At 36.6% G+C, this 115,343-nt stretch carries 109 protein-coding genes, 1 tRNA gene and 1 pseudogene (2 of these 111 running past the window's edge); 67 read left to right on the forward strand and 44 right to left on the reverse strand.

Translation table 11 applies throughout. The annotated features are described in order from the left end of the window. Positions 1–401: the 3' portion of a Tex family protein gene (locus ACZ9HT_RS06115; protein WP_476039576.1), read on the forward strand. The gene continues 1,723 nt to the left of window position 1, outside the view; 401 of the gene's 2,124 nt are visible here — the last part of the coding sequence; the start codon falls outside the window, past its left edge; it ends in the stop codon at positions 399–401. A gap of 90 nt (positions 402–491) precedes the next feature. On the opposite strand, the gene ACZ9HT_RS06120 is transcribed toward ACZ9HT_RS06115, so the two are convergent. The 11 genes from ACZ9HT_RS06120 to mce all read right to left on the reverse strand — a co-directional run bounded on the left by ACZ9HT_RS06120 (position 492) and on the right by mce (position 10,791). Next, complete coding sequence (locus ACZ9HT_RS06120) at positions 492–1,193, reverse strand: glycerophosphodiester phosphodiesterase (RefSeq protein WP_476039577.1); 702 nt, start codon at positions 1,191–1,193, stop codon at positions 492–494. A 273-nt stretch (positions 1,194–1,466) separates the two neighbouring features. Continuing rightward, positions 1,467–2,180, reverse strand: a complete 714-nt coding sequence (locus tag ACZ9HT_RS06125) for a 3-ketoacyl-ACP reductase (protein WP_476039578.1) — start codon at positions 2,178–2,180, stop codon at positions 1,467–1,469. Between the two features lie 151 nt (positions 2,181–2,331). After that, positions 2,332–3,615 (reverse strand): alginate export family protein, encoded by a 1,284-nt coding sequence (locus ACZ9HT_RS06130; protein WP_476039579.1) that lies wholly within the window; start codon positions 3,613–3,615, stop codon positions 2,332–2,334. Positions 3,616–4,063: 448 nt separating this feature from the next. After that, positions 4,064–4,885 (reverse strand): hypothetical protein, encoded by an 822-nt coding sequence (locus ACZ9HT_RS06135; RefSeq protein ID WP_476039580.1) that lies wholly within the window; start codon positions 4,883–4,885, stop codon positions 4,064–4,066. Positions 4,886–4,967: 82 nt separating this feature from the next. Next, positions 4,968–5,828: an HIT domain-containing protein gene (locus tag ACZ9HT_RS06140; protein ID WP_476039581.1), complete on the reverse strand. Its 861-nt coding sequence runs from the start codon at positions 5,826–5,828 to the stop codon at positions 4,968–4,970. 1 nt (position 5,829) lies between these two features. After that, positions 5,830–6,873: an HNH endonuclease domain-containing protein gene (locus ACZ9HT_RS06145; protein ID WP_476039582.1), complete on the reverse strand. Its 1,044-nt coding sequence runs from the start codon at positions 6,871–6,873 to the stop codon at positions 5,830–5,832. Positions 6,874–7,157: 284 nt separating this feature from the next. Next, entirely contained in the window at positions 7,158–7,577 is a 420-nt protein-coding gene (locus tag ACZ9HT_RS06150; RefSeq protein ID WP_476039583.1) for a hypothetical protein, read from the reverse strand. A gap of 111 nt (positions 7,578–7,688) precedes the next feature. Then, complete coding sequence (locus tag ACZ9HT_RS06155) at positions 7,689–8,417, reverse strand: outer membrane protein assembly factor BamB family protein (RefSeq protein WP_476039584.1); 729 nt, start codon at positions 8,415–8,417, stop codon at positions 7,689–7,691. A gap of 164 nt (positions 8,418–8,581) precedes the next feature. Beyond that, complete coding sequence (locus ACZ9HT_RS06160; protein WP_476039585.1) at positions 8,582–9,034, reverse strand: PA2169 family four-helix-bundle protein; 453 nt, start codon at positions 9,032–9,034, stop codon at positions 8,582–8,584. Positions 9,035–9,303: 269 nt separating this feature from the next. After that, a tRNA-Ile gene (locus ACZ9HT_RS06165) sits at positions 9,304–9,377 on the reverse strand. A gap of 1,012 nt (positions 9,378–10,389) precedes the next feature. Further along, positions 10,390–10,791: a methylmalonyl-CoA epimerase gene (gene mce, locus ACZ9HT_RS06170; RefSeq protein ID WP_476039586.1), complete on the reverse strand. Its 402-nt coding sequence runs from the start codon at positions 10,789–10,791 to the stop codon at positions 10,390–10,392. Between the two features lie 193 nt (positions 10,792–10,984). On the opposite strand from mce, the gene rbfA reads away from it, so the two are divergent. The 8 genes from rbfA (at position 10,985) to ACZ9HT_RS06210 (ending at position 20,724) form a co-directional block, all read left to right on the forward strand. Then, positions 10,985–11,347, forward strand: a complete 363-nt coding sequence (rbfA, locus tag ACZ9HT_RS06175; RefSeq protein WP_476039587.1) for a 30S ribosome-binding factor RbfA — start codon at positions 10,985–10,987, stop codon at positions 11,345–11,347. A gap of 22 nt (positions 11,348–11,369) precedes the next feature. Next, the gene (locus ACZ9HT_RS06180; protein ID WP_476039588.1) at positions 11,370–12,581 is read left to right on the forward strand and encodes an ABC transporter permease; all 1,212 of its coding nucleotides are present in this window, start codon (positions 11,370–11,372) and stop codon (positions 12,579–12,581) included. A gap of 648 nt (positions 12,582–13,229) precedes the next feature. Further along, entirely contained in the window at positions 13,230–15,272 is a 2,043-nt protein-coding gene (locus tag ACZ9HT_RS06185; RefSeq protein WP_476039589.1) for an endonuclease, read from the forward strand. Between the two features lie 68 nt (positions 15,273–15,340). Next, on the forward strand, positions 15,341–16,078 hold the full coding sequence (locus tag ACZ9HT_RS06190) for a shikimate dehydrogenase family protein (RefSeq protein WP_476039590.1): 738 nt from the start codon (positions 15,341–15,343) through the stop codon (positions 16,076–16,078). A 76-nt stretch (positions 16,079–16,154) separates the two neighbouring features. After that, positions 16,155–18,242 (forward strand): DUF349 domain-containing protein, encoded by a 2,088-nt coding sequence (locus ACZ9HT_RS06195; protein ID WP_476039591.1) that lies wholly within the window; start codon positions 16,155–16,157, stop codon positions 18,240–18,242. A gap of 8 nt (positions 18,243–18,250) precedes the next feature. Beyond that, the gene (locus ACZ9HT_RS06200) at positions 18,251–18,850 is read left to right on the forward strand and encodes a hypothetical protein (protein ID WP_476039592.1); all 600 of its coding nucleotides are present in this window, start codon (positions 18,251–18,253) and stop codon (positions 18,848–18,850) included. Positions 18,851–18,936: 86 nt separating this feature from the next. Beyond that, a complete protein-coding gene (gene ribD / locus ACZ9HT_RS06205) occupies positions 18,937–19,959 on the forward strand; it encodes a bifunctional diaminohydroxyphosphoribosylaminopyrimidine deaminase/5-amino-6-(5-phosphoribosylamino)uracil reductase RibD (protein WP_476039593.1) in 1,023 nt (340 codons plus the stop codon). A 159-nt stretch (positions 19,960–20,118) separates the two neighbouring features. After that, positions 20,119–20,724, forward strand: a complete 606-nt coding sequence (locus ACZ9HT_RS06210) for an IMPACT family protein (protein ID WP_476039594.1) — start codon at positions 20,119–20,121, stop codon at positions 20,722–20,724. A 55-nt stretch (positions 20,725–20,779) separates the two neighbouring features. On the opposite strand, the gene ACZ9HT_RS06215 is transcribed toward ACZ9HT_RS06210, so the two are convergent. Beyond that, positions 20,780–21,487: a zinc metallopeptidase gene (locus ACZ9HT_RS06215; protein ID WP_476039595.1), complete on the reverse strand. Its 708-nt coding sequence runs from the start codon at positions 21,485–21,487 to the stop codon at positions 20,780–20,782. Positions 21,488–21,597: 110 nt separating this feature from the next. Here ACZ9HT_RS06215 and ACZ9HT_RS06220 point away from each other — a divergent pair, with 110 nt between their 5' ends. The 26 genes from ACZ9HT_RS06220 to ACZ9HT_RS06345 all read left to right on the forward strand — a co-directional run bounded on the left by ACZ9HT_RS06220 (position 21,598) and on the right by ACZ9HT_RS06345 (position 46,358). Beyond that, positions 21,598–22,725 (forward strand): GNAT family N-acetyltransferase, encoded by a 1,128-nt coding sequence (locus ACZ9HT_RS06220; protein WP_476039596.1) that lies wholly within the window; start codon positions 21,598–21,600, stop codon positions 22,723–22,725. A gap of 42 nt (positions 22,726–22,767) precedes the next feature. After that, a complete protein-coding gene (locus ACZ9HT_RS06225; RefSeq protein ID WP_476039597.1) occupies positions 22,768–22,956 on the forward strand; it encodes a hypothetical protein in 189 nt (62 codons plus the stop codon). Positions 22,957–23,073: 117 nt separating this feature from the next. After that, complete coding sequence (locus tag ACZ9HT_RS06230) at positions 23,074–23,445, forward strand: NADH-quinone oxidoreductase subunit A (RefSeq protein ID WP_476039598.1); 372 nt, start codon at positions 23,074–23,076, stop codon at positions 23,443–23,445. Between the two features lie 56 nt (positions 23,446–23,501). Continuing rightward, positions 23,502–24,059, forward strand: a complete 558-nt coding sequence (locus ACZ9HT_RS06235) for an NADH-quinone oxidoreductase subunit B (RefSeq protein ID WP_476039599.1) — start codon at positions 23,502–23,504, stop codon at positions 24,057–24,059. Between the two features lie 3 nt (positions 24,060–24,062). Beyond that, positions 24,063–24,563 (forward strand): NADH-quinone oxidoreductase subunit C, encoded by a 501-nt coding sequence (locus ACZ9HT_RS06240; RefSeq protein ID WP_476039600.1) that lies wholly within the window; start codon positions 24,063–24,065, stop codon positions 24,561–24,563. 42 nt (positions 24,564–24,605) lie between these two features. After that, a complete protein-coding gene (nuoD, locus tag ACZ9HT_RS06245) occupies positions 24,606–25,829 on the forward strand; it encodes an NADH dehydrogenase (quinone) subunit D (protein ID WP_476039601.1) in 1,224 nt (407 codons plus the stop codon). 102 nt (positions 25,830–25,931) lie between these two features. Then, the gene (locus ACZ9HT_RS06250; RefSeq protein WP_476039602.1) at positions 25,932–26,441 is read left to right on the forward strand and encodes an NADH-quinone oxidoreductase subunit NuoE family protein; all 510 of its coding nucleotides are present in this window, start codon (positions 25,932–25,934) and stop codon (positions 26,439–26,441) included. Positions 26,442–26,454: 13 nt separating this feature from the next. Next, complete coding sequence (gene nuoF, locus ACZ9HT_RS06255) at positions 26,455–27,810, forward strand: NADH-quinone oxidoreductase subunit NuoF (RefSeq protein WP_476039603.1); 1,356 nt, start codon at positions 26,455–26,457, stop codon at positions 27,808–27,810. Between the two features lie 98 nt (positions 27,811–27,908). Next, the gene (locus ACZ9HT_RS06260; RefSeq protein ID WP_476039604.1) at positions 27,909–28,796 is read left to right on the forward strand and encodes a hypothetical protein; all 888 of its coding nucleotides are present in this window, start codon (positions 27,909–27,911) and stop codon (positions 28,794–28,796) included. Positions 28,797–28,818: 22 nt separating this feature from the next. Next, positions 28,819–29,856, forward strand: a complete 1,038-nt coding sequence (locus ACZ9HT_RS06265; protein ID WP_476039605.1) for an NADH-quinone oxidoreductase subunit G — start codon at positions 28,819–28,821, stop codon at positions 29,854–29,856. 35 nt (positions 29,857–29,891) lie between these two features. After that, positions 29,892–30,965, forward strand: coding sequence for an NADH-quinone oxidoreductase subunit NuoH (gene nuoH, locus ACZ9HT_RS06270; protein ID WP_476039606.1), 1,074 nt, complete (start codon positions 29,892–29,894; stop codon positions 30,963–30,965). A gap of 239 nt (positions 30,966–31,204) precedes the next feature. Next, complete coding sequence (locus tag ACZ9HT_RS06275) at positions 31,205–31,762, forward strand: NuoI/complex I 23 kDa subunit family protein (RefSeq protein WP_476039607.1); 558 nt, start codon at positions 31,205–31,207, stop codon at positions 31,760–31,762. After that, positions 31,763–32,257, forward strand: coding sequence for an NADH-quinone oxidoreductase subunit J family protein (locus ACZ9HT_RS06280; protein WP_476039608.1), 495 nt, complete (start codon positions 31,763–31,765; stop codon positions 32,255–32,257). It abuts the gene before it with no gap. A 56-nt stretch (positions 32,258–32,313) separates the two neighbouring features. Then, positions 32,314–32,640: an NADH-quinone oxidoreductase subunit NuoK gene (gene nuoK, locus ACZ9HT_RS06285; protein WP_476039609.1), complete on the forward strand. Its 327-nt coding sequence runs from the start codon at positions 32,314–32,316 to the stop codon at positions 32,638–32,640. 7 nt (positions 32,641–32,647) lie between these two features. Beyond that, positions 32,648–34,543 (forward strand): NADH-quinone oxidoreductase subunit L, encoded by a 1,896-nt coding sequence (gene nuoL, locus ACZ9HT_RS06290; protein WP_476039610.1) that lies wholly within the window; start codon positions 32,648–32,650, stop codon positions 34,541–34,543. Between the two features lie 3 nt (positions 34,544–34,546). After that, complete coding sequence (locus ACZ9HT_RS06295; RefSeq protein WP_476039611.1) at positions 34,547–36,040, forward strand: complex I subunit 4 family protein; 1,494 nt, start codon at positions 34,547–34,549, stop codon at positions 36,038–36,040. Positions 36,041–36,127: 87 nt separating this feature from the next. Further along, positions 36,128–37,507 (forward strand): NADH-quinone oxidoreductase subunit N, encoded by a 1,380-nt coding sequence (locus tag ACZ9HT_RS06300; protein ID WP_476039612.1) that lies wholly within the window; start codon positions 36,128–36,130, stop codon positions 37,505–37,507. Between the two features lie 132 nt (positions 37,508–37,639). Beyond that, positions 37,640–38,236, forward strand: coding sequence for a TetR/AcrR family transcriptional regulator (locus ACZ9HT_RS06305; protein WP_476039613.1), 597 nt, complete (start codon positions 37,640–37,642; stop codon positions 38,234–38,236). Positions 38,237–38,249: 13 nt separating this feature from the next. Beyond that, complete coding sequence (locus ACZ9HT_RS06310) at positions 38,250–39,497, forward strand: TolC family protein (protein WP_476039614.1); 1,248 nt, start codon at positions 38,250–38,252, stop codon at positions 39,495–39,497. A 66-nt stretch (positions 39,498–39,563) separates the two neighbouring features. Further along, the gene (locus tag ACZ9HT_RS06315; protein WP_476039615.1) at positions 39,564–40,535 is read left to right on the forward strand and encodes an HlyD family secretion protein; all 972 of its coding nucleotides are present in this window, start codon (positions 39,564–39,566) and stop codon (positions 40,533–40,535) included. A 195-nt stretch (positions 40,536–40,730) separates the two neighbouring features. Next, positions 40,731–41,657 carry an ABC transporter ATP-binding protein gene (locus ACZ9HT_RS06320; protein WP_476039616.1) on the forward strand — a complete coding sequence of 309 codons (927 nt, stop codon included), beginning with the start codon at positions 40,731–40,733 and terminating at the stop codon, positions 41,655–41,657. A 200-nt stretch (positions 41,658–41,857) separates the two neighbouring features. Beyond that, positions 41,858–42,610, forward strand: a complete 753-nt coding sequence (locus ACZ9HT_RS06325) for an ABC transporter ATP-binding protein (RefSeq protein ID WP_476039617.1) — start codon at positions 41,858–41,860, stop codon at positions 42,608–42,610. Between the two features lie 235 nt (positions 42,611–42,845). After that, positions 42,846–43,946, forward strand: coding sequence for an ABC transporter permease (locus tag ACZ9HT_RS06330; protein WP_476039618.1), 1,101 nt, complete (start codon positions 42,846–42,848; stop codon positions 43,944–43,946). Positions 43,947–44,162: 216 nt separating this feature from the next. After that, complete coding sequence (locus ACZ9HT_RS06335) at positions 44,163–45,287, forward strand: ABC transporter permease (RefSeq protein WP_476039619.1); 1,125 nt, start codon at positions 44,163–44,165, stop codon at positions 45,285–45,287. A gap of 205 nt (positions 45,288–45,492) precedes the next feature. Further along, complete coding sequence (locus ACZ9HT_RS06340) at positions 45,493–45,864, forward strand: hypothetical protein (protein WP_476039620.1); 372 nt, start codon at positions 45,493–45,495, stop codon at positions 45,862–45,864. Beyond that, positions 45,861–46,358 (forward strand): hypothetical protein, encoded by a 498-nt coding sequence (locus tag ACZ9HT_RS06345; protein WP_476039621.1) that lies wholly within the window; start codon positions 45,861–45,863, stop codon positions 46,356–46,358. The genes ACZ9HT_RS06340 and ACZ9HT_RS06345 overlap by 4 nt, the downstream gene beginning before the upstream one ends. Positions 46,359–46,519: 161 nt before the next feature. On the opposite strand, the gene mazG is transcribed toward ACZ9HT_RS06345, so the two are convergent. From mazG to ruvX, 4 genes are all read right to left on the reverse strand, one after another. Continuing rightward, positions 46,520–47,287: a nucleoside triphosphate pyrophosphohydrolase gene (mazG, locus tag ACZ9HT_RS06350; RefSeq protein WP_476039622.1), complete on the reverse strand. Its 768-nt coding sequence runs from the start codon at positions 47,285–47,287 to the stop codon at positions 46,520–46,522. A 432-nt stretch (positions 47,288–47,719) separates the two neighbouring features. Further along, positions 47,720–48,280 (reverse strand): DUF5606 family protein, encoded by a 561-nt coding sequence (locus tag ACZ9HT_RS06355; protein WP_476039623.1) that lies wholly within the window; start codon positions 48,278–48,280, stop codon positions 47,720–47,722. A gap of 46 nt (positions 48,281–48,326) precedes the next feature. Continuing rightward, the gene (gene def / locus ACZ9HT_RS06360) at positions 48,327–48,899 is read right to left on the reverse strand and encodes a peptide deformylase (protein WP_476039624.1); all 573 of its coding nucleotides are present in this window, start codon (positions 48,897–48,899) and stop codon (positions 48,327–48,329) included. Continuing rightward, positions 48,896–49,312 (reverse strand): Holliday junction resolvase RuvX, encoded by a 417-nt coding sequence (gene ruvX / locus ACZ9HT_RS06365; RefSeq protein WP_476039625.1) that lies wholly within the window; start codon positions 49,310–49,312, stop codon positions 48,896–48,898. The genes def and ruvX overlap by 4 nt, the downstream gene beginning before the upstream one ends. Before the next feature lie 111 nt (positions 49,313–49,423). Here ruvX and ACZ9HT_RS06370 point away from each other — a divergent pair, with 111 nt between their 5' ends. Continuing rightward, positions 49,424–49,900, forward strand: a complete 477-nt coding sequence (locus ACZ9HT_RS06370; RefSeq protein ID WP_476039626.1) for a SixA phosphatase family protein — start codon at positions 49,424–49,426, stop codon at positions 49,898–49,900. 175 nt (positions 49,901–50,075) lie between these two features. Here ACZ9HT_RS06370 and ACZ9HT_RS06375 read toward each other — a convergent pair whose 3' ends face one another. Next, positions 50,076–51,626 (reverse strand): serine hydrolase, encoded by a 1,551-nt coding sequence (locus ACZ9HT_RS06375; RefSeq protein ID WP_476039627.1) that lies wholly within the window; start codon positions 51,624–51,626, stop codon positions 50,076–50,078. Positions 51,627–51,720: 94 nt separating this feature from the next. Here ACZ9HT_RS06375 and ACZ9HT_RS06380 point away from each other — a divergent pair, with 94 nt between their 5' ends. From ACZ9HT_RS06380 to ACZ9HT_RS06430, 11 genes are all read left to right on the forward strand, one after another. Next, positions 51,721–52,071 carry a bleomycin resistance protein gene (locus ACZ9HT_RS06380; protein WP_476039628.1) on the forward strand — a complete coding sequence of 117 codons (351 nt, stop codon included), beginning with the start codon at positions 51,721–51,723 and terminating at the stop codon, positions 52,069–52,071. 193 nt (positions 52,072–52,264) lie between these two features. After that, positions 52,265–53,395, forward strand: coding sequence for an ATP-binding response regulator (locus ACZ9HT_RS06385; RefSeq protein ID WP_476039629.1), 1,131 nt, complete (start codon positions 52,265–52,267; stop codon positions 53,393–53,395). 4 nt (positions 53,396–53,399) lie between these two features. After that, a complete protein-coding gene (locus ACZ9HT_RS06390) occupies positions 53,400–56,984 on the forward strand; it encodes a response regulator (RefSeq protein WP_476039630.1) in 3,585 nt (1,194 codons plus the stop codon). 9 nt (positions 56,985–56,993) lie between these two features. Next, positions 56,994–57,368 carry a response regulator gene (locus tag ACZ9HT_RS06395; protein WP_476039631.1) on the forward strand — a complete coding sequence of 125 codons (375 nt, stop codon included), beginning with the start codon at positions 56,994–56,996 and terminating at the stop codon, positions 57,366–57,368. A gap of 2 nt (positions 57,369–57,370) precedes the next feature. Further along, the gene (locus ACZ9HT_RS06400; RefSeq protein WP_476039632.1) at positions 57,371–58,192 is read left to right on the forward strand and encodes a CheR family methyltransferase; all 822 of its coding nucleotides are present in this window, start codon (positions 57,371–57,373) and stop codon (positions 58,190–58,192) included. Beyond that, positions 58,193–58,759, forward strand: coding sequence for a chemotaxis protein CheB (locus ACZ9HT_RS06405; protein ID WP_476039633.1), 567 nt, complete (start codon positions 58,193–58,195; stop codon positions 58,757–58,759). Beyond that, positions 58,756–59,142, forward strand: a complete 387-nt coding sequence (locus tag ACZ9HT_RS06410; protein ID WP_476039634.1) for a response regulator — start codon at positions 58,756–58,758, stop codon at positions 59,140–59,142. The genes ACZ9HT_RS06405 and ACZ9HT_RS06410 overlap by 4 nt, the downstream gene beginning before the upstream one ends. Positions 59,143–59,261: 119 nt before the next feature. Beyond that, entirely contained in the window at positions 59,262–60,620 is a 1,359-nt protein-coding gene (gene pyrF / locus ACZ9HT_RS06415; RefSeq protein WP_476039635.1) for an orotidine-5'-phosphate decarboxylase, read from the forward strand. Positions 60,621–60,869: 249 nt separating this feature from the next. Further along, on the forward strand, positions 60,870–61,796 hold the full coding sequence (locus ACZ9HT_RS06420) for an AEC family transporter (protein WP_476039636.1): 927 nt from the start codon (positions 60,870–60,872) through the stop codon (positions 61,794–61,796). 95 nt (positions 61,797–61,891) lie between these two features. Next, on the forward strand, positions 61,892–62,596 hold the full coding sequence (locus ACZ9HT_RS06425; RefSeq protein ID WP_476039637.1) for a DsbA family oxidoreductase: 705 nt from the start codon (positions 61,892–61,894) through the stop codon (positions 62,594–62,596). Between the two features lie 138 nt (positions 62,597–62,734). After that, entirely contained in the window at positions 62,735–63,235 is a 501-nt protein-coding gene (locus ACZ9HT_RS06430) for a GreA/GreB family elongation factor (RefSeq protein ID WP_476039638.1), read from the forward strand. A 97-nt stretch (positions 63,236–63,332) separates the two neighbouring features. On the opposite strand, the gene ACZ9HT_RS06435 is transcribed toward ACZ9HT_RS06430, so the two are convergent. Then, on the reverse strand, positions 63,333–64,496 hold the full coding sequence (locus ACZ9HT_RS06435; RefSeq protein ID WP_476039639.1) for an MFS transporter: 1,164 nt from the start codon (positions 64,494–64,496) through the stop codon (positions 63,333–63,335). 325 nt (positions 64,497–64,821) lie between these two features. Further along, positions 64,822–65,700 (reverse strand): DUF4846 domain-containing protein, encoded by an 879-nt coding sequence (locus tag ACZ9HT_RS06440; RefSeq protein ID WP_476039640.1) that lies wholly within the window; start codon positions 65,698–65,700, stop codon positions 64,822–64,824. Positions 65,701–65,792: 92 nt separating this feature from the next. On the opposite strand from ACZ9HT_RS06440, the gene ACZ9HT_RS06445 reads away from it, so the two are divergent. Next, positions 65,793–68,612, forward strand: coding sequence for a gluzincin family metallopeptidase (locus ACZ9HT_RS06445; protein WP_476039641.1), 2,820 nt, complete (start codon positions 65,793–65,795; stop codon positions 68,610–68,612). A 95-nt stretch (positions 68,613–68,707) separates the two neighbouring features. Here the strand turns inward: ACZ9HT_RS06445 and ACZ9HT_RS06450 are convergent, their stop codons facing one another. Together ACZ9HT_RS06450 and ACZ9HT_RS06455 are read right to left on the reverse strand one after the other, a co-directional pair. Next, positions 68,708–69,559, reverse strand: coding sequence for a T9SS type A sorting domain-containing protein (locus ACZ9HT_RS06450; protein WP_476039642.1), 852 nt, complete (start codon positions 69,557–69,559; stop codon positions 68,708–68,710). Between the two features lie 87 nt (positions 69,560–69,646). Continuing rightward, positions 69,647–70,591 (reverse strand): T9SS type A sorting domain-containing protein, encoded by a 945-nt coding sequence (locus ACZ9HT_RS06455; RefSeq protein ID WP_476039643.1) that lies wholly within the window; start codon positions 70,589–70,591, stop codon positions 69,647–69,649. 153 nt (positions 70,592–70,744) lie between these two features. On the opposite strand from ACZ9HT_RS06455, the gene ACZ9HT_RS06460 reads away from it, so the two are divergent. Next, positions 70,745–73,978, forward strand: a complete 3,234-nt coding sequence (locus ACZ9HT_RS06460; protein WP_476039644.1) for a hypothetical protein — start codon at positions 70,745–70,747, stop codon at positions 73,976–73,978. Between the two features lie 153 nt (positions 73,979–74,131). Here ACZ9HT_RS06460 and ACZ9HT_RS06465 read toward each other — a convergent pair whose 3' ends face one another. Then, positions 74,132–75,328: an exo-beta-N-acetylmuramidase NamZ family protein gene (locus ACZ9HT_RS06465; protein ID WP_476039645.1), complete on the reverse strand. Its 1,197-nt coding sequence runs from the start codon at positions 75,326–75,328 to the stop codon at positions 74,132–74,134. A 4-nt stretch (positions 75,329–75,332) separates the two neighbouring features. On the opposite strand from ACZ9HT_RS06465, the gene ACZ9HT_RS06470 reads away from it, so the two are divergent. Both ACZ9HT_RS06470 and ACZ9HT_RS06475 read left to right on the forward strand, forming a co-directional pair. Further along, the gene (locus ACZ9HT_RS06470; protein ID WP_476039646.1) at positions 75,333–76,562 is read left to right on the forward strand and encodes an ABC transporter permease; all 1,230 of its coding nucleotides are present in this window, start codon (positions 75,333–75,335) and stop codon (positions 76,560–76,562) included. Positions 76,563–76,681: 119 nt separating this feature from the next. Next, positions 76,682–77,662 (forward strand): PLP-dependent cysteine synthase family protein, encoded by a 981-nt coding sequence (locus ACZ9HT_RS06475; protein WP_476039647.1) that lies wholly within the window; start codon positions 76,682–76,684, stop codon positions 77,660–77,662. Between the two features lie 148 nt (positions 77,663–77,810). On the opposite strand, the gene ACZ9HT_RS06480 is transcribed toward ACZ9HT_RS06475, so the two are convergent. From ACZ9HT_RS06480 to ACZ9HT_RS06500, 5 genes and pseudogenes are all read right to left on the reverse strand, one after another. Next, positions 77,811–79,103: a glycosyltransferase family protein gene (locus tag ACZ9HT_RS06480; RefSeq protein WP_476039648.1), complete on the reverse strand. Its 1,293-nt coding sequence runs from the start codon at positions 79,101–79,103 to the stop codon at positions 77,811–77,813. Between the two features lie 66 nt (positions 79,104–79,169). Then, positions 79,170–79,660, reverse strand: a pseudogene (locus ACZ9HT_RS06485) (GxxExxY protein). Next, positions 79,602–82,160, reverse strand: a complete 2,559-nt coding sequence (locus tag ACZ9HT_RS06490; protein ID WP_476039649.1) for a YfhO family protein — start codon at positions 82,158–82,160, stop codon at positions 79,602–79,604. The pseudogene ACZ9HT_RS06485 and the gene ACZ9HT_RS06490 overlap by 59 nt, the downstream one beginning before the upstream one ends. A gap of 56 nt (positions 82,161–82,216) precedes the next feature. Then, positions 82,217–82,441, reverse strand: a complete 225-nt coding sequence (locus tag ACZ9HT_RS06495) for a hypothetical protein (RefSeq protein ID WP_476039650.1) — start codon at positions 82,439–82,441, stop codon at positions 82,217–82,219. A gap of 68 nt (positions 82,442–82,509) precedes the next feature. Continuing rightward, positions 82,510–83,559, reverse strand: coding sequence for a DUF6263 family protein (locus ACZ9HT_RS06500; protein WP_476039651.1), 1,050 nt, complete (start codon positions 83,557–83,559; stop codon positions 82,510–82,512). A 228-nt stretch (positions 83,560–83,787) separates the two neighbouring features. Between ACZ9HT_RS06500 and ACZ9HT_RS06505 the strand changes: the two genes are divergently transcribed. From ACZ9HT_RS06505 to ACZ9HT_RS06520, 4 genes are read left to right on the forward strand one after another with little or no spacing between them, the layout of a single operon-like run. Beyond that, positions 83,788–84,231, forward strand: a complete 444-nt coding sequence (locus tag ACZ9HT_RS06505; RefSeq protein ID WP_476039652.1) for a hypothetical protein — start codon at positions 83,788–83,790, stop codon at positions 84,229–84,231. Beyond that, positions 84,228–84,434 carry a CPBP family glutamic-type intramembrane protease gene (locus ACZ9HT_RS06510; protein ID WP_476039653.1) on the forward strand — a complete coding sequence of 69 codons (207 nt, stop codon included), beginning with the start codon at positions 84,228–84,230 and terminating at the stop codon, positions 84,432–84,434. The genes ACZ9HT_RS06505 and ACZ9HT_RS06510 overlap by 4 nt, the downstream gene beginning before the upstream one ends. A 44-nt stretch (positions 84,435–84,478) precedes the next feature. Then, positions 84,479–86,491 (forward strand): M3 family metallopeptidase, encoded by a 2,013-nt coding sequence (locus ACZ9HT_RS06515; protein ID WP_476039654.1) that lies wholly within the window; start codon positions 84,479–84,481, stop codon positions 86,489–86,491. Then, positions 86,491–86,868, forward strand: a complete 378-nt coding sequence (locus tag ACZ9HT_RS06520; protein WP_476039655.1) for a cupin domain-containing protein — start codon at positions 86,491–86,493, stop codon at positions 86,866–86,868. The genes ACZ9HT_RS06515 and ACZ9HT_RS06520 overlap by 1 nt, the downstream gene beginning before the upstream one ends. A 75-nt stretch (positions 86,869–86,943) precedes the next feature. Here the strand turns inward: ACZ9HT_RS06520 and ACZ9HT_RS06525 are convergent, their stop codons facing one another. Both ACZ9HT_RS06525 and panD read right to left on the reverse strand, forming a co-directional pair. Beyond that, positions 86,944–87,984, reverse strand: coding sequence for a lysylphosphatidylglycerol synthase transmembrane domain-containing protein (locus ACZ9HT_RS06525; protein ID WP_476039656.1), 1,041 nt, complete (start codon positions 87,982–87,984; stop codon positions 86,944–86,946). A gap of 20 nt (positions 87,985–88,004) precedes the next feature. After that, positions 88,005–88,355, reverse strand: a complete 351-nt coding sequence (gene panD, locus ACZ9HT_RS06530; protein WP_476039657.1) for an aspartate 1-decarboxylase — start codon at positions 88,353–88,355, stop codon at positions 88,005–88,007. 389 nt (positions 88,356–88,744) lie between these two features. On the opposite strand from panD, the gene ACZ9HT_RS06535 reads away from it, so the two are divergent. Beyond that, positions 88,745–89,053 (forward strand): HU family DNA-binding protein, encoded by a 309-nt coding sequence (locus ACZ9HT_RS06535; protein WP_476039658.1) that lies wholly within the window; start codon positions 88,745–88,747, stop codon positions 89,051–89,053. 81 nt (positions 89,054–89,134) lie between these two features. Here the strand turns inward: ACZ9HT_RS06535 and pdxH are convergent, their stop codons facing one another. Next, positions 89,135–89,779 (reverse strand): pyridoxamine 5'-phosphate oxidase, encoded by a 645-nt coding sequence (gene pdxH, locus ACZ9HT_RS06540; RefSeq protein ID WP_476039659.1) that lies wholly within the window; start codon positions 89,777–89,779, stop codon positions 89,135–89,137. Between the two features lie 53 nt (positions 89,780–89,832). On the opposite strand from pdxH, the gene ACZ9HT_RS06545 reads away from it, so the two are divergent. After that, the gene (locus tag ACZ9HT_RS06545; RefSeq protein ID WP_476039660.1) at positions 89,833–90,381 is read left to right on the forward strand and encodes a YqgE/AlgH family protein; all 549 of its coding nucleotides are present in this window, start codon (positions 89,833–89,835) and stop codon (positions 90,379–90,381) included. A 99-nt stretch (positions 90,382–90,480) separates the two neighbouring features. Here ACZ9HT_RS06545 and ACZ9HT_RS06550 read toward each other — a convergent pair whose 3' ends face one another. The 10 genes from ACZ9HT_RS06550 to ACZ9HT_RS06595 form a co-directional block, all read right to left on the reverse strand. Then, positions 90,481–91,818, reverse strand: a complete 1,338-nt coding sequence (locus ACZ9HT_RS06550) for an IS5 family transposase (protein ID WP_476039661.1) — start codon at positions 91,816–91,818, stop codon at positions 90,481–90,483. A gap of 381 nt (positions 91,819–92,199) precedes the next feature. After that, on the reverse strand, positions 92,200–93,057 hold the full coding sequence (locus ACZ9HT_RS06555) for an aminotransferase class IV (RefSeq protein WP_476039870.1): 858 nt from the start codon (positions 93,055–93,057) through the stop codon (positions 92,200–92,202). A 23-nt stretch (positions 93,058–93,080) separates the two neighbouring features. Continuing rightward, positions 93,081–93,467 carry an START-like domain-containing protein gene (locus ACZ9HT_RS06560; RefSeq protein ID WP_476039662.1) on the reverse strand — a complete coding sequence of 129 codons (387 nt, stop codon included), beginning with the start codon at positions 93,465–93,467 and terminating at the stop codon, positions 93,081–93,083. Between the two features lie 240 nt (positions 93,468–93,707). After that, a complete protein-coding gene (locus ACZ9HT_RS06565) occupies positions 93,708–94,883 on the reverse strand; it encodes an aspartate aminotransferase family protein (RefSeq protein ID WP_476039663.1) in 1,176 nt (391 codons plus the stop codon). A 124-nt stretch (positions 94,884–95,007) separates the two neighbouring features. Further along, the gene (locus ACZ9HT_RS06570; RefSeq protein WP_476039664.1) at positions 95,008–96,744 is read right to left on the reverse strand and encodes an OstA-like protein; all 1,737 of its coding nucleotides are present in this window, start codon (positions 96,742–96,744) and stop codon (positions 95,008–95,010) included. Further along, positions 96,744–97,217: a Fur family transcriptional regulator gene (locus ACZ9HT_RS06575; RefSeq protein ID WP_476039665.1), complete on the reverse strand. Its 474-nt coding sequence runs from the start codon at positions 97,215–97,217 to the stop codon at positions 96,744–96,746. Before ACZ9HT_RS06575 ends, ACZ9HT_RS06570 begins: the two co-directional genes overlap by 1 nt. Before the next feature lie 68 nt (positions 97,218–97,285). After that, complete coding sequence (locus tag ACZ9HT_RS06580; protein WP_476039666.1) at positions 97,286–99,274, reverse strand: KUP/HAK/KT family potassium transporter; 1,989 nt, start codon at positions 99,272–99,274, stop codon at positions 97,286–97,288. Positions 99,275–99,375: 101 nt separating this feature from the next. Next, positions 99,376–100,359 (reverse strand): pyruvate dehydrogenase complex E1 component subunit beta, encoded by a 984-nt coding sequence (locus tag ACZ9HT_RS06585; protein ID WP_476039667.1) that lies wholly within the window; start codon positions 100,357–100,359, stop codon positions 99,376–99,378. 113 nt (positions 100,360–100,472) lie between these two features. Next, a complete protein-coding gene (locus ACZ9HT_RS06590) occupies positions 100,473–100,892 on the reverse strand; it encodes a DUF2147 domain-containing protein (protein WP_476039668.1) in 420 nt (139 codons plus the stop codon). Positions 100,893–101,023: 131 nt separating this feature from the next. Next, a complete protein-coding gene (locus tag ACZ9HT_RS06595; RefSeq protein ID WP_476039669.1) occupies positions 101,024–102,946 on the reverse strand; it encodes an LTA synthase family protein in 1,923 nt (640 codons plus the stop codon). Between the two features lie 193 nt (positions 102,947–103,139). Between ACZ9HT_RS06595 and ACZ9HT_RS06600 the strand changes: the two genes are divergently transcribed. From ACZ9HT_RS06600 to ACZ9HT_RS06620, 5 genes are all read left to right on the forward strand, one after another. Further along, positions 103,140–103,853: a CDP-alcohol phosphatidyltransferase family protein gene (locus ACZ9HT_RS06600; protein WP_476039670.1), complete on the forward strand. Its 714-nt coding sequence runs from the start codon at positions 103,140–103,142 to the stop codon at positions 103,851–103,853. Between the two features lie 58 nt (positions 103,854–103,911). Beyond that, positions 103,912–104,676, forward strand: a complete 765-nt coding sequence (locus tag ACZ9HT_RS06605; RefSeq protein ID WP_476039671.1) for an exonuclease domain-containing protein — start codon at positions 103,912–103,914, stop codon at positions 104,674–104,676. Between the two features lie 31 nt (positions 104,677–104,707). Beyond that, complete coding sequence (locus ACZ9HT_RS06610; RefSeq protein ID WP_476039672.1) at positions 104,708–105,130, forward strand: putative signal transducing protein; 423 nt, start codon at positions 104,708–104,710, stop codon at positions 105,128–105,130. A 56-nt stretch (positions 105,131–105,186) separates the two neighbouring features. Next, positions 105,187–105,795 (forward strand): fumarylacetoacetate hydrolase family protein, encoded by a 609-nt coding sequence (locus tag ACZ9HT_RS06615; protein WP_476039673.1) that lies wholly within the window; start codon positions 105,187–105,189, stop codon positions 105,793–105,795. 91 nt (positions 105,796–105,886) lie between these two features. Next, a complete protein-coding gene (locus tag ACZ9HT_RS06620; protein ID WP_476039674.1) occupies positions 105,887–106,321 on the forward strand; it encodes a universal stress protein in 435 nt (144 codons plus the stop codon). A 79-nt stretch (positions 106,322–106,400) separates the two neighbouring features. On the opposite strand, the gene ACZ9HT_RS06625 is transcribed toward ACZ9HT_RS06620, so the two are convergent. Beyond that, positions 106,401–106,634: a hypothetical protein gene (locus tag ACZ9HT_RS06625; RefSeq protein WP_476039675.1), complete on the reverse strand. Its 234-nt coding sequence runs from the start codon at positions 106,632–106,634 to the stop codon at positions 106,401–106,403. Positions 106,635–106,676: 42 nt separating this feature from the next. Between ACZ9HT_RS06625 and ACZ9HT_RS06630 the strand changes: the two genes are divergently transcribed. From ACZ9HT_RS06630 to ACZ9HT_RS06640, 3 genes are read left to right on the forward strand one after another with little or no spacing between them, the layout of a single operon-like run. Next, positions 106,677–107,585, forward strand: a complete 909-nt coding sequence (locus tag ACZ9HT_RS06630; protein WP_476039676.1) for a DUF6427 family protein — start codon at positions 106,677–106,679, stop codon at positions 107,583–107,585. Positions 107,586–107,590: 5 nt separating this feature from the next. Further along, positions 107,591–108,178 carry a DUF3109 family protein gene (locus ACZ9HT_RS06635; RefSeq protein ID WP_476039677.1) on the forward strand — a complete coding sequence of 196 codons (588 nt, stop codon included), beginning with the start codon at positions 107,591–107,593 and terminating at the stop codon, positions 108,176–108,178. Between the two features lie 19 nt (positions 108,179–108,197). Next, positions 108,198–108,842: an MgtC/SapB family protein gene (locus tag ACZ9HT_RS06640; protein WP_476039678.1), complete on the forward strand. Its 645-nt coding sequence runs from the start codon at positions 108,198–108,200 to the stop codon at positions 108,840–108,842. A gap of 72 nt (positions 108,843–108,914) precedes the next feature. Here the strand turns inward: ACZ9HT_RS06640 and ACZ9HT_RS06645 are convergent, their stop codons facing one another. The 3 genes from ACZ9HT_RS06645 to ACZ9HT_RS06655 form a co-directional block, all read right to left on the reverse strand. Beyond that, complete coding sequence (locus tag ACZ9HT_RS06645; protein WP_476039679.1) at positions 108,915–110,249, reverse strand: trigger factor; 1,335 nt, start codon at positions 110,247–110,249, stop codon at positions 108,915–108,917. Between the two features lie 194 nt (positions 110,250–110,443). After that, the gene (locus ACZ9HT_RS06650) at positions 110,444–112,900 is read right to left on the reverse strand and encodes a TonB-dependent receptor (RefSeq protein WP_476039680.1); all 2,457 of its coding nucleotides are present in this window, start codon (positions 112,898–112,900) and stop codon (positions 110,444–110,446) included. A gap of 169 nt (positions 112,901–113,069) precedes the next feature. Beyond that, complete coding sequence (locus ACZ9HT_RS06655) at positions 113,070–113,423, reverse strand: hypothetical protein (RefSeq protein ID WP_476039681.1); 354 nt, start codon at positions 113,421–113,423, stop codon at positions 113,070–113,072. 91 nt (positions 113,424–113,514) lie between these two features. On the opposite strand from ACZ9HT_RS06655, the gene pfkA reads away from it, so the two are divergent. Together pfkA and gap are read left to right on the forward strand one after the other, a co-directional pair. Beyond that, a complete protein-coding gene (pfkA, locus tag ACZ9HT_RS06660) occupies positions 113,515–114,501 on the forward strand; it encodes a 6-phosphofructokinase (protein ID WP_476039682.1) in 987 nt (328 codons plus the stop codon). Positions 114,502–114,536: 35 nt separating this feature from the next. Further along, a protein-coding gene (gene gap / locus ACZ9HT_RS06665) for a type I glyceraldehyde-3-phosphate dehydrogenase (protein WP_476039683.1) crosses the window boundary here: on the forward strand, positions 114,537–115,343 show its 5' portion. 198 nt of this gene lie beyond the right edge of the window; only the first 807 of its 1,005 coding nucleotides appear in the window; the start codon lies at positions 114,537–114,539; its stop codon lies beyond the right edge, outside the window.

A 115,343-nucleotide genomic window follows, 5' to 3' on the forward strand; every position in this document is an offset into this window, starting at 1 on the left:
ACCTCATCGCGAATAAAGAGCAGATTAAATTGATCGATTCTGAAAAATACATTACAGAAACTATTGGTATTTTAGGAATTAAAGATATTCTGAAAGAACTGGAAAAACCTGGTTTAGATCCAAGAAAAGCAGCGAAAGTTTTTGAATTTGATCCGACTGTAAAATCCATTAAAAATTTAAGAACAGGAATGATTCTTCCCGGAATTGTAAATAACATTACGGCTTTCGGCTGTTTCGTAGATGTGGGAATTAAAGAAAGCGGATTGGTTCATATTTCACAATTGAAGGAAGGTTTTGTATCGGATGTGAATGAAGTGGTGAAGCTGCATCAACATGTTCAGGTGAGAGTGGTGGAGATTGATGAAGAGCGGAAAAGAGTGCAGTTGAGTATGATTTTGTGATTTTTTTTCATCTCGTCAAAGGACGAGACAAAGGTTGCACGCAAAGAATCAATGAAATTTAGAATTGGCTAAAAGTTGAGCTAACATTTTTTACAGATTCATTAATCTATCCGGAATATCGGTGGTGATAAAATCGATGCCTTGTTTTTGTAATTGTTTAAGTATTTCAAGGTCATTTACCGTCCAGGAATTGGTGATTAATCCGAGAGTTTTTGCCTCTGAAATCCAAGTGCGATTTTTTAAGAAAACCGAGTAATGATAATCGATTCCATCAAAGCCTTTTTCTTTTATTTCAGAAGGCGAAAGATCTCCATTCAAGTATTGAACCTTGAAATTAGCGTCTACTTTTTTAATATGTGCGCAAATATTCAAACTGAAAGAAATAAATTCGCATTGTGATTCTAGCTGAAGCTCTTTAACCATTTGAATTACTTTTTGAACCAATTCATTTTCCTTGATTTCCGACTTGATTGGTTTCAGTTCGATCATTAATTTTAAGGACGGATGATCTTTTCCTTTTTCTAAATATTCCTTTAAAGTTGGAAAATTCTCGTCGTTCTTCAATTTCAGTTTTTCTAAATCTTCAAATTTGGTTTCCGAAATTACCATCGTGCCATAATGTTCATCGTGATAGATTAGTAGCACGCCGTCTTTTGACATTCGAACATCAAACTCTGTCCCGTAAATATTTAATTTCTGAGCATTTTCTAAGGCTTGAAGGGAATTTTCGATGGTTGGAAGATTTGTCTGCCAATAACCACGGTGAGCGATAATTTGAGTTTTTGTATGCATGATGAAAAATTCAGAATCTGTTATTTTTTTAAACCGCAAAAGAGACAAAAGATAATTACCAAAATAAAGATATTCAAAAGAATGCAAAATTTAAAACCGTTATTTCATGCCGCTTTTGCAGACTTTTAATTCGCCAGTACTATAATAAGCTTTTGCAACTTTTGTGGTTAAATAAGGAGAATTTACATTTATTAAAACAAGCCATACTAAACAGCAAAAGCAGGTTAAACCTACTTTTGATATTTTATATCGATACTTTGCTGAAGAATAAATTTATGGATTGGTTGAAAAGATAGAAGCATTTGCAATTAAAGCTCTTCTGTTCATTTTCAAAATATCTCTCACCCATTCTGCGAAATCTTCAGGTTGCAAAACGGTGTCTGGATTTCCGTCTGTTAAACCTCCTTGAATTGACAAATCTGAAGCGATGGTACTTGGCGTTAAAGTGATGACGCGGATATTTTGTTTTCTCCATTCTGCCATCATCGATTGTGATAAGGAAACTACCGCTGCTTTCGAAGCTGCGTAAGCAGACATATTTGGTCCACCTTTTAAACCTGCAGTTGAAGCAACATTCACAATATCTCCGGCTCCTTTTTCTATCAGGAATGGATAAACTGCCTTTGCTGCATAATAAACGCCAAACAAATTCGTCTTGATGACTTGTTCCCAAGTTTCAGACGGCATTTCTTCGATGCTCCCAAAGTCACCGATTCCAGCGTTGTTGATGAGGATATCTACTCCACCTAAATCTTTTGCTAAATCTGAAATCCCTTTTTGTACTGCAGTTTCTTCATCCATACTGAAAATGGAATACGAAGCATTAACGCCTAAACCTTTCAATGCTTCAATTGTCGCTTTTAGATTTTCTTCGTTTCGTCCCGTGATTCCAATATTAACTCCTTCTTTCGCCAAAATTAAAGCCACGGCTTTTCCAAGACCTCTTCCACCACCTGTAACGATGGCATTTTTTCCCTTTAGATTCATTTTAATTATTTTTAAAGAACAAATTTAGGCAATACAAAAATGATTATTGTGGGTGATGTTCAAATTAAAGCGTTTGATAATTTCTATATCGAAAACGAATTATATGAAGATTTCGAAAACGTTATTTAAAGCTTTCTGCTTCATAGAAAAACTATTTGATCTTAAACTGCGATTTGAAATTCAGCCCGATCCACGTCCAGCTTTGCATTGAAGCAGGATCTGCGACATTTTTAAGATGTTTCATTCCGTCAGCAGCGAACATTTGGGAATGTCCGATCTGCATTGTAAAAATTGGGGCGATCTTGTAAGTGAAGACCAGATCTGCTTCTGTGCCTAAATAGTTTGAATATTCTTTATTATTAACGACATCAAATCCCAGTTTCGCATTGCTAGAAAACGAATGAAGATTTAGAGCCAAAGCAGCTTTTGGATTAAACTTGAAATTGGATTTCAGGTAGAAATCTTTCAATCCAACACTGTTGAAATGATTCCCGACAAAAAAGTAATCCATAAAACCATTGAATTTATGGTTCGTGCCATAAAACGGACTGAAAGAATTGTTTTCTGTAAGATCTGCGTTATAATCGGTACCGGAAAGCCATTCTGTTCCCAAAATTAAATTGATATTTTTGGTAGGAACAAAATCAACATTGGCGGAAAATTGATAAGCACTTTTACTTTGTCCTAAAGTATTCTTCCCTGTTTGCCAGTAGGCGGAACCAAAAAAACCAAAGTTTTCAATATATTTTTTCCCATTCACACCAAGCGTCAAAAGGTCAAAGTGAGTGCCTGACAAATTTTGCACGACATTATTCACGCCAATAAAAGAAAGGCTGGCTTTTGGAAATAGATATTCATAGTGAAGGATCTGCAGCGATTTCGTTCTTTCCCCACCATCTAAAATACTGTAAAACTCCCTATCTGCTAAATCATTAGCGTCGTAATTATCATTATTGTAAGTAACTGTCGCTTCCAGTTTAGACTGGCAATTTAAGCGGAAAATTCCTTTCGCCGCGTCAAAACTGCGTCCCTGCATTTGCCAGTCGAGCGCACCGATCAATCGCTCATCATCGTAGGAGAGGATCTGTCGCCCAACTTTCAGCTCTGCATTTTTTGTGAAATTATATTTTCCCCAGGCTTCATTTACGTTGAGACTTCCGCTGCGCTGCTTGGTAGAAGAAACTTCGCCCCAAACTCGTGCGTCCTGCAGCGACAGAAATAATTCTATATTCTGCCAGTAGTAATCGACGCCCAGTTGCGCTCTGGAATAAACCGTTGTTTCCGGTTTCTGATGGTTCGGAATTAAAGTTTTTTGACCGTTATCGAGTTCGGCACGCGTGCGGAAATCGAGGTTAATTTTCAGGCTGTCAACCTGAGCTTTCAAAGAAAATGTAAAAAGCATAACCGCACAGAGTGTCAATAAATATTTTTTCATAAAAAAGACTTTAAATATTCGATAATCTAAATAGGACTAATTTGTCTTATTTGATTCAGCGAAGGTATTTATAAAGCTTTAAAATATTTTTATGTTATGAAAGAAAGATTGAATTCCTGAATAAAATCATCTGCAGCGAACTTTAGTTGATGATAATCATTCGAAAGAAGCCGGAATCGCGGAGAAAAGGAACAGCATTTATTGACGGAAGATTTTTTAGAATATTTGTAAAAAAACATTTAACGAGATTTCTATTTTTTGGAATTTCTGAAAAGCGGAAAATTATTGCCATTAAAAATTTTGAAGGTTGACACTGATAACATTCTGGTTCGAAGACATCAAAAAAGGTCAGTAATTTTTACCAAGCTTTTTTTATCAGTCTTAATTCTATAAACTTTGCTTTGAACGTATGTTATTGAATTGATAAATTGTCTTTTTAATTGAGAAATTAAGCTTTTAATAACTGTGTGATTTGCTGCAAAACCTCGCTTGGATTTGCGCCTTGTTGTAAAGAATCAGCGGCAATACCAAAGGCAAAAATTTCCAGGCCAAGTTCTATTCCTTTCTTTGCAATCACTTTTTGAAGTTCTTTGCTTTCTACTTGGAAACCAGAACTCATAAAAGCGGAATGCATTTTCTCTGCGATCTCACTATCTGTTTCTTCATGGGATTTCCCGGCAATGATTGGAAAAAGGATCTGTTCCTCCACAAAAATTTCATCAGCTTGCGGAAAGGAATTTAAAAATGCGGGGTAATCGAAACGGGTTTTGGCGCTTTCTAAAATATAATCGGTGATCTGATCCAGTTCTTCATCTGAAATATGACTCAAGGCATCGACCTCATCATCGTCGTAAAAATCGTCTTCATCTTCATCTTCATCTTCATCTAAATAATCTTCGTCCTCCAGATCAAGATCCTCGTCGTCATCCTCAAAGTCTTCTTCCTCATTAAACTCCTGCTCTACTTCAAAATTCATCTCCGAAGTAGATTGTATTTTCTTCATTTCCTGCTGAACCAACTTATAAAAATCATCGAAACGGAAATCATATTTTTCATCGAGTTCTTTCAACTCTTCCTCAACCTCTTCCAAAAGATCAGCATCTTCTTCAAAGATCTCCTCTTCCGTCGCAACCTCACGAAGCCAGATTTTGTCGCGCTGCAAAATACTGTATACGCGAAAAATAACTTCCTTCGCCTGTTTATGGTCATCATCCTGAATGAGAATATCAAAAGCGGAAAGGTTTTCGAGATAGAAGTTTTTGTCGATCATTGGGGATGTTGTTTAAATTGAAGGGGCAAATTTAGAAAAAGGAGTTGGGAAAAGCTTAAATAGAAAGTCTTTTAGTACAATTTTAATATTCTTTTCTATTTGGAATCACTCCTCTAATTCCGCCTCTCGGATTTTCAACATCTCCACCGTATCTGGGAATGATGTGAATGTGCGAATGCCAAATTGTTTGTCCAGCTTCTGTATTTATGTTAATCCCGATATTGAAACCATCTGGATTATATTTTTCCTGAAGTATTTTTTGAACCTTATTCACAACAATCCAACAAGCTGTTTGTTCCTTAAGCGTTAAATCGAAATAATTTGAAACTAATCTTTTAGGAACAATCAAAGAGTGTCCTGCTGAAACTGGAAATTTATCGTAGAAGGAAAAAACGGTCGCTGTTTCCACTATTAATTCTCTGGTTTCGTGTCCTATCAAAAATGGACTTAATATTTTATTTCCTCTATTTAAAGTTGTGTAATGTAGATACTCATAGATTTCACAATTTTCATTTTTAAAAATTGATAGATATGGAAGTTTGATCATACATTGATAGGTTTCTTTTTTATGAACTTTATGAATTCGAAAACCTTCATAATGAATATCTCTTCTTACAGCAAAGTAAGCTTTCCCATTTGGTTTTAAAAGATTTGAAACATCCATCAAAACTTCGGCTTGTTCTTCCGGAAGCAAAACATTCAGAACATAGAAACATAAAATAGTATCAAATTTTTCGGTCGGGAAATTTGGAAAATAAAACTTATCATAACCAACAATGTCAAAACCTTTTTCTTTTAAAAGTTCTACATCTTTTCCAATACCACACCCAAAATCAAGAATCTTTCCAACTAATTTGTTTTGATTTTGGATAATTCGCGCTGGATAAGAAAGTGATGTTCTTTCAATTGCGGTTAGGTGACTGTTTGGATTTGAATTATTCATTTTACATCAATAAAAAACCATTATTACTTGCAATGGTCATCAGTGGTTGAACACTTTCTTTATATCGTAAATAATTAAAATCATCTACACTTTCTAATATTGGGAATATAGTTAGATAATCTTCAATATATTTATTCTTTGGGTTTTTACCGTTTACTATTTCGTACGCCATTTTCTGAAGATTAAAAAATTTGTCAAAGTACAATTCAATGGAAGGAAGTTTATCACTTTTCGAAGAATTAAAATTTTTGTCTATCGGAAGTAGATTCCAGATTAAATCATGTGAAACAAAAGCATGAGGAATAAAATGATCTAATGCGAAATTTTTATCTTTCAAGGTTAATTTTTTACCAGTAAAAATACATTCAATAAATCCTTTATCCTCAAATACTAACTTCCAGTATTGATTAGTTTGTTTAGTTAAACCGTTTCTAACTGGAGGCTTGATCAATTTATTAGGAATATCAGGAACATTGGGATTTCTAGTTTGTAAAAACAATGCTAAATTCCAGTAGCAGAAATCTTTTATAATTTTTGAATTTAATTGTAAGTATTCAATCCATTCTGGATTAATTACAATCTTATCCGAATAAAGTGCATATAAACATTCGTTTTCGAAAGATTGTGAAGCTGTGTAAATCTCCTTCTTATCCTTGCTTGAAAACCAAGGAGAAAGAAACCAATGTGGAACATTTTTATCAAAGTGAAATAAATTTTTTCTTGTCGACTTATTGGAAGAATTTTCCAAGATGGAATTTATATTATCTTTTTTCGCATCAATGGTCAGATTTTCAGAAATTAATATTTCTTCAACTGCTATCTGAAATTTATCCTGCTTTCCAAAAGACAAATGAAAATAATTGATGGTGTACCACGAATTACTAATCATTCTTGCGAAAATTTTCTCCTTGGGAATTTCTGTAATTCCATTTTCGACCAGTTCTACAATACTTAATAACCAATAAAATTTATAGGTTGCGGAAGTATTGTTGAAAACAGAAGCTAAATTGGAAGTTGGTAAATTTTTTGCAAAGGGGAGATTCATATTATAATTAGTGTACAGGTAAAAATACGTAAAATATTTACATGTTAATTTCACTAAAATGACGTTTTAAAATCGAGGTATAAAAAATAAATCTTTACAAACAACAAATAAAGAAAGCAACTACATTTCTGCAAATGTTTTAATTCCGACAATGTGGGCCAGCTTGGGCTCGAAATAAGAACTTTCTAATTATAACAGCTAGTCTAAACAGCAGAGCTATTGATCCAAAATTTCAACCAGAAAAAATAAATAATTCAAACCTTAAATCTGCATCCAGAAATCCGCTACTTCTCTCCCTTCACCACCTCAAAATACAAAGGAAACGCATCATTTAGTTCGAAATCAAGTTTGAGATCGCGGTAGTCGAAGGTTTTTGTTTTTACATTGAAGGTGACCAAATGATTTTTGGTGAGAAAAAGAAGATTATCGGTGAAGACGAACAAGTTGGATATCGCAGTTTCTTTCGGTTGCGGCACCTCGATTTGCTTTCCTTTCAAAGCATCTACGAAGAAAAAACTATTTTGTGGAGCGTTCGTAAATCCTACGATATGATCTTTATACTTTTCGAACATTCTTATTTCATCACCATCATTTTTTAGATCTAAAGTCCAGAGCTGCTTTCCATTTTTGGTGTCCAAAGCCACGACAACGGGCGGTTTGTTGCTTTCATTTTCTGCACCATAATAATAAATTCCTTTGTCCATTAAAGTATTTTCACCAATATCCGGCGATTTCTGAGTGGTTTCTATTTCCCACTTTATCGCTGCATTATCAACCAGATCTAAGGCATAAATTTTATTTCGTTCACTGGCAACTTATACTTTTTCGCTGTCGATCTGTAAATGCGAATACATGGGTACATCTTTGAATCCACGCTGCCAAATAGCTCTTCCCGTTTCAGCATCAAAACAATAAACCCAGGGTGCATTGGAAATTACAAGGTATTTGTCATTCAAAACTGGCGTGTAATTATTGAAAGGAAACTGCAGCTGATAATTCCAGACAAAATTCCCGTCTCTTTTATCGAAGGCGTAAATATGTTTATTATTGGAAGCGAGAAAAATTAAATTGTCTTTGATCGGCAAATGCTGGCCGTTAATTTCGTATCGCTTCTTAACATCTTTGTGAATCCCGAGCTGAACTTTCCAGTAGAGACTGCCGTCGTTTATATTCACCGCCAGCAATTCTTTCTGCGTACTTGCTGTGTATAAAATAGAATTCTCGATATTGAAATGGTTTCTCATTTTATTTTTGGAACTATCTGTGAATTTTAGGTTCCACTGATTCTTAAGCGTTTTTAAATCGTAAGCAGAAATTTCTCCGTCACTTTTCAGGGCGATGAGCATATCTTTTTCTGTTTTTTCATTTCCGGTAATCTTTTTGAAAACTTCGGTATCAATGAGTTCTTCGGGAGAAGTTGCAATTTTGTTGTTGCTGTATTGATTGGTTTTGGTTTCTTTCGCCGCCTGAACCATTATCTGGCTCTTAAAATTTGTGAAAAAGAAGACCATCAGAAAGATCGCGAGAGTAGATTTACTTTTCATAGTTTTAGGGATATCAATTTTATAGAGAAATATTAAAAGGAATTTCTAAGATAAGAAATAAAGTTGAAGTGAGTACTGATGCGGTGCGAATGGTTCATCATCGAAAAAAAGACACAAAAAAAGCTGCACCTTTCGGGCAACCTTTGATTTAATTATTTAATCGTTTAGTCTTTATTTTCCTCCAAACTTTCGAATTTTCTGTAAGAGTCCTTCAGTTCATTAAGCTGATCCTGAACTACTCTACTACTTTCCGTACAAAGATCGCCACTCTCGAGCGCATTTTCGAAAGCTTTGATGGCGGCACTTTCGCCGAAAAGAACATTCTCCAAAGTTGCTTCGCCTTTATTAAAAGAGAGTGAATTTTTTACATCGATCCAGGTTCGATGCAATCCTCCGGCAACTGTTGCGGTATCATTTGGATCTCCGCCTTTTTCCTGAATAAGCGACGAAAGTTCTGTCCGCATTCGGTTGGATTGAATGACTCCATGATCATATTCATCCCGAAGTTTAGGATAAGACGAAATCATTTTGGTATCCACATTCTTAAATCCTTCTAATCTGTCGTTGGTGATTTGTAGTAAATTATTCAATACTTCTACTGTTTTGTTATTTTCCATGTCAAAAAATTTTGGGGTTTAATGTCTTTCCGAAGTACAATTTAAAGACCATTTCAAGTATGTTTAAAGTTTATAATATTGAAAGAAGTAATTCTTAAACTACAGAAATCGAAAAATTTAAAGAGTTTGGAAATCTAAAATGAATGCAACGTGGTGCTTATAAAGAAGGTCATTTTGAAATCTTTGATGGAATGATTTATTATTTCGTAGAGAATTTGAATCTACAAAAAAGCACCTACATTGCTGTAAGTGCTTGATTTCCAATATTGTGGCCCCACCTGGGCTCGAACCAGGGACTTGCTGATTATGAGTCAGCTACTCTAACCAGCTGAGTTATAGGGCCTAACTTTATTTCCGAGGAAATTGAAGTCTCAATTGGGTTTGCAAAAATAAGGTTTTTTTGAAATAATCAAAATTTAAATTGCGTTTTTCCTGAGAAATGTGATAGGAAATGAGGTTTGGAGGTTTTTTTAACGCAAAGACGCAAAGGTTTTTACTGTTAAGCTGCATACATTATCATTATTTAAGCACGCAGAGGCGTTTCACTTAGCGATATTCGCAGAGAATATAGAGGGTGAAATAATCAAAATTTATTTGGGGTTTTCCTGAGAAATGTGATGAAAATGAGATTTGAAGCTTTTTTTCATGCAAAGACGCAAAGGTTTTTTACAATTATGCTGCATACATTGTGATTATTTAAGGACGCAGAGGCGTTTCACTTAGCGATATTCGCAGAGAATATAGAGGGTGAAATAATCAAAACTTGGAATTTTTCCTGAGAAATATCAAAAGAAATGAGGTTTGGAGGTTTTTTTAACGCAAAGACGCAAAGGTTTTTTAATATTACTTTGTATACATTGTGATTATTTAAGGGCGCAAAGGCGTTTCACTTAGCAATTTTGGAAGAGGATGTAGAGGGTGAAATAATCAAAACTTATTTGGGGTTTTCCTGAGAAATGTGATGAAAATGAGATTTGAAGGTTTTTTTCACGCAAAGACGCAAAGGTTTTTACTTTTACTCTGTGTACATTGTGATTATTAAAGGACGCAAAGGCGTTTCACTTAGCAAAGTTCGCAACTTCTCTAAAGGTTAGGCATTCAAAATTTTAGTCGTGTATTTCTGAGAAATATGAGAAGAAATAATATTTGAATTTTTTTTAATGTGAAGACACAAAGGTTTTTTACTTTTACACTGTGTACATTGTGATTATGAAGAACGCAAAGGCGAATCACTCACCGATGGAGACGGAAAAATTCTCATTATTTCATTTTAGCAAACTTTCAAAAAATTCACCATTCAATATTGACTTTTCACCCTTCTCTTTCCCTGGCTCTTTTTACTTTTTCCTTGGCTCTTACAAATCCTTCTCCTGACACAACTCTACCAGGATACCATTCGTAGACTTTGGGTGGAGAAAAACGACAAGTTTATTATCGGCGCCGTCTTTCGGTTCTTCGGAGATGAAGATAAATCCGGCCTTTTTCAGACGTTCGATCTCGGTCTGGATATTTTCGACGCCGAAAGCGATGTGGTGAATTCCTTCGCCACGTTTGTCCAGGAATTTGGCGATGGGACTTTCGGGATTAGTAGCTTCGAGCAATTCGATCTTAGATTCTCCGATTTCGTAGAAAGAAGTGGTGACTCCTTCTCTTTCCACGGCTTCCTGTTTGTAATTTTCTCGGCCTAAGAGTTTGGCGAATAAGTCGTCGGATGTTGATAATGATTTGACTGCGATTCCGAGGTGTTCTATTTTCATAATTGATGGGTGATGGATGATGGATGATGGATGATGGATGATGGATGATTTTTTTTTACATAAATTTCGGTAATATCGTAAGACAAAAATTAATTATGTAATTTAAAATTTTATTTTTTTACAGTACTTGAAACATCAAACATCTAGCATCCGACATCATTCGTACTTCAAACAAAAATAGTAAATTTGCGCCATGAACGAAAGTAACAGACAGAAAAAAGTCGCACAGATTATACAGGAAGATTTTGCAGAATTGTTCCGCAAACAGGCTTCGGAAAGTAAGCAGACCTTTTTGGTATCGGTTTCGGATGTGAAAGTAACGGCAGATCTAAGTATCGCGAAGATCTACCTGAGTATTTTCCCAACGGAATTCCGTAAAGAAATCATGAAGGAGATCCTGGTCAACAAATCCCAGTACCGAAATTTTATCGGTCAGAAAATGGGGAAACAGGTTCGCATTATTCCGGAACTGAATTTTTATCTGGATACGACTTTAGATGACGTAGAAAAGATCGAAAGAGAGCTGAAAGGCGAAGGCGACAATCCTATTCTATAATCTGTTTTAAAGCTTATCTTCTTTGAAAAACACCGCATTTTACATTGCAACACGCTATCTTCTGGCAAAAAAGGGAAGCACGGCGGTCACTTTTATTACGTGGCTCGCTGCTTTGGCGATGATGGTTGCGGTGACGGCGATGTTTATTATTATTTCTGTTTTCTCCGGTTTAGAGGATCTGAATCAGGATTTGATCGCTAATCTTCATTCCGATATTACGGTAAAAAGCAAGCAGGGAAAGACGCTTCCTGACATTGCGAAAGCGACCAGGATTTTAAAGTCCAACCCCGATATTGAGCATTTTTCTAAAGTCATTGAAGAGAAAGTGTACATTAATTTTCGGGACAACGGCGACATTGCGAATTTGCGGGGCGTTGATTCCGCCTATATTTTCGTGAATCCGATCAATAAAAATATTTTCTACGGAACTTATCCAAGTTTTAAATATTCCAACGAGGTTTTAATCGAGAATAAACTGGATAACCGACTTGCGATTCCGGTGGGAGAAAGCACTGATTTTGCAGAACTTTTAATGCCGAAACCCGGCACCGGGATGATCAGTAAAGAGACCGATATTTTTAATAAAAGGGAAATTTTTGTTTCCGGCGTTTTTCCCGGAAATGACCAGCTCGACAATACCATAATTTCCCCAATTGAATTGACTCGGGAATTGCTGAATTTACCGAAAGAGTCGGCCTACGAAATGGTGATCAAGCTGAAAGATGCCACTAAAACGGATGTTGTAAAAGAAATTCTCCAAAAACAGCTAGGTCCGAAATACGACATCAAAACAAAATCGGAAGAGAACTCAGCTTTCTGGAAAATGATCAACACCGAGAAACTTTTTATCTATCTCATTTTTGTGCTGGTCATCTTTATTACGACTTTCAATCTCGCAGGCGCCATTATTATTCTGCAGCTCGATAAAAAAGAACAGGCAAAATCCCTCATCTCTTTGGGAATGAATTTGAAATCGTTGCGCAACGTCTATTTTTACACCGGAATTCTAATTGTACTGTTCGGCTTGTTCAGCGGATTAATTTTGGGAAGCGCCATCAGTTATCTTCAGATGGAAACCGGCTTTTTTAAAGCGGGAGAAAATACCGACTTGCCTTTTCCGGTGATGATCCGGCTCGTGAATTATTTAATTGTTGCGGCCACATCCGGTATTTTTGGATTTGGAGTTTCCTGGATTTTTTCTAAGATCAAAAAGTCTTTTTTTAGAATCAATTAATTTTTTCTGATTTTCTATTTCTTGAATTTTTTCGATGGTAGTGTTTGATCCTCGCGCTGATTTAGCGGAGGGCGGTGATTTTTTTTGCTTTCTTTACTAAATGTATTGGTGCTTTATATTTTTTGAATTTGCGATGTGGATATTTTAGGCGCACGGGTTGCATTTACACGAATTTATTTGCTTGAACTTTATAACAATTTCGATCTGCACTTTCTGCGAAATCTGTGGAAGGAATTTTTTGCGCAAAGGTTTACACTGAATTGCTTTTTTTTAATGGAGAAGTGATGATAATTTTAAATTACTTCGGGGGAAATAGATTCCTACTGTAGATCAGGATCTGAAAACGAATAAAAAGATCCTTCTGAAAAACAAAAACAAAGGCCTATACATTTTCAAGAAAGAAAATCAGTCCGTGAAATTTATCCCTGAATAACTGGTCAATTTTTGATAGTTTTACTTAGCCGCTGTTTTTAACGTCGGTTTTTTTGTGTACTCTTTTTTCCTTTTTTCCTATCTTCAATATCATATATTTAATAAAAGCGTTGAAAAATTTAAGAAAATTCAGATTTAACATAATAGTAATCTGAATTTTACTTTTCGTCTCGATTTTTATTTACCTTTGCCGTCCTAATTTATTTTTAGATCATTATGAAAAAAATCACTACTCTGTTACTGGGTCTTCTCTTTTCCTTCGGATTTGCGCAGGCTCCAGCCACTTATTACGACGGTACAAACGGATTAACCGGTGCTGCTCTAAAATCTAAACTAAGCCAGATCATTACAGCGGGAGCTCAAGATCACGGCTACGGTGGACTTTACGATGGTTACCCAACAACCGATAAAGATCATTATTACGAAAACGACGGTTCTGTTTTAGATATGTATTCTGAAAATCCTGCCGGAACAGATCCTTACAATTACCAGCACGGCGTAAAAAGATGCGGTAATTACAGTGCTGAAGGCGATTGCTATAACAGAGAACACGTAGTTCCACAAAGTCTTTTTGGTTCCCAACCGCCAATGGTTTCTGATATTAATTTTATTCGTCCAACCGATGGAAAAGTAAATGGAATGAGAAGCAATTATCCTTTCGGTTTGGTAAGCAATCCCTCATTTACTTCTAAAAACGGAACCAAAGTTGGAAACAGTACTTCACCAGGATATTCCGGTTCTGCTTGCGAACCCATTGACGAATTTAAAGGAGATATCGCCAGAATGATCTTGTATTTTGTAACAAGATATGAAAGTCAACTTTCCGGATTTAGTTCGGGAAATATGTTGGGCAACACTCCTTACCCAGGTTTACAGGCTTGGGAAAAAGACGTGCTGATCGGATGGACAACTCAGGATCCGGTTTCTCCGACTGAAATTGAAAGAAATAATGCATCATACGTTTTTCAAAATAACAGAAATCCTTTTATCGATCATCCGGAATGGGTGCAGCAAATTTGGGGAACGCAGGTTGTTGATAACGAAGCACCTTCAACACCAACCAATTTAGCCGTAGTTTCAACTTCTACCGCATCTGCAAACTTAAGCTGGACGGCTTCAACTGATAATATTGGAGTGTCTTATTACAAAATTTTTGTGAACGGTGCTTTCCACAGTAATTCACCTTCTAATTCTGCTACCGTTTCAGGACTGGCACAAGGAACAACGTTCAATTTTTACGTAATAGCGGTGGATGCTTCAGGTAATATTTCACCACAAAGTAATACGGCAACAGGAACAACTTTAACCGATAATGAAGCGCCAACAGCGCCAACGAATTTAACCGTAGGATCGGTCGGATCAAATAGCATTTCGGTGCAATGGACTGCCGCCACAGATAACGTGCAGGTTGCGTCTTATGATATTTATGTAAACGCAGTATTATATGGCACTACGAATTCAACATCTACCAACATTGCAAATTTAGAACCTTCAACAACCTATTCTATTTATGTAATAGCAAAAGATGCGGCCGGAAATGCTTCTCCTCAAAGCAATACCATTACTGCAACAACAGTTGCCATCGGCATTAATTGTGGTGACGAAAACTTCGATTCTATCCCAGCAGCTGCCTCGCAGTATTCTACATATAACTGGACAAGCAATGGAATTTCCTGGACTTCAGCTGATTCCCGGACCGATCAAACGTTAAACGAAAAAGCGATAACGATCCGCAACGGTTTCCTTACCGCCTTATCTGTTCCGAACGGAATTGGCGATCTAACGGTAACTACTCAACTAAAATTCAGCGGAAGCGCCGGAATTTTGAAAATTTTTATTAACGACGTTGACACTGGAAAAACGATTCCATACAGCTCAAACATTACTACAACAACCGTTACAGGAATTAACCTCTCCGGAAACGTAGAGATCAGACTGCAAAACACGAGCACGACGAACAGAGTTGCAATCGATGATATGAAATGGACTTGCTACGCGCTTGCAGCGGTAAACGAAAGTGGCATCAACAAAAATGCATTAACCATTTACCCAAATCCTGTGAGAAACGGACAACTTAATGTTAACGGTAAAAATTTATCGGATGTTGCCAACGCTCAGATCTTCGATTTTACGGGCAAATTAGTTCAGAACATTCCTCAACCCTTCAAAAATTCTTCCCGAATCACTTTGAAAAATTTACCCAAAGGAATCTATATTTTAAGAGCCGGAAACAGTTCTGCAAAATTTATCGTTGAGTAAATTAATATTTTAATATAAATCACTTAAAAGATCAGTTGTTAACTGGTCTTTTTTTTTATTTTTGAAGAATGGAACACCAACAGAAATTAGGCATCATCGGCAGAAATATTTCACATTCTTTTTCTAAAAAATATTTCGAAGATAAATTTCAGCGATTGATGCTGAAAAACGTTTCGTATCATGTATTTGATCTGGATGATATTTCCGAAGTTTCAGCTATTTTTGATGATCCCAATTTAATAGGTTTGAATGTTACCATTCCGTACAAAGAAAAAATTCTTCCTTATTTAGATGAACTGAGTGATGAGGCTGCGAAAATTGGTGCCGTGAACTGCATTTTGATCAAAGACAACATTAAAAAAGGCTTCAATACTGATGTTTTCGGTTTTGAAAAAACGCTCCTGGTTCACCGTAAAGATTTTCACAATTCAGCTTTGATCTTAGGAAATGGTGGCGCAGCGAAAGCGGTCCAGTATGTTTTGTCAAAATATAACATTCCCTATAAAACAGTAACGAGAAATTCGGACTTGAATTTTCAAAATATTACGAAAGAGATTGTTGCAAAAAAGACGCTGATCATTCAGTGCACACCGGTTGGAACCTTTCCGAATGTTGAAGATTGCCTGGATTTTCCATTCGAAGGAATGACGGATCAACATTTAATTATCGATCTTATTTACAATCCGAACTACACATCATTCATTAAAAAAGCTTCAGAAAGACATGCAAAAACGGTGAACGGTTACTATATGCTTGAACAGCAGGCAGAAAAAAATTGGGAAATTTGGAATTTTCAAAAAAAATAAGTTAATTTAGTGCTCTGTATGACTTTATAAGCAAAAAATATAATTTTTGCCCTTTAATTCTAATAAAAAGCTTGCTATGATCACAGAAGATTCAATCTCTGACCAACCTGAAAAGAAACCTTTAACTGAAGACGTTTCGACTGAAAACAATTCCGAAAAACCTGAAGAGAATTCTACAGAAAATCCTTCGGAGGAAATTGCTACAGATGAAGCGGAAGTTTCTGCCGAAAATAAAGCCGAAGTTCCCGCAGAGGAAAACAGCGCTGAAAACCCGTCATCATCTGAAGAAGAAGTTCCGACTGAAAGCGAAAGTCTTTCTGAAGAAAAATCATCTGAAGTTTTACAGGAAAAACCAGAACATCAGGCGGATGTTGATACTCAGAAATCGGTAGAAACTCCACCCGCAGAAAAAGTTCTTTCAGAAATTGATCCCGAAAAAGCAGATCACGGTGAACCTAATGCAGATCAAAATGATGATTCTCATTTGGAAGCAGCGGCGAATTTAACACTGTCCGAAATTCTAAAGGAAATGGAAACGCTTGTTAACAACGACGACGCAGGCGCTCATTTTCGAACTTTCAATCATTTAAAAGAGCAGGCAAATCATCTTATTCACGACGAAATTGAAGATCAGAAAAGTGAATTCGCAGCTGCCGGCAATCCCGAAGAGACTTTTAATGCTCATCATCCAATGCAGTCAAAACTTTCTGGCTTGATCCATATTTTCCGGGAAAAGAACGACGAATACAGTAAAAAGCAAGAAGAAAACCACGGCAAAAACTTAGAGGAACGCCAGGGTATTATCGAGAATTTAAAAACACTTTACACCAATACCGAAGTTGGGACGAATCTTTTTAAAGCGATTCGTGTGATCAAAGAAGACTGGAAAAACGCCGGACAAGTGGCAAAATCAGAGTTTAAAATTCTGAATAACAATTATTTTCATCATTTGAATCAGTTCTATCAAATGCTGGATATGAATAAGGAATATATGGAGCAGGAATATGCCCATAATCTGGAGAAAAGACAGCATATTATTGAGCGAGCGAAAGAACTTCAGACAGAACCTGCCGTACAAAAAGCGCTGAATGAGTTGCAATACCTGCACAAACTCTGGAAAGAAGAAGCAGAACCTGTGGCTGAAGAATTCCGGGAGAAAACCTGGGACGAATTCAAAGAGATCTCTAATAAGATCCACGATCGAAAATCGGAACTTTCTGCACAGATCGACGGTGAACAGACCGAAAACCTCGAGAAGAAAAACAAAATTATAGAGGAAATTAAAAAGATCTCCTCGCCGGAAAAAGAAGCCAATCACAATTACTGGCAAAATTCCATCAAAAAGATTGAAGACTTAAGAAGCGAATTTCTGAAATTAGGCAGCGTTCCACGCAAAGTTTCTAACCAGAACTGGAATGATTTCAAGCAGCATTTAAGAAATTTCAATACGTCCAAAAACGAATTTTACAAAGGACTCAAACATTCCCAGCAAACAAACCTTGAAGAAAAGCTGAAACTTATCGCAACTGCAAAAGACAATATGCTTTCTGAAGACTGGGAAATTATTGTTCCGCTTTTCAAAAAACTTCAGGATGACTGGAAGAAAATTGGTCACGTTCCACGAAGCATGACGAATAAAGTATGGGACGATTTTCGCGAGGCCTGTAACACCTTCTTCAATAATTTCAGAGAAAAAAATAACGCCGTCAGCGACAACTGGAAAGAAAATTTTAAAATTAAAAAACAGCTTCTCGACGAACTGAAAGAAATTACAGACGAGGAAGGCAGTGTAGAAAAGATTGAACATATTAAATCCAGCTGGAATAATATTGGAAAAGTTCCGCGCGAAAAAATTTCGATCAATACCGATTTCAATAAAACTTTAAGAGAAAAGCTGAAACTCAATAAAATTAATGAGTTTAGCCTGAAAGAAGAAGGCTTATCTGAAAATCAATTGACCGACAAAGCCCGCAAGATCAAAAATCAAATTGGAGATCTGGAAGCTGAAATCGTGAAAATGGAAAATAACTTAGGCTTCTTCAGCAATTCTTCGCGGGAAAATCCTTTGTTGAAAGAAACATACGAAAAAATCGACGACAAAAAATCTCAGCTCGAGAGCATGAAGCAAAGTCTTCACAGCATTCTGTCGGGCGAAAATCAATAGTAACCACGATGTTAAAAAAGATATTTTTATTGCTGGTCATCACTTCCCTAAGTTTTATGAAAGCTCAGGAAAATGTGGTAGATCTGCTTTCCGTTCCCGGACCGATCGAATATGACGGCAGTGAATATTTTTTGAGTTGGAGCAAACAACCTTCAAAGACGCTTTTCCGGCAGCAATATATGTTGCGAGATGAAAGGATCGAAGATTTTACGCAAATCCTGGATTTCTCTTTTTTTAATAAAGAAATTGAAATGGAGTTAGCGGTTCGTCAAAAAGTAGAATCGATACAAAGTCGGGAAACGAAAGACAAGTTTGCGAAAGTAAATGTTACCGAAAGTCCTGATGGCAAAGAATATGTAGTCGATTATTTTATTTCTGAAAGTCCGGAAAAAGGAGATTCTTACATTGAATATAATATTTACCGTTTTAAACCTTACGGTAACGGAACGCAGAAAAGCTTTCTTATTCTGTCCTACGCGACGAGAGTTTATGGAGATTTAAAATCTGCTGCAAAATCTTTGGCCAAACAAAGAGATCATTTGCTGGCAACCATGATCGAATATAAAATTCCTGAAATTAAAGTCGCTGCAATTCCTTCCGGAAAGTAATTAAAGCGATCAAAAGACAAACACCCGGCAAATTGTTGGGTGTTTTTTCTTTCTCATTAAAAAATCTTAAAAGCGACGCAATAAAAATGACCCACGAAATTTATATGAACCGCTGCCTCGAACTCGCTAAAAAAGCGTTGGGCAATACGTATCCGAACCCTTTGGTTGGAAGCGTAATTGTGCACAACGATCAAATTATTGGCGAAGGATTTCACCAAAAAGCGGGAGAAAATCATGCAGAGATCAATGCGATCAATTCTGTTCAGAATAAGGATTTATTAAAAGATTCCACCATCTACGTTTCTCTCGAACCTTGTTCTCATTTTGGAAAAACGCCACCGTGTGCGAATAAAATTGTAGAAATGGGTTTCAAAAAAGTCGTTATTGGAATTTTGGACTCGCACGAAAAAGTAAACGGAAAAGGCCAGCAGATCTTAGAAGCGGCAGGAATTGAAGTCATTTCGGGTATTTTAGAAAAGGAATGTCAGGATCTGAACAAAAGATTTTTTACTTTCCACCAAAAGAAGAGACCTTTCATCATTTTAAAATGGGCACAATCCAAAGATGGATTTCTGGACAAAGATTTCAAAGCAACTCAGATAAGCAATTCGTTATCGAAGCAATTCGTTCACACGATGAGAAGTCAGGAACATGCTATTTTGATTGGAAGCAAAACCGCACTTACCGACAATGCAAGTTTAACAACCAGAGAAATTTCGGGCAAAAATCCGATAAGAATTCTGATCGATTCGAATCTAAAAGTCCCGCGGGATTTTAAAATTTATAATAAGGAAGCTCCAACTTTGATCTTCAATGCAGTGAAAAATTCAGTAGAAGAAAATATAAAATTCATCAAAATAGAAAAGGAAAATTTTTTAGCAGATCTGATGCAGGAATTGTACGGAGAACAGATTCAGTCGATTATTGTTGAAGGTGGAAGTTTTACTTTGCAACAATTTATTGACGCGGATCTTTGGGATGAAGCCGTGATCATTAAAAATGAAGATCTTAATTTACTAAATGGGACGAAAGCGCCGGACTTTAACTTTGAACCGAACAGGGTTGAGAATTTACGCGACAATATTGTTGAATTTTACAGCAATAAATAATAAAATTACACATCATTTAAAACCATAAAAGTCAAAAAAGTTTAAAGATCTATAGATTTTTATTTTTGCGCACTTCTGGATTAACCATTAAAGAAAAATTCTTTTGTCACTTTTGCGGTTAAAAGTACTGTGTGAACTAATATATAATTAAAAAATATTTTGGAAAACTTCAGCTTCAAAACGATCAAAAAACCCATCGAAAACATCTTGCTCAAAGAAAAAGGAAGCAAGTTTATCGGCTATGCTTTCCCAGTAAATGACGAATTGGAATTGAAGGAAAGTTTGGAAAAAATACGAAGAGAACATCCTAAAGCAACGCATCACTGTTTTGCATTCCGGCTCGGAATTCTGGGCGAAAATTATCGTGCAAATGACGATGGCGAACCGAATGGAAGTGCAGGTTTACCCATTTACAACCAACTTTTAGCCAACGAAATCACCAATGTTTTATTAATTGTAGTAAGATATTACGGCGGAACAAAATTAGGAGTTTCAGGTTTGGTCAAAGCTTACAAAGAATCTGCGAAACTGACTCTGGAAGAATCCGAGATTATCACCAAAGACCTCGAAAGTGATCTGGAAATCGAGTTTGATTTCGACCGCCAAAATCAGATCTTTACTTTCCTAAACAAATTCGACGGCAAAATTCTGGATTTTCTTTCCGAAGAACAATGCAGGATCATCGCGAAAGTGCACACTTCCCAAAAAGAAAACATCTCGGAACAATTGTCCGAGATGCAAAATATTTCTTTTAAATTTCTTTAACTGGAAGTCTGAATCTTATCTCTATTTAACTTAATTCTTTCTAATTGGCTACTTTTTAATCTCTTCTCCCAATCAACATCGACGCCCAGTATAAAAGCTGTGCTAGGGAACCAAGAGCGGCAACTACGTAAGTTCTGGCGGCCCACGTTAAAGAATCTTTTACGCCAACATATTCTTCGGCAGTAACGGTTCCTGTATCTATTAGCCATTTCATAGCTCTGTTACTCGCGTCATATTCTACAGGTAACGTTACAAAGGAAAAAAGCGTAGTAAAAGCAAACAATATTACTCCGATCGCAAGTACAGTCGTGTTACCGTTTGGATTATCAATCGTTCTTGTAGCAAACATTAAGAAGATCCCTGCCATTAAAACAAACTGCATCAACCGGGAACTGATGTTAACCACCGGAACCAGCTTTGACCGAAGTTTCAACATAGAATATCCTACTGCATGTTGTACGGCATGTCCACATTCGTGAGCTGCAACAGCTGCTGCGGCTGCGTTTCTTTGCATGTAAACACCTTCTGACAAGTTAACCGTTTTTTCTGCTGGATTATAATGATCGGTCAGTTGACCTGGTACAGAAATTACCTGAACATCGTTAATGCCATTGTCCCGCAACATTTTTTCTGCTACTTCTTTGCCAGACATTCCGTTCCGAAGATGGACTTGAGAATAATACGCAAACTTAGATTTCAGTTTTGATGAAACCAACCAACTTATGAGCATCGAAACTCCAATAATTACATAATAACCTATCATTTTTACTTATATTTTATACATTTTGAAATGGCTCACTAAGTGTAAAAAACGTGCCAAAGTTTTTATATTTGTATTAATGATTTATATTTGTTTTTTTAAATAAAATACAGATGTCTGAAGTTTCTATAATTGAAGTAAATAGCGAAAAAGATTTAATAAAGTTCGTCCATTTTCCGATGGATCTTTATAAAAATAATGACAATTATGTTCCGCCATTGATCAATGATGAAAAGAACATCTGGAATCCGAAAGAAAATCCTGCCTTAGCTTACTGCACTGCGAGACAGTTTTTAGCTTACAAAAACGAAAAGCTGGTTGGGCGAATCGCCGTGATGTGGAATCCGCGGGAAGAAGCAGAACTCGGCATTAATAAAGTAAGGTTTGGATGGCTCGATTTTATTGATGATTTCGAAGTCTCAAAAGCGCTAATCAATTTGGCGGTTGATCTGGCGAAAGAAAAAAACAGCAAAATGATCGAAGGTCCAATGGGATTTACCAATCTTGATAAAGCAGGAATGCTGGTCATGGGTTTTGAAAAACTGGCAACCATGATCGGGCTTTATAACTTCGAATATTATTCGCAGCACTTAGAAAAATTAGGCTTGGTCAAAGAAAAGGAATGGGTAGAATTTGAAATGAATTACCCTACGGTTTTGCCGGCAAAAGTGGAAAAATTCAGCAGTTTAATTGCAGAAAAATATAAGCTGAATGTCATTAATTTCAAAAATAAAAATGAAATTTTGCCTTTGGTAGAACCGATGTTCAAACTTTTAGATGAAACTTACAAAACACTTTCTACGTACACTCCAATTTCAGCAGAACAAATAAAAACTTACCGCGAAAAATACTTCCCTTTTATCGACAAAAATTACATTGTTTGCGTAGAAGATGAACATCATGAATTGGTCGCTTTTGCAATCACTATGCCTTCCTATTCCAGAGCATTGCAAAAATCTAAGGGCAAATTATTCCCCTTCGGTTGGTGGCATTTTTTACAGGCCGGAAAGAAAAATGACCGTGCTAATTTCTATTTGATCGGTATTCATCCAACCTACCAAAGACGGGGCGTAACCTCTATTATTTTTAAAGAAATTTTCTTAAGATTCAGTAAAATGGGGATTAAATTTGCAGAAACCAATCCTGAGTTAGAGGAAAATAAAAACGTTCAACTCCTTTGGCAAGATTATGATATTGTAAATCACAAACGCAGACGAACCTACTCCATGGAAATTAATTAGATTAACTTCCACCGATCTCAATTATCAAGAAATTTTAAGTAAATGAAAAAGCAACTTTATTTTTATATCGCAATGATTATTGCCTTTATGGCCTACAATCAGTTCTTCCAGGTTCAGGATGAAAGACTCAACAGTGTGATTAATATTCTTTTTGCAAGTTTTCTGTTTTTATACATTGGATATATCGCTTATCTGGTTCTGAAACGTCTTAAAGATACGGGGAGAAAATAATTGTTTTTAACTGTTCTAAATTACCTAAATAGTCTTTTTCAATCATATTTACGAAGCATATATTTCCCTTTTACATCTTTATTCGTTAAATTTGCAGATTGAGAAAATAATGTAGTAATGAATTTACCTGAAAATTATATACCGATTATCATCCAAGCTTTGGTTGCTATTGGTTTTGTAGGAATTTCTTTGTTAGGCGCCCATTTTTTGGGACCAAGACAGCAAGATAGTACCGTTAATAAAAACAAATCGTTCGAATGTGGTATAGAAAGTGAAGGTGACGCAAGAACTCCTTTTTCTATCCGCTATTTTTTAACGGCGATCCTTTTTGTGCTTTTCGACATTGAAATCGTATTCTTTTATCCTTATGCCGTTAATTTCCGGGAATTCGGTTTAGAAGGATTTTTAGCAGTTTCTACATTTGTAGCCATTTTCTTTTTAGGATTTTTATACGTTCTAAAACGGGGCGCTCTCGACTGGGACAAGTAAAATTGAATCCTGTAAACGAAGTTGATTTAAAGTTTCTTTTAAAAAATTAAATTAAAATGTCAGAAAATACACCACAAATAAATACCAACGCTCCGGCTCCTCCCGGACTTGAGGGCGAAGGTTTCTTCGCTACCAATTTAAATAACCTGATCGGTATGGCGCGTTCCCTGTCATTATGGCCACTTCCATTCGCAACATCATGTTGTGGAATTGAATTCATGGCGACAATGGGACCCAACTATGATTTAGCACGTTTCGGTGGAGAACGAATGAGTTTCTCCCCAAGACAAGCCGATGTTTTGATGGTTTGCGGAACGATCTCTAAAAAATTAGGACCGATCTTGAAAGAAGTTTATACCCAGATGGCAGAACCAAAATGGGTGATTGCAGTTGGAGCTTGTGCTTCAAGCGGCGGAATTTTCGATTCTTACTCCGTTCTTCAGGGGATCGATCGAGTAATTCCTGTAGATGTTTATGTTCCCGGATGCCCACCAAGACCGGAACAAATCTTAGAAGGTTTTATGCAGGTCCAAGCCTTAGCGGAAAGTGAAAGTTTAAGAAGGAGAGATCTTCCTCAATACAAAGATTTATTGGAATCTTATAATATCAATTAATTTATGGAATTTACCAATAATTTCGTTTTAGAAGCTATTACGAGAGAGTTTCCGGAGTCTGTAATTACAAGTTCAGAACCGTACGGAATGTTAACTTTAGAAATAAAAAAACAGGACCTTAAGAAAGTTGTTCATCACATGAAAGACAGCACATTAGGTTTTACTTTTCTTACCGATATCTGTGGAATTCACCATCCTGAAATCCCTGAAAAAGAATTAGGCGTTATTTATCATTTACATAATTTGGTTGAAAATCTTCGGATCCGTCTGAAAGCTTTCATGCCTTTTGAAAATGCAGAAGTGGATTCGTTGACCGATTTATTTGCCGGTGCAAACTGGATGGAACGCGAAACTTTCGATTTTTACGGTATTAAATTTAAAGGCCATCCGGATTTAAGAGTGATCTTGAACGATCCAGGTCTCGGTTACCATCCGATGCTGAAACAATATCCTTTGGAAGATGGCACCAGAACGGATAAAGATGATGTGATGTTCGGCAGATAAAAAGGCTCATCGAAAAAAGCTTCAGGCTTAAAGCAAAAAATTATGAAAGACAACGCGCTCTCCAATATATTAACGCAGTACGAAACTCAGGAACAGATTGATGGGCAATTATACACCCTTAATTTAGGTCCGACGCACCCTGCAACCCACGGAATTTTTCAAAATATCCTGACCATGGATGGGGAGAAAATTCTCCATTCCGAGCAGACTGTTGGGTATATTCACCGTGCTTTCGAAAAAATATCTGAAAGAAGAAACTTTACTCAGATCACCACTTTAACAGATAGAATGAACTACTGTTCGTCCCCAATCAATAATATTGGATGGCACATGACTGTAGAGAAATTACTGGGCGTTGAAGTTCCAAAACGCGTACAATACATGCGGGTGATTATGATGGAATTGGCGCGAATAGCCGATCACATTGTATGTAACGCCGTAACTGGAGTTGATACTGGTGCTTTAACAGGCTTTACTTATATGTTTCAGGATCGTGAAAAAATTTACGACATGTACGAGCAGGTTTGCGGCGCGCGATTAACGACCAATATGGGACGAATTGGTGGATTTGAAAGAGATTTCACCCCAAAATTTCATGAACTGGTTCGTGATTTCTTAAAAACTTTCCCGGCAAGATTTAAAGAATTCGGAGATTTACTGGAGAGAAACAGAATTTTCATGGACCGTACGATTGGTGCAGGCGCTATTTCAGCGGAACGCGCTTTAAGTTACGGTTTTACAGGACCAAATCTACGAGCTTGCGGAGTTGATTACGATGTACGGGTTGCAACACCCTACTCTTCTTATGAAGATTTCGATTTTAATATTCCTGTAGGAACTGCCGGAGATACCTACGACCGTTTTATGGTTCGCCAGGGTGAAATGTGGGAAAGTTTAAAAATTATTCAGCAAGCGATGGATAATCTTCCGGAAGGACCTTTCCACGCAGATGTTCCCGAATTTTATTTGCCAGAAAAAGCAGATGTCTATACAAAAATGGAGGCTCTGATTTACCATTTCAAAATTGTAATGGGTGAAACAGAAGTTCCAAAAGGCGAAGTTTATCACGCCGTAGAAGGTGGAAACGGAGAATTAGGATTTTACCTCGTAAGTGATGGTGGAAGATCTCCATACAGATTACACTTCAGAAGACCTTGTTTTATTTATTACCAGGCTTATCCGGAAATGATTACAGGTTCTGTAATTTCTGATGCGGTGGTAACATTAAGCAGCATGAACGTGATCGCAGGAGAGCTGGACGCATAGCGAATTATAAATTTCAGATTATAATTAATCTGAAATAAAAAACAGATAATGAAAGAAATTTTAGATTTTACATCTAAAATTCAAAATTTAAAATAGTAGAAAGTGAGCGAAAATATAGCTTTTAAACCTGAAACATTAGAACAGGCTCATAAAATAATCGCAAGATATCCGGTAGAAAAGAAGAAATCTGCTTTGATCCCGCTTTTGCATTTAGCGCAAAAAGATTTCGGCGGCTGGCTATCGGTTCCAGTAATGGATTATGTGGCTGAATTTTTAAGCATTAAACCGATTGAAGTGTATGAAGTTGCTACTTTTTACACCATGTTCAACATGAAGCCGGTTGGGAAATACGTTTTAGAAGTTTGTCAAACCGGACCGTGCATGCTTAATGGGAGCGATGAGATCATTAATCACATCAAGCAAACTTTAAACATCAAAAACGGAGAAACTACAGCTGATGGACTTTTCACCTTAAAAAATGCAGAATGTCTTGGCGCTTGCGGTTACGCACCTATGATGCAATTGGGCAAATTTTATCACGAACATTTAACAAAAGAAAAAGTAGACGAGATCCTGGAGCTTTGCAGAGCAGGAGAGTTCGCTTTAGATTAATTTTTAATAAACAATGAGTAAAAAACTTTTACTTAAAGACGCACATATAGAAGGCATACGCTATTTCGACGTTTATCGCAAACAAGGCGGTTACGACGCAGTAGAAAAAGCTTTGAAAATGACTCCTGAAGCAGTAACCGAAGAAGTGAAAACTTCCGGCCTTCGTGGTCGCGGTGGTGCAGGTTTCCCGACTGGATTAAAGTGGAGTTTTTTGGCAAAACCAGAAGGCGTACCGAGATATTTAGTAGTAAATGCTGATGAATCTGAACCGGGAACTTTCAAAGACCGGTATTTAATGGAATTTCTTCCGCATCTTTTGATAGAAGGAATGATCATTTCCTCCTTCGCTTTGGGCGCTCATACTGCTTATATTTACATTCGTGGAGAATATTCCTGGATTCCGGATATTTTGGAAGAAGCCATTGAAGAAGCTAAAAAAGCTGGATTTTTGGGGAAAAATATTTTAGGAATTGGATACGATCTGGAGATTTTCGTTCACCGCGGTGCGGGAGCTTATATCTGTGGTGAAGAAACTGCCCTTTTAGAATCTCTTGAAGGTAAAAGAGGAAACCCTCGTTTGAAACCACCCTTTCCGGCGGTGAAAGGACTTTGGGAATGTCCGACCGTTGTAAATAATGTAGAAACCATTGCGGCAGTAGTTCCAATCATTAACATTACCGGAGCTGAATATGCAAAAATTGGTGTTGGAAAATCTACAGGAACGAAATTAATTTCAGCTTGTGGAAACATTAATAAACCCGGCGTTTACGAAATTGATATGACTATTTCCGTAGAGGAATTTATTTATTCTGAGGAATATTGTGGTGGAATTCCGAATGGTAAAAAATTGAAAGCCTGTATTCCTGGTGGAAGTTCAGTGCCAATTGTGCCTGCTAACTTATTACTGAAAACGATCAACGGTGCACCAAGAATAATGAACTACGAATCTCTTGCAGATGGTGGTTTTGCGACTGGAACCATGATGGGTTCAGGCGGATTTATTGTTTTAGATGAAGACCAGTGTGTCGTAAAACATACTTTGACTTTAGCGCATTTTTATATGCACGAAAGTTGTGGACAATGTACACCTTGCCGTGAGGGAACCGGTTGGATGTGGAGAATTTTAACCAAACTGGAAAACGGAACGGGAACAATGGCAGACATTGATCTGCTTTGGGATGTTCAGAGAAAAATCGAAGGAAATACAATTTGTCCGTTAGGTGACGCAGCAGCCTGGCCGGTTGCCGCAGCGATTCGTCATTTCCGTGATGAGTTTGAGTGGCATATTGATAATCCTGAAGCTTTAACAAGAAATTATGGATTGGCAAATTACGCAGATCCTATTCCGGTTGCAGAAACTGTAAATTAATATAGTCGTTGAATTAGTCACGAAGTGACGGCTTAATACAGAATAGGATAAAATCCTATTGAAAAAAATAGAAGATAAGATTTTGTCTTATCAAAACAATGAAGAAGTTTTTTAAAGTATTTATATTTCTTTTTATAGGTTTGAATTTGACTTTTGCACAAAATAAAAAAGGCGATTCAATTATTAGAGAATTTAGGGATGATCCAACCCTCGAAATGTCCGTGGGAAAAAATTCTCCACTGACGAAGGAAGGACAAATATTTGTTTTCTTTGGTTGGAACAGAGGCGCTTTTAGTAATTCTGATATTCACTTCAAAGGAAACGGATACGATTTTCAACTCGATAACGTTGTTGCGCACGACAGACCAACTCCTTTCGGAATTGTATATTTCGATCCTGCCTGGTTTACGGTAGCGCAATATGATATTAGAATAGGATATTTTTTGAAAGATAATTTAGCTTTAGTTCTGGGAATTGATCACATGAAATATGTGATGGATCAGAATCAAAAAGTTAATTTCTCTGGAAATATTAGCGATCCAGTCTATGCAGCGTATGTACAGAATGGACAAGTAGATTTATCAGATGAAAATTTTCTTACATTTGAACATACCGATGGTTTGAACTACGAAAATATAGGTCTTGAGAAATATCAAAGTCTTATTAATAAAAAAAATATTGACTTAGTTTGGTCTTATGGTGCCGGAATCGGAGCCATGTTTCCAAAAAGTAATGTAAAACTATTCGGGAACGAAAGAAGCGACCGTTTTCACGTTGCGGGAATCGGAACGGATGTAAGAACAAGTTTAAATGTGGTTTTTTGGAATCATTTTATGGCAAGACTCGAAGCAAAAGCTGGGTACATAAATATGTGGGATATTAAAACGACTTTGAATAATAAGCCAGATAAGGCGAGTCAGGACTTTGTTTTCGGACAGGTTCTTTTTGGGGTGGGATACACTTTTAATACAAAGAAAAATAATTAATTCATTTTTGAATTCATAGATAATGAGCGAAGAAATTAAAAAATTTAAGATAACGATAGACGGACAAACCACCGAAGTTTTGCCTGGAACTTCCATTTTGGAAGCAGCAAGACAGATCGGAGGAAAATCTGTTCCGCCTGCAATGTGCTATTATAAACCGCTTGAAACAAGTGGTGGACGATGCAGAACTTGTTTGGTAGAAGTTTCTAAAGGTTCTGACGCAGATTCACGACCGATGCCAAAATTGGTAGCGAGTTGTAGAACCGGCGTTATGGACGGAATGGAAGTAAAGAACTTAACTTCTGAAAAAACTCAGGAAGCCAGAAAAGCAGTAACCGAATTTTTGTTGATCAATCACCCTTTAGATTGCCCGGTTTGTGATCAGGCAGGTGAATGTCATCTACAAGATTTAGGTTACGAACACGGCGTTGAGGGAACAAGAACAGAATTTGAAAGAAGAACTTTTGAACCGGAAGATATTGGTCCCAACATTAAACTTCACATGAACCGTTGTATTTTGTGTGCGAGATGTGTTTTAGCAGCAAATCAATTAACAGAAGAAAGAGAACACGGAATTTTATTTAGAGGTGAAGTTGCAGAAATTTCTACTTATTTAAATAAAGCTTTGGAAAACGATTTTATCGGAAACGTAATTGATGTTTGTCCTGTTGGCGCTTTAACCGACAGAACTTCGCGATTTGCAAGCAGAGTGTGGTTTACAAAACCAGTGAACGGAACTTGTAAATGTGAGAAATGTTCAGGTAAAGCGGTTCTTTGGATGAAAGGAGACGAGATCATTCGTGTCACCGCGAGAAAAGATCAGTACGACGAAATTATCGACTGGATTTGCGACGAATGTAGATTTCATAGAAAAGACGTTGCACTTTGGACAATTGAAGGTCCAAGACATATCGACAGACATTCTGTGATTTCCTTAAATCACTACGAAAAACCATCAAACATGGTGAGTCTTTTAGATAATCCGGATGCAAAAGAACTGAGTCCACAGGATGAAGTAGAATCTGCAGTGAAAACTGACGAAAATTTTAGATTAATGTAATGCTCTTTTTACAGAGTAAAATTTTATAATATATAATGGGATTATTAACCTTTAAAATCATTCTTGTACTGGTATTATTTATACTGGCACTTACCGTTGCAGCCTACTCTACCTGGGCAGAACGTAAAGTTGCTGCAATTATGCAAGACAGAGTCGGACCTAACCGTTCCGGGCCATTCGGGCTTTTACAACCGCTTGCCGACGGTGGAAAATTTTTCTTTAAAGAAGATTTTACGCCCGCAGCTGCAGAAAAATTTCTCTTTATTTTAGGACCTTCGCTCGTTATGTTTATCTCTCTTATTACAGGAGCGGTAATTCCTTGGGGGAAAACCTTAAATATTGGTGGAACTTCTTTTGATCTGCAGGTTGCCAATATCGATATTGGTGTTTTATATTTAGTAGGAATGGTTTCCATCGGCGTGTACGGTATTATGATCGGTGGTTGGGCTTCTAACAATAAGTTCTCTTTGATCGGTGCAATTCGTGCGAGTTCACAGATGATCTCTTATGAATTAGCAATGGGTCTTTCGATCATCGCAATTATTATGATGGCCGGATCTTTAGATTTAAAAGTAATCGTTGAGCAGCAAACTCACGGTAAGATCTGGGGTTTCATCCCTGAAGTTTCCGGTATGAACTGGAATATTTTTTATCAGCCGATCGCTTTCATCATCTTTTTTGTTGCGGCTTTGGCTGAAACGAACAGAGCACCTTTCGATTTACCGGAATGTGAAAACGAATTGGTTAACGGTTATCATACAGAATATTCGTCCATGAAATTAGGATTGTATATGTTTGGCGAATATGTAAATATGTTTATCTCGAATGCTTTGATCGTGGTTTTATTCCTTGGAGGTTATAATTATCCCGGAATTGACTGGGTTACGAATAATTGGGGCGAAAACGCTGCCGGAATTTTATCGGTAGTTTCCTTCTTAGGGAAAACATTTATTGGAATTTTTATATTTATGTGGATCAGATGGACTTTGCCAAGATTCAGATATGATCAGTTAATGCATTTGGGCTGGAAGAAATTGATCCCGATCGCATTATTTAATTTAATGGCAACCGGCGCAATTATCTTAGCGTACGACCATTTTATGAAATAAATTGGTAGGAACAGGCGTTGCGCGCGTGTTCAATTAAATAGAAAAAACAAATTAAATTCTAGCCCCGATTGCAACGGCATCCTTTTTTGAGGAACGAAAAAAAGATATAGTGAAAAGCGGGTATAGATGTGGAAAGAAGCGATAAATTGATTGCTTAATTAAGAATAAAAATATTTCTGAAAATGAAACATTTGAAACCAAATGTTCCCTCTGTTCAGAAAAAAAGATAAAGAAAGCAGATGAAATTAACGAATAGATCGAAAGTGGTCTCGGACAAAAAAATGACTTTCGGGGAGAGTATTTATATTCCCGCGATTTTTAAGGGGATGAAAATCACCATCAGTCATGCCGCTAAAACGGTTTTTGGAAAAGGATTAGCCACCATTTCTTATCCTGAAGAAGTACGTCCAAGAGTGAAAATTTGGCGAGGTGAACACGTGTTGAAACTCGATAATGAAGGCCGTGAAAGATGTACAGCCTGTGGATTGTGCGCTGTTGCCTGTCCAGCTGAAGCGATCACCATGACGGCTGCAGAACGTACCAAAGAAGAACGAGATCTTTACCGCGAAGAGAAATATGCCAAAGTTTACGAAATTAATATGCTGCGCTGTATATTCTGCGGAATGTGCGAAGAAGCCTGTCCGAAATCTGCGATTTACTTGACCGACAAACTGGTTAATGTGGAAGAAAACAGAGGAAGTTTCATCTACGGAAAAGATAAACTGGTTGAAAAAATTAACGCGAGAATCGATGTTTCTGCGAGACAAAGCGAGTTGCAAGAAAAAATGATGAAATAAATGGAACAGATATTATTTTTCTTTGTGGCATTGATCGCAATTTCAAGCGCCGTTTATTTTGTATTTGCGAGAAACCCATTGTACTCGATCTTATCTTTGATCCTTACCATGTTTTCTATCGCCGGATTATATATTTTATTGAACGCGCAATTCCTTGGGATTGTACAGATCATCGTTTATGCCGGAGCGATCATGGTATTGTTCCTTTATATTTTGATGATGCTGAATCTGAATAAAGCCGACGAAAGTAAAAAGCAAAACCTCATGAAATTCGTGGGTGTTTTTTCTGCCGGATTACTTTTGATTGGAATTTTGGGAGCATTTAGAGGTTTTAAAGTTCAGGCTGCTGCAGCTGATGTTGATTCAACGGTGGGTTTAACGAAAAATCTTGGTCGATTATTATTTAACGAATATGTTTTGCCTTTTGAATTAGCCTCACTGCTTATTTTTGCAGGAATTGTTGGCGCAGTCTTAATTGGTAAAAAAGATTTATAAAAAAAATTGTGGGAATTTATCTGAGGTGAATTCTTACTTAAAGGAAATTAGATTATATGGAAGGAAATTCATTTATACAAGCCGTGCCGCTGGAATATTTTATTATTCTGTGCTCAGTGATGTTCTGTTTAGGAGTTTTGGGAGTTTTGGTAAGAAAAAATGCGATCATAATTTTGGGTTGTGTAGAATTAATGCTGAACTCTGTAAATCTTTTACTCGCAGCATTCTCCAGTTACAAAGGCGACGGGAACGGACAGATTTTGGTATTCTTTATCATGGTTGTTGCGGCCGCAGAAGTTTCGGTAGGATTGGCGATTATTGCCATGATGTACAGAAACACAAAATCTGTAGACATCAGTATTTTTAATAAATTAAGAGGATAAATAGAGGATGGAAAATTTAGTTTACGCAATTATACTTTTACCCTTAATCGGATTTCTCATCAACGGATTGTTTGGAAAAAGTCTGCCAAAAATGGTGGTTGGCATTTTTGCAACGCTCGTCGTTTTTGCTTCTTTCTGCATTGCGGTCAGTTTATTTTTGAAGTTTGATGCAGAATCACAACCCGTGATCGTAAGAGCATTTGAATGGTTTAGAATTAGTGGAATTCAGGTTAATTTTGGATTTCAGATCGATCAGCTTTCTTTGATGATGATCATGATCATTACGGGAATCGGTTCTTTAATTCACCTCTACTCGATCGGTTATATGAGCCACGATAAAGGATTTTATAAGTTCTTTACATACTTGAATTTATTTATTTTCTCCATGTTACTTTTGGTAATGGGAAGCAATTATTTAATTCTTTTTATTGGTTGGGAAGGTGTTGGATTGTGTTCTTACTTACTCATCGGTTTCTGGTACACGAACGAAGAATATGGTGCAGCTGCAAGAAAAGCGTTCATCATGAACCGTATCGGAGATTTAGGAATGATCATCGGGATTTTAGCAATTGCTTATCAAACCAACGCGGTTGACTTTTTATCGGTAGCTCAAAACTCCGGAAAATTTGAATTAGATTCAACAATAATTATATTCATCACCTCAAGTTTATTTATTGGAGCGGTTGGGAAATCGGCACAGATTCCACTATTCACCTGGCTTCCAGATGCGATGGCAGGTCCGACTCCGGTTTCGGCGTTGATTCACGCTGCAACCATGGTAACTGCCGGAATTTATTTGGTGGTTCGATCAAACTTCCTTTTCTCCTTAGCTCCAACAACTTTAGAAGGAATTCTCTTCATAGGATTACTTACTGCTTTGGTCGCGGCGTTTATCGGACTTCGGCAAAATGATATTAAAAAAGTTCTCGCCTACTCTACTGTTTCGCAGTTAGGATTTATGTTTGTTGCTATTGGAGTTGGTGCTTATACGACTGCAATGTTTCACTTAATGACGCATGCATTCTTCAAAGCTTTATTGTTCTTAGGTTCAGGTTCTGTTATTCACGCAATGAGCGACGAACAGGATATGAGATTGATGGGCGGTTTAAAGAAAAAAATTCCAATTACTCATATTACTTTCCTGATCGGAACATTAGCGATTTCAGGATTTCCTTTCCTTTCCGGAATGATATCTAAAGATGAAATTCTGACCAATGCTTACGGTAAGAGTCCAGTTATCTGGCTAATTCTGTTTGCCATCGCAGCAATGACGGCGATTTATATGTTCAGAGCTTATTATTTAACTTTCCACGGTGAATTCCGCGGAACTCCTGAACAGGAAAAACATATTCACGAAAGTCCCTCAACAATGACGATTCCATTAATTGTTTTGGCGGGATTATCAATCGTTGGAGGTTTCATTAATCTTCCTCACTTTATCGGACACGGAAATTATTCGAAATTAGCAGACTGGTTGAAATCGATTTATGTTTACGATGTCGAACTTCCGGAAGTTGCTTTTGGAACCGAAATGATTCTTTTAGGATTGACAGTTTTGATGTTCTTCACGGTTTGGTTTATCGTCAAAAACATTTATGTCAACAAGAAAAAAATGGCTTTGCCAGATGAAAAATACAGTGGTTGGGAAAGACTTTCAAACAAAAAATTATTTTTGGATGAATTGTACAACGCAACTTTTGTGAAATTTACCGAAGGTCTTGGTGTCGGCGGAAATATGTTCGAAAAAGGCGTTCTGAATAAATTTAGTGATTTTATCGGAATTGGTGCCGAAGATTCCGGGCGGGCTGCAAAAAAACTGCAGAACGGAAATGTAGAGAATTATGTTCTCATCATGTCTTTGGCTATCGGAATTATTTTAATTGTTAACTTTTTATTACAATAGTAAATGTCGTATCTATTATTAACATTATTACTATTACCTCTCGTAGGTTCTGCATTGGTGTTCGCGTGGAAAAATCCCGCAAGTAAGTATTTAGCTCTGGGAATTGCATTTGCACAAATGTTTCTCACGTTTTATATGCTGTCGAGTTTCGATTTCAAACCTACCGTTGACGGAGTTTTGCAATACGAGATCAATTATCCCTGGTCCAACTTTATCAAAAGTAATCTGCATTTCGGGATCGATGGAATGAGCATGCTGTTATTGTTGCTAACTAACATTTTAACGCCACTCATCATTCTCTCTTCCTTCAATGAAAAACCAGGTTACAAAAATTCGTTCTACGGATTAATTCTGTTGATGCAGTTTGGTTTGATAGGCGTTTTTACTTCGCTTGATGGCTTGTTATTTTACATTTTCTGGGAAGTCACTTTGATTCCTATTTGGTTGATCGCCGGAATCTGGGGACAGGAAAATAAAAAAATTCATTTCACTACGAAATTCTTCGTCTATACTTTTGTAGGTTCTTTATTTATGTTGATCGGATTGATCTACGTTTATACGAATTCAGCTTCATTTGCATTGACTGATCTGTATAATGCAGATTTAAGCACCTCGCAACAGACGGTTGTATTCTGGTTTATATTCTTTGCCTTTGCGGTAAAGTTACCTATTTTTCCATTCCATTCCTGGCAACCTGATACCTATACTTATTCTCCAACGCAGGGATCAATGTTACTCTCTGGAATTATGTTGAAAATGGCGATCTTCGGATTATTAAGATGGTTGTTACCAATTACGCCGGAACCGATCTTAGGAGTTTCGGGGAAAATAGTTTTGGCACTCGCAATTATAGGAGTTGTTCACGGCGCTTTAATCGCCATCATTCAAAATGATTCCAAACGACTGATCGCATATTCCTCTCTTTCGCACGTTGGTTTAATGACGGCCGGTATTATGGCTTCTGCAATTCTTACGATGCAGGGAACATTAACGATCGAAGGTGGTCAGGGAGCTTTAGTTCAAACTTTTGCACACGGGATCAACGTTGTCGGATTATTTTATTGTGCTGATATTTTGTACAAAAGATTTAAAACCAGAGATATGCGAAAAATGGGCGGCCTGGCAAAAGTTGCTCCGAAGTTTGCTGTTCTTTTCATGGTTATTTTATTAGGATCCATCGCACTTCCTTTAACGAACGGTTTTGTTGGAGAATTTATTTTGATAAAATCAATCTTCGACTATAGCATTTTTGCAGCCGTGATCGCGGGAACAACGATGATCTTCTCTTCTGTTTATCTTTTCAGATTTTACGGGAAAGCAATGTTCGGTCCGGGAGACGAAAGAGTTTTAGCTTCCTCAAGTGATTTATCGCCTGTAGAATTTTCGGTCTTGGCGAGTTTAGCAGTTTTTGTTATTCTTTTAGGAATTTTTCCACAACCGATTATCGACATGGTCGACAGTTCACTGAAGTTTATTTTCACTTCGATGATGAAATAATAAATAATAAAAATTAAATGATTACAAGATGAGGAGGAAAGATGAAAATCTGAAATCCAAAATCTAAAATCTAAAATCTAGAAATAAATGGGCGTTTTAATCATCATATTCCTTACCGCAGTTGCCGCATTGTTTGCCGGTGTTTTCGAAAAGGGAAAATATTCAAGATATATCGGTATTTTGGGACTCATCATCGCATTTTATGTGAGTTTTTTGCCGGAGCTGGCTTTCTTTAGTCAGTACAAAAGCATGTTCGAATTCGGACCGAATGCTGCTTTATTCACTAAGATCTCAATTGTGATCACCCTATTGATTTTCTTTTTGGGAGGATTTGCATTTAGCAATCACCGAAGCCATCAATCCGAATTATATGCCTTAATGTTAATGTCGTTATGTGGCGGTATCGTGCTTTTCGGCTTTCAAAACTTGGTAACATTATTTTTAGGGATCGAAATTCTATCCATTCCACTGTATGTTTTAGCCGGAAGTAATAAAACCGATCTGCGTTCCAACGAAGCTTCGATCAAATATTTCTTAATGGGTGCATTTGCAACAGGTTTCCTTTTGTTTGGGATCGCTTTAATTTATGGCAGTGCAAGCAGTTTCGATCTTTACCAAATTCACCAGTTTTCTTTGACAAACCCGAAAAACTTAATGTTTTCGATGGGTGCAGTTTTAATGTTGGTCGCTTTGGCTTTCAAAGTTTCTCTGGCCCCCTTCCATATGTGGAGTCCCGATGTTTATCAGGGTTCGCCCTCATTGATCACCGCTTTTATGATGTCAGTCGTTAAGATCGCGGCATTTTTCGCATTCTTTAAAATGATGAGTATTGGATTTTTGGGAATTACAGGAGAATGGATCAATATCGTCGGTGTTTTAATTATCATCACCCTCTTCCTCGCAAACGTAATGGGATTAGCGCAAAGCAATGCGAAAAGAATGTTAGCTTATTCATCTGTATCACACGTTGGTTATTTAGCATTGATATTCTTCGGTATGAATAATCTGTCCGCTTACAACTTAGCTTTCTATTTATTCGCATATTCCCTTGCAACGATCGGAGTAATGATGTGTCTGATCTGGGTTGAAAAATTAAAACGAGAAACTTCGTACGATGCTTTCAAAGGTTTAGCGCATTCGGAACCAATTTTGGCTGTAGTTGCCGCTTTATCGATGCTTTCAATGGCTGGAATTCCTTTAACCGCAGGTTTCATGGGAAAATTCGGAATCTTTGCACAGGCAATTAAAACAACTCCTTTTCTAGTAGTAGTTGCAGTGTTAGGTTCAGCAATATCGATCGCTTATTATTTAAGATTGATCATGGTCATGTTCTTTCCGAAAGAAAGCAGTTTCAAAACATCTGAAAAAGTAACGTTAACTTATAACATTATCGCAGTTTTTATTATTGTTGCGATAGTTGCTTTAGGAGTTTTCCCCGATCTGTTTGCTAAACAATTTGGTTTGTAAATTATACTTTAAAAATATTTTAAAACGCAATTCCTCGGATTTGCGTTTTTTTACGACAAATATTTAATCATTTGATTAATTCATTTGTTTAAATCAGAAAATTAATGGTAACTTTACTAAAGAATTAAAGATATGAAAGCAGAAGAATTTTCTACCGAAGATAAAATACTGGTTGCCGCCTCAAAGGTTTTCACTGAAAAAGGATTCTCCGGCGCGCGAACACGCGACATTGCAGAAGAAGCCGGAATTAATTTGGCGCTTCTCAATTATTATTTTCGAACAAAAGAAAAATTGTTTGAACAAGTCATGAAAGTAAAGATCATTTTACTTTTCGGACAGATTATTCCCATCGTTACGAATGAAAAAATAAGTTTAGAAGAAAAAATCGATTTGGCAAGTGTGAAATATTTCGAAATACTTTCCAAAAATCCAAACCTTCCTATTTTTATTTTAAGTGAGATTCAGAAAAAAACTTCAGATATAAAGTCAATTCTGCCCTTTGAAAAAGTATTGAATAATTCAATTCTTATACAACAGATTCAAGAACGAAAACCGAATGTAGATCCTTTCCATTTCCTTCTAAACTTTCTCAGCATGACCGCCTTTCCATTTGTAATGAAACAGATATTGAAATCATTTGATTTAAAAAATGAAGATGAATTTCAAAAATTCGTTGAGGAAAGAAAAACCTTTGTTCCTATTTGGATAAAAATGATGTTGAATAATTAAAATTATTACGGCAATGAAAATTTTAAAATACTTATTCCCCCTCCTCTTCTTCTCTGTTAATTCACAAACATTGACTTTAGAAGAATGTTACGGTTTGGCGAAACAGAATTATCCGCTCATCAAACGTCACGATTTAATTGCGAAAACCAAAGAATACAATCTTCAGAACGCAGCAAAAGGTTGGCTTCCACAAATCCAGATTATTGGACAGGCAACTTATCAAAATGATGTCACACAAATTCCGTTCAAACTTCCTAATCTCAACATCGATCCGGTAAGTCAAGATCAATATAAAGTCTATGCAGATGTTCAGCAGAATATTTATGACGGTGGAATGATTGCCAATCAGAAGAAAATAGCAAACATTAATTCTGAAATTGAACTGCAAAAAACCGAAGTCGAAACCGATCAACTGGAAATGAGAATTAATCAAATTTATTTCGGAATTCTTCAAACAGATGAACAACTTCAACAAACGGAATTGACAAAATCTGATTTATCCAGCGGACTAAAAAAAGCAGAAGCACAATTAGAAAACGGTGTGATTTTCCGAAGTAATGTGGATGTTCTGAAAGCACAAATCGTCAATCTAGATCAGAAACAACTGGAACTTCAGTCCATGAATAAAAGTTTCTTACAAATGCTTTCTCTTTTCATTCAAAAAAATTTAGACGAAAACACGATACTTTTAAAACCAGAAAAAATTCTAATTCAAGACGAAAACAAACGCGCTGAACTGAAACTTTTCGATTTACAAAAACTCGGTTTAGACCAACAAAAAGCAAACATCAATTCCAAAAATCTACCAAAATTAGGCGCTTTTTTTCAAGGTGGTTACGGAAAACCTGGTTTCAATATGTTGAAAAATGAATTCGATGTTTTTTATATCGGCGGTTTGCGTTTGAACATTCCAATTTCTGGATTTTATACCAAGAAAAATGATTTGGCTTTAGTTGAAACTCAACAACAGGAAATTGACGTTCAGAAAGAAAACTTCTTGTTTAATCAGCAGTTTCAAACCATCCAAAATAATAATGACCTGGAAAAAATCCAGCAATTGATTGACAAAGATGATGAGCTTGTTATTTTACGAGAAAGCATTAAGAAAGCATCTTTAGCACAATTAGAAAACGGCGTTATAACGACGAGTGATTATCTCCGCGAAGTGAACGAAATGGATCGCGCAAAAAACCAAAAAATCACCCACGAAATACAATATCTTTTAACACAATATAATCTTAAAGCGCAACTGAATCAGTAATTGAGTTCTTGAGTATTTGAGTATTTGAGTATTAAATAAAAAGGTTTTAACAAAAAAAAACATTCGATGAAAAAATATATTTTATTTGCAGTCATATTTTCTCTCGCTTCCTGCAAAAATTCAGAAAATTCTTACGATGCTTCCGGAACTTTTGAAGCCGATGAAATTTTGGTTACTGCAAAAGCAAATGGAACGATTCTGAATCTAAATGTAGAAGAAGGTCAAACTTTAAAACTGAATGAAAAAGTTGGAGAAATTGATCCTAAAAGTTTCGAACTACAAAAAGATCAAGTCGTCGCAAGCATCGACGCGATAGATCAAAAAACAAATTCTGCCTTACCTCAAATTCAGGTTTTGCAATCCCAGATTTCGGGACAATCTGCTAATGTTGGCGTTCTTCAGGAACAACTTCAAAATGCAGTGCGGGAAAGAAACAGAACTGCGAATTTGGTTGCGAAAGATGCTGCCACAAAAAAACAACTCGATGATGCAAACGGACAAATCAAAGTGATTCAGAAACAAATTTCTGCAGCTCAAAGTCAGTTAAATATTTTACAACAACAGATTTCTACGACCGAAGAAAATGTTTCCATACAAAATCGCGCAATTTTAAGTGAAAGAAAACCGACTGAAAAAAAGGTAGCGCAAATCGATGAACAGTTAAAAAACAACACCATAGAAAGTCCAATTTCAGGAATGGTTTTAACAAAATACTTAAATCAAGCAGAATTTGCAATTGTAGGAAAACCCATTTTCAAAATGGCAAATTTAGATTTGATGACTTTAAAATCATTTGTTACAGGAGATCAATTGCCCCAAATAAAAATCGGACAAAAAGTTACCGTTCTCATCGATGCAGGTGAAGGAAAAACCAAACAACTTCCGGGAACTATTTATTGGATCAGTTCAAAAGCAGAGTTTACCCCGAAAACTATTCAAACCAAAAATGAAAGAGCCAATTTAGTTTACGCGGTAAAAATCCATGTGAAAAATGATGGCTATCTCAAAATCGGAATGTACGGTGATGTGAAATTTTAATTTTTTAAACCACAAAAGAGACAAAAGATTTAGGAGAAAAGTAAAGTTTACAATAGGATAAATTTTTAAGCGTAAACTTTGACGTTCTTTTGATTAACTAAAATACGCATTCAACTTTTGCCTCTTTTACGGTAAAAATACTTTGAGGTTCAATAGTAAACATCCATCATCAAACACCAAACATCCAACACCAAAATGAAATCTATCATCGTACAAAATCTCACCAAAACTTACGGCAAAGACAAAGAAAAAGTCCTTGCGGTTGACGACGTGAGTTTCGAGGTCGATCATGGTGAAATCTTTGGTTTGATTGGTCCGGATGGCGCTGGAAAAACTTCTATTTTCCGCATGTTGACAACGGTTCTTCTCCCCGATTCAGGTTCTGCTTCCATTGGAAATTTGGAAATGGTAAAAGATTATAAAGCAATCCGAAAGATTTTAGGATATATGCCGGGAAAATTTTCGCTTTATCAGGATTTAACCATTGAAGAAAATCTAGAATTTTTTGCGAGCGTTTTTAATACCACCATTGCAGAAAACTACGATTTGATCAAAGATATTTATATTCAAATTGAACCTTTTAAAGATCGACGCGCCGGAAAATTATCGGGCGGAATGAAACAGAAACTCGCTTTGTGTTGTGCTTTAATTCACAAACCAAAAGTTTTATTTTTAGATGAACCTACAACCGGAGTCGATCCCGTTTCTCGAAAAGAATTTTGGGAAATGTTGCAAAGATTAAAAATGCAGGGAATCACAATGGTCGTCGCAACTCCTTACATGGATGAAGCCGCTTTGTGCGACCGAATCGCTTTAATGCAAAACGGAAAAATTCTATCGATTGACACGCCGGAAAATATCAGCAATTCTTATCCAGATTATATTTTTGAAGTAAAAGCAGGTAAAACTTCGAGCGTTTTAAAAGCTTTAGAAAAGTTTGACCAAAAGAAGAATGTTTATGCTTATGGAGAATTTGTGCATTTAACCATTGATAAAAATGAAAGTTTTTCAGAGCAGAAAGTCGTAGAATATTTAAAAAAAGAAGGATTTGAAAATATAGAAATCAATCCAATAAAAGCCAGTATTGAAGACAGTTTTATCCGTTTATTATCTCATACATAGAAACAGCTATAAATTTTTAAACACATAAGTCACATAAGTTCAGTGAAAACATGCTTAATAAGAGTTCACAAAAGCAGCTGAAAATGAAAGATTTTTTTTAAACTAATGTGAGCTAAATAGTTACCGTTACAGGACCTAACTTCTGTGACTGATGTGTTTAACCGTCCGAATTGAAGAAGAAATAAGTTCAATCAGAAATAATGAATTCAAAAAATCAAAATATCGCCATTAAAGCAGAAAACATCACCAAAAGTTTTGGAAATTTTATTGCGGTTGATCACATCAGTTTTGAAGTGAGAAAAGGAGAAATTTTCGGTTTCCTTGGCGCAAATGGAGCCGGAAAAACAACGGCGATGAGAATGTTGAGCGGACTTTCAATTCCAACTTCCGGAACCGCAACTGTTGCAGGATTTGATGTTTATAAAGAAACCGAAAAGATCAAAAAAAACATCGGTTATATGAGTCAGAAATTTTCTTTGTACAACAATTTAAGCGTGAAAGAAAACCTGAATTTCTTCGGTGGAATTTACGGAATCCCAAGAAAAGAATTGAAAATTAAAGGAGAATCATTGCTCAAAGAACTCGGTCTGGAAAATGAAAAGAACAAATTGGTTTCGGAACTTCCTTTAGGCTGGAAACAGAAACTGGCTTTCTCAGTTGCCATTTTCCACGAACCCGAAATCGTATTCTTAGATGAACCAACTGGCGGAGTCGATCCTGTAACGCGCCGACAATTTTGGAATATGATTTACGAAGCTTCTGACCGTGGAATTACGATTTTTGTGACGACGCATTATATGGATGAAGCCGAATATTGCGACCGCGTTTCCATAATGGTCGATGGAAAAATTGCAGCTTTGGATACGCCGACAAATTTGAAAAAAAAATTCAATGCTAAAAATATGGACGAGGTTTTTTATGAATTAGCACGTGGAGCAAAACGCTCTGATTAGAGGAAAGATGACGAATGAAATCACCTACTATTTAAACCGCAAAAGAATCAAAAGAAAAATGTGAAATAGAAGTATTTCAAAAGATTGCAAAAAATAAAGCTTACTTCTTTCAAACATTTTGCAAACTTTTGAACGGCTTAATAATAAGAAAGCTTTTGGAAACTTTTGCGGTAAAAAAGTAAATTCCTTAAGAATACAAGCAACGATCGATGATCACTCATCTATTATAAAAGAAATGAAGCAGCTTATCACTTTTGTAAAAAAAGAATTTTGGCACGTTTTGCGTGACAAGAGAACTTTGTTGGTTCTTTTCGGGATGCCGGTTGTACAGATTCTGCTCTTCGGTTTTGCCTTAAGCACTGAAGTTAAAAATACAAAGATTGGTGTTTTGGATCAAGATAAATCACAGAATTCCATTGAACTGATTTCGAAAATTAATGCCAATCAATATTTCGAAGTTGACAAAAATTTGAAATCGATCGACGAAGCTGAAGACGCTTTCAAAGGCGGAAAAATAAAAATAATTCTCGTCATTCCAGCACAGTTTTCCCAAAATATCATCAGTGGAAAAAAAGCACAACTCCAATTAATCACCGATGGAACCGACCTTAATCTGGCGAATCAGATCTATAATTTCATGTCGAATATTATTATGGATTTTTACGGACAACAAACATTTACGCCAACATCCGGCGTTCAACCCGAAATCAGAATGCTCTACAATCCGCAGCTGAAGGGCGCTCCGAATTTCGTTCCCGGCGTCATGGCATTCATCCTTTTAATTATTTGCGTTTTAATGACCGCCATCGCAATCGTTCGAGAAAAAGAATCCGGGACCATGGAAATCTTGCTCGTTTCGCCCATGAAACCTTACATTATCATCTTAGCCAAAGCAATTCCGTACTTCATTTTATCGATGATCATTTTAGTTTCCATCCTCATTTTGAGCGTCACCGTTCTCGATTTACCCATCAAAGGAAACCGCTTTTTACTCTTCGGGATCAGCATTATTTTCATCATCACGAATCTTTTGATCGGCATTGTCATCTCAATTCTCACCGACACGCAACAAACCGCAATGCTCATTTCCCTTGTAGGAACCATGCTTCCAACGCTCATGTTAAGCGGTTTTATGTTTCCCGTCGAGAATATGCCGATTCCCTTACAAATGGTCGGAAACCTCATCCCCGCAAAATGGTATTACGAAATCGTAAAAAATATTATGATCAAAGGAACCGGCTTAGAAGTCGTCTGGAAGCACGTTCTCATCCTTTTCGGAATGATGACGGTGCTGTTCATCATCGCAGTGAAAAAATTTAAAATCAGATTAGAATGACAAATTATAATTTTTATTTGGGCAGATCTCGTCCTGAAAGACGAGACCTTCCGTTCCCTCCCGATTTTATATCGGGAGCCGTTCAAGTCGGGCTGCAGATTGTAGATAAAATAAAAAGTCAGATTAAAATTAAAAAAGAAAACTTTGCGCACTTTGCGTTTAAAATAAATTAAAGTCTTTCCGCTCTTCGCGTGAAAAACTTTTAAACTGAAAAAAATGTTCCGAACACTCTCCATTTTGATCAAAAAAGAATTCCTGCAAATATTCAGGAACAAATCGATATTGGCGATTATATTCGTGATGCCAGTTATTCAATTGGTCATTCTTCCTTTAGCAGCAAACTATGAAATAAAAGACATCAAAATCGCAGTCGTCGATCATGACAAATCAACACAATCCCGCGAACTCATTCGAAAAATCACTGCTTCCGGGTATTTCAAAATAGTAGAATACGGCGAAAACTACAACACCGCTTATCAGGAAATTGAAAAGGATAAAGCCGATCTGATTCTGGAAATCCCTAATAATTTTGAAAAAGATCTTGTGCGGGAAAATAATGAAAAAGTTTTGGTCGCCATCAATGCCATCAACGGAACAAAAGCCGGACTTTCCGCGAGTTATCTTGGTCAAATTTTACAGAATTACAATCAGCAAGTTCAGTTAGAAATGTCTCCAGAATTAGAATCGGCCAAGAAAATTTCAGGCTTAGAAATTGTCCCCACGTTTTGGTTTAATAAGAATTACAATTACCGACTTTCATTGGTTCCGGGAATTCTGGCTTTTTTGGTGACTTTGATCAGCGGTTATTTGGCAGCTTTAAATATCGTTCAGGAAAAAGAAATCGGCACCATCGAACAGATCAACGTCTCGCCAATTAAGAAAAGAGATTTTATTTTAGGAAAACTCATTCCCTTTTGGATCTTATCGATGGTAGCTTTTACTATAGGACTATTGGTTACTATTTTCGTTTACAAAATCCAGATGCAGGGAAGTTTTCTTTTACTCTACGGTTTTATTTCAGTTTATCTCGTCACCATTTTAGGAATGGGACTTTTGGCTTCAGTTTATAGCGAAACCCAACAGCAAGCGATGTTTATGGTATTCTTCTTTATGATGATCTTAATTTTGATGAGCGGACTTTTCACACCAACCGAAAGTATGACAGATTGGGCAAAATACATCGCTTACGTAAATCCAGTAACTTTTGGTGTGGATGGAGTTCGTTTGATTATGTTGAAAAACAGCGGTTTTAAAGATCTTTTACCACACTTTGGATTTATTACCGGATTAGGATTTGTGGTGATTAGTTGGGCGGTTTTGAGGTATAGAAAAACGAATTAGAAAAATGAAAATTCAACCATTGAGGTCAGTGAAGGAATTAAGAACATTAAGCCTTACAAAATGGGTTTATTAAAAGCTCTTCGACAGGCTCAGAGTGACAATGCCGAAAAAAATTATTAGCAAGAAATTGGGTCAGATTGAACTTGTCGAAGTCTCTGATAATTAGAACTTAAATATAAAAGTCGTAAATTTAAATACTATCAAAATGAAAAAAATAATACTTCTTATCGTTCTCATTCTCTTCGGAGCAGTAACGCTTTTTATGAGCAGTTCTGTTCTTTTTGATTGGTTTGGAATCAGAGCCAAAGAAGGGAATTTCGTACCGCTCGTTGTTTGGGCAAACTTGATTTGTGGAATTCTTTATTTAATTGCAGCGTTCGGAATTTTACGAAATCAATACTGGGCAAAAGTTCCTCTCATCATTTCGCTCGTGATTCTGGTAATCGCTTATATAGGCTTATTTATTCACATCAATAATGGTGAACTGCATGAAACAAAAACAATCGGAGCAATGGCTTTCCGAATTATCGTCACCGCACTATTTCTTTTTACAACTATTAAAATTTTAAAAAAATGAAAAAATTAATTTTATCAGCAATCTTAGGATTGGCAATCGCAGTTTCCTGTGAGAAAAAACAAGAAACCGTAACCGACGAAAATAACAATATGGCAAAAACAGAACAAAACGCTGCTGAAGAGAATGCAACTGAAGATCATGAAAAATCTGAAGATCATGATGAATCCGGAAAACTGGAATTAAATAAAGGTGAAAAATGGCCGGTGAATAACGAAATGAAACCTTTTATCACCGAAACAGAAACTCAGCTCAACAGTTACAAACCAGAAAATGGTGATTACAAAATGTTGGCGACAAACCTGAATGCAACGAATGAAAAGCTGGTAAAAAGCTGCACCATGACAGGAGTTCCGCATGATAATTTACACTTTTGGTTAGCGCCACACATGAAAAAAATCGAAAAATTGCAAAAAGCAGATAACAGAGAAGACGCAAATAAAATCGTGGGTGAATTGAAGGAATCGATGGAGGATTATCACCAATATTTTAATTAATTAAAAGAAATTTTAAAACAAGGAATTGTTGCAGCCGGCTTGAACGGATCCCGATGTGAAATCGGGAGGGAGCCCTTCGACAAGCTCAGGATAAATTCAGACGGAAAAAGCTGCCCATATAAAAAAATTATAAAATCAAACCTTCGAAGAAATTCGGAGGTTTATTCGTTTTTCTTGGCTTCTTCCCAAAGTTCATCCATTTTCTCTAAAGATAAATCTGCCAAATTTAAATTTTTATCTAAAGCGAGATTTTCAATTTTTTGAAATCTGGTAATGAATTTATTGTTGGTTCTTTCTAAAGCCGTGTCGGGATTTATGCCTGAAATTCTCGCGTAGTTCACGAGGGAGAAAAACACGTCACCCAATTCCTGCTCTTTTTTATATAGATCGGTTTCTGCGTGAAACTCGGCTAATTCTTCGTCTACTTTTTTCCAGGCATCTTCAGCATTTGCGAATTCAAAACCGATTCCTTTTACTTTGTCTTGAATTCGATACGCTTTTAATAAACTCGGAGTTCCTTTTGTAACCCCGGAAAGCACTGATTTATTTCCCTCTTTTAATTTTAGTTTCTCCCAGTTCTGCTTTACTTCTTCTTCATCTTTCACCTCAACATCACCATAAATATGAGGATGCCGGAAAATTAATTTTTCATTTAAAGAATTAATAACATCAGCAATATCAAAACTACCTTTTTCCGACCCAATTTTCGCATAAAAAACCAAATGCAGTAAAACATCGCCAAGTTCTTTTTTAATCTCCTGTAGATCTTCGTTGAGCAACGCGTCAGAAAGTTCATAAACTTCCTCCAAAGTTAAATGCCGCAAAGTTTGCAAAGTCTGTTTTTGATCCCACGGACATTTTTCCCGCAAATCATCCATGATATCAAGTAATCTTCCGAAAGCGTCGAGTTGTTCTTGTCTGGAATTCATAATTTAAGAGCGATTTAATTTTGAAAAAAAGGTAATAAAATAAAGATGATAGACTTAACTCTTAATTAACTTTAAACATTAAGGTCATGAAATGATTAAGTTCAATTAAGAAAAATATAAATATTTGTTAAGCACTGCGCTTAAATTTGCTCGCAAATTTCTTAACCTATCTAAATCTCTAAATAAACTTAATGGTTTAAATATTAACTAGCTGAAATGATTAAAGTAATTAAAAAAAATATAAATATTTGGTAAGCATTGCGCTTAAATTTGCCCGCAAATTTCTTAATTTTTCTAAATCTTTAAATAAACTTAATGGTTTAACTATTAACTATATTAAATGGTTTTGCTTGCAAAAAAGTGGTGGCTTTAAACAAAAAACTTTGTCAAAGGTTTAAACTTTGACAAAGTAATATTTTTAACAAGAGGAATCTATCCCATTTTTCTGTGCGTACTTTTCGGTGCTGATTTCGCCGAAGAAGTTGCAGCCTTTACTTTAGGTGTAGCTGTTTTATCAGCTTTTGCAGTTGTTTTTTTAGTTTCTATTTTGTCTGTTAGTGCTGCTTTGTCTTCAGAAGCTTCTGCAGTTTCTTCTGTTTTCACAAAACTGTCTGGCGTAATATATCCTGCTTTATTCAGAATATTATACCATTGCGCTAATTTCTTAATATCCGAAACATAAACTCTTTCGCTATCGTAATCCGGCAAAGATTCCTTCATAAAATCTCTCAGTTCTGCATCTGTTGATTTATGAGAAATTGCTTCTTTATAATCTTTATTTTTTGCTACATTTTCGAAAACTTCGAACAAAGGAACTTCTTTGTCAAAAGTAAACATGGCGATATTATCGAGCAAACTTACTTGTGAAGTGTTGCCGATGCTCACTTTCTTTTTGGTGATGACATCTTCGATAATGAAACCGTTTTTCAACTGCGAAATTAATTTAAAAAGACCCGGTTTTCCAGAGATCGAAATTATTTTTTCTAACTGCATATGTTTAATTTTTTTGTTAATTATTTAGGTATTACTTTTACTATTCTTATTTCGGAAATCTCATTTTATAATTCACAGCAACCTCGCCCTGAGAAATTTTTACGAGTTTTCCTTTGACCAGCTTTTTCTTTAATGAACTCAGGTGATCGGTGAACAAAATTCCTTCAATGTGATCATATTCATGCTGAATAACTCTGGCTCGCATATCGGAAAACGTGTCGCTATGTTTAACGAAGTTTTCGTCATAATATTCGATAACGATTGTTTCCTGACGTTTTACATCTTCGCGAACATCGGGAATCGAGAGGCAACCTTCGTTGAATTTCCATTCTTCACCAGACTCTTCTAAAATTTTTGCATTGATGATCACTTTTCTGAAATCCTTCAGTTCTTCAGCGATATCTTCGTAATCTTCATCTTCTGAAAGTGGCGAAAGGTCGACAATAAAAAGCCGAATGTCTAATCCAACTTGTGGTGCTGCCAGACCAATGCCGTGAGCAGACTCCATGGTTTCGAACATATTCGCTACCAATTCCTTTAATCCGGGATAATTTTTGTCAATTTCATGACAGTGTTTTCTTAAAACTGCATCTCCAAATGCACGTATCGGTAATATCATTTCTGTTTCTGTTCTAAAAAATTCTGCAATATAATGGTTGCACTTACTTTATCAATCAAACTTTTTTCCTCCCGTTTTTTCTTACTTTTTCCACTCTGCGAAATAAAGAAAGATGCCATTTTTGACGTAAAACGTTCATCAAAACGGTGAATTTCAACACTCGGAAATTCAGTTTTAAATTTTTCGAGAAATTTCAAAATATGAACTTCTACTTCATTTAAATTTCCTTTCAAATCTGTCGGAAGACCTACAACTAAAGCATCTACAGCATTTTCATTGAGGTATTTCTTAAAGAAGTCGAAAATATTTTTGGTTTCCACTGTAGGCAAACCGCTCGCAATAATTTGAAAATCATCGGTTGCTGCAATGCCACAACGCGCTTTTCCGTAATCAACGGCAAGGATTTGTCCCATAGTCTGCAAATTTAAGAAAATTTACTTAACGAATTTTTACCCGGAGTGCACTTTTTTTGCCAATCATTTGAAAATTATTTATAATTTTAATTTCTCAAAAAACTAAGGTTCATGAAAACACTAATTCTTGTTCGCCACGCCAAAAGTGATTGGCCCGAAGACACCGATGATTTCGACCGGCCGCTAGCTGAAAAAGGCTTTCTGGATGCGGAAAAAATGGGTCATTTTTTAAAGGAAAAGAATATCGAAATCGATAAATTTGTCTCGAGTCCGGCGCTTCGGGCATTGAGTACGTGTGAAATCTTCAACAAGGTTTACGACCTAAAAATCGAAACAGATCGAAAATTGTATAATGCTTCTGAAAAAAATTTTGAATCTGTTATCTTTGATTTGAGTGATGATTTGAATGCTGTTGCCATGTTTTCTCACAACAACGGAATCTCCAATTTCGCCAATTCCATGTCGGAAGATCTATTTATGTTCCCAACTTGTGGCGTTGCAGGTTTTGAAATCGATTGTGATTCCTGGTCGGACTTTGAAAATGCAAAGAAAAAATTAATTTTCTTTTATGAACCAAAGAAGATTTAAGTTTAATTTCAAACCTGAAAAATAGTAATGTCATACTGAATGAAATATATTGGAATTAAACATCTCTTTAATTGCGAGATTCTTCCTTCGTAAGAATGACAAAAGGATATATTAAATAAAAAAAAGCCTCATCAAATCAAATTTGGTGAGGCTTACTAATTTTATTCACACTGAATTAATTCTTCCGCTCTAAATTCAGATCTCCAAAATCAAAACTGAAATCAGTCACATCAGAAATGGCTTTTAATTTCATTCCCTGTGCTTTTCCATTTTCATCTAAATTAAAATTCACGAAGGCATCGGCATCGTAACTTCTGTCGTCCCATTTTGCGATCATCACGTTTGCCGAATAAGGCAATAATTCGCCTTTTAATCTCGGAGAATTTTTACACATAATACGGAAAGTGTTTCCTTCTTTCGAAATCGTTACTTCTCCAAACCAGGGATCGTTGTAGGTTCCGACAATTTGTTCCGCTTTAATTTGAGCGTTTTTATCTTTTTTAAAGACGTCTGATTTCGCAAAAATTTCTTTTTTCTCCTTATCGTAATCTGCATTTACTTTCGTCATTCGATCACCATAAGTTTTAAGCCAGTCTTTTTGTGGCATCCCTAAATAAGAATCTTTGATCGTATTCGTAATAGCGCTGAAGGCTGCTCCACTTTGTTGGTTGGTTAAAACGATAATTCCCAATTTCATGTCCGGAATTAGTGTAAACTGCGTTACGGTTCCGATCAATCCACCAGTATGATAAACTTGTTTGTGACCTTTAACATCGGTTAAAAACCAGCCTAAACCATAACCTCCAAAATTAGAATCGTATGGATTTTTCAGTGCAACCGGTGTTGAGATCTGTAAATTCCAAAGTTGTTGGATCTGTTTATCGGTTACCAATTTTTTACCATCTTTCGTCGTAAAACCATTCATCAGAAATTCTGCCCAAGTCGACATATCTTTGATGTTACTGATGATTCCACCTGCAGCGTTTGCAGTTTCATTCCAGTCGTGAGGAACGGCGATCGCTTTCCCGTCAACCGGCGCGTGAGCATCGATAATATTAGAAACATTAGCTGCTTTTGCATGTTTGTAACTTCCGAAGCTAGAGGTCATTCCGACAGGTTTTAAGATGCGCTGTTCAATAAAATCAGCCCAGCTTAATCCCGAAACTCTGTGAATTATTTCACCTGCAACGATGAACATAATATTGTTATACTCTAAAGTCGTGCGGAAAGAGTGATCGGGTTTTAAATATCTAACATTATGAACAATATCATTAACGGAAAGGTTTCCACCTTCCGGAAAAAACATCAGATCACCTTGTCCTAAACCAAGTCCGGCTCTGTGTGTGATCAAATCTTTTATCGTAATTTCTTTCGAAACATAAGCATCATTCATTTGAAATTCAGGAATATATTTCGAAACTTTATCGTCAAAGTTCAATTTTCCTTCATCCGCCAACATTGCTAAAGCCGTCGCCGTAAAACCTTTGGAGTTCGAAGCAATTCCGACCAAAGTTTCATCGGTCATTTTTTGATTCGTCGTTAGTGACCTTACACCAAAACCTTTGGAATAAATTACTTTTCCGTCCTTTACTACTCCCACAGAAATACCGGGAACATCAAAAGTTTTTAAAGTGTTTTGAATGAGTTGATCCAGTTTCTGTTCCTCAACCTGAGAAAAAGAAAATAGAGAAAAAAGCAGAAAGAAAATAAAAAGCGGTCGTTTCATAATGTTATATATTGATTAGGATCTCAAAGATAAATATTTTTATTCAGAAAAGTTTTCTGTACATTTAATACTGAATTTCATAAATCTTTATATCATGCTTACTTCAGTGAGTCCAAAATTACCGATGAGAAATAAAGAGCTCACGAAAAATTTTTATCTACAAAAACTGAATTTCGTGCTTGTGGCCGACTATCCTCACTATTTGATCCTTGCCAAGGATAAAATCGAAATTCATTTCTTCCTGTTCAAAGATCTCGAGCCGATACAAAATTACGGACAGGTTTACATCAGAACCAATGCCATCGAAGAATTTTATCAATCTTTGATGGAAAATGAAACAGAAATTCATCCCAACGGCGCTTTAGAAAAAAAAGTTTGGGGACAAAAAGAATTCTCTTTACTCGATCCGGATCATAATCTTTTAACTTTTGGGGAAGTAATTTAGAATTTTTACAAGACATCAATTCTAAAATACGAAATGTTTTTGAGATCTGTTCCACTCGTTTTTCTGTGAGATTTTTTGATCAATATTTAAACCGTCATCTGCGATTCTTCCACCACTTCTTTATTATTGCGAAAAACCTCAAAAGTATTATCTTTGAAATCTTTTGTTGTTAAACTTAATTCAGTTTTGAAAAATGATCTTAATCGTTGATGATTCTCCAGAAAACATTATTTCTCTAAAAAAAGTATTAGAGAAAAATGATTTCGAGGTTGACACCGCTTCTTCGGGCGAAGAGGCTTTAAAAAAAATACTTCGGAAATCTTATGTTTTGATCATCCTCGATGTTCAAATGCCTGGAATGGATGGTTTTGAAGTCGCAGAAGTTATTTCGGGTTACAGCAAAGCAAAAGAAACGGCAATTATTTTTCTTTCCGCCGCAAGTGCCAATGTAAACCTCATCGCGCGAGGTTATTCTTCCGGAGGTTTAGACTATATCAGCAAACCCGTTGACATGAATATTCTTCTTCTGAAAGTGAAAACTTTCTATCGAATTTACGAGCAAAGTCGTGCCTTAAATGAGATGCAGATCGCGTTAAGAGCAGAAATAGAATTCCGGAAAGAAGCTGAAAAGAAAAAAGATGAATTCATTAGTATCGCAAGTCATGAACTTAAAACTCCGATGACGAGTATAAAAGGTTACATTCAGTTATTAGAAAGAAGTCTTGATAAAAACGACATTGCAACGGTACGAACGCGACTTCATAAAGTTCAGAATCAAGTAGAAAAATTAAATTTATTGATTGCCGACCTTCTGGATATTTCGAAGATTGAAGGTGGAAAACTAAAGTTGAACAGCAAATATTTTTCTTTTAATGATCTGCTAGAGCATATTCTCGAAGTTCTTCAGCAAAATAATCCTCAAGTTAAAATTGTAAAGAAAGGTCTAGTTAAAGGTGAAATTTACGGCGACGAAATGCGTTTGGAGCAAGTCATCACGAACTTTATCACCAATGCAGTAAAATATGCACCCGATGGTGAAGAGATTCATATCAGTTCAGAATTAAAAGGCGATGAAATTCATTTTTCGGTTCGGGATTTCGGTATTGGAATGTCGGCGGAACATGAGCAAAAGATCTTCGAGAAATTTTACCGTATCGAAGAAACCTCAGAGCGTTTTCAGGGTTTGGGAATCGGATTATACATCTGTCAGGAAATTATCGATCGTCATCAAGGAAAAATTGGCGTTACCAGCAAACTTGGCGAAGGTTCCACCTTTTATTTCAATTTACCACTACATCCTGAAAAGGTAGAAATTAATAATTAACATTATGACTTTTAAAAGAAATTTACTTTATGGACTCGGATTTTCACTGATCCTTTTATTTATAAGTTCTTTAGCATCTTACCTCAGCATTACCAATCTGATCAATAATTCTCAGATGGTGCGAAAGAGCAATTCGATTATTAAAGATCTCGACAATGTTTTATCTTTAGTGAAAGATGCCGAAACGGGCCAAAGAGGATATCTGCTAACGGGTGATCAGATCTTTTTGGGACCTTATACCAATGCAAAGCAGAAAATTGCAGGTGGCATTAGTAATTTATCTGCCGAGATCAGCAACACCAATGTGCAGAGTAGAAATTTCGAGAAATTGAAGACCAGTATTAAAACACGACTGCAGATATTAGATGAAAATTTAAATTATAAAAAAGGAAATAATGTAGTAACATCAGCATCTTTATTAAATGGTAAAAAGTATATGGATGATATTCGTATTACTGTTTCTGCGATGCAAAACGAGGAAAAAAAGATCCTGCAATCCCGTACGGAAATGATGGAGAAGTTCGCTTCGTACACGCCGTTATTAATTATTCTTTCAGCACTTCTTGCCATCACCATCACACTTGTTTTTTTCCGAAAAGTTTCTCGCGATTTCAATGAAAAAAATGACCTGACCAATGAACTGGAACTGAAAAATAAAGAAACTGCAGACCGACTTGTAGCAATTGAAAGCGTCGCTGAGCAAATTTCCGACGGTGATTATAATATTCTCCTGGATCAAAATGCAAAAGACAGTCTTGGAAGCGTAGCTGCACCATTGAATCACATGGCAGAATCCCTTCAAAATTCCTTCAATTTACTGGAAGAAAAAGAATGGTTAAGTTCCTCTGTTGCGCATTTAAACGACCGCACGTTAGGAGAAAAAAGCATGGATACTTTGGCATCAGATCTACTAAACAGCATTACCGAAATTACAGATAGCCAAGTCGCCGCGATCTATCTACAGGAAGATGATAACCAACTTCATATCGTTGGAAGTTATGCGATTGCTGAAGGCAAAGCAAAAAAAACACTTGCCATCGGGGAAGGAATTGCGGGAGAAGCTTTCCGGTCTTCCAGACAAATTTTAGTAGAAAACATAATCGACATTGATTCCACGATCAGTTATGCAACTGGAAATACGAAACCAAAAAATATTTTAGCAATCCCGATAACCAGAAATGGTACTGCAATGGGCGTTATCGAATTAGGTGCGACGCACGATTACAGTTCGCAGCATCTTAAATTTCTTCAATCCGTCGCCGGCAATATTGGACTGGCTTTTTATGGTGTTCAAAGTCGCGTGAAGATGCAGGAACTTCTTGAAGAAACACAGGCACAATCAGAAGAATTGCAAACACAGCACTCGGAGCTTGAAAACATTAACGCTGAATTAGAAGCACAATCACAGAAATTACTCGCCTCCGAAGAAGAACTTCGCGTTCAGCAGGAAGAGTTGCTGCAAAGCAATCAGGAGTTAGAAGAGGGAACAAGTTTACTGGAAGAAAAAAATGCTTTGATCGAAGAACACTACATCAGTATTCAACAAAAATCAATTGAACTGGAACAGAGTACCAAATACAAATCTGAATTTTTAGCCAACATGTCGCACGAACTGCGAACTCCTTTAAATTCAATTTTACTGCTCTCCAAATTAATGACTGAAAGCGAAGATCTCGATGAACAATACGTAGAATATGGCGAAGTAATGCAAAGTTCCGGACAAGGATTATTAACGCTTATCGATGAAATTCTGGATCTGTCGAAAATTGAATCCGGGAAAATGACTTTAGAAATTGATGATGTTCCAATTGAAGATATTACTGCTGATATGCGAATGTTGTTTAACCCAATGGCGAAACAAAAAAACATCGATTTAAATTTAGAGATTGAGCCCGAAACTTCAACACTAATAAATACGGATAAACTTCGCCTGGAACAGATCCTTAAAAATCTTCTTTCTAATGCGATTAAATTTACATCGGAAGGAAGCATTACGCTCAACATCTCTAATGATAACGCAAAAGAGAACGTAATTTTCAAAGTAACCGACACGGGAATTGGTATCGCCAAAGACAAATTGAGAATGGTATTCGAAGCCTTTCAACAAGCCGATGGAACCACCCAAAGAAAATACGGTGGTACAGGATTAGGACTTTCAATCAGCCGTGAACTCGCACGTTTACTCGGTGGAGAAATCGATCTGAAAAGTACAGAAGGTGTGGGAAGTGAATTCACTTTGATAGTACCTATAATTTATTCGAAGGTGGATCAAGACCAACCTTTAAAAAGACTGGAAGAAAAACCGATTTATCCGATAATCGAAGCGGAGAAGCAACCAGTGCGATTTATTTCTGATAAAATTCCACAAACAATCGAAGATGACCGCGAAAATATTTTAGAAGGTGATAAAGTCATTTTGATTATTGAAGATGATACGCCTTTTGCGAAAATTCTGCGCGATTTTTCCAGAAGTAAAAATTATAAAGTGATCACCGCGGTTCGTGGTGACGTCGGTATCGAAATGGCACTGCATTTCAAACCTGTCGCAATTTTACTCGACATTCAACTTCCAATAATGGACGGTTGGCAAGTAATGGAAGCATTGAAATCAAATCCAGAAACCAAACCAATTCCGGTTCACATCATGTCTTCCATGAAATTTAAACAGGAAAGTTTATTGCGTGGTGCGGTGGATTTCATCAACAAACCTTTTGCTTTAGATCAAATGGCAGAAATTTTCAAAAAACTGGAAAACGCCCTCTCGAAAGGCCCAAAGAAAGTTTTGATCGTAGAAGAAAATAAGCAGCATGCGAAAGCTTTAAGTTACTTTTTAGGCACAAATAATATCAATACTGACATTGTAAATAATGTTGCGGAAAGTATTGATGCGCTTCAAAATCAGGAAATTGATTGTGTCATTCTGGACATGGGAGTGCCGGATCGAAATGCTTATGAAACGCTTGAAACCATCAAGCAAAAGAAAGGTTTAGAACAACTTCCGATCATTGTATTCACCGGTAAAAGTCTTTCTCAAGGCGAGGAAAACCGCATCAAAAAATATGCAGATTCGATCGTAGTAAAAACCGCTTTTTCTTACCAGCGCATTTTAGATGAAGCCGGATTATTTCTTCATTTGGTGGAAGAAAAAAATAAGAAAAATAAGGAAAAGATCTCTAATTTTGAAAATTTAGGCGAGTTAAGAAATATTCTGAAAGACAAAACGGTTTTGATCGCAGATGACGATGTGAGAAATATTTTCTCTCTCACCAAAGCCTTAGAAATTCAGGGAATGAAAGTAATTCCCGCCATGGATGGAAAAGAAGCCCTTAAAATTTTAAAAGAAAATAAATCGATCGATGTTGTTTTAATGGATATGATGATGCCTGAAATGGATGGCTATGAATCCATTCGCGAGATCAGAGCGATTCCTCAGTTTAAAAACCTTCCCGTCTTGGCGGTGACGTCAAAAGCAATGATGGGTGACCGGGAAAAATGCATCGCTGTCGGCGCTTCCGATTATATCTCAAAACCTGTAGATATTGATCAAATGGTGTCTTTACTAAGAGTTTGGTTATACGACAAGATTTAATTTTAGATGATGAAAAACGAAAAAGAAGTCCTCATTATTGATGATGACAGCAGAAATATATTTGCCTTGAGTGCTGTTTTAAAAGCAAAAAAATACCAGTGTGTTTCCGCCTTGAACGCAGGTGACGGATTAAAAATGCTTGCTTCAAATAAAAACATTGGCGTGGTGTTAATGGATATGATGATGCCCGAAATGGACGGTTACGAAGCCATTGCAAAAATGAAAAGTCACGATGATTTAAAAAATATTCCCGTGATTGCAATTACAGCACAGGCAATGACAGGTGACCGCGAAAAGTGTATCGAAGCAGGTGCCGATGGTTATATTTCAAAACCTGTTGATGTAAATGAACTGGTAAAATTGCTCAACCTCTTAATCGACTAAAATTGAACTCACCCGAAAACAGCGATCAATTTATCGAAATCCTTCTTTCAGATGTTCTGGAAGTTTATGGTTATGACTTTACCGGATATTCCCGCGCTTCGCTGAAACGCAGAATGGTTCGCCTATATGAGTTGGATGGTTTTGTAAGTTTTGCAGAATTTAGATATAAGATCAGAACAGATTCCGGTTATTTTAAACGGTTTATGGAACAAATTACCATTAATGTGACCGAAATGTTCCGCGATCCTGAATTTTATAAAACCTTAAGAAATGATATTCTACCTCGACTTGGAACTTATCCTTTCATCCGAATCTGGATCGCTGGTTGCAGTACCGGTGAAGAAGCTTATTCCGTTGCGATTTTTTTGAAAGAACTCAATCTTCTGCACAAATCCTTAATTTATGCAACCGATATTAATCCGACCGTTTTAGAAAACGCATCTCAGGCCATGATTCCAATGAGTAAAATGAAACTGTACACCGAAAATTATATCGAAGCCGGCGGCAGTGAACAGTTTTCAGATTATTACACCGCAAATTATTCTCTTGCGAAACTGAATGATGACCTGAAAAGGAATATTATATTTTCGACCCACAATTTGGTTTCCGATAATTCTTTTAACGAATTCCAACTGATCATGTGTCGAAATGTTTTGATCTATTTTGACAGACCCTTACAAACAAAAGTTTTCGAACTCTTTGATAACAGTTTAGAAAAATTCGGTTATCTCGCTTTAGGAACGAAAGAAACTTTAGATTTCTCCACCGTTTCCAAGAATTTCGAAAGACAATCAACCGGAAAAATCTGGCGTAAAACTCAATAAATGGAAAAGTGTGAAGCATTGATCATCGGCGGATCTGCAGGTAGTCTGGATGTACTTTTAAAAGTATTGCCGGACCTCAATTCTTTGCTTATCTTTCCTGTTGTCATTGTGCTCCACCGCAAACCCGGGAAAGAAAGTATGTTAACTGATCTGTTGAGTACCAAAACAAAAATGATCGTCAAAGAAATCGAAGAGAAAGAACAATTAACTCCAGGAATTATTTACATCGCGCCACCAAGTTATCACTTGCTCATCGAAAAAAATAAAACCTTTTCTCTGGATGCTTCCGAAAAAATAAATTTTTCACGTCCTTCCATTGATGTTACTTTCAAAAGTGCCGCTGAAATTTTTGGACAAAATCTAGTCTGCATCCTTTTATCTGGTGCCAATAGCGACGGTTCGGAAGGTTTGCAAAAAGTACATGAAAATGGAGGATATACCATTGTTCAAAATCCCGAGTCAGCGGTCACTCCATTTATGCCCGAATATGCCTTGAAAAATGCAAAAATTGATTCCGTTTTAAATCCGGAAGAAATGGCTAATTATATAAACCAATTATCAAAATGATTGAAAACAAAACTTTAAAAGAAAGTAAAAAAGTATTTATTTTCGATGACAATCTCGAAATTTTGGAATTGTGTACGGAAATTTTAGAAGATTTGGGATGCGAGGTAAAAACGTCGCCAACGACTAACAGTATTGAAGAACAGGTTCAAGAATTTTTTCCCAATCTTATTTTCATGGACAATTGGTTGCCCGATATTAGTGGAATTGAAGCGACCAGATTGATCAAAGCCAACGATGAATTAAAAAATATTCCCGTGATTTATTTTTCAGCCAACAGCAATATCAGTCAATTGGCTGAAGAAGCCGGAGCTGATGATTTTCTAGCGAAGCCTTTCGATATCGGTTTGTTTGAAGAAATCGTAAATAAATATATTGGCGGATAAATTTACTTATTCAATTTAAAATTCACGCTAATAACTTCTCCGTTTTTGGCGTTTTTTAACCTCTTATCATTCGTTAAAGTTCCACGGAAATCTTAACTTTGTAATAAAGTAAAAAGTACATGGAAACTAAGAAAGAATTTTTTCTGGAGTGTTACAAACTCGGCATCATTAAGTTTGGAAGATTTACCCTAAAATCGGGAATTGAAAGCCCTTTTTATGTGGATCTACGTCCGCTCGCTTCTGACCCAAAAATTTTGAAAAAACTCGCCAATTATCTTTTGGATATGCTTCCACTTGATAATTTCGATTTGATCTGTGGCGTTCCTTACGCCGCACTTCCTATGGCGACGGCGATGTCTCTGGAAAGTTATCTTCCATTGATCATCAAACGGAAAGAAGCCAAACAATACGGCACCAAAAAGATGCTCGAAGGTATTTACACGAAGGGTCAAAACTGTTTGTTGGTCGAAGATGTGATTACTTCCGGAACTTCGCTACTGGAAACCATTCCTGAAATTGAAAATGAAGGCATTACCGTTTCAGATATTGTAGTAGTTCTCGACCGTCAACAAGGTGGAAAAGAAATTCTGGAGCATAAAGGATTCCGTGTTCATACTCTTTTTACTATTTCTGAAGTATGTTCGATGTTGAAAGAAGAAGGTCATTTAACCGATGATGAAGTTGGTAGAATTAATGATTTTCTCTCTGGAAATGTGGTCCGTTTTGAAGAAGAAAAAAGACTTTCTTACGAATCTAAATTAGATATTTGCGATCATTCTGTGGCTCAAAAATTATTGCAGATCGCCATCGAGAAAAAATCCAACCTCATTGTTTCCGCCGATGTGACTTCTACTCAGGAATTATTGGAACTGGCTGAAAAAGTCGGTCCGCATATCGTTGCTTTAAAAACGCATATCGATATTTTACTGGATTTTGATCACGACAAGACGATTTTGCCCCTAAAAGATATTGCAACGAAATATAATTTCCTTTTGATGGAAGACCGCAAATTTGCCGACATTGGAAACACACAAGAATTGCAGTTCGCTTACGGAACTTACAAAATTTCGCAATGGGCAGATCTTGTGACAGCGCAAGTTATCGCGGGTTATGAATCTCTGGATTGTTTCAGAAATGTTGGTGTTGTCGCTATTTTAGGAATGTCCTCAAAAGGAACTTTAACGGATGCAAATTATAGAGAAGAAGCTACAAAAATAGCTTTATCTCATCCGAATGTTTTTGGTGGCGTTTCTCAAAATAAAATTCCGAACGAACTGCTTTTGTTTACACCGGGAATTAATTTAGCCGATTCAGGCGACGGAAAAGGTCAACAATACAATACGCCGGAGCATGCTTTCACTCAACTGGAAACCGATTTCATTATCGTCGGCCGTGGAATTTACAAAGCCGATGACGCTGAACAATCTGCTTTGACTTACAAGATCGCAGGTTGGAATGCTTATGAAGGAAGTTTGTAACGTAATTTAAAAATATAATTATACTCTCGCTGATTGCGCAGATTTTGCAGATCAACTCAAAAAAAATCTGCTCAACCTGTTAAATCTGCAAGAGTTTTTTTATGTTCTTAATAATAAAGACTTCGACAGGCTCAGTCTGACAAAGATTTCTGAATAAGTTTTAATTATTTTGTCAGGTTGAGCCTGTCGAAACCTTTTTTAGATTTAAAAGATTGATACACTTAAATCAATCCCTAATAAAATTGAAATTTGTCTAATTTAATTTTACTTTTTCTCTGTTTATTTCTGGGAATTTTTCTCCGGAAAACAAAACTATTCCCAGAAAATGGCCATTTAGCGCTAAATTCTTTCGTCATCAACATTTCTCTTTCGGCATTATCGCTTTATTACATTCCAAAAATCGTCTTAAACTTTCAAGTGATTTTTCCAGTGATGGTTCCGTGGCTGAATATTTTTTTAGCCTTTCTGTTTTTCACGTTTTTAGGCAAGAAAATGAAATGGTCGAAAACATTGATCGGCGCGCTGATTATGTGTGCAGGATTTGGAAATACTTCGTTCGTCGGTATTCCCGTCATTCAGTCTTTGTACGGTGAAAGTGGTTTAAAAACCGTTATGCTCGTCGATCAACCGGGTTCATTTGTCGCATTATCAACTTTAGGAATTACCATCGCAAACTTTTATTCTGGAGGAAAAAGTTCAATCTCCGACATTTTGAAAAAGATTTTAAAGTTCCCACCTTTCATCGCTTTCTTAGTTGCCGTTCTATTAAATTTAATGAGCATTCACGTTCCCTTCGTTATTGATGATGTCTTTGCAAAATTAGGAGCGACTACGGTTCCGCTCGCTTTGGTTTCTGTTGGAAGTCAGCTCAAATGGCAGAAACTGGATGAGGAAGCGAAACCTTTATTTTGGGGACTTTTATTTAAACTCATTCTATTTCCCGCCGTTATTTTCGTCCTCTATTTTATCTTTCTGAAACAAAGAGGTGAAATAATTGAAATCGCATTTTTAGAAGCTGCGATGGCGCCAATGATCACAGCAGCAATTATCGCTTCAACGCACAAATTAGAACCGAAACTTTGCAATTTAATGATCGGCGTGGGAATTCCACTTTCTCTAGTAACGCTAACCTTATGGTATTTGTTGATGAAATATTCAGGATTATTGGTGATTTAAAAGCCACAAATTGATACAAACAATCTCTTCTTACTTTATATCAATGTTTAAAAATTTCAAGATTCGTATCTTTGATGGTATTAAATAAAAAAGTTATGAAAGTAGATATTTGGAGTGACATTCGTTGTCCGTTCTGTTATGTAGGAAAAAAGAATTTCGAAAAAGCTTTGGATCAATTTCCAGAAAAGGAAAAAATTGATGTGACGTGGCACAGTTTCCAACTTGATCCGGATTTGAAAACCCAGCCTGAAAAAAGTTCGCTGGAATATTTTTCCGAAAGAAAAGGAGTTTCAATCGAAGAGGCGAAAGGAATGTACGAACACGTTAACAAAGCCGGAAAAGACGCTGGAATCGAATTTAACTTCGACCATCAAAAAGTCGCCAATTCTTATAAAGGTCATCTTCTTCTTCAGTTTGCTACTACTAAAAATCTGGGTAACGAAGCGGAAGAAGCGTTGTTCATTGCACAATTAATCGATGGGAAAAATATTGACGATGAAGCGACTTTAGTAGAAATAGGGAAATCAATTTCGTTGAAAGAAGAAGATATCAAAAATGCCTTAAATTCAGATGAATTTAAACTTGCCGTTTCGCAGGATATTATGTTGGCGCGACAAATGGGAATAAATGCAGTTCCTTTTTTTGTAATTAACGATAAATACGGAGTTTCCGGTGCGCAACCATCCTCTACTTTTTCAGAAGTTTTAGAAAAATCCTGGGAAGAATTTTCGGCTGGAGATCAAGGTTTGAAAATTATTCACAGCGGAGAAAGTTGTGATGTTGACGGGAATTGTGATTAATAATTTCTGATTAAAATTTTAAAACTTCTGGAATTGCTATTTCAGAAGTTTTTCTTTTTTAAAACTATCATTTGCTGTCTGTGTACAATTTTTATTTGGAATTGAAATTGCATTAAAAAACCTTCAAAATAATGAATAATGAGCCGAGGATTTGTAAAAGAAGATGATCAGGAAGAAGTTCCATTAGTGGCACCACGAGCCGATTTACCTGCAGGAAGTGATAATTTCGTGACTCAAAATGGAATTGAATCTTTATTAGAAGAGCGCGAAAATTTACTACGCGAACAGGAAAACTTAGATGCGTCGCACGAGAAAGAATACCGTATTTCCGTTAATCACAGCAACGCGAAACTTCAGTTACTCAATGAACGAATTGCCACTGCAAAAATTATCGATAGTGCGAAACTTCCGCAGGATGAAGTTCATTTTGGGGCAACCGTAACTTTTAAAAATACCGGAAACAATTCAACCCAAACTTTTCAACTGGTTGGTGTTGATGAAGCTAATATTTCGAAGGGCAAAATATCATTTATCACGCCGATCGCAAAAGCTTTGATGAATAAAAAAGTGGGAGAGAAAGCAATTTTAAAATTAGGCGAAAAGGAAAATATTTTTGAGATCTTGAAGATTGTTTATTAAAATAAATCAAACTTTATATAATGGTTTTTGCTCTCGCAGATTTGGCAGATTAAAAGTATTCATCTGCGTCATCTACAAAATCTGCGAGAAAACAATTCTAAACCGTTCTTTTATCCGCCAGCAATTGTACGATCAGAATAACTGCAGAAAAACTCAAACCTAAGATCGAAACTCCCGTCCATCCAGAATAATTCCAGGCAAGCGAACCTAAACTGGTTCCGACCGCTCCACCGATGAAAAATCCTACCATATAAATCGTATTCACACGGTTTCTGGCTTCTGGATTTTTAGAAAAAACAATATTTTGATTTGTAATGTGAACGCCCTGAACGCCGAGATCAATTAAGATCACGCCGATAATCAAACCAATAATTGAATGCGCGGAAAATAGAAAAAGCACCCAGGAAACAATAATTAACACTGCTCCCGCGATGATCAACTTGCTTTTCTTGACCTTATTATTCATCTTCCCGACAAAGGTTGCTCCGAGCGCACCTGCGATTCCAAACAATCCAAATCCGCCTGCAACCGCGCTTCCATAACCAAAAGAATCTTGCATTAGAAAAACCAGGGTTGTCCAAAAGGCGCTCAAACTCGCGAATGCCAACGCACCGCGCAAAGTGGCAAGTCTTAAACTCGGTTCAGTCTTCAAATAGAACCAAAGCGACTTCATCAATTTTGCATAACTCTCTCCAAATTTGGGTTGGATCAACGGCAATTTCGCGTTCAATAAAAAGAAAAGCAAAGTCATTAAGCCAGCTGCGCCATAAAAAACACTGCGCCAGCCAAAATATTCTCCGATCAGTCCACTCAAAACCCGACTTCCCAAGATCCCGATCAGCAAACCGCTCATCACTATTCCGATCGCACGTCCACGACCCTCATCGTTGCTGAGATGCGCAACCATTGGAACAAATAACTGTGGAAGTGTAGATGTAAATCCAATCAAGAAACTGCTGATAATTAATAAGATCAACGATTTCGATAAAGCTGCGCCTAAAAGTGAAAGCACCAGAATCAAAAAATCAATTTTAATAATTTTCATATTGCTGATTTTATCTCCGAGTGGAATTATCAGCAATAATCCCATTGCATAACCGATCTGAGTCGAAAGAGCAACGTTACTGACTTCAGAATCACTTGCATTTAAACTAACTGCGATATCGTGCAACAAAGGCTGATTATAATATAAGTTCGCAACAACGAGGCCTGCAGAAATACTCAGAAGGTAGAGAAGCGAATTGGGTAAAGTATTTTTCATGAAGAGGAAGTGATTAAAATTGAGTCTGCAAAAATACTATTTCTGAGTCTCTAATTACACTCCACAATTATCGTTTCTTACCATAGGTCAATGTGCACGAATCAGTAACTGCCTAACTTTGCCTATCAATTTTTAAAGTTATTTATTTTTATAAGAGCAGCTTTAAATATCAGTGCTGAAAAAAGAATTTTCTGAATTTAGAAATTATATTCAGTAAAGATAAAAGCCTCTTTAAAACTCAGATTTGATATGAATTAAAGTCGAATTTCGGCTTACCCAAAAGCAACACAAATATCTATTTATATTTCTCGGGGAGAATCTTATTTTAAGGATTCTCCTTTTCTTTTTTCTTTATCGCATCAAATCTTTTAATGGATGTTGGGTTGAAAATATATTTTGCAGTCACGGTTTTTGGCGCATTTACATCCAGTTCATACCACGGAGAAAGGTGGGATTTTGCCGTATTTCTTAAGATATGAATGTCCTGCGCAGGCATAAAACTTTCTGCCAGAAGATAAAGTCTTTTCCCGGAGTTGTTCTGTGCTACTCCGACTACGATTACAGAATGTCCCGGACTGCCAGGTTTGATGAGAAAATCTCCCGTTTGAATTTGAGAATTTTTCAGCACCGAAACTGATTCCCGATTTAACGAGATCGTTCCTGCATACCGAAAAATAATATTTAGGTATTCTCTGAAACTTTCATAAGAATCATCTATTTTTCCAGTCTTATAAAACTGGACGCGTGTTTTAATTTCTTTGGTGCGAACTCCTTTTTTATAATCACTCCAGGAAAAAAACTGACCGCTTGTAAACTCAAATCCTATTTCTTCAAACCTTTTTTGAGACCATAAATATTCCGCATATAACCTCATCCACGCGTCTGCGCACTGTTGCAGATCTTTGTCGCCAACATCTATTTTAAGGATCGCCGCATGATTATATTGCCTTTGGATCGGAACTGCATTGAAATCCCGAACCGGAAAATTAGGCGGATGAAGTGGAAAATTAACCAAATATTCCGCGAAACTTCCGGGCATATCTTTAACATAAAAATAACCTTTTGGCGGCGTAAACCGGGTTCGAATTGTAGATTTCGATTGGTCAATGATCAAAGGCGCCGTAGTCTCTATAACCTGGCAAAAAGCGTTTTGAAAACTTAACAGCAACAGCGTAAAAACGATATGGAAAATTGGCTTTAACATTGAATATTTGGTAAAAATAACTATAATTTCGAAATAAATTAAATTAATAACAGTTTAGAAAAAACATCATTATATTTGAGCCTTAATAGAAAATGAAAAGATTTTTTTGGGGATTTATTTTACTGGCGAATTTTGTTGTGGTTTCTGCACAACAGGATACTATTTATATTGCTGCTAAAATTTCGGCAGACCAACGCCAGATCTCTGTCAATCAAGAAATTACCTATTACAATAATACCTCTTCAGCGCTGGATCAGATAAAATTACTCAACTGGATCGCTTCTTACCAAAACAGAAATACTTCTCTCGTCAACCGAAAATTAGAAGACCGAAAAAACGACTTGTATTTTGCAAAACCGAATGAACTCGGGAGTTTACAAAACGTTCAGATCAAAGCAAACGGCCAGCTGATCTCAGGGTTTGATGCTGCTCAGGAAAATATTTATCTTCCACTTTCAACCAAATTAGAACCGGGCGAAAAGCTTACTCTTTCTCTGGAATATTTGGTGAATCTTCCCGATAAAAAATTTACAGGTTACGGAAGCGACGGAAGAAAAATTGCGTTGAGATATTTCTTTCTTGTTCCTGACGGGTTTGAAAACGAAGATCCTTCGCCAAAATTTTTCAACGATATCGAAGAAAATCAAAGTCCCGGAAATTACTGGAAGATCAACCTAGATGTTCCTGTAAATTATTACTCTCAAAGTAATCTACCCGAAATTCAACCCAATTATTTTGAAGGAAAATTAAATACAGATCCTGAATTTATCATTTCCGAAAATAATTTCACCACCATTTCTTCAGTTGTAGAAGGTCAGAAAATCGATATCAATTTCGGCTATGTTTTAAGTGAAACCGAAAAGGAAAATCTGGAATTCTATCTGCCTTTACATCTTAACTTCATTAAAAGTAAAATCGGTTTTCTGCCGGAGAAAATATTCATCAGTGAAAAATTCAGAAAAAATGAAAATTTTACAGGTTTAGACGATCTAAAATTCTGGAAATTCCGCTATCAGCTTTTTTCTGAAGCCGAAAGAAACGACCTCAACTATTTCAGTATCATTTCGAAAAATATTGTAGAGCAATCCACGGTTTTCCAGAAAGATAATGATCACTGGGTAATGAACGGTTTGAAGACGTATCTCGAAATCCAATACATCGAAAGATATTATAAAGAAGAAAAACTGCTTGGAAATCTGCCCGAAAACGTTAATATTTTCGGTTTTAAACCTTTGAAATTTTTTCATGCTTCAGACCTGAAACTTTCTGAAAGGTACGGATTGGCTTATCAATACATCATGACCCAAAATCTGGATCAGAAAATTGCAGAACCCTTTCTCGATCTGAGTAATTATAATGCAAATGCGATCAGCTATTTCGAAAGTGGCAGTGTGTTTTCTTTCATCGCGGAGAAAATGGGACGCGAAAAATTTGACGATTTTGTGAGAGACTTTCTGATTGAAAATCGGGCAAAACATATGGATCAAAAAATTTTTATGGATGAACTGACTTTAGCGTCTGGATATTCTGCGGATTTTTTAGAAGATTTTGTTCAGAAAAAAAATCGCGTCAACTTTAAATTGAAACGCTACACCAAAACAGGCGATGAATTTCAGGTAAAAATTGAAAAAAATACAACGCAGCAAATTCCCTTCAAAATAGAAACTGTAACGAAAACGGGGGAGAAAAAAGAATTTTGGTTCGACACCAGTGATTCAAAAAAATCGATCGTTTACACTATTCCGCAGTCGAATGCCGATAAAATTGTGATCAACGATGAATATATTTTTCCGGAGAAAAACTACAGAGATAATTATTTGTACACCAAAGGTCTTTTTGCAAACACCAAAAAAATCAAGTTTAAGCTATTTCGGGATATTCCGAATCCGGAATATAATGAAGTGTATTTAAATCCACGCCTCAATTTTAATGCATACGACAGAGTTCTGGTTGGACTCAATTTTAAGAATTCTTCCTTCTTCGAACGTAAATTTAATTATTCTTTTACGCCATATTACAGTTCTGGTACGGGAAAACCGACAGGTTCAGGTGGAATCTCCTACTCTTTTCAACCTGCAGAAAGTTTTTACAGAAGCTTAAATGTGGGTGTTTCCGGCTCTTACTTTCATTACGATTACGATCTGAAATACAGAAAACTATCTGCGTACGCCAATTTCAATTTTAATAAAAATCCGAGAAGCGATATCGGTAGAAGTTTAAGCTTTTCTTATAATTTTTTCGATAAAGATTTAGATCCCAAAACACTAACTCCAAACGAGTATCAGAAATATAACCTTTGGAATATTGGTTATGGATATTCCGACCGGCAGATGATCCATGAGAAATATCTGAGTGCAAATCTGCAGTTCATGGAAGATTTTCAGAAGATCTCGGGAGAAGCATTTTACCGCTGGGAATTTGCGCAGGATAAGAAGATCAGTTTTCGGTTTTTTGGTGGTTATTTTATTACGAATGAAACCAAAAACAATCTTTTTGATTACGGCATCTCTCGAGTGTCTAACTACTCGTTCTCTTATGGATTATTGGGACAAAGTGCGACGACAGGTTTGTTTGCTCAGCAGTATATTCAGGCGGAAGGTGGATTTAAATCTTATCTTGGAACGACGGCAAATCAGTGGATCACCTCCGTAAATGTTGATTCGCATGTTTGGCGCTGGTTTAATGTTTACGCAGATGCGGGAGTTTACAAAAGCAAATCACGTGACCCGAAATTCATCTGGGATTCTGGCGTAAAATTAAAGGTAATTCCGGATTTTCTGGAAGTTTATTTCCCGATACAAAGTTCTCTCGGTTTCGAACCGGGCTTTAAAGATTACGGAAAAAGGATCCGTTTTACGTTGATGCTCAATTTTTCTGCGATCACCAGTTACTTCAGAAGAGGATGGTTCTAATTCAAAATAAATATTCAGAGTTCCAAGCATCTGACATATTTTCAACAAAAAAAGCCGCTCATTACAAGCGGCATTTCTATTGAAGATCGAGAAATTTAGTTCTTGATGATTTTCTGAGAAACTTTTTGTCCATTTACCTCCGCAGAAATGATATACATTCCTTTTGGTAAAGAAGAAATATCTAAGCTTGTGTTTTCTGAAACCGACGCCGTTTTAACCACTTGCCCGTTGGCACTGATAATTTGAACGTTTGTTTTAGCTCCAAACACGATAGCGTTACTTACATTCGAATTTTTTACTAAATTAATTTTGATTCCATTGACATCAGATACCGCTAAACTGGCAGTATTTTGTGGAGTTGGCGCTGCTTTTACAAAGTCAGCAGCGTTATTATTGGTGTCTCCTGCTGTTCGTGTTGCAGAACTTACAGCATCTAAACCTGGTGCAGCTCCGGCTCCTTCAAACGTAGTTGCTGACCCGTAACCAACAAAATCAACTACTGCTGCATCTGTTGGAGATGTAATTTGAACTACAGAACTTGTTAATACAATCTTTCCGTTTGCAGCTGACATATTGAAACCGCCATTGTACGTATTTCCATTAGAGAAAGAAATATTGCTTGCTATTTGATAATCGGCGGTTGGTAGTGCAGCTCCTGCAGGCGGCGCAGTGGAAGGCATCATTTCGATCAAATATTTTTGACCAGCACTTAAAGTGATATTCGGCAACGCAGCATAAGAATTAAAGTTACCTGTTGCCGACGCATATTGTAAAGTTCCTCCGTTTAATGAGGCTGCAGACGTACCTAAATTCACTAATTCAACATAATCATTTGCATAAGTAGCGGTACCGCCGCCACCACCGCCATAAACTTCGCTGATTACGATTTGTGCGCTGCTCATAGTAGCTATTGCAATGACACTCAAGATTGTAAAGATTTTTTTCATAATAAATATTTTGATTGGTGTATAACAAATTTACACAAAAAATGCTTCTCATTTTGAGAAGCATTTTTATTTAACAATAATGTAAAATTACTTTTTAATAATTTTCTGAGAAACTAATTTCCCATTTACAGTTCCTGTAACAATGTACATTCCTTTAGGTAAAGTTGCTACCTCCAGTGCAGTATTTTCGTTTACAGAAGCAGTTCTTACAACTTGTCCGTTTGCGTTAATCACTTGTACATTTGCTTTAGCGGCAAAAATAATAGTGTTTGCTACAACGGTATTTTTTACCAGGTTAGCTTTTGCTGCATTTGCATCAGAAACGGCTAAAGTGCTTGAAATGGTGGTCACCACAATATTATCAATAGAGATATTTCCAGTTCCGCTTGTGGCGTTACCCGCTTCTCTGATTGCGATAGAAGATAATACAGTCGGGATCGCTCCAGTACCTGTAGAATTCGTAAGCAATGGTTGCGCATTGATTTGCAAAGTAGCTACATTCGTAGGAGTTGCCAATGTATTATCAACTGAATAGTTTACTGCGATATTTGCAGCTAAACCATAAGCAATTTCAGCACCGTAAGTTGGAGTTACTGTACCTCCAGAGTTATTTAAAATCCCAAGAGTGTACCCTGTAGTGGATCCTTTAATAAAAAGTCTTGCATAAAAACTGCTTACGCCAGTTGTTCCCGCAGCACTAGAAAGCGTTAAGAAATACTCACCGGTTGTTGAAAGTCCTGTAGCATTTGCTACCTCTATTGTTGCAAAATAATTTGCTTCGCTTTTCTGACCAGGCGCGATCGCGTAACTCGCAGAAAATGCTTTGTTTACATCTTCAGAGTTACCTGCAACTAATTTTGCAGCATTACCATCTGATAATAATTGTGCCGCCGTTCCGCTGTGCGAAGACCAACCGTTTGCATTTAATGCTCCAGTAAACGCGAAACTTTCGTTTACAACCTGTGTTGAAGTTTGTGCATTTATATTTACAGCTAAAATTACAGCTGCGAATAAAGAATAAAGTTTTTTCATTGTCGAAAATTTTTTAATTAATAATTTAAGCGCCAAAAGTACGTTGTTTTTTTATAGATAACATCATTATAAAACTAAGTAATTGTTAAAGATTCAATTGCAATTTTAAAAGCACTTTTTCGTTACTTTTACACACGATATTAACCAGAGACTTTGGCGAGAAAAATATTTTTTTTAATCTTCATAACAGCAGCATTACATTTATTTGATGCCCAGATTTTCTCTTGGAAAAACCCCAATATTCCTGCCGATTCTACGAAAAGAGATTCCATTCTAGCGGCCAGAATCGATAAAGATGTATTCTCTAAGGATACGCTGGATTTTATTAGAACTCAAAACAAAATTATTGTCGACGAAGGCGTTTTGGTGAAAAATCCGAGATCTCAAATTTTAGGTGATCTCAACTCTAAAGGTTCGATTATTCGTGGGATTACTTTTGGGAATAATCAGGGACAAAGTGTACAGAGTTCGATGGATCTGCAGATTTCGGGTAAACTTTCAAAAGACGTCTCTGTTTTAGCGTCTATTTCTGATCATAATTTACCAATTCAAGCTGATGGTTATACGCAAACCTTAGAAGAATTCGATAAGATCTACATGCAGCTCAATATTAAAGACCGCTCTATTTTGCGGGCCGGACATTTAGATATGATCGATGAGAAAACCTATTTTGGTCGGTATCAGCGAAGAAGTATGGGACTGCAGTTTCAAACCAATTTCGGGACTACAAATAAAACGTTCGTAGATGTTTCTGCCGGAGTTGCCAGAAGTGAGTTTCACCGGATCCGTTTTCAGGGCGTTGAAGGAAATCAAGGTCCTTATCGGTTAACCGGAAAAAACGGAGAACAGTTTATTACGATTATCTCTGGCTCTGAACAGGTTTTTATTGATGGTATTTTGATGAAGCGTGGCGAAAATCAGGATTATGTTATCAATTATAATACGGGAGAAATTACGTTTACGAGTTTCCGACCAATATTTAAACAGAACTTTATTACCATTTCATACAATTATGCGAACCGAAATTACACGAGATTCCTCGTCACAGGAAGTGTTCAGCACGAAAGAGAAAAAGTAAAATATGGCTTTAACTGGTTTTTAGAGAATGACAATAAGAACGCCCCACTTTCTTTGAATTTAAGTAAAGAGGATGAGCAGATTCTGGCCAGCGCAGGAAACGATCCTAATTTAATGTACGCACCGTCGGGAACGGTTACAGAATATGATGTCAACAAAATCCTTTACCAACTCATTCAAAATTCAGCCGGAAATTATTATGAATTTTCTACCGAACAGTCGCAGACTTTATATCAGGTTGCCTTCACCAATTTCGGGCAGAATTTAGGAGATTATCAGGTAAAACAAACCACGAACAACGGGCGTGTTTTCGAATTTGTGGGTAACAATATGGGCGATTATAAAGCAGTCCGCAAATTACCGGCGCCGCAGAAAACGCAGGTTTTTTCCGGAAATGCCGAATTTTTACTGGAAGACGGAAAAATTGGGACCGATTTCTCGGTCAGTAATTTCGATGTCAATCTATTTTCGTCCAAAGATGCCAACCAAAACATGGGTTATGCAGGCCGGATCTTCGGCTATAAAACTTTCAAAAAAAATAACTGGAAAGGAACACCAAGCTTTGAATATCAGCACATTAATTCTCAGTTCCATATTCTGGACCGAATTAATGATGTTGAATTTTCCCGTGATTTTAATTTGGCGCAGGAATTCAATCAAATCACTCAAAACCGAGTTATTTTCAACTTCTTAAATCAATGGAACAACCGATCTTTCCTCAATTATAAACTCAATTATCTGGATGAAAAAGATACCTACCGCGGTATTAAAAACGATCTCGATTTTGGCTGGATCAAAGGAAAATTCAATACCAGAGGAAACTTTTCTTATCTCGATACGAAAGCCATTTTTCAGAATACCAAATTTGTAAGAAGCGGTGTTATTTCGGAATATACCACAGAAAAAGGAAGTTGGGGCATTGGTGGAAACATGGAGCACAACGTGAAAACCTTTAATCAAACGCAGCAATTGGATGTTACCAGTTTCAGCTGGAAAGAAGCCTTTGTGCAGAGAAAAATAGGCGATTCGGCAAGAACCAAATTATTAACGCGCGTGTATTTTAGAGATAATGATTCGGTAAGAAATAATTCTCTGGAGAACATGAACCACATTTTAGGCATCATGGCAGAAAGTCAGATCATCAAAACTGAAAAGACAACCTTGAATGCTTTGATTCATTACCGTAAATTTTATTACCAGAATCAAGATCTTGCTACCAATTTTAATCAGGATTTTGTGGTCGGAAACATTCTATATAACCAGCAATTGTTCAGAAACGGAATGCGACTGCAGGCATTTTATGAGCTTGGAAACGGCCAGGAAGCGCAGCGCGAATTCCAATATATAAAAGTGACTGATGGTCAGGGAATTTACAAATGGACGGATTATAACGGCGATGGAATTCAGCAAATTGATGAATTTGAGATCGCTGAATACGTAGATTTGGCGCAATACATAAGGATTTACACGAATACCGTGAATTACATTCCATCGAACAAAAACAAATTACAGCTTGCTTTATTTGTAAATCCGTCCGTAATTTTTAATTCTGAAAATCAGTTTTTGAAACGCTGGAATTTTAATGTGTCTTTAAATTCTCAGAATTCATTTTATAAAAAAGACCAGGTTTTGGTTTTGAATCCTTTCGAGAAAAACGCAGATCAGATCCTGAAAAATCAAAACGTCCTTGCTTCGGCACAGTTTAATCCGACCGATAAATCCGGTTGGAACGGAAATTATCGTTTTATTGCGAATGACAATCTCATCAATGCCAACTTCAGCAACGAGGAACGGTCGCAAACCTCTAACCTTTTAAATCTTGGATATTGGTTTAACAAAGATTTCCGTATAGACTGGGAAAATTCGGTACATCATATTGAGAACGCCTCGCAATTATTTAAATCACGGGATTTTATTCTGAATAATTTCGAAACGAAACCTAAAGCGACTTATAAATTTACCGAAACTTTACAGGCCGAACTTTCTTCTGCACTAAGACAAAAAGCCAGAAAAGACGGTGAGGAATTTCTAAAAACACTTGATCTTACCGGAAGTTTGCAGTGGGACTGGAAGAAAACTTCGGTTCGCGGGAATTTTTCTTTCATTAATAATGACTTCACCGGAAATAATTTTTCCATCGTCGGCAATCAAATGCTGGATGGTTTAAAGCCGGGGAAAAATCAGGTTTGGTCGGTATTTCTGCAACAGGCTGTCAATTCTTTTATACAGTTGAATCTGAATTATGAAGGTAGAAATTCTGGAGAAAGAACGATCCACATTGGATCAATGCAGGTAAAAGCGAGTTTTTAGAAGGCCAGATTCAGGTTGCCACAAATGCACGAATTTTTATTTTTAGCTGATGTTAAAAAATTCACCGTTCACAATTGACTAATTCACCACCTGCCACTTTTTACTTGGCTATTGGCTATTGGTTCTTGGTTCTTGGTTCTTGGCTAATCTCGATCAATCTTCATACATCACATATTTGGCTCTAATCTTTTGGAATTTTTCTAAATCACTTTTCCAGGAATCTTTGATTTCGGCAGCAGACTTTCCAGCAATAATTTGCTTTCTGAGTTCATCACTTCCGGCTAACTTATCGAAGAACAAATTTTTCAGAAAGAAATTTTCAGAAGGATTTTTGTAATTTTTATAGGCCTTTAAAAGCCAGTCGATATCGAGTTCTCGAAGATCTAAATTCTTTTCTGAAAGGTTTTCGCCATAGCACAATTTCCCGTTTAAGAAAGGATCTTTTGCCCCGTAATTGGGTTTCGGCGTAAATTGATAAGGCAAGTCTTTCGTCCACGGACTGCCATAAATCTGGAAAGGCAGATCTGTTCCACGACCCACAGAAACTTGCGTTCCCTCAAAGAAACACAAACTCGGATATAAATTAATGGCTTTATCATTTGGTAGATTTGGAGAAGGAGACGCTGAAACTCCGTATCGCTGTTTTTTATGATAATTCTGCATCGGGATCAAAGTGTACTTTGCCTGGATTCCATTTTTTAACCACTGCTCTCCGTTGACCATTTTGCCGTATTCGCCGATCGTCAAGCCATAAACTACCGGAATTTGGTGCATTCCGATAAAACTTTTCCACTGGCTTTTTAAAACAGGTCCGTCAATATAACCATCTTGCGGATTTGGGCGATCCAGAACAATAATTTCTACCTTATTTTCCGCGCTGGCTTCCATTACATAGGTCAACGTAGAAATGTATGTGTAAAACCGCACGCCAACATCCTGAATATCGAAAAGGACAATATCAATCCCTTTTAGTTGTTCGGGCTTCGGTTTTTTATTATCGCCATATAGCGAAATGATCGGAATTCCTGTTTTCGTATCTACACCATTTTTTACGTGTTCGCCTGCATCTGCATCGCCACGAAAACCATGTTCAGGCGCAAAAATAGTTTTGATCTTCACCTTATTTTTCACCAGAAAATCGACGAGAAAAGTTTTGTCTGCTAAAAGTCCAGTTTGATTAGTGACGATCGCAACCGTTTTATTTTGAAGTAAAGGAAGATACAGTTCCGGTCGGTCGGCTCCCGTTTTGAAACAGTTTTTGCCGATATTTTGCGCAAAAGACATTTGGCAAAATCCAAAATAAATTAGCACAACTAGAAGTAAATCTTTAATTTTGACTTTTAAATTCATCCGCTTGAAATTTCCTTTATATTTTTCCAAAAAAATAGCTTTTTCCAAAGATAATAAAAATAATCTGTCACGGATTATTGTATTTATTGGCCGGCTTTCCGTGGCGCTTGGCGTGATCGTTTCCTTAATTACGGTTTCCACTGGATTGGGTTCGAAAAAAGCGATCAAGGAAAGAATGGCAGATTTTTCCGGGCATGTTTCCATCAAATCGAAACAGTCCAATAATTCTTACAATTCCTCGGTTCTTAATACCGAAGGATTTCAACTGAAGAAAATAAAAGCGCTTCCCGACGTTGCTTCTACGCAGAGTTATGTTTCGGTGAGCGGAATTTTACGCAACGAACATAATTTCGCCGGAATTATATTTAAAGGCGTGGGTAAAGATTTCGACCGTGCCCGATTCAAAAAGTTTTTAATTGCCGGAAAAACACCTTCTATTACAGAAGTTGGCTACAGCAACGAAATCTGTATCTCAAAAAAAATCGCTCAGGATCTTCATCTTAATGTAAAAGACAATATTGTTGCCATATTTTCAAAGGAAAATCAAAACCCGATCTACCGGAAATTTGAAGTCGTAGGAATTTATAAAACAGATATCAAAATGATCGACGATCTGTTCATCATCGGCGGAATTAATCAGTCCAGGAAAATTCAGGGAATGAAAAATGACGAAGTTGGTGGCGTTGATGTATTCCTAAAAAACATCAACGATATCGACGAAGATGCTCCAAAAATCGATGAGCTTGCAGGCTATAAAAACTATACGGTAAAAGCGACGGAAGAATATCCACAAATCATGGATTTCATCGCCATCTTTGATACGAATATCGCATTGATCATCATTATCATGCTCGTCGTTGTCACCATCAATATCGTCATGGTTTTATTGATTTTGATCATTGAACGCACCAATTCTATCGGAATGTTAAAAACTTTGGGTGCAAGTAACGGACAGATTCGCGCCATTTTTATCAACTACACTTTAATGATCATGGTTCCCGGCTTGATTTTCGGAAATTTAATTGGACTCGGCTTTTTACTCCTTCAGAAATATTTCGGGATCATTACCTTAAATCCAGAGAATTACTATTTAAGCGTTGTTCCTGTAGATCTAAATATTTTCTACATTCTTTCAATATCTTTCGGAATCCTTCTGGTTTCCGGACTGGCCTTAATTTTACCGAGTTATTTGATCAGTAAAATTTCTCCCGTAAAAGCCATTCAATATAATTAATTTTTAAAATTATATCTTTGCAAATTCGTAATTATAAACCCATTAATTACGAAATCAACAATCATAATAAATTTGATAGATCTTCTTTAAAAAGATTAAAACAGAAATATAAAACAGCAATGAAATACGCACAAAATATTCTTGAAACTATTGGAAATACGCCACTCGTGAAACTTAATAAAGTTTTGGGAGAAGATTTTCCGGCTTTGGTTTTAGCAAAAGTGGAAACCTTCAATCCCGGAAATTCTGTAAAAGACAGAATGGCCGTGAAAATGATCGAAGATGCGGAAAAAGACGGACGCTTAAAACCAGGCGGAACCATTATTGAAGGAACTTCTGGAAACACAGGAATGGGTTTAGCTTTAGCTGCTATTGTAAAAGGATATAAATGTATTTTCGTTACAAACTCAAAACAGTCCAAAGAGAAATGTGATATTTTACGCGCAGTAGGTGCAGAAGTAATTGTTTGCCCGACCGATGTAAAACCTACCGATCCGCGCTCTTACTATTCCGTTTCTAAAAGATTGGCTGCCGAAACTGAAGACGGTTGGTATGTGAATCAATACGATAATTTATCAAACCGAACGGCGCATTACGAATCTACAGCTCCGGAGATTTGGGAGCAAACAGAGGGAAACTTAACCCATTTTGTTGCTGGAGCCGGAACAGGCGGTACGATTACGGGTTGCGGAATGTTTTTTAAAGAACGAAATCCAAATATTAAAGTGATCGGAATCGACACTTACGGTTCTATTTTGAAAGAATTCCATGAAACAGGTGAACTTCATCCTGATCACGCTTATACCTACATTACAGAGGGAATTGGCGAAGATATTATTCCTGAAAACTTCGACATGTCGATCATTGATCATTTCGAAAAAGTAACCGATAAAGATGGCGCGATTTACGCCCGAAAACTGGCAAAAGAAGAAGGTATTTTTTGTGGTTATTCTGCGGGAAGTGCGATGGCTGCATTGGTGCAGATGAAAGATCAGTTTACCAAAGATGATATCATTGTCGTTTTACTGCACGATCACGGTTCCAGATACGTGGGGAAAATCTACAACGATGAGTGGATGAAAGAACAGGGTTGGTTATAAAATAATTTGGGCGTGCCCTAAAAAAGAAGAAGCGCAAATTTTCAATTTGCGCTTCTTCTTTTTTAGGGCGGTATTCGGCTCCCAATCTTTATCATTATTGAGGCAATAATGATAAAGGATTTCCGCCTGCTCCCTCACGCGAGATCATTTATAATAATTCAGTAAGTTTTTTAGTCAGATTTTTTCGGGAAAATTGCTCGATATTTTTGGTGTTCGACGTTAATTTACCCGTTTTCCAGTCCATGTATTTGGAGAGAATAAAATCCTTCACCAGATCAAAATCATCATAAGAAAAATGTTGACCAGATTTGGTTACGCTCAGAATCTTTTTCACATCGCTGTTTTTTGGACCAAAAGAAATGATCTGATTTCCCGTCGCTAAATATTCGAAGATCTTTCCCGGAATAATTCCCTCCGAACTTTCCTGCGGAAAATTGGTGATCAGCAGCAGATCTGAATTTCGCATTTGCGCATTCGCTTCTGAATGAGAAAGATACCCTAAATTCAAAATGGAATCTTTCAAAGCAGATTTTTCTAAGTGATTCAAGATCTTTTCATCGATTCTGCCCACCAATTTCAATTGGAAATCTTTCTTAAAACTTCGCACCTCCGTTAACAATGTATTTAAAACTTTCCATAAAACTTCCGGATCTCTCAGCTGTTCTAAAACACCGATATAGCTTAAAGTGAATTTCGCATTCGGAGTCTTTTCCTCGATCTGAATTTTTTCCTCAGCCTCATCAAAACCATTCGTAATACAAAAAGCATTCGCGCCTTTCGCCCGAAATTTTTCTGCATCTGAATAACTTGTGGCTAAAGTAATATCAGCATTTTTAAAAACCTGACTTTCCAGATCTCTGTGTTTTTTATCGGAAGATCTGGTAAGTTTCAAATGTTGGTAATAAGAAATCTCCGTCCACGGATCCCGAAAATCAGCGATCCATTTTAATTGAGGAAATTCATTTTTTAATTGAAGTCCAATCAAATGCATCGAATGTGGCGGTCCGGTTGTTACAAAAGCATCGAACTGATTTTCTTTCAAATATTTTTTCAGAAATTTCACCGAAGGTTTCACCCAAAAAACTCTGGCATCCGGAATAAAAAAATTGCCGCGAACCCAAATAGAAAGTTTAGATTTCCAACTTTGGTTATTGCCAACATCAAACTGTCCGGCTTTAAATTTCTTATTATCTTTCCCAAAAAATTCTGCGATTTGGTAAGGTTCCCGGATTTTGGTTTTAATGGTTTCTAAATCCTTTGAAACGTCTTTAGATAAACTATCATCAATAATGGGATAACTTGGATTTTCGGGAATGAAAACAGTAGGTTTCCAACCAAACTCAGGTAAATATTTTACAAATTTTAACCACCGCTGAACGCCTGGCCCACCTGCCGGTGGCCAATAATAGGTGATGATTAATATTTTTTTTTCTTCCTTCATAAGTTTCACCGCAAAAGAGGCAAAAGATTTTAGTTAATCAAAAGTTTGAAAAATCCCATTACTACATTATTCGTACTGATCAAAATACTTATTAATAAATGTTTCCTGACCAAAATGATATAAATTCTTGACATTAAAATTTATTAAAATCCCTTTTGGAACTTTGAGCAAATTCATGTAATTCAAAACCTGCGATTTATGAATATCTAAAATTTGCGTCACCGCTTTTATTTCCAATACAATTAAATTTTCTATCAAAAAATCACATTTGAAATCACACTCGAGATTTTTGTCCTTGTAAAAACAGGAATTACAAACTCTGATTTAAATTGAATATTCCTGATTCGAAATTCTTCTTCCAATGCTTTATGATATACAATTTCTGCTAAACCCGAACCTAAAATTTTATGCATTTCAATACATGCGCCATTAATTCTGTAGGTTAAATCAGTTATGTATTTTTGTGTTATCAAAAATTCTTGCACTCTTTTGAAATTCTTAATGATCCAAATTCCTTTTGTCTCTTTTGCGGTATAAAAAAAACATCCCCAAACCACTGAACAACAAAAACAATCCAAACGCCAGCATCGAAATTAATTTTCCCTTTGCAATAACATCCGGCGCGAAGATCATTTTCACCGTATGATTTCCTGCCGGAACGTGAACCGCTCTTAATAAATAATCTGCTTTAATGTACGGAACTTCTTTGTCGTCAACGAACATCTTCCAGCCTTTCGGATAATAGATCTCTGATAATACCGCCAACTGTGGCGTTTTTGACTGTGTTTTAAATTCTAGTTCGTTGGGTTGATATTTGGTTAATTTCAAAAATGCTGTAGAATCTGCAAGAATTTGCTTTCCCTCAAAATATTTTTTGTCAGCAACCGAAACGATCGCGATCTTCTTCGTATCAACTTCACCAATTTGCTTAATTTCCTGGTTTGGAGAATCCACAAATTTCACTTCAGAAACAAACCAGGCATTTCCATTCGTCTGTGGATTTACAACAGACTGTGGTTTTTCGGCATCACCGAAGATCATGTACTTCGTGTTCAGCATATTTAGAATACGCGGCACTTTTACGGTGTCAATTTTGCCGAAATATTCATTGATTAAATCATCATACCGGCGTAATTTCACCGCATGATAACCGCCGATCGAAGATTTGAAATATGAAGTATTTGTCTCGCTGAAAGTTCCTAAAACCTGATTGTAAATGCGGTAATGGGTTTTGTCTTTTTCCGCAATTGTTTCTAAGGTTTTGTTGATGGTCGAATTGGCAAGTAGGGATTGTAAGTTTTTATTATCGCCCACTTTCTGCATCAGCAATTCGGAATTTTCTGTCTGGAAAGGACTTTCTGTAAAAGTTTTATCGATGAAATTATCATTATTTAAATATCTTTTATTTACGCTCCACAAATCGAATAAACTCACCAAGCCGAGAACGATGATCGCCACATTCTGACTGATTTTTTTCTTCAAGCTAAAGAATAAAACTGCCGCTGCAATTGCAACATAAATAATCGCTTTAATGGCGTCTATTTGAAACATTTTATATCTTTCATTCACTAAGAAATCCAGTAGATATGGCGGAAGATAAGTTTTCTCTATATCGGTATGAAAACCCAAAATTGCTTTCCCGAAAATGAGTAATAAAAAAGTAATTCCTAAAACTACGGCGCTTACGCGAATTAAAATTTTCTTTTTATAGTCTTCTGTTAAAATATTTTCCTTTGAAGTTTCTGTTTTTTCGCTAGAATTAAAAAATCGGTAAAGTCCAACAATTGCAACAAGCGGAAAGAGTAATTCTACCACGACCAAAATAGAACTCGGCGCGCGGAACTTATTATAAAACGGAACAAAATCAATAAAAAAGTCCGAGAGCGCAATGAAGTTGCTGCCCCAGGCTAAAAATACGGTTAGAATTGAGGCACCTAAAATCCAGTATCTGTATTTTTTCCAGCCAAAGAAAAACCCCAGAATTGCCAGAAAGCAAACGATTGCTCCCTGATAAGCCGGACCCGAAGTTCCAGGTTGTTCACCCCAATAAGTTAGGGAACCGAAACCTTTGGAAACCCGATCCATTTCTTCCTGCGAGGTAACGTTGCTTTGCACAAGCTCCTGAACTTTTGCCATCATTTTTTCGGAACCTTCTTCGTTGCTCGATCCGCCCATTAATCTGGGAATGAAGAGGTTTAAAGTTTCTAATTTTCCGTAACTCCACATGAGAATACTCTCATTATCCATTCCGGATTTTTCAGACGAATGTATTTCGTTATCTAAAATTTGTTTCCCACGAACGGTTTCTGTGATGTATTCGGAGTTCGCTAAAATTCTTTGGGAATTCATGCCAATTCCGAGAACGAATGCCAAAGCTAAAATCCCGGTGGAAATCCCAAAATGCTTCCAGTCGGTTTTTCCCTGAACAGCTCGAATTAATTCAGACAAGAATAAAAATCCAAGGGCGATAAATAAATAATAAGTCATTTGCGGGTGATTCGCCGCGATCTGCAGTCCCATAAAAAGAGCAGTTACGATAAAACCAATCACATATTTCTTCCGAATATAAACTAATAAAATTCCGGCTAGTAGTGGTGCAAAATAAGCAACCGTGTGAATTTTTCCGTTATGTCCAGCTGCCAAAGCAATATAAAAATAGGTCGAAAGCCCAAAAAACGTTGCGCCTAAAAGCGCATACTTCCAGTTTCGCACGACCACCATTCCAAGGAGAAAAAATCCGGAGAAAAGAAGAAAAATATAATTCGCTGGTTTGGGTAAAAAATTAAGAAAATCATCAATATTTTTAATGATATCTCCGCGAAACTGCGCACCCATTTGATAAGTTGGCATTCCACCAAACATGGAGTCGCTCCAATATGTTTCTTCCCCATTTCGAGCTCTGTAATCCAGCAATTCTTTTGCACCGCCTTTGTACTGCACAATATCGTGTTGAAAAAGCTGTTTCCCCATCAAAACAGGATTCGCATAAAGCAAAGCCAGGATCATAAAAGCCACGAGACTTCCAACGATGAAAATTAATTTTTTATTCTTTAACATATTAAAATTTGCTCAATAAAAAACCTTTCGAATAGATTAAATCCGAAAGGTTTTGGTTAGTTCTTGGTTTCGTTTTTGTCTTTGATTTCCTCGTAATCTATGGTTTCTGCATCCCAGTTAATCCTCGAATCTAAATTCTTACTCGATTTGCTGGACGTGGTCTTTTGTTCGTTATCGGGTCTGGGAAACTTATAAAAAGCAGAAAAGAACATGCGCTTTAAAATATTCCAGAGAAAAAATATAACGACAGTAGCGAGAATTAATTCAAAAATAAATTTCATATCGATGAAAATTAGGAATAAACAGCAAGCAATTTTTTTAAAAACACTTCCTGTTTATCATTCATTAATTATTTTGTTGGATTTACGATTACAGTAGAATTAGAAACACTTTTCATGGTTTGTTTCTGTTTCCCATCGGAAAGCGTTTCGGACTGAGAAGTTTTTACTGCAATATTTTGATTTTTGATCCAGCCTGTATTTTGATCCAGCGTAATGGTTCCGTTTTGCGATAATTCCGAAGTCATGCTTCTTGTAATTCCGTCCTGTGTTTTTTTATCAGATTTTAATGGAATTCCGCCCGCAACATTAATTACAGCTACTCCATTTCCGACACTTTTCAAAGTATAATTGGTGGATAGTTTTATCTTTCCGTCCGGTGTTGCGTTTTCAGTATGCGTCCACTTATCTCCTATTTTAGCTCCTTTTGCGGGAATCAAAACCAGGTTTTTGGTGAACTGATCTTTCAAAACTTTTTCGCTAAAACTTTCTTTGAAACTTTTTAAGAAAGCCGCTTTTTGTTTCGCATCTTTAATCGCTACAGAATTTGTAACTTTGGTATAAATCGGGTCAAAACCTGTAATGGAGATCACTTTTCCTGTTTTATCCATTTTAAGATTTAGCTTGTTACCCACTAAAGCTTTATTCACATTCCACATCATTTTCAACTGCTCCTCTTTGGGTGCCGCCAATTTTGTATCTACGATAATTGATTTTCCGTTGGCGTTCTGAGAATTTCTTTTTCCTAATAAATTAACGGTTACATCATAGATTCCGTTCTCGAAACTATTAACGGTAAAAGTCATATCATCAGTGGTTTCACTTGTTCCACTTTGCGTTTTTCCATCAGGTGCAGTCATGGTTTGAACATCTTTTTGGAAAGTTGTCAACGGATAAGTACTCCCTTTTTCTAATTTGAAAGTCTGAGTGTAAACTCCCAAAGAGTCACTGATCGCTGAAGTTTCTGTAGGTTGCTCTGCTGTTTTAAGAGAATCACTTATCGGAACTTCTACTGTTACTGTTTTTCCGGTTTCCGGATCTACTTTGGTAATTGTTTGGGTTTCTTTTTTACAAGAAATTAAAGCTATTGAAAGAAGCGCGACGGCTGTGAATTTTTTCATTAATTAATTTTTCTCTTTTTGAATTTGAATCCTCAAAAAATTTCCTTTTTTTCCGGATCGAACGACAAATTTAATGTAATTATTTCTGATGGTTTCAAACATTATAATTATTTTAACAGTCTGCTAAAAAAGGGAGTTATTGAAATCTTTTCCCTTTCATCTTAAAAATATTAATTTGTAACAAATTAAGACCTTAATCACAAGAATTAGAATTATTAAAACACCGTTATGAAAGAAAACAGAAAGACCATTGGAGGAATTGTTTTAGTACTTCTCATCGTGGCATTTTCGCCGCTAATTTCGAAAATATTTGAAAACAAACTTTCGTTCACGCAAGTTTTGATCCTGTCTCGCTTATGGCAATGGATGGGATTATTGCTGCTGTTCTACTATTGCAGAAAAATATTACATTCTAAGATCATCATCTGGAAATCCCTAAAAAAGGGAGTTTTATTTTATATAATTTCCATAATTTCAATATTAGGAGCATTATTAGGAATGATGCTTTTAGTACAGCTGCTTAATTTACCCAAAGAAAACAGCCCAAAACTTGAGCAAATGATGAATGCTATAAAAAATAACATTCCACTCATCTTTTTAATTACAGTCACTGCAGGAATTGTAGAAGAACTATTTTTCCGCGCCTTTTACAGACCAGAATTACGTCCTTGACTAAAAGTAATATACTGGGAATTCTGATCAGCACATTGATTTTCGCTCTCGCACACTACGCTTATGGAAACTGGATCAACATGATCGGTCCCTTTTTAATCGGTTTGGTATTTGCAATTTACTATTCGAAATACAGAAATATTGGTGTTTTGATCTTCGTTCATTTCATCTGGGATTTCTACGCGCTTTACACTGCGATGTAATCATCAATCAAAATTCCTTAAATTTGCCTTTATAAAAAAAATATATGAATCCACTCTTAAAAGCATTCGATACCAACCATAATTCCGCGCCTTTTAATCAAATTAAAGAAGAGCATTTTTTGCCCACGTTTGAGGAGTTAATAAAAATATCAGAAAAAGAGATCAACGAAATCGTCGAAAATAAAGAAGAAGCCACTTTCGAAAATGTGATCGAAGCACTTGCTTTTTCAGGTGAACAGTTAGACATCGTTTCCGGTATTTTTTTCAATTTAAATTCTGCGGAAACCAATGATGAAATTCAAAAAATTGCGCAAGAAGTTTCTCCACTTTTAACAGAATATTCAGCCAGAATTGCTCAGAATGAAAAACTTTTCGAAAAAATTAAAAAAGTTTACACCGAAAAAGATAATTATCAACTTAATGAAGAACAGCAGATGCTTTTGACGGAAACTTACAAAGGTTTTGTAAGAAGTGGCGCTTTATTAAATGAAACAGAAAAGGAAAAATTCAAAAACATAAGTATTGACCTGTCTAAAAAATCCTTGCAGTTCGGACAAAACGTTCTGGCGGAAACCAACAGCTATTTCAAACATATTAAAGATGAGAAGGATTTAGCCGGAATTCCAGCAGCGATTTTAGAGCAATATCGTGAAGAAGCGAAAGAACGAGAGCTAGACGGTTTCGTGATAACGCTGCAATATCCAAGTTTTTTACCTTTGATGACTTACGCAGAAAATCGGGAACTTCGAAAAGAACTGGCTTTGGCAAATGGAAAAAAATCCTTCAATAATAATGAATTCGACAATCAGAATTTGATCAAAGAAATCATTCAGCTGAAACAGGAAAAGGCGAAACTTTTAGGCTACAAAACTTACGCTGATTATGTTTTGGAAGAAAGAATGGCAAAAGAACCGCGAAAAGTAAAGATCTTTTTGAATGAACTTTTAGAGAAAGCAAAACCTTACGCCGAAAAAGAAATAGAAGATCTAAAAATTCTCGCAAAAGCCGACAGAATTGAACAAATGGAAAGTTACGACCATACTTTCTACGCAGAAAAACTACGCAAACAAAACTTCGATATTGATGATGAAGAGTTGAAACCTTATTTTCAGTTAGAAAAAGTTCAAGCGGCTGTTTTTGGTTTAGCAGAAAAATTATTCGGTTTAAATTTCGTGGAAACATCTGAAATTCAGAAATACAATGAAGAAGTAAAAACCTACGAGATCTTTGAAAACGGCGAATTTAAAGCGATACTTTACGCAGATTATTTTCCAAGAAAAGGAAAACGAGCCGGCGCCTGGATGACGAGTTTTAAAAATCAATACCAAAAAGAGGGCGTAAATCACCGTCCGCATATTTCGGTTGTTTGCAATTTTTCTAAACCGACTTCCGACACGCCAAGTTTATTGACTTTTCAGGAAGTGACAACGCTTTTCCATGAATTCGGTCATGCGCTGCACGGCGTTTTGGCGAATACGGTTTATCCAAATCTCTCCGGAACATCGGTTAAATGGGATTTTGTAGAACTTCCTTCTCAATTTTTAGAGAACTTTTGTTACGAGCCCGAATTTCTTAAAACTTTTGCAAAACATTATCAAACCGGAGAAATTTTGCCGGATGAGAAGATTCAGAAAATCTCGGATTCCAAAAATTTTATGGAAGGTTACCAGACGATGCGGCAGATCGGTTTTGGACTTTTAGATATTTCTTATCACACCGATCCCGAAAAAGTGGGCGATGTAAAAACCTTTGAAGTAGAAGAAACTAAAGCCACCAACCTTTACCCAAGCAATCCGGAAACGATCATGAGTACAAGCTTCTCTCATATTTTTCAGGGTGGATATTCCGCCGGATATTATTCTTATAAATGGGCAGAAGTTCTGGATGCGGATGCTTTTCAATATTTTAAAGAGAATGGAATTTTTAATCCGGAGATCGTAGCAAAATATAAAATATTACTGTCATCTGGCGGAACAAAAGATCCGATGGAACTCTACAAGGATTTTAGAGGAAGCGAACCGAAAGTAGAGAGTTTATTAAAAAGAGCATTTGGATAATGGCTGAAAAAAATAATGACATTCCCGCAATTCGGCTGTTGCGGGATGCGCAGGGAGAAAGTTTCTTCGAACGCGGAACGATACGAACACATTTAAAAATTAAATCGCAGGAGTTTTGGTTCGCCAATGAGATCGATCTGTGGCAAATTGGAGCGCACACCGCGCCCCGAAAACAGTTTGTTATTACGCTTGGTGGAAAGCTAAAATTTACAACCAGCGACGACAAATCCTTTATTTTAGAGCCCGGAATCGTATTGCTGGCAGAAGATATTGAGGGTGAAGGTCATATTTGGGAAATGATTGAAGGTCATGAAACATGGCACCGAATCTATATTCCGCTTATCGATGATTCGAAAACTTACTTTGTAAAGGATTGAATTATTTCATTAATTCACTTTCAAAACAATTCGATTTCATGGTTAAAATAAGAACGGTTTCTCGAAAAAGTAAAATTAGTTCTTATTTACTGCTTCATTTCTTGCTTTAGCGAGCATAGGAATAGAAGCAATTCCGAGAACAATCATGATCACCAACTGCATGGTGTGAGAAATAAAAGCGTAAGAGAGACCAACTTCACCGCCTTCTTCAGGATTTTTTCCCATCGAAAGAAATAAGGCCATGATCCCAAGTTTCAAAGCTAAATGAAAAGCGCCAATTCCACCAGAAGCCGGAACCATCATTCCCAAAGTTCCAACCACGATAATGAAAAAACCATCAGCAAAAGTAAAACCGGAGGTTTCCGGCAAAGCAAAACAAACCAAATACGCCGCTAAATAATAGCAGATCCAAATGGCAAGCGATAAAAAAATGAATTTTCCTTTTTCTTTTAATTTGAAAATGGAAGTTAAACCATGATAAATTCCTTTTCCAAAATCGAGGGCTTTCTGATATATCGGAAATTGTTCCAGCTTCTTTCTTAAAGAGAAAAACAACACCGCTAAAAAGACAACTGCTCCTATAATAATATACAATACTAAATGAGATTGAGGTTCGGTACTTTTGCTTTTTTCTTCTGTTACATACTGGTAAAAAGATAAGATCGCTTTGTATTTAAAAATTAAAGTGAGACCCAGAAAGCCAAACATACAGATCAGATCAACCACCCTTTCCAGAATGATTGTTCCAAAAGATTTTTCTACCGGTACTTTTTCCACGCCAAAAAGCGCGGTTGAGCGTGCTAATTCACCACTTCTGGGAATGGTAAGATTCATTAAATACCCGAAAGAGATGGTCCAGAACGCATTTGAATTTGAAATCTTATAACCCATCGGTTCCAAAAGCAGATTCCAGCGAATCGCCCGAAACCAATACGCTAAAACACCAAATATTGAAGCAGCAAAAACCCAGAAATAATTGGCTTTTGCAAAGTATCCGGCAATTTTTTCAAATTCCATCCCCTTCAAAGCAAACCACATAAAAAGAGCCGCAATTCCTAAAGAAATTACGATGGTTAAAAAGGTTTTTAAAGAATTTGACTTTTTGATTTCTTCCAAACTGGATTATTTTTCGGAAATTAAGTAAGTAAATTAGTTTTCTCGTCGGGGAAAATAATTTTTGGCTGAAAGGTTTTCGCTTCCTCCGGAGTCATCTGAGCAAATGACATGATAATGATGATATCATTTCGCTGAACGCGCCTTGCAGCAGGACCGTTCAAACAGATCTCTCCTGATTTCCTTTTTCCTTTAATGGCGTAAGTATCGAACCTTTCGCCGTTATTCACATTTACGATATAAACTCTTTCGCCCACTATAATTCCGGAAGCCTCCAAAAGATCTTCGTCGATCGTGATACTTCCTATATAATTAAGATCGGATTCTGTCACCCGAACTCTGTGAATTTTAGATTTAAAAACTTCAATTAGCATGGCGCAAATTTAATTATTTTAATTAAAATAAGCGGAAAATATTTTTTAAGCTTCACACATCTGCATCAGGCACTACGACAACCTTTTACTAATCTTTTGAAATTACTTAAAAATCAAATCTAATATCTCTTAAAAATTAATAGATAATTAGATTATTCATAATTATAAACGAAAGAAGATGAAGTTAGAGAATTCTCGATTAACAAAGGCTTTGGCATAATTTTAGTACGCTATAACGCACATTCTTCGTGAAAACTAAAATTTATTAGTTTCTGTTAATTTTAAGATATATATATATTTTTGATTAAATATTTGGAAAAAATTTGCACAATATGAAAAAAGTTTTATATTTGCTTTAACATTAAAACTAACCTTAATAATTTATAATTATGAACAAATCTGAATTAATCGACGCTATCGCAAAAGACGCGAACATTACAAAAGTTGCTGCAAAAGCTGCTTTGGAATCTTTCATTTCTAATGTTACTTCTACTCTAAAAGAAAAAGACGGTAAAGTTTCCCTAGTTGGATTCGGTACTTTCTCTGTAGCAGACAGAGCTGCAAGACAAGGTATCAACCCTGCAACTAAAAAACCAATTCAAATCGCTGCTAAGAAAGTTGCAAAATTCAAAGCTGGTGCTGATTTGTCAGGAGCGGTAATGGAAAGTATGACTGCGACAACGAAAAAGAAGAAATAATCTTTAGATTATTTTCAAAAAAATCAAATCCCGATTTCTCGGGATTTTTTTTGTGCTATAAATTTATTCGAACAGCCTTCTTTAAGGAGCCAACCGGGAGATCTTCCAGTCAAAATCAGCCTGAAGTTCGTAGATCATTCGGTCGTGTAAGCGGTTTGGGCGACCTTGCCAAAATTCGATCTCGTAAGGTTTCGCAATATAACCGCCCCAGTTTTCCGGACGTGGGATTTCTTTATCCTGATATTCGATTTCTAAATCCTTCAATTTTCCCTCTAGAAAATCACGGTCTGGAATAATTTGACTTTGAGGGGAAACTACAGCACCCAACTGACTGCCTTTTGGGCGTGAATGAAAATAACCATCACTTAAATTTTCCGGAATTTTTTCTAATTCTGCTTTAATGATGATTTGTCTTTCCATATTGGGCCAGAAAAAATGGAGACAGGCTTTGTGATTATTTTCGATGGCTTTTCCTTTTCTGCTTTCGTAATTCGTGTAGAAAATAAAACCTTCCCAAGTATAGGATTTCAATAAAACCATTCTTGTTCTGGGGCAACCATCGCTTTCTAAGGTGGAGATCGCCATCGCATTTGCTTCCGATATCGCAGGATTTTCTTCGGCTTCCAAAAACCAATCACGGAATTGTTCAAGAGGATTTTCTTTTATTTGATTTTCAAGAAGTTGGGATTTTTCGTAAACTTTTCTTTTATCGTGCAGGTTTTCCATAATTTTTTTTATTACATTTGAAATAGGTTTTTCTATTTGACCTCCCAATTCAGATGAATCATTCTTACAAAGGTAAAATTTTAATCTCCACGCCCGATATTTCCGGCGATGTATTTTCACGTTCAGTGGTGCTGATCGTTGACCATACTGAAGAAGGTGCTTTTGGACTCATTCTCAACAAAAAAAACAGCAAAATGAGTAATCGCTTACTCCAGATTTTTGGCTTTACGGTTGATGTTTATGAAGGTGGTCCTGTCGAAAACGATAAAATATTCTTCATCAACAAAGGACAAAAAGTGACAGAGAATTTTTCTGAAATTAACAGCGAATTTTATCTGACCGAAGATATAGAAAATGTAGTTTCGGGAATTATTGATGAACAGATCACGGTTGAAGAAATCAAAGTTTTTTCCGGGTATTCCGGTTGGGGAAGTCAACAACTGGATGAGGAAGTTAAGAGGAAAATGTGGACGGTTGTCGATGTTTACAACCTCGATTACACCTTACCTAATGATCAGACACTCTGGAAAAACATTATGCAAAATTTGGGTGGTGAATTTCTGCTTTGGGCAAATGCACCCGATGATGTTTCGATGAATTAAGATCGGCAACCTTTTATATTCGACTATTTTTAAGATCTTTCCCTGAAAGTTTGCATTAACTATTTAGTCAACACTTAACAACCGCCTATTTTTAGTTTTTCAATATTTTGAGTAGGATAATTTTTTTGAAAACTGGTTCTCAACAAGAATTATTTGAAAAATTATTATGTTTAAAAATTGACAAATGGAAACTTTCCATTTATTCATCATTCTTTTGAAGTTGAATGCCGCTGCTGCTAATAAAATATTGATGTTGTCGCCAACAATTCCCTTGTAGAAATTTGTTCCCAAGCGGTGATCTGTTTTTAAATGTCCTATGATTGGCTCGATTGCCGCTCTTTGCTTGTGTGCTTTTTTGAGTTTTTTCTGTTCGTATTGCGTTTGCTTTTTATCATTAAATGGTTTGGGAATAAGAATGCTCGTCTCCCCAATTTTTACGTTTCCACGATATCCTCTGTCTACTGCAGCAGTTTTGGGAGCTTTTCCGGTAAGTTTTTCTACCTGCTCTAATGCTGGCTGTAATGTATGTCCATCAAACTCATTCCTAAATCCTAATGCTCCCAGCAAAACCCCTGTATTTCTGGTGATTACCACTGATACTTTATTACCAAACTCAAATTTTTTATGTTCTTTGCCTTTAGAGATACAAACCACATCTGGTTCATGAAGAGAATAAACTTTGGATTTTGAATTTCTCTTCTGCGCTAACACACGTGCAAATAAATTAAAAAATCTTTGGTAAACAGAACTTTCACCAAGATGTCTTTGCAGTTCACGCACCAATCTACCGGCAATTGTTCTTACTTTTCTATCTGCTTTTCTTGCCTTGCCTTTGTTTTTTGGATGATTTCGAAACCGCTGATCCACACTCAATTTTTTAAGTGTTCGGGTATAAGTTTGGCGTAGCGTAATGCTTTCTTTTTTAGAAATATCCAGACATTTTTTGATGATCTTTTTATGCAACTTACTGTCCGTTGGAAATGTAATATTTTTTTCCTGAACGGTTGTATCCACACTTACATCCGAATCATCACTATCTTTTCCGTTAATCCGAATGCTCTCTTTAAAGATCAATTCTATTCCTTCTTCCCCAATTCTCTTACGAAAATGAGTCAAATCGCTCGAAGCACATGGCGAATCTGTGGAAAATTGTTGAAGTCCGCAAAAATATTGGTAATACAAATTTTCCGTCCATTGTTCTACCACACTTTCATCGGAAACATTGCGAAGATGTTTTAAAATTAACAACCCAACCATTAACCGAATTGGCTTTGCAGGACGACCATTATCAGCGCAATATAGTGGGGCAAAAGTATCCTCAAAGAGTTGCCAATCAATACGATTGCTCAAAATAAACAATGGATGATTTTTGTTAAGCGTATCTTCAAGATAGAAGAAGAAATTTGCCTGTGGAGACGATTTTTGTTTGGAAATCATAACTAAAATATGCAAGGTTTACACCATAAAAATACGTAAACTGGCAGAAATAAGCAAGCAATATCATATATAATTAACTAACAATCAGTAAATTAAATGGTTTTTAATGGCTGACTATTTATACTTCTCTTCTTCAACACGATCAAGTTATTCAGAGATCAAAAATACTTTAACAAAACTTTAGCATCATTTAAGATTTCATTATCAAATTTATTGGGATCACTTTCGTTATTTTTGAAGTGTTGAAAATGCGATGCGATAAATAGGAATCTGAATTCTAAAAGATTGGTTTTATTTTCAATATTCAAAGAAATCTAAGAGATTTATCTCTACAAAACCCGGTAAAGGACTTGCAAAGGTTGTTTCCCGGGTTTGTCAATTTTAGGCGAAATTACTCTTCCACTGCGCAACCAGTTCTGGGAATCTTGTGGACTCAAAAGTTTTATTTCTAATTTTGGTTACTGCAAAAATTCCTTTCTCTTCAGAAATCATTAAGATCTCCTCCGATTTTTGAGACTCGAAAGCGATCATTTCGGACTCCAGAATTTCAGCCAGATTCTTTTTATGAATAAAGGTGACAAAATTCTCCATCAAAGGTGAAATATAAGCTCCTTCTGTAGTTTTCGGAATTTTAATCGTGTTTCCTTCCAAAAATAAAAGATTTCCGAAAATACTCCGCGCAATTCTTTTACTGGGATTTAGTAGGATAACATCATCCAGATCATTTTCTTTAGCGTAGATCTCTGCATATATATTTTCCGGCGAATGCGTTCGGATCGTATTCAGAAAATTAATTCCCACATTAATTTCTTTGATGAGATCCATTTCATTTTCACCCTGGATTCCCAAAACATCATCTATCCTATTCACTTCAAAATAAAAAGAAACACTGGATTTATTTAATTCAATATCATCTGCTTCACGGTAAACCAAAAAGTGAATAATTCCATCTGTGATACCATGGTCAATAACCTGTTCCTGAAAAAGATTTTGAAAAAATTCCAACGTATAAGACAGCGGAATATTCATGCGCATTTTTCGCATCGAGGCCATGAGAAAGAAATAACATTCCTCCGCAATAATGAGTTCCGAATTACGGACAAAAAAGGAAACACGAACCGCATCGCCAAATAAAAAGGCTCGGTTTCGATCTTGAAAATTTTCTGATTTATGGATAAGAGTTTCCAAAATAAATGCTGGATTTAGATTAAAAAAATAATGAACGAAAAAATCGTTCATCATATTATATTGTTAACAAAAATTTAAGTCGCCCCTAATTTAAGTCGTAGGTTTTCGATCAAATTTTCCCAATAGAGTCGGTTTTCTTCTTCGTCTCCTGCATCGCAAAAATCGGTTACGATCAAGGCCAGATCATCCGTAATATCATCAATTACGATGGTCATTTCGAAATAATTTTTGGTTCCTTCATCCTCTTCCCAACGGTAACGCACAAAACTCTCCGGCTTGTACCGAATCAGCGTCGCTTTCTCGCCTGGACCACTGTTCCAACTGAAGAAAAAATCGTCGCCTTTTTCCAGCACGTCATCTGCAAACCACTCAGAAAGTCCTTCTGCGCTTGCCATATATTCGTATAAAATCTCCGACTGACAGTGCATTGGAAATTCGTATTGCACTTTCGTTTTCGCCATATCGCCCCTATTTTTAATGTGTCGCAATATATAAATTAATTTCTAATCTACGCAATATATTTACCGAAATACATGGCATCGATGAGAAGCAAAACCCTGGTTTTGTTTTGCGAAAACACGTCCCGCTGTCCACTATATCCCCGATTCCGATGACGCTGTTTTCATAATATGATATTTATCATCGGGGGATGCCGTTTCCATACGGGCTAAAAGAAAGGGAGTTTTGTTTTTCGGCGATAATTAACAGTCATTTAAAACCTCCAGAATGATCGCGCAACCTTCTCTAATTTCATCTAATGATAAAGTCAAAGGTGGCGAAATTCTTAGATATTCGTTGCGGTATAATTGCCAGAAAACAACAAGCCCTTTTTCCATGCATCTTTTTGCAACGTCTAAGGTATAATCTGGCGAACCGAGATTTACGGCTAACATTAAGCCTTTGCCGTTAATATTTTTAATTTTCGGATGAACAAGCAATTCCCGAAATAATTTTTCTTTTTCCTCAACTTCATTCATCAAACCACTTTCCAAAACTTCTTTTAGAGTCGCGTGACTTGCTGCGGCAATTAGAGGATTCCCGCCAAAAGTTGTAATGTGACCTAACTTTGGCGAATGAGAAAGCGAGTGCATAATTTCTTTAGAACTCATAAAACCACCAACCGGAACGCCGCCACCCATTCCTTTTCCCATGACCAAAATATCGGGAACAATGCCGAAATGTTCGAAGGCAAACAGTTTTCCTGTGCGTCCGAAGCCAGGTTGAATTTCATCTAAGATGAGCAATGCACTAACTTCTTCGCATCGCGTTTTTAATTTTTTAAGATAATCATCTTCCGGAACTAAAAACCCTGCAGCTCCCTGAATCGTTTCGAGAAGAACACATGCAGTTTTCTCCGTAATTTTTTCTAAATCATCTTCCTTATTGAAATGAATAAAACGCACCATTGGCAATAGTGGTCGAAATTCCCGCTTGTGATATTCGTTCCCCGAAACGGATAGAGCGCCGTGGGTATTCCCGTGATAAGAATTATGGAAAGAGATGATTTCTTCTCTGCCGGTATATCTTTTTGCCAATTTTAAACTGCCGTCGATCGCTTCTGCACCGGAATTCACGAGATAGGTAACTTCTAAAGGATCCGGAGTGGAATCGGCCAAAAGCTTGCACAATTTCACGGGCATTTCCTGTGCATATTCCCCATAAACCATTACATGCAGATATTTTTCTGCCTGTGTTTTAATGGCTTCGACGATTTTTGGATGGGAATGACCTAAAGTATTGGCAGAAACTCCGGCGACAAAGTCCAGGTATCTTTTACCATCGGTGCCATAAATGTAAGATCCTGCGGCTTTTTCTACTTCAAAACCTGCGGCGAACTGCGTGGTTTGTGCCTGATATTTAAAAAAATCGTTTTGCATTTTAAATGAATCTGTGGTATGATCTGTTTTTGCGCCCCGGCCTGAATGGAGCTCTTTTTGTGAGGAAGAATGACGAACAAAAAAGCGGGAATGGAGGACGGATTAAGGCGCCCAAATAAAAAACTTACTTCCGGACGCGCTTCGGTGTCTTGGCTTCTTCTTTGGCTTTGGCGTCGTAGATGGTTTTTTGGGTCGCATTATAAAGGGAATCATCGGACTCATATTTCAGTTCTTCATAAGCCGGCGAATCCAGGAAGATGTCCTGCCATTTCCGGAGTCGGTCTTTTGTATTCCAGTTAAAATCCGGAAAAAATCTTTTCTCCCGCGGGATCTGACTCATCGGATAAATATCGGTATTTGCGCCAATATTGCAGGAAATGATCTGCACTTTTTTATCCTCAAATTCTGCTTCTATGGTGCCACAAGTCGAAAGCGAAACGCCAATTCGTTCTACTTCCTTCGTCTTTTCGTTTTGATCATCGGCGTACGTAATTGCCTGCGCATTTCCGATGACTTTGGCGAGATTAATATCATTTTGTTTATAATATACGATCATCAATTTGCCCTTGATCTGATTAAATTCATCTTTCATATTCAGCGAATCGGCTTTGCTGATGGCGAAAGCGTTGCCGATAACACGCAGCGAATCAATGAATTCATTTTCGGTGTCGAAATAAGCTTCGATCTTATCGCCGGTTACCTGTTTTTCGCCACTCCATGCGATCGGTTTCCCGTCTAAATGCATGATCCCGTCGGTTTCATTAAAACTTAGAGAATCGGCCCGCACCTGAATGTTGGATTTAAACATTCGGGATTTGTAATATGCACGCAGGAAACTTTTCTTTTTTAGGGGATTTTGATCATCTATTTTTTGATAAGCCAGGATTTTTTCTGCGGAGAAAAACATAGAATCTTTTTCTAAAATCCGAACTGCATAAGGTTTATCGGTCATCATTGCAGAATCTTTTTTCTCAAAGATCTCGCCGTAACCGCCTTTCATGTAACGTTTTTCTTTTGGATCACGCAACGTAACATTTCCTTTGGCTGTACCAAATCCGGTGATCTGATTAAAATACATATCGTCGCCAGTAAGGATTTTATCGTTATAATTAATTCGGGAATTTTTCTTCAAATACACTTCCTTGGAATTCATATTATAAGTTCCTTTCTCTGTATAAATAAGATTTGAGGGATTTTTTTTATTCGTGATCGTCGTAGGTCCGTTGAAGGTCGCCGTATTTGTATTTTGATTCTGAATAATATTAACACCATCGACCGTATATTCCGGATTATCGATCTTCACATTGCCTGTAAAATCTATGATTCTACTATTCAGATCATAATTTGCAGATTTGGTATACATTACATTTCCGTCTTTGGCAATGGTTCCGCCGGTATTGAAATAGGCATTATTGGTAAGTCGGTCGTAATACAGCGTTTCTGTTTTGATGGTTTGTCCGGGATCGGTAAGAACTACATTTTTTTTCGCAATTCCTTTTTGGGTATTTCCGTCGTATTCCATTTCACCGGAAGTGATGACGGAACCGTCGGCATTTTGAAGTCTTACGTTTCCGATCGCTTTCACGAAATTCTGTTCACGGTAGAAAATCACCTCATCTGCGGTAAGCGTAGAACCCTGATGCAGAAACTGGACATTCCCAGAAAAAAAAGGGTTGTCATCATATTTACCCTTAACGATCCCAAAAGTATCTGAGTGAATTAATTTTACCTTCTCCCCTTGAGCCGCAGCGCTGGTTTGATTAAAAAATGGATCTTTAACCGCAGGATCTTTCGGCTGCGTAGGAATTTGCGCAAAAACATTAACGCTAACGAAGATAAATAAAAGGAAAATATATTTCATTAATCCTTTTTGGTTCCATAAAAATAAAGTGAATGGGAATCGATGGTCACGCCAAATGTGCTTTCAATTGATTCTTTAATACCTTGAATTCTTGGATCACAGAATTCGATGATCTCCTGAATTTCTTTATCGGAACCTGTTTTATAAATCACCAAATGATCGTGTTGCTTATCGAAATAGGACTTTTCGTAAGAAGAAGAGGTAAGGGTTTTTTCCCCAAACTGATGTTTTCTGATCAATCCCGCATCCAGAAAAATTTCGATGGTATTATAAATGGTCGCTTTGGAAACATGATATTTCTTCTGCATCATCAATAAATAAAGATCATCAACATTAAAGTGATGTTCCATCATATAAATTTCCTCTAAAATCGTGTAGCGTTCCGGCGTATTTCTAAAACCTTTCTGCTGTAGATAGAGTCTTAAAACTTCCTTTATTGTTGTTATATTGAGTTCCTTATGTTTAGCGTCCATCAAAAATATTTAACTGCAAATTTATCGAATTTATAATTAAGACCAACGCTGTTTCAATTGCGAAACTATCATTTACAATGACGGAAATTCACCTGCTGTATTTTTTTAGTAATCACCTTTTGATCAAGTAATGGCGCGGATTCTACAATAACATTATGCGAGGAAATACCCCAGGCTTTAAAGTCATCGCTACCAATATATTTTACGAAATTATAGATGTTTAAGGTCATTTTCTCTTTAACCGTTAATAAAGCATCATTAATGTAAGTATTGTCGATGATGACATATTTTAAATCCGGCGGAATGTTATGAGCACGAAGCGAAGGGTGACTGCTTCTTGTCGGGATCGTGCCTTCCTCCATCATGTCAGTTAGAACCTGATCGAAATAATCGTTGATCCTGCGATCGATCTTAAATCCAAGCAGGAAATTAATTCTGTAAATTGTTCCAGGCATAATCTCATCAACGGTATATTTAAACGTAAATGGATCTTCCTGATTAATGATATTTAAGATGAAATAATGATCGGCTCTTTTCGGCTGTTTGCGAAGAATGGAATAAATGATCTTGCCTTCAATTTCATTTTCTCTTTTTGCACGGCTCAAAAACGCAAGATTTGTGGCATATTTTGGGATTGTTTCATCGAGTTTTAAATCTTTAATAATAGAAACGTATTTATCCAGTTTTACAAAAGTAATAAACTTGGCTTTGATGAGTCGACCGTTGTACCAGGCATACATACAAACTGCGATAAATCCGCCTAAAACCATTGTTAACCAACCTCCATCAAAAAATTTAATCACGTTAGCGTAAAAGAAACCGAGTTCAATAAAAAGATAAACGATAATAAACCCGATGGCAAAAACCTTCATCGTTTTGGTTCTGCTGAGCCAGTAAAAGAGGAGAATGGTCGTCATTAACATCGTTATGGTAATGGTTAAACCATAAGCAGCTTCCATGGCTTCGGACTTTTGAAAATAGATAACGACGATGAAGCACAGAAACATCAAACCCCAGTTGATCCTTGGAATATACATTTGACCTTTGACTCCAGACGGATAATCAATTTGCTGATTCGGCCAAAATGTAACGGACATTGCTTCTGAAAACATGGTGAACGATCCCGTTATTACAGACTGACTTGCAATAATCGCAGCGAAAGTTGCCAAAATAACTCCAGGTAAAATCGCCCATTCCGGCATAATACCAAAGATCGGATTGATCCCTTCGGAAACAGCAGTTGGATTATCCAACAACCAGGCGCCTTGTCCTAAATAATTTAAGATCAGCATTGTTTTTACAAATGCCCAACTTACCCGAATATTTCTTTTTCCGCAATGACCTAAATCCGAATACAACGCTTCTGCTCCCGTGGTACAGAGAAAAACTGCACCCATGATCACAATTGCACTTGGCGAATGGGTGATAAGCTGATAGGCATAATAAGGATTAAACGCTTTTAAAATTTCGTAATTTTCAAATATATGAACTGAGCCGAATACTCCTAAAACCAAAAACCATAGAACCATTACAGGACCAAATAATTTTCCGATGGAGGCAGTACCGAATTGCTGAACCATAAATACAATCGCCAAAATCACGATCGTAATTCCTACGACAGGCGTGTTTGGAGAAAAGATCTTAAGACCTTCTACAGCAGACATTACAGTTAAGGAAGGTGTTATGATACTGTCGGCAACCAATGTTGACGCACCGATAATGGCAACGACATAAAGCCATTTCTTCTTGAGTTTTTTGACGAGGGAATAGAGAGACAGAATTCCGCCTTCTCCTTTATTATCGGCTCTTAAAGCGATAACCACGTATTTTATGGTTGTTTGCAGGGTGAGCGTCCAGATGATACAGGAAAGTGCGCCTTCAATATATTCGTCGAATGGCATGTTTCCGCCATCTCTTCTAGCGTTTACAATCGCCTTCATTACATAAAGCGGCGAAGTTCCAATATCTCCGAAAACAATTCCTAGGGATACGAGTACTCCAATTGCAGTAAGCTTTTTGGTGTCAAAATGCTGACCGCCTTCGATTGTATCTGACATTCAATAATTTTTAGGGTGTAAATTTAGATTAAAAACCAATTCCAAAAAGATTTTTTTTCAAAATAATCCAAAAAAAAACTCTCTTTCGAGAGCTTTTTTATTTATGCTTTAATGTACATTGCGTTCTTAATTTCTTCTTTCACCTTTTCAAGTTTCGGGAACCATTCGGCAAAAAGAGCCGAAGAATAAGGTGCCGGAGCATCTGGAGTGGTAATTCTTTTGATTGGAGCATCTAAATAATCAAATGCTTTTTGCTGAACCATATAAGTAATTTCTGAAGAAACTGATCCAAATGGCCAGGCTTCTTCTAAAATAACCAGGCGGTTTGTTTTCTTCACAGATTCGATCACCGTATCAAAATCTAACGGTCGAACTGTTCGAAGATCGATCACTTCTACAGAGATTCCTTCTTTCTCCATATCTTCTGCTGCCTGCATCGCCAACTTCATAATTTTTCCGAAAGAAACTAAAGTTACATCTTTACCTTCTCTTTTGATATCTGCTTTTCCTATCGGTAAGTAATATTCTTCTTCCGGAATTTCCATTTTGTCGCCATACATTTGTTCCGACTCCATGAAAATTACTGGATCATTATCCTGAATTGCGCTTTTAAGTAAGCCTTTCGCATCATAAGGATTTGACGGAACGATCACTTTTAAACCAGGAATATTGGCGAACCAACTTTCTAAAGCTTGCGAGTGTGTCGCACCTAACTGACCTGCAGATGCCGTTGGACCACGAAAAACGATCGGGCAATTCCACTGACCACCCGTCATTTGACGAATTTTTGCAGCATTATTAATGATTTGATCAATCCCAACCAAACAAAAGTTGAAAGTCATATATTCTACGATCGGTCGGTTACCATTCATCGCAGAACCAATGGCGATCCCGGTGAAACCTAATTCAGCAATTGGTGTATCGATTATCCGTTTTGCACCAAACTCATCTAACATTCCTTTAGAAGCTTTGTAAGCACCATTATATTCTGCTACTTCCTCGCCCATTAAATAAATGGATTCGTCTTTTCGCATTTCTTCGCTCATTGCCTGTGCAATCACTTCTCTAAAAGTATATTCCTTCATAATAGATTGAAAAATTAAAGTACAAAAGTAAAGATTTTTTTGCAAACCATTTGGTCATGGCCACAAAAAAAAGCAACTCTTTCGAATTGCTTTTTTCAAATTTTATTTAGAAATTATTTTACCTGATACCAAGTTTGGCTTCTACCGACAAAAGAGAATCCAATATAACCTCTTACATCTAGTTTGTCACCGTCTCTGGTGATATTACATTTGTAAGTTTTACCTGATTTTGGATCTGTAATTGTTCCGCCAGTAAATTCGTTACCTTCTTTTTTCATTCCTCTAATAACCTCCATTCCAAGAATTGGTTTGTTTTTACGGTCATCTTTACAGTCGATGCAATTTGCATGTTCCGGTTTGATCAAAAGTTGAACTACTTTACCGTAATATTTACCATCTGATTTCTTCGTAATTTCTACGATGGATTTTGCCTGTCCGGTTTCGTCATCAATGGTTTTCCATTTTCCTTCAATCTGAGCGTACGAAAGTGTTGCAAACATTAGAGCAACAAAAGAGAACATTATTTTTTTCATTTTAAAATTGTTTTAATTTTTAGTTGGATAAAAGTAATTAAAAAAAGTTAAACACCAAATCTTTAATTATTCATAACATACATTACAAAAGGGATACCACAAAATCGAGATGTTAAACCATTGTTTAAATTTTAGTTTAATTTCCGGTTAATGACCCGATCCATATAATCCTGATACCAGGCTTTGCTTTTCAATTCACCCATAATAATCTCCGGCGTTTTTACGGTTCCAAGCAGATTCTTTTCATATCCCAAATCTTTGATATCATAAACTCCCGTAAAATCTTTTCCATCGAACAGGTAAATATAGTTTCCAATAATAAACTGTTCTACTCCACTGGAATTTACGATGACGTAATCCTCATTTTTATCGGAGACTAAACTTCGTCCCCAACTTCGAATTTTTTTGTTGTAGCCCATTAAATCTACCAGAGTCGGATAAATATCCATTTGTTGTGCCGGGCTTGTAATTTCACCTTGTAAATTATATTTTGGATTGGGCGAATAAAAGAGGATCGGAATTGCAAATCGATTCATGGCCTTTTCATATTCAGGATAACCAACCTGATTCGTGTGATCAGCGACCATGACGAAAATAGTATTTTTGTACCAGGGCATCTTTTTCGCCGTTTCGAAGAATTTTTTTAGAGCAAAATCGGTGTAACCAATCGGAATATGAATTTCTAAAGGTCCTTTTTTGAATTTCCCGTTATATTTCTCCGGGATTTTGAAAGGATGGTGGGAAGAGACAGAAAAAAGCGTCGCCATGAAGGGAGATTTCTTCGTGTTCAAAGTTCTTGCAAAATACTGAAAAAAAGGCTCGTCCCAAATTCCCCAAATCCCATCGAAATCAGCGTCATTGTTATATTCGGTCTTGCCATAATAATGCTTGAAACCGAGAATATTTCCGAAACCTAAAAATCCCATGGATCCATTTGGAGCGCCGTGAAAAAAGGAAGTATCGTATCCCATTTCGTTCGACACTGAAACAATGGACTGAATTTTTTGATTGGAATAAGGCGAACTTGTAAAAGCATCTTTCAAACTCGGAATCCCTGCCAAAACAGAACTCATGCCGTGAATCGACTGTCTTCCGTTAGCGAAAGCATTGGTCGCAATTAAACTGTGCGCTGCCAAACTGTCGAAAAAAGGCGTGTAGGAAACGAAATCTTTAATATCTGTATTTTTATTGAATGCGCCGCTGTATTCTTTTCCAAAACTTTCCAGAATAAAGATGACAACATTGGGTTTCGGTTCTACATCTTCCCGAAAGTATAATTTGTATGGTTTCACATTCTCCTCGATAAATTTTTGATCAACAAAATGAACTTCTTTAAAATTATTCGTATTCATGGTACGGAAAAAAGAAAATACACTGTTCAAAACAACATTTGCCTGCAAAGGATTTTTCACGAACCGATTCGCATCGACTAAATTAATAGGTCGTGTTGAATGTTTAAAATCACCTCGAATTCCGCCAACAACTAACGTTGCAATCATGCATAAGCTTACAACGGAGGAAACAAAATAGATCCATTTTTTCACCGGTTTAAATTCCGTTATTTTCACTTTTTTATAAAGAAAAATCCAGAGAATCATCAAAACCACAAACCAGAAAATCACAAACGGATGTTCCAAAATAGACAAAACAAAGATTTTCCCAATATTATTTTCGTGTTGGGCGACATTCATGGCAGCCGTTGTAAGTCTCGCCTGGGAAAAACGATAATAGATAAAGTCGCCGAAATTCATTCCATACGCAATCCCATTCATAATGAAATAGAGATAAAAAAGAAATTTTTGATAATACTTTTTTGTATTAATGAGAATCGGAATTAAACTCAGTAAAATAAAGAGAGCGTTAACATATAAAATTGCGGTCGTATCAAAAGCGATCCCATGAAACGCGATGCTAAAATAATCGCTGACCGAATCGATCTGGATCAGATCTTTATTGAAAATCCAAAATAACAGACGCGCGATTTGATAGAAAAAATAGGCTAAAAAGAGCCTGTAAAAAAGAGTGAAGATCTCCTGTAATCTGATTTCTTTCATTAAATTGATTCAAATAATGATACAAATTTACATTAAATTCATATTTCCTTTCTATTTACTTTGATGAGCAGGAAATGGTGAGCGAAATTTTAATAAAAACCTTACTTTTGTCTTTATAAAAAAATAAAGTGAAATTTTCCCTTTTTAATTAGAGAAAAATTTTCATTTTGCCTTTAAATTACAGCATTAACAAATGAATTTCGTCAAAAACAATTTAGCCAACGCTTTTACTTTAGCCAATTTATTTTCTGGCAGTATTGGAGTTATTGCCCTAATTAATGGGAATTATAAAATTACTGCGCTTTGTATTATTCTCTCTTTAATTTTAGATTTCTTTGATGGATTTATTGCGCGAGCTTTAAAATCGAATTCAAATCTTGGCGCACAACTCGATTCGCTTGCCGACATGGTGAGTTTTGGTTTGCTGCCCGGAATCACAATGTATAAAGCACTGGAACCTTTTGGATCTCAACTTTTTGGAATTGATCTGCCTTTTGAAATTAAATATCTCGGTTTATTCATCGCACTTTTTTCCTGTTTAAGATTGGCAATTTTTAATTTAGATGAAGAACAAACCTATTATTTTAAAGGTTTAAATACGCCTTCGAATACCATATTAATTTTTGGATTATACTATGCTTTTTTAGAGAATGGAAGTTTTAAATTTCTTTTTGAAAACGCTTTCTTCCTTATTTTGTTTACAATAGTCTCCTCCTGGCTTCTAATTTCTCCCATTAAAATGATCGCCATGAAATTTAAATCAATGAAAATTCAGGAAAACTACCCGAAACTAGCCTTATTAATCGGCTCGGTCTTGATCTTGATCATCTTCGGATTGGTCGGAATTCCCTTGGTAATCATCTATTACATGTTGATCTCTATAATTTTTCAGAAGCATCTTAAATAAACTTACATTCAAATATAGGTGGATGAGTCTCGACTTATCCCTACAAAAAATAAAAAAAATGAACTTAAAACTCCATAAACCGCTTTGCATTTTTGATCTTGAAACAACCGGAATCAGCGTTGCAAAAGACCGGATCGTAGAAATTTCTATCTTAAAAGTAAATCCAGATTCTTCGCGCGAAAGCAAAACCTGGCTCGTAAATCCCGAAATGTTTATTCCGAAAGAATCGATTGCTGTTCACGGAATTACCGATGAAAAAGTGAAAGATGCGCCGAAATTTAGAGAGATTGCTGCAAAAGTTCTGGAAATGATTTCCGGAACTGATTTAGGTGGATTTAATTCGAATCGTTTTGATGTTCCTCTTTTGGCAGAAGAACTTTTGCGTGCAGGCATCGATTTCGATCTGAGTAAATTTAAACTCGTTGACGCGCAAACTATTTTTCACAAAATGGAACCTCGGAACTTGACGGCGGCTTATCAGTTTTACTGTAAAAAAGGCTTGGAAAACGCGCATTCCGCAGAAGCCGATGTTCTGGCAACGTTCGAAGTTTTAGATGCACAGGTCGGGCATTACGATGATCTGCCGAATGATGTTGCAGGTTTAAGTGAATTTTCTTTCCACAATAAATTTGCAGATCTGGCAGGTTTTATCGGTTTTGATGAAGAGGAGAAAGAAATTTTCAGCTTCGGAAAATACAAAGGTCAAAGAGTGAAAGATGTTTTTCAAAAAGATTTGGGCTATTACGGCTGGATCCAGAATGCAGATTTCCCTTTATACACGAAGAAAATCTTGACTGGAATTCAATTGAGAGGTAAATTTTAAAATAAAATGTAGCTTTAAATAATTATAGTTTATGGCATCACTCGTTGAATTCAAATATTACGCAAACAGCCTCGAAGCCAATCGGGACAAACAGATCTTGGCAAATAATGGTCTCGAAAGTTTTATCGCAAATGAACAAACCATTCAGTCAGACTGGCTTTTGTCGCAAGCTTTGGGCGGAATTCAGCTTCAGGTTTTTGAGGATGAAATTGAAAAGGCTGATCTTATTTTGAGAGACTTTTTAGAGAATGAGCAAACTTCTTTAGAGGTTGAACATACGATCACCAATCCCGACTTTGAATTTACCTGTCCGAAATGTGGTTCGAATCACCTTTATCGGGACGAAAATCCTGGTGGCTTATTTGGTATTTCACTGCTCTTTCTGGGATTTCCGATAAAGGCAAAAAGCCATCTTTATCACTGTTATTACTGCAATAATGAATTTCGAATGTAGACATCAAAAAAAACTTTCAAAGACTTAATAATGTTAAACTAAACTTTTAATAGATCATGAAAATAATATGCATCGGCCGAAATTATGCAGAACACGCGAAAGAACTTGGCAATGAAATCCCCGAAAGACCCGTCATTTTTATGAAACCGGACACTGCAGTTTTAAAAAAAGGAAGTGATTTTTATATTCCGGAATTTTCGACTGATGTTCATTACGAATTAGAAGTCGTCTTAAAAATATCGAAAGGCGGAAAATATATTCAGGCAGACAATGCCGATAAATATTATGATGAAATTGGTTTGGGAATCGATTTCACAGCGCGGGATCTTCAAAGTAAATTAAAGGAAAAAGGACTTCCATGGGAATTGGCAAAAGCCTTTGATGGAAGTGCAGTTTTATCGGATTTCTACAAAAAAGAGAATTTCGATATGAAGGATCTTAATTTCTCTTTAAATAAAAACAAAGAAAAAGTACAGGACGGAAACACCTCAATGATGATTTTTTCCCCGGAGGAGATCATCGAATTCGTTTCGCAGTACTTCACTTTACGCGTTGGCGATCTTATTTTCACGGGAACACCGAAAGGAGTTGGAAAAGTAGCAGAAAATGATATTTTAGAAGCATTCTTAGAAGAGAAGAAAGTTTTCGATCTAAAAATTCAATAATAAGGAATAACAAAAATCATAAGACAGATTCGGTTGCATCCTTTTGTTAATGGGAAAATTAGTGTAACTTTAAACAACAAAAACAATTATCATGGTTAATATCATTTTACCTGTAGATTTCGGTGATTCTACAGATGCTCTACTAAAAGGCGCATTAAAATTCGCAAAAGAAATTAAAGGAAAGCTTTGCCTTATTCATGTTGCTCCGGCAGACATTGGTTTTGCGATCGGCGATATGGGATTTCAGTATTTCCCGGAAGTGGAACAGAATGAAATAAAACAGGAACTTCTGAGCCTAAATAATTTAGAACAACGTATTTTAGCAGAAGGGGTCGAGTGTGAACACTTATTAAAACAAGGTATCGCGGGCGACATTATTTTAGATTTTGCGAAAGAAAAAAACGCAGGATATATGGTGATGGGTTCCCACGGCAGAAGCGGTATTTACGATGTTTTCGTAGGGAGTTTAACAAAAGAATTAACGCGGCGTTCTGTTATACCGGTTTTGGTAATTCCGGTTCATTAAAATAATTTACCTCCTAAAAACATTAATCCCGAAATTATAATAATTTCGGGATTTCTATAATAAAAATAGTATCAATTATTTAGTTTTCCTGCTTGTGAATTTTTGGGTCGTAATAAGGGTGAAGACCTTCAGTAGGCGAATGATATTCTTTATCTGTATTTCCCCTTAAAACGGAGATCAGCACATAACACCAATAGCAAAACAATGCAGTCGCAACGAAGAATAAAATCCAGTTTACAAAATTTGATGCGAAGTCAAAAAATCCGAAAGACCATTTGAAGAACCTGCTTATTAATAGAAATATAGACGTCATTATTTTCCTTTTTTAAATTAACTTTGCACAAATTTATAAAAAATGTTTCGATTACTTTCAAAAGAAAGCAATATTTTTTCGATACCTGTTTACATTGGCGTTCTTCTGTTAATTGTAATTGGATTCAACTTTCTCGATTTCAATACGTTAGATGTTTTTTCTGCTATTATTACTTTTGCAGGTATTGCTTTGGGTTATTTCTGCTTTAATGCGCTTGCACTGAATTACCAAACCCATTTGCCCTTATTTTTATATACCGTGATCATTTTTTCCCTTTATCTGGGAGATCTGGATATTGGGATCGCCGTTTCCCTCTTCACCAACTCTATTATTCTGTTGCTGTTAACCAATATTGATATGGTCTTGCGGAAAAATTCTTACATTTTGGTTGGAGCCATCTTAGCCCTAAATTTCATCTTCCTGCCCACAACATGGCCCATGGCAATTTTTGTAATTCTACACATTATTGGAACTTCCGACAGAGTTGGGTTGCATGTTTTCCGCCTTTTTTTCGGGATGTTCTTAGTGGCACTCTCCTATTTCGGCATTGCCTATTTTTTAGATATGAATTCCTGGAACCCGGCTTACTTCCCGTTCCATGATTTTGAACCTTCCAAGGATCTCATGAACCTGATCTGGATCCTACCAGTTGCCTTGATGCTCATTCTTGCGGTGGTGGACCATTTTAGAAACTTTAATAAGAAAAGTCCCACGAGTAAATTCAAATATTCTTTTTTACTCATTTTTTCTCTGGCGCAGCTAATAACGATTTTCTTATACATGGGAAATCATTTTGAATACTTACTTTTGCTGGCAATTCCGGCCTCTATAATCCTCAGCAGAATGTTGAAATTTCTGCCTAAAAATTGGATGAGAGAAACAGGTTTTTGGGTGATCATCTTATCGCTTCTTCTGTTTAAACTTTCCAATTATTTTACTTTTAATATATAATACTCATGATCCAAATTGAAGATAAATTAATTTCTGAAGATGTTTTTGCTGTAGAATTTGTGTGCAACCTTAGCAAATGCAAAGGCGCGTGCTGTGTTGCCGGCGATGTTGGAGCACCTTTAGATAAAGAGGAAACCGTGATCCTCGATCGAATTTTCGAGCAGGTTAAACCTTATCTCCGGCCGGAAGGAGTGAAAGCGCTGGAAGAACAGGGAACCTGGGCGATTGATCCGCAAGATGGCGATTATGTTACGCCAATGGTGAATGGCGGCGAATGTGCTTATGTCATTTTCGATGAGAAAGGCATTACAAAGTGCGGTATCGAAAAAGCCTATGAAGACGGCGCTGTAGATTGGCAAAAACCTATTTCCTGTCATCTTTATCCAATTCGGGTTGATGAATACAGAACTTTTACGGCATTCAATTATCATAAATGGGAGATCTGCAGCGATGCCTGCACTTTAGGAAAAGAATTGAAGGTTCCTATTTATAAATTCCTTAAAACTCCTTTAATCAGAAAGTACGGCGAAGAATTCTACCAGACTCTTTGCGATGCCGCAGATGAATGGCAAACTGAATACGGTCCGAAATAATTCATAACTTTAAATAAAAATGCAGGAACATTTTGAACTTTTAGACGTTTACAAAGCGGTCATTTCTTTGATCGCCGGATTGATCCTTGGTTTTGAAAGAGAAATGAAAGACAAATCTGCGGGCTTAAAAACCATTACCGTTATTACCTTAGGTGCTACTTTATTGTCAATACTTTCTTACAAACTCGCCGGAAATGGTGATCCAACAAGAATTGCTTCTTACATTGTGAGTGGAATTGGTTTTCTTGGAGCCGGCGTTATTTTCAAAAATGGTTTTAATGTTTACGGATTAACAACCGCCGGAATCATCTGGATTGCAGCGGCTGTTGGAATGGCAATTGGTTTTGGTGAAGTTTATATTGCTTTTACTTTTTTAATTTGCGCGCTAATCATTATTTATTCTGCAAAATATTTAACGAAACATTTCCTGCCCCAAACGCACAACAAAAAACTCGTAGTTGCGCTACCGATACAACTGTTCTACAAAAAGGAAGGCATCATGAAAGCGATTAAAACCCTGGCAAAAGACAGCACCGAAACGGCTTTGGAAAAAAGAAACGGAATGCTGCTGATCAGTTTAGATGTAATTATTAGTTCTGAAGCCATGGTTCACCTGGAAAATTTTCTGGTAATGAATCCTGATCTCGATTCTTTCAGTTATTAGATCTTGAAGAGTTTGAAAACAAAAAGATCCGTCTCGATAAATCGGGACGAATCTTATATTAAGTACGAAAAATTACTTTTTCATTTCTTCCAAAAACTCATCGTGAGAGATCTTGGTCTCTTTTTTAGAGGCTTTTTCTAAGATTACATCTTTCAGCTTTGCCATTCCAACTTCAGATGAGATGTGACGAACCTGCTCCTGATCTTTCAACATTTCAGCCGCATATTTCTGAACTTCGTCATCACCTAAATGATGAATTCCGTACATCGCCAATTGATTTCTTACCATCTGTTCTGCCTGCGCTAAAACATCCGCATAATCCAGTTTAATTTCGTTGTCGTTCATCAATTTACCTTCCAAGATCTGGTATTTTAACTGATTTTTTTCAGTTTCCAAAATTTCTTTAGCCTGATTTTCATCATTGATGTTTTCGTTGCTGTGAATTAACCATTTTACTAAGAAAGTTTCCGGAAGTTTAACTTCTTCTTTCTCGTTGATCTGCTCCAAAACTTTGTTTACAAAATGAACATCTGCATTTTGCTGGAAATATTCATCCAACTCAGTTTTCACTTTTTCTTTTAATTCTTCTTCAGATTTAATAGTTCCTTCACCGTAAACTTTATCGAATAATTCCTGATTCAGTTCCGCTAAATTTAGACCGAAGAAATCTTTCACTTTAACTTCGATCTGATCGTGGTGTAAATGCTCCAGTTCTTCTTTGCTAAAACTTAATTCTTTGGCCAACTCTTCGTTTGCTTCCAGATCAGCTTTAGAAACTTTCACAGACTCATCCATTTTCAAATCTTTCACCAATTTGAAAGCTTCTTTTTTGGTAGCATCAATGGTAATGTTTTTTGGTGCATGCTGGTGTTCTCCTTCTGCTCCTTCGTCGACAACCTGACTAATTACCAAAGCAATGTTGGAATCATCAGCAATCGCATCCTGTGGAACCTGCTCAGCGAAACGCTTTTGCATGTTTTCGATGCTTTGACCAATTTCTTTTTCAGAAGCTTCTACTTTATAATGTGGAGCTTCATATTTAGAAAGATCTATTTTGAAATCTGGTTCGTAACCAACTTCAAAACCAACAGAAAGTTGTTCTGCGTTATGATCTAATTCATCAACAGGTTGTGGAACCGGCTGACCAACTAATCTTAATTTATTATCGTTCACGTAACCGTTCAACGCTTCAGAAACCTGTTTGTTGATCTCTTCAAAAGCAATTCCTGCTTCGTACTGTTTTCTCACCATGCTCAATGGCACTTTCCCTTTTCTAAATCCGGGAACCTGTGCATTTTTTGCGTAGTTGATCAACTGTTTTTCAACTTTTTCTTTGTAATCTGATTTATCTAATGTAACGGTAAGTAATGCACTTACGTCGTCATGGTTTGTAGCTGTAACGTTCATTATAATTAATTGAAATTTTAGGTTGCAAAAATAGTAATTTTTTTTTAAAAGTTGAGGACGATAAAATGCTAAAAAACGTTAAAAATCAATTGGTAAGCTTAAATTTTGTAAAGATGCGACCCGAATCAGGTTACTAAAAAGTAAAAAGTGGTTACGGATCGCGCTTTCCTCATTAAATTTTATCGTCCACAATTTTAGAATGTTTTGACCAGTTTAAAACTTATGTTTCTGCCCATATTGTAAATTCCAAGATGTCCGTTTGGCGATGATGAATAGTCCTCGAAATATTTTAATCTGCTCAAATGATCCTGATACGCAACATCAAATAAATTATTTGCCAGAAAATAAACATCTACAATGTTGCCCCCGTTTCTGTCTTTTAAGGACGTTCCAAAACCTAGATTTATCAGTGAAAAACCTTTGGTTGGCGTTTCTGTATCATCATAACTGTAAACCCTGTCTTGCGTTGCGGTATACTGCAACTGTAATTTTAAAAACGTTTTAGAAAATAGATTGGAATTTTCCAGCAGATCGTAACGCAGTTCTGAAACTAAACGGAAAGGTGGGATCTGCGGTACATATTTATTGTCATTATTTCTTTCTGCGCCCGTAAAACTTTTATTGTCCCCATAGATCAAAGAGGCAGAATTTTCAAAATGCAGATTTTTAATGATATGAAAATCAATGTTACCTTCTAAACCGTACAGTAAAACTTTTCCCTGCTGAAATTTGTAGGTTGGATATTCCTGACCGCCGCTTTCGCTTAAAATATCATTTCCGTCCGCATTCTGTAAACGGGAATTAAAAATGTAATTATTAATTTGATTTACAAATAAACTGGTGCCGATATTTAAAACTTTGGAGGAATAAGTTGCGCCAATATCTGCCTGATTGCTAAATTCCGGTTTAAAGGCAGTATTCCCGATCTGGAAAAATCCTGTTCCCGGATGAACGCCGTTTGCAGAAATTTCTGAAATATTCGGAGCTCTGTAGCCGCGAGCTAGATTGGCTTTTAAAGACCAGCTTCTGTTGAAAACATAACTTCCTCCCAAACTTCCCGTCACGCCGTCAAAATTAGTAGAATAATTACTGAAAGGCTGATCCGCACCCACTCTGTCATTTCCATAAACCGGTTCATCAAAACCAGTTACTGCATTGGTTTTTGTAAATAATTCATCATTTTTAAATTTCCGATGATCATACCGGATTCCACCTGCTAAACTGAGTTTCTCCCAGTCTTTTTTAATGGAAATAAATCCGCCCAGATCAAACTGACTGTAAGAAGGGATCACAAATTCGGTTCCGCCCAGAACGTTGTTATTTTGATTCATTCCGTTAACGCCAAAAACGATTGCCCATTTATCAAACTCCGGCAAATAATATTTTAAATCATAATTGAAGGTATTCAGTTTCAAAAATAATCCGGGTGTATCTTGATAAGGTTCTTCGGGATGGCTAAACTCTCTTCTGCGGCTGCTTTGAAAAGCAAAATTGGCATCTAACCTGCTGTTTCCGAGAAAGAAACTGTTCCGAAGATAAGCTCTGTAATGCTGAACTCTTTGGTGAATTACCGAAATATTGTAAGATGTTAAATCTCTCTGACTTACGATCGGTCGAAAATCATCATTTTCTGTAATCTGGCTGGTAAATTTTCTGGAAAGAGAATCTCTGCTGCCATCCGGAATTTCCTGCTGATCATCAAAAAGCGAAACATTCAAATGACTGAATCCCCACTTTTTATGAACGCCTAAAAAAACATTGGCCGCCGTTTCATTAAATCCTGTATTGTAAACTCTGCCATCAATGGAATTTTTATAATCGATCGCTCTTTTTTTAGAAAACCTCCCACCATATTCGAAACCGTTTTTATTCCCTGTTAAAAATAACGAACTGCCTAAAAGACGGTTATTACTTTGATATTCAGCAAGTGCAGAGCCCGATATTTTTCCTTCCGGTCCTGCACTCGTTGGAATTAAATTAACAACACCCGCCAAAGCATCAGATCCATACATCAAACTTGCGGGACCTTTAATGATCTCGATTTTATCAATGCCGTAATCATCAACTTCAATTCCATGCTCATCGCCCCACTGTTGGCCCTCTTGTCGAACTCCATCATATAAAGTCAGGATTCTGTTGAAACCAAGTCCTCTAATGTAAGGCTTCGAAATATTTGGTCCGGTTGTGACCGTACTTACCCCAGGAATTTTTGCGATCGCATCAATGATATTTGTAGAAAGATTGGTGGTGAGATATTCTTTATTAATACTCACAATTGGTAAAGGTGACTTTTTAATTTGCGTGGCTTTCGAGGAACCGGTAATAACGACCTCAGCGATTTCTGTCGAACTTTTATCTAAATTGAAATCTGCTGTAGTTTTGCCCTTTACAGATACGGTTTGCGAGTAAGATTTGTAATTGGAAACACTTGCTTCCACCAAATAATCGGCCGCGGGAATGTTAGTGAAGGTGTAATTTCCCGATGCATCAGTTAATGTAGAATTGTGCAGATCGGCGATTGTAATTTTAACTTTTGAGAGGGATTTGCTGGTATTTAAATCGACTACTTTACCTGTTAAAGAGTTCTGCGCATATCCGAAAAAACCAAGAGTCAGACCTAAAATTAGGCTGATTATATATTTAAAATTCATTTTATTTTATTTAAAGTTGCTGCAACAAATAGAATTTGTTACAAATAATGGAAATATATCTCCCGGGAATTTATTTTAAATTTAAATTCCAGGAAAAATCCCGACGAAAGGCACACTTATGTTTTCCAAAAATCTGGAAATCTAAGTTGTTTTTAAATCGGTAAAAATTTTAAATAAAATTGGGCGGACCCCGAAGTTGTAAATAGAAAAACTCCCTTTTCGCAAATCTTTGTTGATAAGCAAAAACCTGTTTTTGAAAATCTTCACTTTTAGTAAAACTAAATTGAAAATCCTGTGGAACTAAGGAATTTCCGGCGTAAAAAATATGACAGGAAAGACATTCAGAATATGCTTCGGTCATTGTACTTGTTGAAAACGTTTTCTCTGATTTCTTAAAATGGAAATCTTTAAAAACCTCTGCACTGCCGTGATTGTGAAAATTCTGAGAATATAAAGCCACAAAAATATAAACGCTTCCAAAAAAGGCAGCGAAAATTCTTTTGAATTTTTTTTCTCTTAACATTCTGCAAAAGTAGTCAATTTTACCAAAAGTTATACAACAAAGCTTTAATCTTTAAACTTGTTTTCGTAAATTTGTAGTGAAATTTTTATGTATGAAAGAAAGTGCTGTGAAAAAGATCGCAGTTTTTACTTCAGGAGGTGATGCTCCTGGTATGAATGCGGCTTTAAGAGCGGTAGTAAGAACTGCAAGTTATTATAATATAGATTGTTACGGAGTCCGGGAGGGTTATAATGGTTTGATCAATAATGATTTTACCAGAATGGGACCCCGATCTGTAAAAAATATAATCACAGAAGGTGGCACTATTTTAAAATCTGCGCGTTCCAAAGAGTTCATGACCAAAGAAGGCCGGCTAAGAGCCTACGATAATTGCGTGAAACACGGAATCGACGGTATGGTTTGTATCGGTGGAGACGGAACTTTTAAAGGTGCAGAAGTTTTTTACAAAGAATATGGGATCAAAGTAATCGGTGTTCCGGGAACTATTGATAACGATATTTTTGGGACGGATAATACGATCGGGTATGACACGGCGCTCAACACCGCAATGGAAGCCATCGACAAAATTCGGGATACCGCAACTTCGCACAACAGAATATTTTTTGTTGAAGTGATGGGTCGTGACGCCGGATTTATCGCCCTAAACAGCGGGATCGCAACAGGAGCGATCGGCATATTAATTCCAGAAAAAAAAGACAGTATCGAAGATCTTTTCGGAAGGTTTGAAAGAGCCGAAAAAGCCGGAAAAGCTTCGAGTATCGTTGTTGTAGCAGAAGGTGAAAAACTGGGAACCATCTACGATATCGCGAAAGCGACACAGGCAGGATTCCCGGATTATGATATTCGGGTTGCAGTTTTAGGACACATTCAAAGAGGCGGTTCACCGAGTTGTGCAGACCGCGTTTTAGCAAGCAGATTAGGTTATGGTGCTGTTGTTGGATTAATGGAAGGCAAAACGAACGTTATGGCCGGAATGCAGTCTAATAAATTAACTTTTACAGCCATCGACGAAGCAATAAAAAAACATAACGAAATGGATCAGGATCTACTGAAGCTTTCAGAGATACTAGCCATTTAAGAAGTAATAAAATCAAATTTAAATAAAGAAAAATTATGTCAACAATCAAAGTAGGAATCAATGGATTCGGTAGAATTGGTCGTCTTGTTTTCCGAGCAATGGCCGAAAGAGAAAACATCGAAGTTGTAGGGATCAATGACCTTATTAATGCCGAATATATGGCATATATGCTTAAATATGATTCTGTACACGGACAATTTAACGGCGAAGTCTCTGTAGAAGGAAACGACCTTATTGTTAACGGAAAAAAAATCAGAGTAACTGCAGAAAGAGATCCTAATAACCTAAAATGGAATGAAGTAGGTGCAGAATATATCGTAGAATCTACCGGTTTATTTTTAACCAAAGATGCTGCTCAAGCGCACATTAATGCTGGTGCAAAGAAGGTAATTCTTTCTGCTCCGTCCAAAGATGACACGCCAATGTTCGTAATGGGGGTAAATCACCAAGAATTGACAGACGATATCAAAATTTTCTCCAACGCTTCTTGTACCACCAACTGTTTGGCGCCGATTGCAAAAGTAATGCACGACAACTTTGGTATTGTTGAAGGCTTAATGACAACTGTTCATGCAACTACTGCGACTCAAAAAACAGTGGACGGACCATCAATGAAAGACTGGAGAGGTGGCCGTTCCGCTTTGAACAACATCATCCCTTCTTCTACAGGTGCTGCAAAAGCAGTAGGAAAAGTAATTCCAGCCTTGAACGGAAAATTAACCGGAATGTCTTTCAGAGTTCCAACAGCAGACGTTTCTGTAGTTGATTTAACCGTTAGATTAGAAAAACCAACTTCTTACGAAGAAATTTGCCAGGCAATGAAAGCTGCTTCAGAAGGTGAA

It is taken from the genome of Chryseobacterium sp. UYP7 (assembly GCF_056279225.1).

Coding starts and splice junctions, on each gene's coding strand:
- ACZ9HT_RS06120 (WP_476039577.1), bottom strand. CDS start 1,193: ATGCATACAAAAACTCAAATTATCGCTCACCGTGGTTATTGGCAGACA.
- ACZ9HT_RS06125 (WP_476039578.1), bottom strand. CDS start 2,180: ATGAATCTAAAGGGAAAAAATGCCATCGTTACAGGTGGTGGAAGAGGT.
- ACZ9HT_RS06130 (WP_476039579.1), bottom strand. CDS start 3,615: ATGAAAAAATATTTATTGACACTCTGTGCGGTTATGCTTTTTACATTT.
- ACZ9HT_RS06135 (WP_476039580.1), bottom strand. CDS start 4,885: ATGATCGACAAAAACTTCTATCTCGAAAACCTTTCCGCTTTTGATATT.
- ACZ9HT_RS06140 (WP_476039581.1), bottom strand. CDS start 5,828: ATGAATAATTCAAATCCAAACAGTCACCTAACCGCAATTGAAAGAACA.
- ACZ9HT_RS06145 (WP_476039582.1), bottom strand. CDS start 6,873: ATGAATCTCCCCTTTGCAAAAAATTTACCAACTTCCAATTTAGCTTCT.
- ACZ9HT_RS06150 (WP_476039583.1), bottom strand. CDS start 7,577: ATGGACAAAGGAATTTATTATTATGGTGCAGAAAATGAAAGCAACAAA.
- ACZ9HT_RS06155 (WP_476039584.1), bottom strand. CDS start 8,417: ATGAAAAGTAAATCTACTCTCGCGATCTTTCTGATGGTCTTCTTTTTC.
- ACZ9HT_RS06160 (WP_476039585.1), bottom strand. CDS start 9,034: ATGGAAAATAACAAAACAGTAGAAGTATTGAATAATTTACTACAAATC.
- mce (WP_476039586.1), bottom strand. CDS start 10,791: ATGAAAATAGAACACCTCGGAATCGCAGTCAAATCATTATCAACATCC.
- rbfA (WP_476039587.1), top strand. CDS start 10,985: ATGAACGAAAGTAACAGACAGAAAAAAGTCGCACAGATTATACAGGAA.
- ACZ9HT_RS06185 (WP_476039589.1), top strand. CDS start 13,230: ATGAAAAAAATCACTACTCTGTTACTGGGTCTTCTCTTTTCCTTCGGA.
- ACZ9HT_RS06190 (WP_476039590.1), top strand. CDS start 15,341: ATGGAACACCAACAGAAATTAGGCATCATCGGCAGAAATATTTCACAT.
- ACZ9HT_RS06195 (WP_476039591.1), top strand. CDS start 16,155: ATGATCACAGAAGATTCAATCTCTGACCAACCTGAAAAGAAACCTTTA.
- ACZ9HT_RS06200 (WP_476039592.1), top strand. CDS start 18,251: ATGTTAAAAAAGATATTTTTATTGCTGGTCATCACTTCCCTAAGTTTT.
- ribD (WP_476039593.1), top strand. CDS start 18,937: ATGACCCACGAAATTTATATGAACCGCTGCCTCGAACTCGCTAAAAAA.
- ACZ9HT_RS06215 (WP_476039595.1), bottom strand. CDS start 21,487: ATGATAGGTTATTATGTAATTATTGGAGTTTCGATGCTCATAAGTTGG.
- ACZ9HT_RS06220 (WP_476039596.1), top strand. CDS start 21,598: ATGTCTGAAGTTTCTATAATTGAAGTAAATAGCGAAAAAGATTTAATA.
- ACZ9HT_RS06225 (WP_476039597.1), top strand. CDS start 22,768: ATGAAAAAGCAACTTTATTTTTATATCGCAATGATTATTGCCTTTATG.
- ACZ9HT_RS06230 (WP_476039598.1), top strand. CDS start 23,074: ATGAATTTACCTGAAAATTATATACCGATTATCATCCAAGCTTTGGTT.
- ACZ9HT_RS06235 (WP_476039599.1), top strand. CDS start 23,502: ATGTCAGAAAATACACCACAAATAAATACCAACGCTCCGGCTCCTCCC.
- ACZ9HT_RS06240 (WP_476039600.1), top strand. CDS start 24,063: ATGGAATTTACCAATAATTTCGTTTTAGAAGCTATTACGAGAGAGTTT.
- nuoD (WP_476039601.1), top strand. CDS start 24,606: ATGAAAGACAACGCGCTCTCCAATATATTAACGCAGTACGAAACTCAG.
- nuoF (WP_476039603.1), top strand. CDS start 26,455: ATGAGTAAAAAACTTTTACTTAAAGACGCACATATAGAAGGCATACGC.
- ACZ9HT_RS06260 (WP_476039604.1), top strand. CDS start 27,909: ATGAAGAAGTTTTTTAAAGTATTTATATTTCTTTTTATAGGTTTGAAT.
- ACZ9HT_RS06265 (WP_476039605.1), top strand. CDS start 28,819: ATGAGCGAAGAAATTAAAAAATTTAAGATAACGATAGACGGACAAACC.
- nuoH (WP_476039606.1), top strand. CDS start 29,892: ATGGGATTATTAACCTTTAAAATCATTCTTGTACTGGTATTATTTATA.
- ACZ9HT_RS06275 (WP_476039607.1), top strand. CDS start 31,205: ATGAAATTAACGAATAGATCGAAAGTGGTCTCGGACAAAAAAATGACT.
- ACZ9HT_RS06280 (WP_476039608.1), top strand. CDS start 31,763: ATGGAACAGATATTATTTTTCTTTGTGGCATTGATCGCAATTTCAAGC.
- nuoK (WP_476039609.1), top strand. CDS start 32,314: ATGGAAGGAAATTCATTTATACAAGCCGTGCCGCTGGAATATTTTATT.
- nuoL (WP_476039610.1), top strand. CDS start 32,648: ATGGAAAATTTAGTTTACGCAATTATACTTTTACCCTTAATCGGATTT.
- ACZ9HT_RS06295 (WP_476039611.1), top strand. CDS start 34,547: ATGTCGTATCTATTATTAACATTATTACTATTACCTCTCGTAGGTTCT.
- ACZ9HT_RS06300 (WP_476039612.1), top strand. CDS start 36,128: ATGGGCGTTTTAATCATCATATTCCTTACCGCAGTTGCCGCATTGTTT.
- ACZ9HT_RS06305 (WP_476039613.1), top strand. CDS start 37,640: ATGAAAGCAGAAGAATTTTCTACCGAAGATAAAATACTGGTTGCCGCC.
- ACZ9HT_RS06310 (WP_476039614.1), top strand. CDS start 38,250: ATGAAAATTTTAAAATACTTATTCCCCCTCCTCTTCTTCTCTGTTAAT.
- ACZ9HT_RS06315 (WP_476039615.1), top strand. CDS start 39,564: ATGAAAAAATATATTTTATTTGCAGTCATATTTTCTCTCGCTTCCTGC.
- ACZ9HT_RS06320 (WP_476039616.1), top strand. CDS start 40,731: ATGAAATCTATCATCGTACAAAATCTCACCAAAACTTACGGCAAAGAC.
- ACZ9HT_RS06325 (WP_476039617.1), top strand. CDS start 41,858: ATGAATTCAAAAAATCAAAATATCGCCATTAAAGCAGAAAACATCACC.
- ACZ9HT_RS06330 (WP_476039618.1), top strand. CDS start 42,846: ATGAAGCAGCTTATCACTTTTGTAAAAAAAGAATTTTGGCACGTTTTG.
- ACZ9HT_RS06335 (WP_476039619.1), top strand. CDS start 44,163: ATGTTCCGAACACTCTCCATTTTGATCAAAAAAGAATTCCTGCAAATA.
- ACZ9HT_RS06340 (WP_476039620.1), top strand. CDS start 45,493: ATGAAAAAAATAATACTTCTTATCGTTCTCATTCTCTTCGGAGCAGTA.
- ACZ9HT_RS06345 (WP_476039621.1), top strand. CDS start 45,861: ATGAAAAAATTAATTTTATCAGCAATCTTAGGATTGGCAATCGCAGTT.
- mazG (WP_476039622.1), bottom strand. CDS start 47,287: ATGAATTCCAGACAAGAACAACTCGACGCTTTCGGAAGATTACTTGAT.
- ACZ9HT_RS06355 (WP_476039623.1), bottom strand. CDS start 48,280: ATGCAGTTAGAAAAAATAATTTCGATCTCTGGAAAACCGGGTCTTTTT.
- def (WP_476039624.1), bottom strand. CDS start 48,899: ATGATATTACCGATACGTGCATTTGGAGATGCAGTTTTAAGAAAACAC.
- ruvX (WP_476039625.1), bottom strand. CDS start 49,312: ATGGGACAAATCCTTGCCGTTGATTACGGAAAAGCGCGTTGTGGCATT.
- ACZ9HT_RS06370 (WP_476039626.1), top strand. CDS start 49,424: ATGAAAACACTAATTCTTGTTCGCCACGCCAAAAGTGATTGGCCCGAA.
- ACZ9HT_RS06375 (WP_476039627.1), bottom strand. CDS start 51,626: ATGAAACGACCGCTTTTTATTTTCTTTCTGCTTTTTTCTCTATTTTCT.
- ACZ9HT_RS06380 (WP_476039628.1), top strand. CDS start 51,721: ATGCTTACTTCAGTGAGTCCAAAATTACCGATGAGAAATAAAGAGCTC.
- ACZ9HT_RS06385 (WP_476039629.1), top strand. CDS start 52,265: ATGATCTTAATCGTTGATGATTCTCCAGAAAACATTATTTCTCTAAAA.
- ACZ9HT_RS06390 (WP_476039630.1), top strand. CDS start 53,400: ATGACTTTTAAAAGAAATTTACTTTATGGACTCGGATTTTCACTGATC.
- ACZ9HT_RS06395 (WP_476039631.1), top strand. CDS start 56,994: ATGAAAAACGAAAAAGAAGTCCTCATTATTGATGATGACAGCAGAAAT.
- ACZ9HT_RS06405 (WP_476039633.1), top strand. CDS start 58,193: ATGGAAAAGTGTGAAGCATTGATCATCGGCGGATCTGCAGGTAGTCTG.
- ACZ9HT_RS06410 (WP_476039634.1), top strand. CDS start 58,756: ATGATTGAAAACAAAACTTTAAAAGAAAGTAAAAAAGTATTTATTTTC.
- pyrF (WP_476039635.1), top strand. CDS start 59,262: ATGGAAACTAAGAAAGAATTTTTTCTGGAGTGTTACAAACTCGGCATC.
- ACZ9HT_RS06425 (WP_476039637.1), top strand. CDS start 61,892: ATGAAAGTAGATATTTGGAGTGACATTCGTTGTCCGTTCTGTTATGTA.
- ACZ9HT_RS06430 (WP_476039638.1), top strand. CDS start 62,735: ATGAGCCGAGGATTTGTAAAAGAAGATGATCAGGAAGAAGTTCCATTA.
- ACZ9HT_RS06435 (WP_476039639.1), bottom strand. CDS start 64,496: ATGAAAAATACTTTACCCAATTCGCTTCTCTACCTTCTGAGTATTTCT.
- ACZ9HT_RS06440 (WP_476039640.1), bottom strand. CDS start 65,700: ATGTTAAAGCCAATTTTCCATATCGTTTTTACGCTGTTGCTGTTAAGT.
- ACZ9HT_RS06445 (WP_476039641.1), top strand. CDS start 65,793: ATGAAAAGATTTTTTTGGGGATTTATTTTACTGGCGAATTTTGTTGTG.
- ACZ9HT_RS06450 (WP_476039642.1), bottom strand. CDS start 69,559: ATGAAAAAAATCTTTACAATCTTGAGTGTCATTGCAATAGCTACTATG.
- ACZ9HT_RS06455 (WP_476039643.1), bottom strand. CDS start 70,591: ATGAAAAAACTTTATTCTTTATTCGCAGCTGTAATTTTAGCTGTAAAT.
- ACZ9HT_RS06465 (WP_476039645.1), bottom strand. CDS start 75,328: ATGAATTTAAAAGTCAAAATTAAAGATTTACTTCTAGTTGTGCTAATT.
- ACZ9HT_RS06475 (WP_476039647.1), top strand. CDS start 76,682: ATGAAATACGCACAAAATATTCTTGAAACTATTGGAAATACGCCACTC.
- ACZ9HT_RS06480 (WP_476039648.1), bottom strand. CDS start 79,103: ATGAAGGAAGAAAAAAAAATATTAATCATCACCTATTATTGGCCACCG.
- ACZ9HT_RS06490 (WP_476039649.1), bottom strand. CDS start 82,160: ATGTTAAAGAATAAAAAATTAATTTTCATCGTTGGAAGTCTCGTGGCT.
- ACZ9HT_RS06495 (WP_476039650.1), bottom strand. CDS start 82,441: ATGAAATTTATTTTTGAATTAATTCTCGCTACTGTCGTTATATTTTTT.
- ACZ9HT_RS06500 (WP_476039651.1), bottom strand. CDS start 83,559: ATGAAAAAATTCACAGCCGTCGCGCTTCTTTCAATAGCTTTAATTTCT.
- ACZ9HT_RS06505 (WP_476039652.1), top strand. CDS start 83,788: ATGAAAGAAAACAGAAAGACCATTGGAGGAATTGTTTTAGTACTTCTC.
- ACZ9HT_RS06515 (WP_476039654.1), top strand. CDS start 84,479: ATGAATCCACTCTTAAAAGCATTCGATACCAACCATAATTCCGCGCCT.
- ACZ9HT_RS06520 (WP_476039655.1), top strand. CDS start 86,491: ATGGCTGAAAAAAATAATGACATTCCCGCAATTCGGCTGTTGCGGGAT.
- panD (WP_476039657.1), bottom strand. CDS start 88,355: ATGCTAATTGAAGTTTTTAAATCTAAAATTCACAGAGTTCGGGTGACA.
- ACZ9HT_RS06535 (WP_476039658.1), top strand. CDS start 88,745: ATGAACAAATCTGAATTAATCGACGCTATCGCAAAAGACGCGAACATT.
- pdxH (WP_476039659.1), bottom strand. CDS start 89,779: ATGGAAAACCTGCACGATAAAAGAAAAGTTTACGAAAAATCCCAACTT.
- ACZ9HT_RS06545 (WP_476039660.1), top strand. CDS start 89,833: ATGAATCATTCTTACAAAGGTAAAATTTTAATCTCCACGCCCGATATT.
- ACZ9HT_RS06550 (WP_476039661.1), bottom strand. CDS start 91,818: ATGATTTCCAAACAAAAATCGTCTCCACAGGCAAATTTCTTCTTCTAT.
- ACZ9HT_RS06555 (WP_476039870.1), bottom strand. CDS start 93,057: ATGAACGATTTTTTCGTTCATTATTTTTTTAATCTAAATCCAGCATTT.
- ACZ9HT_RS06560 (WP_476039662.1), bottom strand. CDS start 93,467: ATGGCGAAAACGAAAGTGCAATACGAATTTCCAATGCACTGTCAGTCG.
- ACZ9HT_RS06565 (WP_476039663.1), bottom strand. CDS start 94,883: ATGCAAAACGATTTTTTTAAATATCAGGCACAAACCACGCAGTTCGCC.
- ACZ9HT_RS06570 (WP_476039664.1), bottom strand. CDS start 96,744: ATGAAATATATTTTCCTTTTATTTATCTTCGTTAGCGTTAATGTTTTT.
- ACZ9HT_RS06575 (WP_476039665.1), bottom strand. CDS start 97,217: ATGGACGCTAAACATAAGGAACTCAATATAACAACAATAAAGGAAGTT.
- ACZ9HT_RS06580 (WP_476039666.1), bottom strand. CDS start 99,274: ATGTCAGATACAATCGAAGGCGGTCAGCATTTTGACACCAAAAAGCTT.
- ACZ9HT_RS06585 (WP_476039667.1), bottom strand. CDS start 100,359: ATGAAGGAATATACTTTTAGAGAAGTGATTGCACAGGCAATGAGCGAA.
- ACZ9HT_RS06590 (WP_476039668.1), bottom strand. CDS start 100,892: ATGAAAAAAATAATGTTCTCTTTTGTTGCTCTAATGTTTGCAACACTT.
- ACZ9HT_RS06595 (WP_476039669.1), bottom strand. CDS start 102,946: ATGAAAGAAATCAGATTACAGGAGATCTTCACTCTTTTTTACAGGCTC.
- ACZ9HT_RS06600 (WP_476039670.1), top strand. CDS start 103,140: ATGAATTTCGTCAAAAACAATTTAGCCAACGCTTTTACTTTAGCCAAT.
- ACZ9HT_RS06605 (WP_476039671.1), top strand. CDS start 103,912: ATGAACTTAAAACTCCATAAACCGCTTTGCATTTTTGATCTTGAAACA.
- ACZ9HT_RS06610 (WP_476039672.1), top strand. CDS start 104,708: ATGGCATCACTCGTTGAATTCAAATATTACGCAAACAGCCTCGAAGCC.
- ACZ9HT_RS06615 (WP_476039673.1), top strand. CDS start 105,187: ATGAAAATAATATGCATCGGCCGAAATTATGCAGAACACGCGAAAGAA.
- ACZ9HT_RS06620 (WP_476039674.1), top strand. CDS start 105,887: ATGGTTAATATCATTTTACCTGTAGATTTCGGTGATTCTACAGATGCT.
- ACZ9HT_RS06625 (WP_476039675.1), bottom strand. CDS start 106,634: ATGACGTCTATATTTCTATTAATAAGCAGGTTCTTCAAATGGTCTTTC.
- ACZ9HT_RS06630 (WP_476039676.1), top strand. CDS start 106,677: ATGTTTCGATTACTTTCAAAAGAAAGCAATATTTTTTCGATACCTGTT.
- ACZ9HT_RS06635 (WP_476039677.1), top strand. CDS start 107,591: ATGATCCAAATTGAAGATAAATTAATTTCTGAAGATGTTTTTGCTGTA.
- ACZ9HT_RS06640 (WP_476039678.1), top strand. CDS start 108,198: ATGCAGGAACATTTTGAACTTTTAGACGTTTACAAAGCGGTCATTTCT.
- ACZ9HT_RS06645 (WP_476039679.1), bottom strand. CDS start 110,249: ATGAACGTTACAGCTACAAACCATGACGACGTAAGTGCATTACTTACC.
- ACZ9HT_RS06650 (WP_476039680.1), bottom strand. CDS start 112,900: ATGAATTTTAAATATATAATCAGCCTAATTTTAGGTCTGACTCTTGGT.
- ACZ9HT_RS06655 (WP_476039681.1), bottom strand. CDS start 113,423: ATGTTAAGAGAAAAAAAATTCAAAAGAATTTTCGCTGCCTTTTTTGGA.
- pfkA (WP_476039682.1), top strand. CDS start 113,515: ATGAAAGAAAGTGCTGTGAAAAAGATCGCAGTTTTTACTTCAGGAGGT.